This window comes from Sneathiella limimaris, assembly GCF_012932565.1.
Taxonomy (GTDB): Bacteria; Pseudomonadota; Alphaproteobacteria; order Sneathiellales; family Sneathiellaceae; genus Sneathiella; species Sneathiella limimaris.
In genome coordinates this window covers 343845-442637 of the sequence record NZ_JABBYJ010000002.1, presented here as the reverse complement: position 1 = coordinate 442637, position 98793 = coordinate 343845, and the positions used below count along the sequence as shown (strand labels likewise).

Below are 98793 nucleotides of genomic sequence, written 5' to 3'. Positions count from 1 at the left end.
TAGCTCATAAACTCTAACACCAACGCGGGGTGGAGCAGCCCGGTAGCTCGTCAGGCTCATAACCTGAAGGTCGTAGGTTCAAATCCTACCCCCGCAACCAAAACACAAAAACCCGCCATTAAGGCGGGTTTTTGCGTTAATGGCCCAAAGGTAGCGTAGTTAAATTCTACTAACAAAACCAAATGTATCAACGTCTGAAGAAGAAACGCTAAGCTGTTTGGGACAAAGCTCAGATAACCGTAAAAATTCCGGAATGTTGCAGGTAAAATTCTGCAGTCATTGAGTACTCTTGTGCGAAAATGGAGTCAAAACGAAATTGAATGGGGAGCGCCAAACCGTCTCCGCGTTCTCCGTACGCTCATAGGGGGCGATAAGAGAGTCCTTGACCCCAAAAACGGCGTCGGTGGAAAGATAGGGGTCACCGCTAACAAATATATGAGTGACCAGCTTCTGATATCCGGGAGCAGTCACAAGAAAGTGGGTATGTGCTGGGCGGTAGGGATGGCGGCCCATAGCCTTCAGCATCTCTCCGACGGGGCCGTCATCGGGGATTGGATATGATACTGGTCGGATACCGATGAAGCTGTATCGGCCATCAGATCCGGTCGTGAAGATCCCTCGGTTGTTCCATTTCGGTTGTTCGTCCGGCTGCTGCACATCGTAAAAACCCTCTGCGTTGTCCGACCAGACGTCAATCCGCGCCCCTTTGATTGGATTGCCGTCAAGATCGGTCACACACCCTTCATAGAGGCAGCTTTCTCCCTTGTCCTCAAGCGTGATCCTCGCGCCCATTTCTCGCTCTGGTGCACCAGCGACATGAAAGGGTCCGAAGACAGTGTTTTCCGTTGCACCTTCGGGACGTGGGTTGTTGATCGCATCCACCAGCATGGAAAAGCCGAGGACGTCGCTCAGCAGAATAAACTCCTGCCGCTCGCCACTACATTTCTGCCCAGTGCGGGTCAGGAAATCGACAGCATGTTCCCATTCTTCCTGCGTCAGTTCGACCTCCTTGGCAAAATTATGAAGATGCCGGATTAGAGAGGACATGACTTCTTGAACACGCGGGTTCGAGGTGTTGCTCGTGCGGGAGTTGACGATCTCGTCAGAACGGTCTTTTCTAAAATAATTCATACTTACCTACTTTTTATGAAAACCAGCAATTGTGCGATAGCTTGCAGCGACCTCTTCAAGTTCCTCTAGTGTGATTAGATCTTCGACTTTATCTTCTGGTCCAGTAACACGGGCATCGGCGATATCCAGCACCCGTTCCGGCCCAGATTGGCGGTTGGAGAGGACAATCCGGCTGGTGAGTGGACGGCGGATGTCCTCGTAGGCTTTGAGGCCACCCGGGCCAGGGTTTGCAGCCAATTGGTCGGCAAGGGAGCGTGCATCAAGGATCGCCTGTGAAGCGCCGTTTGCCCCAATTGGATACATCGGATGGGCGGCATCCCCCATCAGCGTGACGCGCCCATCGGTCCAGAAATTGATAGGATCGCGATCGACCATGGGGAATTCTGTGACTGTGTGGGTCTCCCGCATGATCTCCACGATGTTCATGTCCGGTAAGGTAAAGCCTTCAAAGGCAGCAATGAAATCGCGTGTACCTTCACGGTTCCAGTCAGCATCTTCGATATGGCGTGGTTGGTCGACCCGGATCTCGGCAACCCAGTTGGTGAGTGCGTGGCCATATTTCCGGGCTTTCTCGCTGATCGGGTAGGTGACGAACTTGAGGTCGTGGTTACCGGCAATGACCATGGTGAGGCCATCCGCAAGTTTTGCGGTCTTGGTTGCACCACGATACATCATTGTCCCCTCATAATGGAGCGGACCCTCATCAGGATGAAGTTGTTTGCGGATGTTGGAATGAAGCCCGTCTGCGCCTATCAGTAAATTACTTTCGAAGCTGCTGCCATCTTTGAAATGAAGTGTGACGACATCAGTGTTTTGTGAAAATTGAATTACTTCCTTGCCTGTTTCGACAGCATCTGGCCCGAGTCGTTCCCGCACCGCCTTCAGCAGCAGCAATTGTAATTCGCCACGGTGGATGGAATATTGCGGTGCCTCGAACCCTGCCTCGACATTGCGCGGGTCCGACTGGATCAGGTGACCAAAGCGGGTGCGATACTCAATACAGCGGGTCCGGATTGCAATCTCTTCCAGCGCGTCCTCAAGCCCAAGGCCGTATAGAACAGCAACGGAATGGGGCATAACATTGATACCCACTCCCAAGGGTTCAATTCTGCTGACCGCTTCGAACACCCTGACATCAAATCCTTTTTCATGAAGGCTTAGAGCTGCTGTCAATCCGCCGATCCCGGCACCTGCAATCGCAATCTTCAGCACTTTTGGCTCCTCAAAATTGCACTTTTTTGATTATGTTTATTTCTATTTTTTGAAGTATATGCTGGTTGCTGATTAAATCAATTCACTGACGCGACAATAAATTATACATTTTCAACATTTATCTGGTGGGGTTCTCTAAATATGCTGGATCGTGATCTCTATGTCCTTGGCGATGCCTCTGAACATTTTGGTTTTCTGAATTGCGAGAAAATCTCTGATCGCGAGCATATTCATGGCTGGCGGGTGCATGATCATTTCCACGAAGGTCTAGCCCAACTTTTCTTTTTTTCAAATGGTACTGTTGAAGGGCGCGTGGATCAAACGGAGGTCCTGATTAATTCACCAGCCCTTTTGTGGCTCCCGGCGCTTTGCTCGCATGCCTTTGATTATCAGGAAGGTATGGAAGGCTGGGTCTTGACGGTCACGACGACAGATGTCGTGCGGTTGACCAATGATATCTCTTGGCTCGGACACTGGATTGACAAGCCTGTGGTTTTGAAAGAAGACAATCTCGAAAACATGCTATCCGAAATTCGAACTGTGATGGCTTGCATTGAACGGGAACATCAATACGTGACTGAGGAGAGAAATGTTACTCTGGAGGCTTGTTTCCGGCTTCTTCTCACTTATCTCTACCGTAGCTTGAAGCAGCAATTTGGCTTGCCGGAAATATCGAATGGGCGGCAACACCAATTGCTGCTGGCGTTCCAGTCGTTGCTGGACACCCATTCCCTGAAGCAACGGACAGTAACGGAATATGCTGACTTGTTGTCTGTAACGCCAACGCACCTTTCCCGCACGGTCAAAGGGATCACTGGAAAAACAGCTGGTGAACTTATTCAAGACCGTATCCTATTGGAGGCAAAACGCAGGCTCGTCTTCAGCAGCACACCAATTTTCCAGATTGCGGATGATCTGTGTTTTTCGTCTGCTGCTTATTTCTCGAGATTTTTTCAAAAGCATACCAGCCAGACACCGGGTGTTTTTAGAAAACATTTTCGGTCCGATTTGTCTAATGCCTTCAACAATGACGAGGAATAAGGATGCCCATGCAACCAGAATGTCAAAACCCGCCAACTGGCGGGTTTTTGCGTTAATAGCCCAAGGGCAGCGTAGCTAAATCCTGAAATCTTGATAATCAACAATCGGAAATGGTTGATGTTCTTGCAGATCGTGTGGCCTCGCACCTATGAGGCGATGCCTGCCGCCACATGACAGGGTTGTTCGTAACTGCATTAAGGTGTGCATTTTCAGACTGTTGAAAGCTAATCAGAGTTGGTCCAAAATTTTTTCATTTTTTTTTGAACCGAATTGGAACTGGGTGCGACCAAAGGGTATCACAACATGATTTGAGGATGATCAAAATGAAAATGTTTAACGTTACTACACTTGTTTCCGCCGCTGTTCTTTCTGTTGTTGCCTTTAATGCAATGGCTGCTGGTTCCAACGGTCCAAAGCCACGCTGTCCACTTGGACAAATTGCAGTTCTGGAGCAGGGCTCCTGGCACTGTGAAGAAGCAAAACTGAAAGCCAAAGAAACCACTCAGCGCAATACTTCAGCAGCACCAGCAGCAACACTGCAGAAAGCCAAAATCAAATTGCCAGACTATGCGGTTCTGGGTGCAGCACGGAAAATGGGCACAACAGATACCTTTGTTGTTCAGGTGAAAAACATGGGAACAGCAGGTGCCCCACAAGGTGTGTTGTTCGGCCAGCATTACCTGAAAAACAACCAGTCCTGGGGTGCAGATGCCATCATTCCACCTCTGGCGCCAGGTCAGGCCAAAGCAATTACGATCACTATTCCGCCAACCAACTATGAGCGTGGTGATCGGATGGTCTTCACAGCTGACTATTTCAAGCAGCTTGTCGAAAGCAACGAGAACAACAACAAATACGCAATGACTTACAAATAAGACCCAGAACTGACTGATCTCTCCCACCTGTCAGGTCTTCGTAGAAAAGCCCGGTCTCAACACCGGGCTTTTTTGTATTTCAGAAATTCGACGGCACTCAATCGGGGCGAAAGTGTTTAGGTTTAATCACCTCAAAATCTATAAGCGCTTGAATAGAAGAATTCCGGGGTTGTTGCCTATTTAGCTAACTTCATTTTCTCGAAGCCTTATTTGACTTCTCATTGAAGCGGATCAAACGCGGAGCTTTCAGAGTACGAAATATCAGTATATCCTGTTAAAAAGATCAAGTTGATCGCCTGCAAAACGATAATAAAAATGGAGGTTATATAATGGGGGAAGTGAAGCTGACATTTTGTCTGAGACGAAAGTCAGGAATGACTGCAGATGAATTTCATTCATATTGGCAAGAGACCCACGGGCCATTAGTTCGAAAACTGAAAACTGCATTGGGTGTTTATCGATATACACAAATCCGTCATGTTGAGTGCGAAATTGGAGCCGCTATGGGTGCGGTCAGAAACGTATCGGTTCCTTTTGATGGTGTCGCAGAATTATATTGGCGATCGATGACGGAACTAGAAACAGCTTTACGATCCACCGAAGGTCGCGAAGCGGGCCGCATATTGCTGGAAGATGAGCAGCGGTTTATTGATCTTGAAAATTCCCCAATTTGGTTAAACGAAATAGAAGATATCTTTAATGAGGAGGCGAGATGATGCGCGTCGAGCTAAATCAACGGGGTTCAATTGCTGTCCTAAGTTTCGCTAATCCGCCAACTGGTTATATGGATGGCGAAACTGAAGAACAACTCAGCTCCTGCCTGGATCGAATTGAAGAAAATGATGATATTCGTGTAGTTATTCTGACAGGCTCCCAGCAGGATGTTTTTATCCGACATTATGATGTTTCCGTTTTATATGAACGTAGCTTGAAAATGGCTGAGAAAGGGTTGTCTTTCTCCATTGAGCGACCAGTTCCAGAGACTTTGTTTCACATTTGTCTCAGGCGGATCGAAGCGATGCCAAAGCCTTTTATTGCCGCCATTAATGGAACAGCTATGGGGGGTGGGTTTGAACTCGCGCTCGCCTGTGATTTACGTCTGGTTCAGGACGGGCCCTACGAGTTAGGGCTTCCGGAAGTTAATCTCGGAATTTTGCCTGGGGCGGGAGGCACTCAGCGTCTTACCAGGTTGATTGGAGAGGCTAAAGCTTTAGAGCTGGAGCTTTTGGGGCGAACATTTGGTCCCAAGGAAGCTGTCATAATTGGTGTCGCCAGCGAATGCGTTGTTGGAGATGTCATGAACAGAGCTATGGAAATAGCAGAAACGCTTTCCCAAAGGTCACCTAAAGCAATTGGTCATATTAAAAAACTAATCAAGGGCGCTGCGCGCACAGACCTTGATGTGGGGTTGGCGAACGAGCGGACATTATTTTGTGATTTGATGGTCGATGACTATGCACTCCAGGAAATGGGGCGGATGGCTGCGGGTGAGCGTGATATCCAGGACCCGAAGCTGGCTGGTTTCAAGAAAAGTGGAGAGGCGTAATCATGGCAGAGCAGAAAATAAATGATGCTCAGGTATATCTGCCTGATCTATGGGCCACACACGCTAAATTTTCAGCCCATAAGGAGGCCGTAATCTGCGGCGCTGAAAGGCGACTTTGGGGAGAATTCGACGCAAATATGAGCCGAATTGCAAATGCGTTGTTGGCCCGGAAAATTGGTAAAGGACATCGCGTTGCGGTGCTTATGGGAAATTCGGTCGAAACTCTAGAAATAATGTATGGAGTGGTACGAGCCGGTGCGTGCGTTGTCCCTCTAAGTGGTATGCTGACAGCGTCCCAGATTGCTGGCTTGCTTGATGATAGTGAAGCCTGCATGGTCATAGCTTCATCTGAAATGCAGGATCGAATTGATCAGGTTCGCAGTGATTTAAAGACAGTAAAAGAAGACTATTATGTGAGCGTCGATTTTGAGGCTCCGGGATGGCTCAATTTTGACAATTTTCTTGAGGGAATGTCCACCGACATGCCAGCTGTCCAATATTCCCTGCAGGATGAGTTTAACATCATTTATAGCTCGGGAACGACGGGCTTGCCCAAAGGGATCGTTCAAACACATAAAGCGCGCCAGCATTGGTCTTATTCAAATGCTATTGAAATGGGGTTTCAGGCAGATAGCCGTGCGATGACGACAACAGCACTTTATTCGAACGGGACTTGGCTAATGATCCTGCCTGCTCTCTTTGCGGGTGGAACGATAGTGGTCTTGCCAGAATTTAGCGGCAAAGCAGTACTGGAAACCATTCAAAGGGAGAGAATAACACACAGCTTTATGGTTCCGACACAGTATATAAACACGCTCGCAGAACCTGATTTGGAAAGTTATGACCTTAGCAGCTTACGTTCATTACTCTGTGCCGGATCGGCTCTTCGTCCAGATACAAAAGCTGAAGTTTTAAAGCGGATCACTCCAAATCTTTATGAGCTTTACGGATATTCAGAAGGGTTTGCCTCTATGTGCCGTCCCCATATGCATGCCTTAAAACATAATTCAGTTGGAACTCCTGTTTTGGGGTTCGATGTGACCATACTGGATGATGACGGAAATGAACTGCCAGTTGGGGAGGTAGGTGAGATCACAGGAACAGGCGCTGGTATGATGCAGGGCTATCACAATAGACCAGACGCCACAGCGGAACTCATTTGGAAATGCCCTCGCGGTAAAACATGGATCCGCTCAGGCGACATAGGGAAGCTTGATGAAGACGGGTTTCTTTATATCCTGGATAGAAAAAAGGATATGATCATAACCGGGGGGCTAAATATTTTCCCAGCTGACATAGAGGCAATTATTGGAGAGAACGAAAGTGTCCAAGACGTCACTGTCATCGGGGTACCCCATGAAAAGTGGGGCGAAACTCCAGTCGCCCTAATTATTCCGGAAAAAGGTGCTGTTGAAGACGATATTCTTCGATGGGCGAATGAAAGACTGGCCAAGCATCAGCGACTGGCGGCTGTCATGTTTCGTGAGGAATTTCCCCGAAATGCTCTTGGAAAAGTGTTGAAGCGCGTTCTTAGAGAAGAGTGGAGCGCTGAGCATGGAAGTTTTTGATGGCTAAAGAAAGCAGATATATGAAAACACGGGCTGATTAAGCCCGTGTTTTCTTACTTCAGTACGTGTTTTTTGCCTCAGGGTCAGGCTTCAAATCGGTCTGCATTCATCATTTTTGACCAAGCTGCAACAAAGTCGGATACGAATTTTTCTTTAGCATCATCCTGTGCGTAGACTTCTGCATAGGCACGCAAGATCGAGTTGGAGCCGAACACCAGATCGACGCGGGTAGCAGTCCATTTGACCTCGCCCGTTTTGCGATCCTCAATATTATAGAGGTTCTTTGCAGCAGGTTTCCAAGCGTATTTCATATCCGTCAGGTTGACGAAGAAATCGTTTGTCAAGGCACCTTCACGGTCTGTAAATACACCGTGTTTGGAACCTCCATAGTTGGTGCCCAGGACACGCATACCACCGATTAGAACTGTCATTTCAGGGGCAGTAAGACCCATCAATTGAGTTCTGTCGAGGAGCAGCTCTTCTGCAGTAACCGCATAATCCTTTTTCAGCCAATTACGATAACCATCTGCGACCGGTTCTAGAGAGTCGAATGAACTCGCATCCGTATCCGCATCTGTCGCATCTCCGCGGCCTGGCGTGAATGGTACTGAGATATTGTGCCCGCCTGCTTTTGCAGCCTGCTCAATGCCCACATTACCTGCCAGAACGATCATATCCGCGATACTTGCTCCAACTTCACTTGCAATCGGTTCTAAAACAGAAAGAACTTTTGCTAGTCGGGTCGGTTCATTACCTTCCCAGTCTTTTTGAGGGGCCAGACGGATCCGAGCTCCGTTCGCACCGCCTCTCATGTCAGAGCCACGGTAGGTGCGGGCGCTATCCCAGGCGGTCGCAACCATTTCACTGATGGAAAGACCGCTAGCGGCTATCTTTGACTTGGCAGCTTCCACATCGTAATTGGTTGGACCGTCTGGAATTGGGTCTTGCCAGATCAGGTCTTCTGCAGGAACATCTGGGCCAATATAGCGAACTTTTGGTCCCATGTCCCGGTGCGTCAGTTTGAACCAGGCTCTCGCAAATACCTCTGAGAAATAGGCGGGATCTTTATAAAACCGCTCAGAAATTTCCCGATAAATTGGATCTTTAATCATGGCCATATCCGCATCTGTCATAATTGGCTTACAACGGATGGAGGGATCTTCCACATCAACGGGCATGTCTTTTTCGTCAATCTCGACCGGTTCCCATTGCCAAGCGCCAGCTGGGCTTTTTTTCAATTCCCATTCGTGATTGAACAACATTTCGAAGTACCCATTATCCCACTGAGTTGGGTGAGTTGTCCAAGCGCCTTCAATACCACTTGTCACGGTGTCTCTGCCGTGGCCTTTGCCTGAAGGGTTGCTCCAACCAAAACCTTGATTTTCAACATCAGCTGTTTCTGGATCAGGTCCTAGTTTACTGGCATCACCGTTTCCGTGTGTTTTGCCGATCGTATGACCGCCCGCAGTCAGGGCTACTGTCTCTTCGTCATTCATTGCCATGCGGGCGAAGGTTTCTCTCACCTCTTTGGCTGTTTTCAACGGGTCGGGTTTCCCGCCGACGCCTTCTGGATTGACGTAAATCAAGCCCATCTGTACCGCTGCCAGCGGGTTTTCGAGCGACTCGGCATTGTCGTCGTCGTCATAGCGTCCACGTCCCAGCCACTCTTTTTCAGAACCCCAGTAAACGTCTTTCTCTGGGTGCCAAATATCTTCACGGCCATATCCAAAACCAAAGGTTTTCAAGCCGACAGCCTCATAGGCAATGGTTCCGGCCAGAATCATAAGATCGGCCCAAGAGATTTTATTGCCATATTTCTTTTTGATTGGCCAAAGTAAGCGGCGGGCTTTATCCAGGCTAACATTGTCCGGCCAGGAATTGAGGGGGGCAAATCTCTGATTGCCAGTACCACCGCCGCCACGGCCATCTGCCAATCGATAGGAGCCAGCAGCATGCCACGCCATCCGGATCATTAAACCTGCATAGTTCCCCCAATCGGCAGGCCACCAATCCTGACTATCTGTCATCAGGGCATGAAGGTCTTTTTTTACAGCCTCAAAGTCGAGTTTCTTGACTTCTTTTCTGTAATCGAAATCTTCACCAAGTGGATTAGTCTTGCGGTCATGCTGGTGCAAGATGTCTAGATTGAGGGCGTTCGGCCACCAGTCTGTGTTGGATTTTCCGGTTGAGGTGATCCCTCCATGCATCACCGGGCATTTTCCTGTGCTCATTTTTGATCTCCTTGAATAGGATGGCATTGATTGAGATAATGTTGGATTTGTAAAAATCGAGACTCGTTACGTTAATTTTGAGGGGCCATCTGATAAGTATCTCCCTCAAAACTTTTGGGACGCTCCCATAAATATTCATGAATTGAGAAAACAACTGTTTGGACTATGGGCTCGAGTAGACCTATGCTCACAGCCGCGACCAAGTTTCCTGTCAATACATAAGCAACAGTTGTGGCGACCAGAATATGAAGTAATCCGTAACTCGCGGTTTTGAGTGCCAGTCGCATATATTCCTCCTGCTCACTTGTTGCTCCTGTTTCCGATAGAGGAAATGTAAGACTAGGAATGGAATGAGTAAAATTGAATAAATGTAAGTTCATGTTCAATTTTTTTGAACATCACATATTTTTTTGTTTTAATGTTTTCGCAATTCTATGGCGGAATTGCTTAGTACCTGCTGCGTTGAACATGACATTAAGAGGAAAAAATGAAGTTGTTAAATTTGGCGGCATACCCCTTTTACGGCATGCAGGTCTTTTCAAAGTCTAAATCCTTTGAGAGAAATCCTATAATAGGAAGCGAATGGCTAAATCGAAAAGGTTTGCATATCAAACGCGTTGAGTATGCGCAGCGGCTATCTGATTTCAGAAGAAAAACGTTGGGGCAGCCACTCTCTAGTGAGCTAAAGCTATCATACGAAACAAATGGCTTTGTCCAGATAAACAATTTTCTGCCAAAATCCACATTTGAAAGTCTTAGGCGTGAAGTCGAAGAAACCGATTTTTTAAGATATGATATGCTTCAAGGAAGTACCATAACCAGAAGAGCGGTAACCGATAGAGCAGAACTTTCCTTCCTGCCAGCGATGAGAGAGTTTTGTTTTAGTTCTAAGTTTATCCAGTTGATGAGATATGTTGCTGGTGTCGGAGGGCAGCCATTAATTAGTCTTCAATCTGTCCACGCGAACCCGGTTACAAATGTCGATGAAAATGATCCGCAAACAGTTTTACATAGTGATACTTTCCATTCGACTTCTAAGGCATGGCTTTTTCTGCATGATGTTCATGAGGATGAAGGCCCGTTTTCATATGTTCCTGGTTCTCATAGAATGACAGAGCCTCGTCGAGATTGGGAACAAGAGATTTCTTTTAATTACAAGTCAATAAATAATGAGCATGTCCGCAATGGATCGTTAAGAGCATCACCAGAACTTCTTTCAGAGCTGGGTTACGGACAACCAAAAAAAATGTCGGTACCAGCGAATACTTTGGTGGTTGCTGACACGCATGGTTTTCACGCGCGCAGTCCAAGTTTTCAGCGAACAACTAGAATTGAAATGTACGGCTCGTTGCGTAGAAATCCATTTTGCCCATGGAGTGGAGGAGATTTATTCTCTATTCCCTTCATAGGTGGGAATTACAATCGAATAATGTTTAATGGGCTGAAGTTGCTGGAAAATGTACATATTGCAAGTTCACCATGGGTTTGTGCAGGTAAAGGCAAAGTCGATGAATGGCCAGTCCAGTTGCAAGAGGAGCATGAGGTGTAAGAGCGGCTATCGCTTCTTCTTTTGGAGGGATGCTGATTTATTTTTTTGATAGTTGTAATAATGTTTGTATTTTGAGAGGCATAGCTATTTGCTTCTTGCACAGATCGGAACTTCTTGCATAGAATTTGGTCGGGTAGGCGATGGCGTCGCCTGTGTTTGAATACCCGTTTTCCATCCTGAACGCCGGGATTTACTTTACCGTTGCTGCGGTGAGGAAAATCCTCTTCTCGCAGCAAGGCTGCTAGAAGGAAACCGCGATGGACCGTCCTGAATTTTATCAATTTCATCAAGGGGAGAGACAGCTCCCCTTTACTTCGACAGAGTATGATGCCCGGCTGCAAGGATTAAGAAGTGCAATGAGCCGAGAAGGTGTGGAGGTCTGCGTTTTTACCTCCATGCACAACATTGCCTATTATTCAGGGTTTCTATATTGCAGTTTTGGGCGTCCGTATGGCTTGGTGGTAACGCAAAATGAAAGTGTAACGATTAGCGCTGGTATTGATGCCGCTCAGCCCTGGCGCAGATGCCACGGAGATAACATCACCTATACAGATTGGCAGCGAAATAATTTTTGGCGGGCCATTCGGTCCGTTTCTGGTAAGGGGAAGGTCATTGGCTACGAAGGGGATCATTTGACCCTTGTCCAAAAGGCTTTGCTGGATGAGTTTCTCGACCCGGTAAACACGGTGGATATCGCACCGGCAACTATGCTCCAGCGTATGAACAAGTCGTTTGCGGAAATCGAACTAATTAGAAAGGGAGCAGCTGTTGCCGACGTTGGTGGTTATGCTATTCGGGAAGCCGTTCGTTTGGGCGCGCGCGAAATTGATGTGGCGATGGCAGGCCGGGACGCGATGGAACTTGAGATTGCTAAGCGGTTCCCAGACGCTGAATATCGAGATACCTGGGTCTGGTTTCAATCCGGCATTAATACTGACGGTGCGCATAACCCTGTAACTTCCCGGCAGCTGGAACGCGGAGATATATTAAGCCTAAATACTTTCCCAATGATTTCTGGCTACTACACAGCACTTGAGAGAACTTTATTCGTTCAGGATGTGGATCCCGCAAGTTTAAGCGTTTGGGAAGCTAATGTGGCTGCTCATGAATATGGGATGGGCCTATTAAAACCTGGTGTTTCCTGTGTGGAAGTTACTGAAAAGATAAATCGGTTTTTTGAAGAGCGAGATCTACTGCAATACCGTACATTCGGCTACGGCCACTCGTTCGGAGTTTTGTCCCATTACTATGGCCGGGAAGCTGGTTTAGAGCTTCGAGAAGACGTCGATACTGTTTTAGAAGCTGGAATGGTCATATCTATGGAGCCGATGCTGACAATTCCTGAAGGGAAACCCGGTAGTGGTGGATACAGAGAACACGACATCCTGATTATTACGGAGGATGGAAACGAGAATATTACGGGATATCCTTATGGTCCCGATTTTAATGTCGTTGGTTAGTTATCTTAAGAGCTGGTCGGTCTAACCTGATTTGGAAAACTTGATTAGCTCTCAAGTTTTCCAAGACATGGTGTATGCAGGTGTGCCGTTATTCGGCTTTCAAGAGCCAATCAGCAAAAATACGGGCTTTTTCTGAAGCTCTTGGGTGGATATTAAGATAAAACCCCATTGGAGAGGGAATGCTGTTTGGCACAAGCTGAACCAGTTGTTCGTCTTGCAATAACTTTCCTACCAAACGGTCCCATCCAAGAATGGCACCAACATCATCCTGTGCTGCCTGAAGGCCAATCATATAGTTGTTCAAATAAAAACTCCTGCCTTTGGGGCCCGGATACTCTAATTCATGAAACCAGTCCGTCCAGCTTGTCCAGACCGTGTCATCATTTTGAATATGAATAAGAGGTACATTTAACAGATCATTGATTGAGAGAATTTGATGGTCATCGGCAAATTGGCGTGATCCTATTGCGATGATATTGCCCTGAAAGAGCTTTTTGTTTTCGGAGCCCTCCTCCAGAGGGTTACTGTATTGAATACTAAGGTCGCATCGGGCAGTCATCTCAGGGATATCACTAACGATTTGCGAAATCGTGATGTCTGGGTGAGATTTCCAAAATTGAGAAATTTTCGGGATGAGCCAGAGTGAACTGACTGCAGTCGTTGTTCGTATCGTGACGTCGACGGTTTCTGGCTGGTCTTTGAGCAGTGTAACTGTGTCTGAAATGGTTTCGAACCCTCGTTGTAAGGCAAAAACTAGGAATGCTCCTTTTTCTGTCAGTTCGACACCTCGATTGCTTCGATTAAATAGCCGACATCCCAAATCGATCTCAAGCGCTTTAATCCTGTGACTTATCGCCGCCGGTGTTACATTCATTTCCTGTGCCGCTTTTTTGAAGCTGAGATGTCTGGCCGCAGCTTCAAAACAGACTAGGGCATTTATTGAGGATAGATCATATGGACTTTTCATTTTAAGAGACGCCTAAACATTAGTCTGCAATAGATCAATTTATACCCATCTTGACATTAGCTCATCTAATCTAGATTGAAATTTTATACTATTGTCAAAAATCGCGAAGGGGTCAAAAGTTTAAGTCACTGCGTTGGTAATCACATGGAATATTGCGATGGTGGCTTTAAAATCTTCTTTTGGTGACATGCTGACCCGTCATGTCTCAGGCTTTTCGCTGGAGCAGGACTTTTATACGTCACAAGCTATCTATGATTTCGATCTCGAACATATTTTTTATAAGCAGTGGCTTTTTGCGATACCAGCTTGTGAGCTCCAAAAGTCAGGGGACTTTGTTCTCCATCAGGTTGGAGCTTTTTCGGTAATTTTGGTGCTCGGAGAAGATAAGGTAATTCGGGCGTTTCATAATACCTGCCGTCATAGGGGCTCTGTTATATGCAAGTCGAGAAAAGGACGGAATCCAAAGCTGGTCTGCCCTTACCATCAATGGACATACGATTTGGATGGAAAGCTCTTATGGGCTCGAGATATGGGTGAAGATTTCAATCCAGACCAATATGGATTGAAGCCGGTCCACTGCCGAAACGTTAGCGGTTTGATTTATATTTGCCTAGCTGAAGTCGCGCCAGATATTGAGGTGTTTTCTGATGTGGCAGGACGTTACTTGGCGCCACACGATTTGGAAAATTCAAAAGTCGCATATGAAAGCACGATCATAGAAAATGCGAACTGGAAGTTGGTTTGGGAGAATAATAGGGAATGCTACCATTGTGGTGGCAATCACCCATCTCTTTGCCGAACATTTCCCGAAGATGCTCGCCTGATTGGAAATATTGGTGACGGCAGCATAGCTCCGTTGATGGAGCAGCATGTAAAAAGATGTGAAGCAGTAGGGGCTCCCTCCGCCCTAATTACTGCAAAAGACGGGAATTGGCGTTTTGTGCGACCGCCTCTGCTTGGCGCAGGAGAGAGTTACACGATGGATACTAAGTCAGCCGTTGAAATTCCAAACTCTTCAATCCCATTTAAAGACGCGGGGTCACTCCTCTATTTTAATCTTCCAACGACTTGGAATCATTTTATGGCAGATCATTCTCTGGTCTTTCGAGTATCGCCTATAAGCGCTACAGAAACGGAGATTTGTACAAAATGGTTGGTTCATAAGGACGCTGAGGAAGGGCGTCATTATGATCTGAACCGGCTGACAGAGGTATGGCTCTCAACAAATGCGGAAGATAAAGAAGTCGTCGAAAATAACCAAAAAGGGATTCAGTCACCTGCGTATGAGCCTGGTCCGTATTCTGAAATTCAGGAAGGCGGGGTCATCCAGTTTACGGATTGGTATATGGGTTTGTTGAGCCAGGAAGTTTTGGGCGAGTCTATGGTTGCTGCGGAGTAAGGTAATGTCTTCACGTCACAAGCCCAATTTGACCCTCTGGGACGATAAGGAATTGCTGGAATGCGTATCTTTTCTTCCTGAGGCACCTAACGTAATGACTTTTTCCTTTCAGGCGTCCTCGGGAGTGCTGTTTAGCTATGATCCAGGTCAGTTTATAACACTTGAATTGCCAGTGCCCGGTGGTCCTTTATATCGGACCTACACTATTTCATCCTCACCAAGTCGGCCCATGTCGATAACGATAACAGTGAAGGCCCAACAAAATTCTATTGGAACACGTTGGATGCTGGATAATCTCAGACCCGGAATGAAAGTGAAGGCCAGAGGTCCATCGGGAAGATTTTCAATCGTCAACAACCCTTCGGATCGGTACCTTTTTATCTCCGCAGGCTCCGGCATTACACCGATGAAATCCATGACAACGTATCTCTATGATTTAGGGCGGGAGCCTGATGTCATTTTTGTCAATTGTGCGAAACGACCGTCTGAAATTATTTTTAAAGAAGCGCTGGAGCATATGGCATCGCGGATTAAAGGGATTGATCTGAAGTGGGTGGTTGAGGAACCAGATCCTTTTCAGCCGTGGACAGGATACTTGGGAAGCTTCAACCAATTGATGCTTGGCCTAATGGCGCAGGATTATCTGGACCGTGAAGTGTTTTGCTGCGGGCCTGAACCTTTTATGCAAGCTGTGCGGGAGGTCCTTGCTGGTCTAGGTTTTAATATGGATCACTATCATCAGGAAAGTTTTCATGCTCCTTCGATTGAGGCTGACGTTGTACAAGAGGATGTTGTCCCGGACGAGAAAACTAATGCTTCAATTGAATTCTTGGCTTCGGATGTTTTGGCTCACTGTAAAGAGGCAGATAATATCCTGGTTGCGGCTCGAAATGCAGGTTTGGTGATACCATCAGGCTGCACCATGGGCATATGTGGAACTTGTAAAATTCGTAGGATAGAAGGCCACGTCCATATGGTTCACAACGGCGGAATAACCGATGAAGACATCGAGGATGGGTATATCTTGGCCTGTTGCTCCAATCCTATTGGCCATGTCAAAGTTGATGCATGATTGAAACAAAAAGTAATTTAAACAGTGGAATAAGAAGGTCATAAGCGGAGGTCGTATATGTCTAAAGATCCTATTCTACAGCCTTACAAGCTGAAGCACCTCACTTTGCGAAACCGGATAATTATGACTTCTCATGAGCCTGCTTATCCTGAGGATGGCATGCCTAAGGCGCGTTACAGGGCCTACCATGTGGAACGGGCAAAGGGAGGGGTTGCCATGACAATGACTGCTGGCTCTGCCGCCGTTTCCAAAGACAGCCCTCCAGTTTTCAATAACTTACTTGTTTATAAAGATGAGGTCGTTCCCTGGGTTAAGGATTTGACTGATGCTATCCATGAGCAAGGTGCGGCTGTTATGATCCAGTTGACTCATTTGGGAAGGAGGACCAGGTGGGACAAAGAAGATTGGCTTCCCGTAATTTCAGCCTCTCATGAGCGGGAGCCCGCACACAGAGCCTTTCCTAAAAAAGCCGAAGACTGGGATGTTGAGCGGATAATCAAGGATTATGCTGACGCCGCTGAGCGTATGAAAGCGGGTGGAATGGATGGGATTGAGTTGCAGGCTTATGGTCATTTGTTGGACCAGTTTTGGTCCCCGCTGACTAATGACCTGTCAGGTCCCTATGGTGGGGAGTTGGAAAATCGACTGCAACTGACTTTTGATGTGCTTACAGAGATCCGAAAACGGGTTGGACCTGACTTTATTGTAGGTATTCGTTATACGGGGGATGAGTCACTTGAAGGTGGCCTTACAAAAGAAGATGGCCTTGCAATCTCTAAAAAGCTAAAGGATAGCGGGCAAATTGATTTCTTAAATGTTATTCGAGGCCACATAGACACAGATGCGGGTCTTACAGATGTGATCCCAATTCAGGGGATGGCAAACTCTCCTCATTTAGACTTTGCTGGAGAAATTCGATCGGCAACTGATTTCCCGACTTTTCACGCTGCTAAAATTCCAGATGTCGCCACGGCGAGGCACGCCATTGCATCTGGGAAGGTTGATATGGTGGGGATGACGCGAGCGCATATGACCGACCCTTACATAGTTCAAAAAATTATGCAGAAAAGGGAGGATGATATTCGGCCTTGCGTTGGAGCGAATTATTGTCTCGATCGGATTTATCAAGGTGGAGCTGCCCATTGTATTCATAACCCGGCGACGGGCCGTGAAGTTTCCATGCCGCATGTAATTGAAAAAGCACCTCACCGGAAAAAGGTAGTTATTGTCGGGGCTGGGCCGGGTGGTATGGAGGCGGCTCGTGTCGCGGCGGAACGGGGGCACAATGTTGTTGTCTTCGAGGCAGCGAGCCAGCCCGGGGGACAAGTCCGATTGACCGCTCAGAGCGATCGCCGCAAGGAAATGATGAGTATCATTGACTGGCGCATGGCCCAATGTACGGCCAAGGGGGTTCATTTTTACTTTAATAACTGGGCGGAAAAAGAAACAGTTTTGAACGAAAAACCAGATGTCGTGATCATAGCAACCGGTGGCTTGCCTCATACAGATATTTTGGTTTCCGGGAATGAGTTGGTTGTTTCATCTTGGGATATAATATCCGGTGATGTAAGGCCAGGTAGCGATGTGCTTGTCTATGATGACGCTGGTGATCATGCTGCTCTCCAGGCTGCGGAATTGATAGCTCGCTCAGGCGCGAAAGTAGAAATAATGACACCAGACCGCTCTTTTGCTCCTGAAGTGATGGCGATGAATCTGGTGCCATATATGCGGACTTTACAGCAGTTGGATACGAAATTTACGGTAACGTACCGTTTGAAAGCGGTGGAAAGGCAAGGCAATCAATTGATGGCTTTGATAGGGAGCGATTATGGTGGAGTTTCTAAGAAACAACCGTATGACCAAATTGTCGTCAATCACGGCACAATCCCTCTAGATGAGCTCTATTTTGATCTCAAACCAAGTTCGGTCAATATGGGAGAAGTTGATTACAATGCGTTAATTGAGGGTCAGCCACAAGCAACTGTTCGAAATGAAGAGGGCCGATATCAGTTGTTCCGGATAGGAGATGCAGTCGCTGCCAGAAATACTCACGCAGCGATTTATGACGCGCTGCGTCTTGGAATGGCGATATGAGCCAACTAGAATGAAGCTTGAGATTATGAATTAAATAGTTTGCCTGGTCCTGCTCCTTTGGTGGCCACATCTGATAGAGTTAGCATATGCCAAAACAGAGCCTGGTTACTGGTAACAACGGGTTTATTAATTAGGCGCTCTGCTTCCTCGATAATGCCAAAACTGTTCACATTGGTGCAGGAGACAAAAAGCCCTTCAATATCGTCTCGTGACCCCATATCAATCAAAGCATTTAGCACAGATTGATCACTGATACGGGCTACCAGTGCTTCCTCCATCTGCTCGAAAGATCCAAATGCAGCAATGTCCAAGCCTTCGTTTTCAAGTAACTCTCTCATAGCCGCAGACACTTCGGCAACATACGGTGTGATAAAACCGAGCCGTTTCAGGTTAAGCTTTCTGAAGGCGGCGAGGACTGCTGTAATCGGATCGGATACCAGGGCATCAGGATGATGCGTTTGAATGAGCTTGCGAACTGTATCCCTACCGATAAAAGTCGCGCCCGAAGTACAAGCATATCCAATTACATCAAACTCAGCTGTTTTGGGTAACAGTGATGCTGCCATTGGCAAGTCAGCCTTCATTTGCATCAAGGTTTCAGGGTTCAGGTCGGCGCCACTTGGAATACGGCTGTGATAGAGGCGAATACTTGGATCGGTTAGAACTGAGCGAAATTCGGTTTCCAGTGTTTCATCCGCTTGCAGGACAATCAGGCCGAGGACAGCTTTGATATCTTTGGGGTCTTCAAGATCGTATGAGAGTTTCATGATATGGGTTTCCGATCGCAATTATCCAAGGATAGGTAATTCCTCAGGTGCAAGTCTGGACAAAAATCTTGGTGCACCATCCTGAATAAGAATGTTTTCCTCGTGAACCATGATTTTGCCATCTCCCAAAGACAAGCTAGGCTCTAGTGTTATGACCATGTTTTCTTCAAGAACCGTGTCATCAAAATCAATAAGGGAGGGGGCTTCCGTTAATTGCATTCCAAGACCATGTCCATAGCGACCAACATCGCCGGTGCTTTGGCCGATAACTTGCTGCATCGTTGCGTGTAAGTCTTTGCAACGAGTGCCGGGCCGGGCAACCTCAAAAGCTGCCATCGTCGCGTTCAAGAGGATTTTATATGCATGCTTCACGTGATCGCAGGCCCGCCCAAAAGCATAGTTTCGATCAAAGTCACAGAAATAGCCTTTAAAGGTAGCACCCGTGTCGAGCATCAGAATATCTCCTTCTTTAAGTGGGGTGCTGCTCGGTGGTGATATCACATCGGCATAGCCACCATCGCCGGCTCCTCCCACTAGGTAGGGAACGTCATCAGCCCCGTTGGTCAGTAGGTCCTTTTTAAAGGTGCGAAACACTTCATCTAACGGCATTCCTACCTGAAACAGGTTGGCGGCGTTTTCAAAGCTCGTGGATGCAATGCTGCAAATTTGCTCAATGAACTGAATTTCCGCTGGCGATTTGACCATACGTAAATGTTGAACTTCAGCTGAGACATTTACAAAAGAGATGTGTGGCAAATTTTGCTGTAAAGATTGAAAGTCCTTGAGTGGCATACGAAGTGAGCTTTCCCGGCCCATAAGCATACCAACCCTTGAGAAAGGTTTGAGGATAGAAGTTAGAAGAGACACACCATCATCTGTGGCATGAGGTGAAGACCAGGTTTGAATGTCATCTAACCATGTTTCATGCATGAGGGCACTGCCAATTTCAGGAACTACGGCAATTGGCTTTTTATTTTTTGGGATTATGAGAAACCAAGGGCGGGTAGGGCTTTGCCAAAATAAGGTGCGAAAACCAGTGAAATACCTCATTTCTGGCTCGCTTGTGAAAAAGAGAAGGTCAATGTTGAGCTTATGCATCATGACATGAGCTTTATTGAGCCGAGCTTCAAATTCAGAAACCGGAAAATCCCCACTAAACTCTTCAATCATCGCCAGTTGCCTCTTCAGACATAAATGTCAGGACGGTGGAGCTGCCAGTGAGGCTTTTCAGTGCATCGTGCTCTTTTACTGTTTTTAAGCCAGCTATTCCGGCGATACCTGACGGTGTGGAGGCAAGTCCAAATTCTTTAAGCCATTGGCAAGTTGACTGGGCCATTTCGTCGTCAATTGTCATAAAGTAATCGGCTTCTTTTGAAAGATATCGAAGCGCGAGGTGAGAGGGCTCCTTACAATCTAGTCGACCCATGTTGGATACCAGGCCGCTGGTCTTGACAGGTTTTCCTGCCTCTATGCTTTCGATGAGGCAGGGCGCTTCAGATGGTTCTACCACAATGATTTCCGGTGTATCTTGCCATAAGTAGCGGCACATAGCTGCCGCAGCGCTGGCTAGTCCACCAACGCCAGCTTGGAGAAACACATGGCTTGGTGCTTCTGCTAATTGATCTCCGATTTCGGCTCCCATTATCAGGTAACCTTCCATCACATCCCGGGCAGGTTCTGAGTATCCTAGCCAGCTACTGTCAGACAGTAGTTGCCAGTCGTTGTCTTGCGCGGCTTTTCGGGCCGCGTCCATGCTCGCCTCATAATCTGTGCCCTCCCGAACAACGACAGCGTTCTTCGCTCTTAATTTTTCAGCAAAGCTTTCAGGGACCGTTTCCGAGAGATAGACAACTGCGGTTGCGCCAAAAACGCGAGCACCTGCTGCCATGGACAGCCCGTGATTGCCAGCGCTGGCGCAGACAAATGTTGTCCCGGATAGGCTGTTTTCAGGAGTAAGTGAAGGCAAGTCTTCCATTCGGATCGCGGCCTGTTTTGCGATTGCAAAGGCGGCGCCAAGTGCTTTGAAACTCCCCAGTTCCATCCTGCCTCTCTCATCTTTAATGAAGAGTTTGGCAATACCTAGCTCATCCGCGAGTTCGGTTTTGTCCAAAAGAGGTGTCGTGTGACCAACTGGGCATTGTGACATGAGGTTTAGAGCCGCTTTCGGGTTTGTCACAATTGTGCCAGTTTCAAATCCGGCTTGATCAGATAAACCCTTCCCCCTGATAGGATTTGCAATTATCCGCATTGTACTTCCTTGCAATCTTGCTTGAGAATCACACTAGCGGGTCAGGTTATGAAAAGCCAGCCTTTGGGTGATTAAGAACTTGCTCGCAAGGTAAATGCAATTTTTCGTATGAAAGGCCTTTCTGATTTTCTATCTGTTAGGGCTTTAGAATGTGAATTTTCATCATAGTTAAAATTAGTAATAAAATTGCTCATTCTAAATTGTTTCTAAAAATTTAAAGAAATAAAATTCTCATATGATCAAAGTAAGTCGAGAAATACTTAATTTGACTATATTATAGTTGGATTAATGTATAAATCGTGATTCTATAACTTAAGTATATAGTTTAATTTAAGTGGTTCCTTGTGTTTTTTTTATTCGTGTACAAAAAAAACATTTTAACCGGTTGTGTTATTTGAAAAATATTGTTGTAATCACTTCCAACGTTAAGGGAGTCTACATCTAATAATTGGTACTTAAGAGTATGGGGGACCAAACTTGACTATGACAGGGGACGAGCAGGCGTTTGTAGAATTTGAACGCGTTCAAAAGAGCTATGATGGCGAGACCTTGGTCGTCAAAGATCTTAATCTGGCAATGCCGAAAGGCGAATTCCTAACCATGTTGGGCCCATCCGGGTCTGGTAAGACGACTTGTCTGATGATGTTGGCAGGCTTTGAAACTGCGACACATGGTGAAATTCGATTGGATGGACAGGAAATAAACAACATTCCGCCCCACAAGCGGGGAATTGGAATGGTGTTCCAGAACTATGCACTTTTTCCGCATATGACTGTGAACGAGAATTTGGCCTTCCCGCTTGAAATTCGCAAAATGAGCAAGCCTGAGCGTGAGAAAAAAGTGAAGCGCGCGCTTGAAATGGTTCAAATGGGGGATTTTGGTAATCGCCGAATTGCCCAACTATCAGGTGGTCAGCAGCAGAGGATTGCGTTAGCTAGGGCGCTGGTTTTTGATCCAACTCTTGTCCTGATGGATGAGCCGCTCGGAGCGTTGGATAAGCAGCTTCGTGAACATATGCAATTTGAGATTAAGCGAATTGCTGACGACCTCGATATCACAGTGGTTTATGTGACCCATGACCAGACGGAAGCGCTGACCATGTCCGATCGAGTTGCTGTGTTTGATGATGGGCGTATTCAGCAGCTCGCGCCACCGGATCAACTTTATGAAGAGCCTGAAAACAGTTTTGTTGCGCAGTTCATCGGTGAAAATAATACGCTGGAAGGCACTGTGCAGGAAATCAAAGGTAACGAAGCGATCGTCCGTCTGGATAATGGTGAATTGATTGACACAATTCCGATTAATATCAGTGAAGTGGGTGAGAGAACTAAGGTTTCCATTCGGCCAGAACGTGTTGAGTTTGATCGCGAACGGCTGGGAGAGAATGCCCATACGCTTAAGGCGGAAGTTCTTGAATTCATTTACATGGGCGATATTTTCCGGACACGTCTTCGGGTCGCAGGGAACGAAGACTTTATTGTGAAAACAAGAAACGCAGTTAATCAAACGCGTTTGCAGCCAGGACAACAAATCGATATCGGTTGGTTGCCTCAGGACTGCCGGGCTCTTGATGCCTAAAATCGGGGAAACCCAATCGCTGTGGTGGTCCATTTCGGACCTTCCGCAGTGGGGGAACTATTATATCCCCCATAAATGTACTCAATAATCTAACTGGGAAATTTCAGAGGAGAGCGACATGAAATTTTTAGCAAAGCTGTCAATTGCGACTGTCTTTTCTGCTGTTTGCGTAACAGGAGCATCGGCAGCCGACATGGCAGATGAAATGACAATTGTGTCTTGGGGTGGAGCTTATTCTGCATCTCAAATGAAGGCATACCATGAACCTTACATGGAAAAGACTGGCATTAAGGTGATCAATGACGAGAGTTCCGCAGAGGCTGTGGCCAAGTTGCGGGCTATGGATGAGGCCGGTAACGTTACTTGGGATCTCGTAGACGTTGTTGCTGCCGATGCTATTCGTCTTTGCGACGAAGGCCTGGCTGCAGAAATTGATCACGACAAAGTTTTGGCTGCGGCTCCGGACGGAACGCCAGCGAGTAAAGACTTTGGTGACCTGATCGTTTCTGATTGTTTCATCCCACAGATCGTATACTCCACAACATTTGGCTACCGGACTGATCTGGTTGGTGACAAAAAACCAACTTCTGTTTGTGCGATTTTCGACACCAAGACATGGCCTGGAAAACGGTCATTGGAAAAACGCCCGATCAACAACATGGAGTGGGCATTGCTCTGTGACGGTGTTGCGAAAAACGAAGTTTATGACGTACTGGCCACTCCAGAAGGTCAAGAGCGGGCTCTGGCCAAGCTGGACACAATCAAGGATGACGTGATCTGGTGGTCAGCTGGTGCTGATACACCTCAGCTGCTTGCTGATGGTGAGATCGTCATGGGCTCAACATACAACGGACGTCTGTTCTCAGTTATTGAAGAGCAGAAACAGCCAGTTGCTATGCTTTGGGACGCACAGGTGTTTGACCTGGACGGTTGGATTGTTCCTGCTGGTTTGAGCCCAGAGCGCAAAGCCCGCGTTATGGACTATCTGAAGTTTGCGACTGACACACAGCGTCTTGCTGATCAGGCAAAATATATTTCATATGGTCCTGCTCGGAAATCTTCAGCTCCACTTGTTGGAAAACACGCTGAACTGGGTATCGAAATGGGTCCACATATGCCAACAGATCCTAACAATGCCAAGAACACATTCCTCTACAATTATGAGTTCTGGGCAGATTATCGCGACGACATTGACGCTAAATTCCAAGCTTGGTTGGCAAACTAAGACAAAAAGAGAGAGCGGGTATCATGCCCGCTCTCTTATTTATACCTCAGAATAGCTTTCGACCCTTGTTTTGAACAGTAAACTGGCGACTGAAGAATGAGTGATACGACCGACACAGGTCCCGTGCTTGCCGCTGATGGGACACCTCTAAAACGCAGCCTTAAACGGTCCTTGCGCCTTCAGAAATTCCGCGCATTGATGCTGATAGCACCATTGCTCGCGTTTATTCTAATCACTTTCATTGCGCCAATAGCGGACATGCTGTTCCGATCTGTTGAAAACAAGATTGTTGAGGAAACGCTCCCGCAAACCGTTGGAATGTTGAACGCGGATAGCGATGATGACCCGATAGTTCCAGGGAACGAGACATTTTCTGCCCTTTATGTGGATATGTTCGTGGCGGCTGAAAAGAAAGAACATACCCGCCTCGGAACACGCCTCAACTATGAGCAAACCGGTGTTTCCTCACTTTTCAGAAAATCAGGTCGCCGAGTGCGTAGGCTGGATGTTGAAGTTTACAGAGACCAGTTTGCGGCAGTAGATCCTAAATGGAATGAATTTGCCACATGGGAAATGCTGGCGAACGACTCTGATGCCAGTGATGTTTTGCCGCGCGCAATGTGGGCTTTTGGCGCTTGGCAGGACTATGTAATTGCTGATGGTGATGTACCAAAAGAAGAAGGGCTTGAAGATTTTATATTTGTGGCCCTCTATGATGATCTAAAGAATATCTCTGGAAATGCAGTCGGAAACGACATGATCCAGAAAGCCGCCAGTGGAGTGTCTGGTTTTGAAACTGTTGACTTCAAGGCGGCATTCAAAAAATTTGACAAAGACTGGGTGAGTGAGGACGTCTGGAAGACACTTCGCACTTATTCACCGCCGTACACTGAAGGATATTTCTTGAATGCGGCGGACCTGAAAAAAGATTTTGATGGGTATTCAGTTCGCCCAGATAACGAAAGAATTTACGGGACTTTGTTTGGGCGCACGTTGTTTATGTCAATGGTCATCACGGGCTGCGCCATCCTGCTTGGCTATCCGATTGCTTGGCTTATGTCTAACCGGCCCATGCGGGAAGCTAATCTCCTGATGATTATGGTGTTGTTGCCTTTCTGGACCTCATTGTTGGTTCGGACCTCGGCATGGAAGGTTATGCTGCAGCAGCAAGGTGTGATCAATGATACCTTGGTTTGGTTAAATATTGTGGACGAAGCAGGCCGGCTGGTTCTGATTAACAACCAGTTTGGTACTATTGTCGCAATGACCCATATCCTTCTACCTTTTATGGTTCTGCCACTTTACTCGGTGATGAGAACTATTCCTGAAACCTATACCCGTGCCGCCAAGTCGATGGGAGCAACCAACTGGACTGCATTCTGGCGGGTCTATTTCCCTCTGTCAGTTCCTGGTATTGGGGCGGGTTCAATCTTGGTGTTTATTTTGTCGATCGGCTACTACATTACCCCAGAGATCGTGGGTGGCACGACAGGCACCTTTATCTCCAACCGGATCGCCTATCATATTTCAAGTTCCCTGAACTGGGGATTAGCGGCAGCTCTTGGTACCATATTGCTGGTCGTCGTATTGTTGCTGTATTGGGTCTATGACCGGATCGTCGGTATTGATAACGTTAAGTTGGGGGGGTAAAGCTATGAGTGTTCAGAAAAAAGACAAAGCGATCATTGCCTCAAACCAGCTAATAGTCGGTGGCGGCGCCTTTTTCCTTGGATTGTTCGGTCTGCTCTTTGGGATGACGCAAAAAATCCCACTGATTGGAATTGTTGCCGGCGTTGTTATTGGGGCGATTGCTGCTTTTATTATGGTCAGGGTGCTTAAATCAAAGCGACTGTCACAAATGGTTTTAATGGCCTTGGGTCTTGTTTTGGGTTACCTGCAAGCCCAAATTGCTGGCGCTGTCATTGGTGTCCTGTTTGGTTGGGTCTTTAACTGGTTTGTATTTTGGTTGGCGACGGGCGAACATCGCCGCCGCTTACCCTCATATGCAACACCGGGGCAGGTACTTTGGCATCATACCTTTGTGGTGATTTGTTGGGCGATTTTCATCTTTCTAATCACTCCGATTATTGTGGTGATGCCTCTTAGTTTTAATGCCGAAAACTTCTTCACTTTTACACCGGCAATGTTGAACTTTGATCCGGCCGGGTATTCCTTGAAGCATTATGAAGACTTTTTTACCAATTCTGATTGGCAAGGGGCACTTCGGAATAGTTTCGCAATTGCGCCTGCGGCAACAATCTTGTCTGTCTCTTTGGGGACACTGGCAGCAATTGGTCTCAGTCAGCCTTTTGTCCCGTTCCGCAGGGCTATTATGGCTATCCTGATTTCGCCAATGATTATGCCGCTTATCATCTCAGCTGCAGGTATGTATTTCTTCTATAGCCGGGTTGGCCTGCAAGGTACCTACATTGGTGTTGTTCTTGCGCATGCGGCCTTGGGGATCCCATTTGTAATCATCACAGTGACGGCCACTCTTGTCGGCTTTGATCATAGTCTGACACGGGCGGCTGCAAATCTTGGCGCAAACCCTGTTACAACTTTCTTTAGAGTGCAGATGCCCTTGATTTTGCCGGGTGTAGTATCAGGTGGTCTTTTTGCTTTTATTACATCTTTTGACGAAGTGGTTGTGGTTCTGTTCGTTGGTTCCGCAGGACAAAAAACGTTGCCATGGCAAATGTTTACTGGTCTTCGGGAGCAAATCTCCCCGACCATCTTGGCAGTTGCTACAATCCTTGTGGTCTTGTCGATCTTGATGCTGACAACTCTTGAACTCCTCCGCCGTCGCTCGGAGAGACTGCGTGGTATGTCACCAGGCTAATTAGCAAGAATTGTCATTGCCTTAAAATAGGAGGGTCCCATTATTGGGGCCCTTTTTGCATTTTTTGGAAGGGTGAAGCTCAGGTTGTTAAAAGAATTGACGTCTGAAAATAAACATCACTTAACACATGGCTTTCCATGAGCTAGGTTTTACGTCCTTTCTTTTTGGTCAGACGTTTGGGCTGACTGGTCTCTAGGAATAGCTTTCCATGTCAACGCTTCAACCTGTCCTTGACGATAAACACACAAATCTTCGGGGAAGTTTCTGGATGATAGTCGCAATGGCGGCTTTTGCAGTCGAAGATGCGTTAATCAAAGCTGTAGCGGTAAGTCTTCCAGTGGCGGAGGTTCTAGTCCTGTTTGGCATCGGCGGCATGATTTTTTTTGCGGCCTTGGCAACCTGGAGAAAAGAACCTCTATTCATTCGGGATAGTATTTCGCCCCCCATGCGGGTACGTGTTTGTTTTGAGGTGCTGGGCCGTTTATTTTACGTTCTAGCTTTAGCCTTTTCCTCGTTGTCTGCAACTACTGCAATTCTGCAAGCAACCCCCATCGTTGTGGTGCTGGGTGCTGCGGTCTTTTTCAAAGAAAAAGTCGGTTGGCGGCGCTGGACGGCGATTGGGATAGGTCTTGTCGGTGTTTTGGTTATTTTGCGCCCTGCGACTGATAGTTTTACAGTCCAATCAATCCTTGCGGTACTTGGAATGCTTGGTTTCGCCGGTCGGGATCTAGCCAGCCGAGCGGCCCCTAAATCACTCAGTTCATCTGCTCTTGGGTTCTATGGTTTTATCGCAATAATTTTGGCAGGCGCTCTCTATAGCCTCTGGGAGCAAAAGGCTTTTCTTTTGCCAGATTTAACTGATTCTGGGTATCTCTGTCTTGCTGTCATCTGGGGCGCTGGTGCGTATACCTGTTTGATGAAAGCCATGCGAACAGGTGAAGTTTCTATCGTGACACCTTTTAGATATACACGCCTGCTTTTTGGGATCGCACTTGGAGTGATCCTTTTTAATGAAACAGTCGATACGCCGATGATAATCGGGTGTACTATCATTGTCTTATCTGGATTGTTCATTCTGGCGAGAGGAAATAGGTCGGGTTAAAATCAGACGGTCTTGCTTCTCAGCTCTGGCGGAAGATCCATGCGGCGCATGGCCTTTGCATAGGCGCCATTTCGAACGGCCCATCGATAGGTTGGTGCAATAGCCTTAAGGATCGTTTTGGAAATCTGGATCTGGGGGATGGACATCATCGGATAGAAGTCCTTAGCAAACTTTGGAAGCAGGTCATAGGCTGCCAGCATTGCATGATGCGCAAATATCTTCTTGCGGCGATTATCCACAATTGGATTTTGCAGGATCCGAAAAACTTCTGCTGTTCTTTCATCAAAAATGAGGTTGGACCGCATTGCCTCAAGGTAGTCATCAACCTCTTGCTTTGTCGTTGGAACGTTTTGCGCTCCGAGACGTTCAGCGATACTCGCATATTCCATGAAATACTGATCCTGAATTTCAGAAGTCAGATCATCTGCAAAATATTGAAGCCGGGCATAAAGAAAGCTTCTGGTTTCTGCAACATGAACCCATGTTAAAAGCTCTGGATCCATCGCACTATAAGCTCGTCCATCACTTGAATAGCCCTTTACACGTGAGTGAATGTCGCGGACCTTTTCGATAATCATCAAGGCGTCCTTCTGATTTCCGTAGGTTGTCGCTGCAATGAATTGGGCTGTTCGCCTCAGTCGCCCAAGCATATCTTCACGAAAGTTAGAATGTTCCCAAACCCCGGCTAACGCGAGAGGGTGAAGCATTTGCAAAAGAAGGGCAGAGAAGCCACCCACAATCATTGAGGTGAAGTCTCTATGAACCTTCCAGGCAGCGCTGTCAGGACCAAATAAGCCAGGGTCGCCTTTTGGGCTTTCATAATCAATACCACCAAGCGCAAGCCCTGAATTTGAAAGGATCTCTTGTTCGAGCTGTTTTCGAATAAATTCAAGCGGGAAATGCATATTGATTTTACTTAGGTGTTATCATAAAGGCATCAAAATAGGCAATTAATCCTCCCAGATCCGTTAATGGGAAGATAGCGCCAATATGCTGGTCTGGGCGGACAATAATCATAGCCCCCTTGGTCCGGTTTATTCGGCGCATATCATAGATGTCCTGTTGCCTATGAAGATCAGGGCAAAACATTTTTTCCAGATCCTGAAGACCATATCTGCCCTTTGACGGAATAAGGGCAGAGGGCATTTGATGTAATTCCAAATCCCGATGGTTTTGCTGAAAAACTGCACGCACATCGAAAATGCTATCAATATCAGCTTCTTTAGGAGTGTAGCGGACAATAGGCGATTTTGGGTCACTATAGAGACTTGAAACGACCTTCTGGATTGGAGCATCCTTTTCTGCCGGATCAGTGGCATCTGCGAACAAAAACAAGCGCCAGCGGCCATCTGCCTTAACCGTATGGCCAAGTTCCATCGGTTTCGCATCACCGAGGCGAATAACCGGGGCTGAATGAAAGCGCTTGCCAATTTCAAATCCCGGCGCCAAGTCTTGGTGTTCCATATCAGTCGTGAGAAGAGAGGGGCGATATTGAATTGCGGTACCTGCCGTAAACCGCCCATGCTGAACGAAATAGCGCTGGAATTCAGCGGGATCGACCGCATGCTCTTCCGCCATATCAGACGTTTTTGGGGGCGCACTGAAGAGTTTTGCAAACTCCCGATCGAAATTGATTAACTCCTTGGCGACTTTCTGTCTTTCTTCTGAATAGGTGTGGAGTAGTTTCGGGTGGGCCTGTTTCCGAAGAACGGCCGCCAACTTCCAGCCAAGGTTAAATGTATCTCGCATGGAAACATTCATTCCTTGCCCCGCTTTTGGACTATGCGTATGACAAGCATCGCCTGCAATAAAGACTGACGGGTATTGGCTCTCTCTGGCCTCGTTTGGGACGTTGTCAAAATGATCGCAAAGTCGCTGCCCGATTTCATAGACAGACCACCAGGCGATTTCTTTGACGTCCAAATCGTAGGGGCTCATAATCCGCTGAGCTGCCGCAATCAAATGATCGGATGTTATGTTTTTACTGGCGACCCGTTCGTTTTCGTTCAGTTTATCCAGTTCAATATAGAGGCGGACCATATAGCCTCCCTCCCGCGGAATGATCAGCATGTTACCTTCATTCGCGGAATGAATTACTGTCTTTACCCGAATATCCGGGAAATTTGTCAGGGCCAGAACATCCATGACCCCCCAGGCCTGATTTGCGGAATCCCCTTTTAATTCTAGGTTTAATTCTTTTCGAACCGTACTTCGTCCGCCGTCACAACCCACAACATATTTTGCACGGATACTTTCACTTTCGCCTTCATGATCGGGGTGAGTTCTTTCAAAAGTAGCTGTGACAGGATATGTAGCCTCAGGATTAACGGTTAGGCTAACAAGTTTGCGGCAATAATCAGGTTGAAGCTCAGAGGCGCTGTTTTTCATCACTTCCAGATAAAAATCATGGACACGTGCTTGGTTTAGAATGACATGAGGAAATTCTGAGAGGCCGTCTTCTGTATCCTGAATTACACTGCTTCGCTCAATTTTCTGCGGATCTGCTTCAGATGGACGCCAGAAGCAAGTTTCATTGACCCAATAAGCTTCTTTCATGACTTTTTCGCAAAAGCCGAAGGCTTCAAACATTTCCATCGTCCGACAAGCAATTCCATCGGCCTGCCCAAGTTGGAGAGGGCCATCCTTCTGATCGACAATGACAGTTTTGATATCATCAAAAGTGGAGAGTTGGGCAGCGAGAGTCAGGCCTGCGGGACCACAACCAATAATCAGGACATCTACATCAGTTGGTAGGTCGCGCTGAGGTGTTGCTCTTGTAATCTTATCTTCAAGATTATGAATAGAAGGATTGCCTGGTTGAAATCCGTTTAAATGATATTGCATGGGATCTAGTTTCCTTCCCTTTTTGGATATTGGGGCGTCAAACAGGCCGAACGAGTTTATGGACAATCCTACGTGTGAGCGGCGCTACAAATAACACAACAGGAAAGGCAACCATCCAGGAGGGGACCCAGGCACCAACCCACGATAAAAAGAAATCATCGTGCCAGCCGATTGCCCGTAAAGTTGAGATGCCTGAGACAATAAACGACATCAGACCAGAAAGGATAAAGCCAAAAAGAATATGTTCAAATCGCTGTGGTACCATATGGGGGTCCTTGAGGGTTATTGATTTGGTTTGATCGCACGGACCAGACAGTCGATAGCTGTTTGGGGACCCTCATCCGTATCAACAATCCGATTAACTTGTTCTGCTTTTTCGATAGCGAGCTCTCCATTAATGGTGCCGACAATTTCCATTTCTGTGTACAAGTTTTCTGGATTTTGAGGTCCGCCGTAACCATGAGTGAGATTTTGCGAATGGTGGCCGATCATAAGAAAGGTGCCGCCTGGTGCGACAGCGTGGACAGCTTTATGAATAATCGGGATCATTTGATCCTGAGGGAGTTGAAGATAGATGATTGCCACCAGATCAAAGGAAGATTTCGGAAGGAGATAAGTGTTGAGATCCGCATTAATGAACTCAATTTTATCTTTAAGGTGTCTTCCGCTAGCAATTTTTTCAGCCTTCTCCAATGCTACTTCGGAAAAATCGACAGCTTTTATATTCCATCCCAGCTCCGCCAGATAAAGAGCATTACGACCTTCTCCCGAGGCGAGGTCAATGGCTTTTCCTGGTTTCAGATTATCGACTTCCGTTTTGAAAAACTGGTTAGGGCCTGCTGACCAGATAAGGTCTTTAGAAGCATATCTGTCATTCCAGTAATCTTGTTTCATGGCAATCCTCCCCTGATGTTTTACGGGTGTCTGTTAGAAGAGGTTCTCTTCGTTTCCGCTGTTTTTCCCCAAATTATGAAATAAACTTTTTGAAAGGCGGACACCTTTTTAGTTTAGGGTAGGATCTATATTACCTAGCAAGCTAAAAAACGAAAACAAGAAACGAGAAAAGCAATGAGCAACTACCCTTATATCTCCGGCTTAGATCATGTGGTGATTAACGTTCCTGACTTAGAGGCAGCAGTTCGCGATTCCGAAAAACTTTTTAGAAAAGAGGCGACTGGTCGAGGGAAATATGAAGGGGGTGATGCATGTCTCTTTCAGTTTGCCAACACGGGTTTACTGTTGAGAGAAGCAGAAGGAGAATTTGGGCTAGCGGAGGTTTGCTTTGAGGTGCCAAGAGCTGATCGGTTTTTGAGACGTTTGAAGGCTATTGATCTCGGCAGCAATATTCAGAACCGAGCTGATCCTTACGAAACGTTGTCGAGTGCTGGCACTAATTCTGATGTCTATGAGTTGTCATCAAAAGATTGCCGATCACTGCATTTCTCTTTCGTAGAGCGATCAAGTGACTGGGCCTCTCAAAAAGGAGAAAAGAGTGGTCATGGTCTAGTCAAGGCAATGGACCACTTGGTCATTCGCACACAGAATACGGATGCGATAATGGCGTTGTTGGGAGCGCGTTTGGGGTTGAACTTGCGGCTTGATATAAACAGACCCGAATGGGGGGCGCAACTTCTCTTCTTCCGCTGTGGGGATATGGTTTTGGAAGTTGCTCGGCAATTGAAGGATGACAGTCTAGGAGCGGAAGAAGATTATTTCTGGGGGATCAGCTGGCGAGTTGAAGATGCTGCGCGTGCAGTGGAGTCCTTAAGAGCACAAGGAGTAGATGTTTCAGAAGCTCGAAAAGGGCGGCGCCCCGGAACTGAGGTTTTTACCGTTCGGGATCACAACTGCGATGTTCCGACCATCATGTTGCAAACTCCGAAAAGATAATTTTTTACAAAGCCGTTCGTGTCTTCCTACCTCTAATACGTGTAAACTTTTGCAGAATTTACACGAACTGCTTTTGATCAATGGCTTTATTGGATGGGTGAGTTAACATAGGCTCTTATTAAAGCGGATGTGATCTGGGATGATCGTTTACCGTGGGCGGTAGGGGGCATTTTGATGAATTTAAGAAAATTGCTTGTCGGGGTGGTGGTTTTATCAGTTCTGGTTGGGGGTGGGTATTATTACTGGCTGGAAAACATCGCCAATCAACTCCCTGACGGAATTTACAGCTCTAACGGTAGGATTGAGGCGGGACAGGTCAATGTCTCTGTTAAAAGAGCTGCACGAGTTCAAGAGATTTTAGTGCGTGAAGGCGATATGATCGAAAAAGGTGCCGTCGTTGCGCGCATGGACACAGCCGAGCTAGAGGCGGAAATTAAGGTCGCAGAAGCAAATATTCAGCTTTCTGAAAAATCGCTGGAGGAGGCCTTAGCCTCAGTAGAAAGCCGCAAAAGTACACTTGTCTATGCCAGCAATGAACTGCAACGGACACAGAAACTTCACGAAAGAGGCTATGCCTCCACTGAAAAGCTCGATCAGCGACGAAATGAATTTACTGCTGCGGATGCAGCAATGCGGGCGGCTAACGCCAGCGTTGCGCAAGCAGAGGCAGCTCTGGAGGCCGCTCGCCAAAATCGATTGCGACTGCTTGCGGTCCTCGCGGATTATGAGCTGACGGCACCTATTCGGGGGCGCGTGCAATATCGCTTGGCCGAGCCCGGAGAGGTATTGGCAGCTGGCGGGAATGTTGTGACTTTGGTCAATTTGTCCGATGTGTATATGACTGTTTTTCTGGCCGCGGAAACAGTTGGTCGCCTAGCTGTGGGAGGAGACGCGCGACTGATATTGGATCCAGCGCCTGACCTGGTCATACCGGCCAAAGTATCCTTCATTTCCTCGGACGCCCAATTTACTCCGAAGGCGGTCGAAACTGTAGATGAACGCTCAAAGCTTGTGTTTCGTGTAAAGTTGCGGATCGCGCCAACGCTACTTCGGAAGTACGAAGGAAGGGTGAAGGCTGGGGTCAGGGGTGTCGGATATGTAAAACCTGATCCAAATATAGAATGGCCAAAAAATCTTGAGGTGAGTCTGCCTAAATGACTGATGCTGATACGCATATTGTCAGGCTTAAGAACTTATCCCATCAGTATGGGTCCACCAAAGCTTTGTCGAATATCAGTCTGGATATTCCATCAGGATGCTTAGTCGGTTTAATCGGCCCAGACGGGGTGGGGAAGTCTACCCTGCTTGGGTTAATTTCGGGTGTCCGGAAAATCCAGCAAGGATCAGTCGTGACACTGGATGCTGATATGGCATCTAGACGTCAACGGCGAAAGGTTGTGGATCGGATTGCCTATATGCCCCAGGGCCTTGGGAAAAACCTGTACCCCACGCTCAGCGTTCAGGAAAACCTTAATTTCTTTGGGCGACTATTCAATCAGAGTAAAAGAAACCGCCAGCAGAAAATTCGGGAACTGACGAGTGCAACTGGATTACTGCCATTTTTAAAACGACCTGCGGGCAAACTGTCTGGTGGAATGAAACAGAAGCTAGGGCTTTGCTGTGCACTAATCCATGATCCAGATCTATTGATCCTTGATGAGCCAACAACCGGGATTGACCCATTGTCTAGAAAGCAGTTCTGGGAATTGATCGACCGATTGCGTGAGCGCAGACCGGAAATGAGTGTTTTGGTTTCCACCGCATATATGGATGAGGCGGAACGTTTTGACTGGCTGGTGGCTATGGATGCGGGTGCGATTACCGCCACCGGGACCTCAGTAGAGCTTTTGCAGCGAACTCAGTCTGAAACTCTTGAAGAGGCATTTATTGGTTTGCTGCCTGAGCAGAAGCGAGCTCAATATAGGGCTGTTGAAGTCCCGCCTCGTGATCAATCACAGCAAGAGGTCGCGATACATGCTGAGAATTTGACCATGCGGTTTGGGGATTTTACAGCGGTTGACCATGTCAGTTTTGAAATTGCCAAAGGTGAAATTTTCGGATTTCTGGGATCAAACGGGTGCGGCAAGACCACCACAATGAAGATGTTAACAGGCCTGCTACCTGCATCTGAAGGGCATGCTGAATTGTTTGGCCAACCACTGAATGCGCGGGATATGGCAATTCGAAAGCGCATTGGGTATATGTCCCAATCCTTTTCCCTCTATCACGAGCTTAGCGTCCTTAAGAACCTCAACCTTCATGCTGACTTGTTTAATTTGTCTCGGTCTGAGAAAGAGATCCGAGTAAAAGAGCTATTAGATCGGTTTAATCTTGAACCCGTCAAAGACCAACTGCCAGATAGTCTGCCACTTGGTGTAAGGCAACGCTTGCAACTTGCTGTTGCCATCTTGCACAAACCTGAGGTCCTCATTCTTGATGAGCCCACTTCCGGCGTTGATCCCATCGCTCGGGACCAGTTTTGGCAGCTTCTCATTGACCTCTCCCGTAACGAGGGCGTGACCATTTTTATCTCCACACATTTTATGAATGAGGCTCAAAGATGTGATCGGGTGTCTTTGATGCATGCGGGTAAGGTCCTGGCAGTGGGAGAGCCAGAAGACTTGCGAAAAGAACAGGGTGCAGAAACCTTGGAGGAGGCCTTTGTCTCCGTATTGCAAGATGCGAGCGAGGTTCAGAACCCACCAAATGGGGAAGAGCCTCTCGGAGTAGAGCTAAATGGGGCAGACAAAAAGTTGTTGAGGGGCTTTTTCAGCCTTCGGCGAATGCTAGCCTACACACTTCGAGAGTCCAAAGAGCTTATGAGGGATCCTATTCGGCTTGCGTTTGCGTTTATCGGCCCTGTAATCCTGATGATTACGTTTGGCTATGGAATTTCCTTTGATGTCGAAGATTTAACGTTCGCCGTTTTTGACCAGGACCAATCCCTGGAAAGTCGCACTTATCTTGAGAATTTCAGAGGCTCTCGGTATTTTGAAGAGCAGGCGCCTATCACAAATTCAGAGATGTTGGAGCGGCGACTGAAAAGCGGGGAACTCAAGTTTGTCATTGAAGTTCCAAGCGAGTTCGGGCGTGACTTGCTAGCAGGGCGAAAACCGGAGTTGGCCATTTGGATTGACGGGGCTATGCCTTTCCGAGCTGAGACCGCTCGCGGTTATATTCAAGGTGTAACTTCCCACTATTTGGAAGATATGTCCCTTCGACGATTTGGGTTGCCACCGGATCTCGCGGCTTATGAGTTAGAAACCCGATTTCGGTATAATCAGTCCTTCAAAAGTACTTATGCCATTGTTCCTGGAACAATCATGCTGCTCTGCATAATCATACCGGCGATGTTGACTGCAGTTGGTGTTGTGCGGGAAAAGGAGATGGGTAGTATTACCAACTTCTATGCAACACCTGTAAACAAACTAGAATTCCTTTTGGGCAAGCAAATCCCTTATGTGGCACTTGCCTTCATGAACTTTTTTATCTTGTTGGTTCTGGCTCTTTTGGTATTTGAGGTGCCAATGAAAGGTTCGTGGCTGGCTCTCATTTCCGGTGCTTTCCTTTATGTCTGCACGACGACCGGTTTTGGAATTTTTGTCTCTTCCTTCGTGAGAAGCCAAATTGCAGCGATTTTCGCAACCGCAATTATTAGTGTGGTTCTAACGATGAATTTCTCTGGCTTTATGACACCTGTGTCGACGCTTGGTGGCACTGCTCAACTCATGGGTAAATTCTTTCCCGCTCCATATTTTCAGCAAATCAGCGTGGGTGGATTTACGAAGGCACTCCAGTTCGAAGATCTAATGTCTAATCACCTGGCGTTGATCGCCTTTGCTATTGGACTTTTCGGACTTGCAGCACTTCTTCTGAAAAAGCAGGAGAAATAAAGATGAGAGGGAGACTTGGAACAATATATTCACTTGGGATCAAGGAACTCTATAGCCTTCGTTCTGATCCTGTGTTGATCGTTTTGCTAATTTGGGTATTCACTTTTGCTATCTATGAAATCGCAACGAATGCCAAAATGGAGGTTGAAAATGCCTCTGTTGCAATTGTCGATGAAGATGGCTCACTTCTCTCCCGTCGCATTGCGGATGGTTTTTTACCGCCATACTTCAAGCCGGCTGTTCAAATCTCTGCCGATCAAATAGACCCGCTTTTGGATGCTGGTAATTTTATTTTTATTGTCAGTATTCCACCACAATTTGAGTCAGACTTGCTCAAAGGAGAAAAGCCGGAAATTCAGTTGAATGTGGATGCAACAGCAATGTCAGTGGCCGGCAATGGAGCCAATTATGCAGCGAACATTATCAATCAGGAAGTAATGCATTTTTTACAAAAGGAACAACCGATTGAGGAAATTGGACCTTTGAAAGTGGTTGTAAGGGCTGCTTTTAACCCAAATCTGAATTCCACCTGGTTCATGGCAGTTTCGCAGATCATCAACAATGTGACAGTTATGTCTATTCTATTGACGGGGGCTGCTCTTATTCGGGAGCGCGAGCATGGGACAATTGAGCATCTCCTTGTAATGCCTGTCAGGCCAACAGATATTATGATTTCCAAAATCTGGGCAAACGGATTGGTGATCCTTGTTGCAACAGCGCTTTCATTGACTTTCGTAGTGGAGGGTTTGATGAATGTCACTATCACAGGCTCGACCGCGCTGTTTTTGTTGGGCGCTGGGTTGTATCTCTATTCTGTGACCGCACTTGGAATCTTGTTGGCGACCCTTGCGACTTCCATGCCACAATTTGGGCTTTTGGCGATCCCTGTTTTTGTTGTGATGGAGCTCCTTTCAGGAGGGATGACGCCCCTTGAAAGTATGCCGGGGTGGCTTCAATGGACGATGCAGCTTTCTCCTTCAACTCACTATGTGAGTTTTTCTCAGGCTGTTTTGTTCCGGGATGCCGGTTTCGAAATCATTTGGCCGCAGGCTCTTATGATGTTTGTCATCGGATCTGTTTTCTTTGCGTTCGCTTTGCGTCGGTTCCGTAAGGCCATCGTTAGTTAGGCTGCACGCCAGCTACTCAACTTTTTGCGCCCCAGTTGGAGACGTGTCCGCGATCTCCAGGATCAACTTGCGGCGAACTGCTGCCGCAAAAGTATTGGCGCTATCGGCTGTGATGACAAAAGCCCCGTTTCCACCAATGATTTGCGTTTTGAACGCTTCTTCAAGGTCATAATTATTGGGCCTTCCTGAGCAATGACGACAAAGAACAGCAAGGCCATTTATGGTGATGTTGGCGTTTACGACTTCTTCTCGAGCATAGGGGATGGAGGGGCCGCTCCAGTTGTTGGCGCTGTCAGCTGAAATATCAATTACCCGCCTTAAGCCCCAAATATTATTACTTTCGATAAGGTTTTTGCCAAACATGAGGGCAGAGCCAATGGCATTATATCCAAACGCGAGCCGGGCTGGTTTCAGAAGATCTTCGGCAAACTTCCGTGCACTCTCCGCGCCATCAATAATCTGCCAGTCGACAACAATGTGCTGACTATCAGCGTCACCCCATTCCACATAGGTGACTGCAATTTTCTCGTAGGCGCTAATGGTGATGGCATCAATGACCGCGGGATCGGTTATGGCCTTCGCATATCCTTGCCGCTGAAACAGAATTTCAGCATCATCGATTGATCCTGTTGCATCTGCAAGCAGAACAAGTTCCAGGCCAACCTTTGTCTCTTCCTGGGCACTGCTGATCGGGATTGCGGTTAAAAAATAACTGGCACAAATGGCCAGTGTCAGCTTAAGCATATCAGGCTCCATCCCAACGTTAACCTATAAGATTATAATTTTCTAAAATAGAAATTGGGTCAAGTGAAACCGGATTTTGGTAGTCAATTTCTCGATTCAGAGTTGGACGTAAAATGATCTAAAGTCATTGCAAGCAGGGTTTTTGCTGCAGGTGTGAGTTGCCTGTCTTTTCGGGTGAGAATTCCAACGGGGCGCCGCACGATAGGGCCCTCAATCGGCAGTGAGACAATATTTTCCTGATATGTGACCTGTTGGTAGGATGAATGGACAACGCCAAGACCCGCACCTGCAGCGACAAGGCCAACTACAGTTTGAATGAGGGCGGGTTCGTAAACGGATTTGAACTGCTGAGTTGTATCACCGAGCGCTTGATTAATGCTTTGGCGGATGCCGGTGTTATCTGACAGCAGAATAAGCTTTTCGTTGCTAATGTCTCGCCAACATACTGATTTTTGCTGCGCGTAAGGATGAGTGTCCAAACACAGCAAGTGAATGAAATCATCATACATGTGGGTAAATGCAAATGACTCCATGTTCTTTGGCTCGGAGGTGATCGCAAAATCGGCAGTCCCTTCTTGTATGTCGCGGATAATGTTCTCCCAAATCCCATCTCGAATTATCACCTCAACACCGGGAAACTGTTTTTCAAAACTGACGACAAGCGGCGGAAGCTTGTTGGCTGCGACCGATGGGAAGGCCGCGATTGAAACCTTGCCACGGCGGAGTTCAGCCATGTCTTTCATATGATCAATGGCTGACTTCAGATCGTGAACCACATTTCTTGCAAGGGGGAGAAAAACCTCACCCATTTGGGTGAGTTCTACTTGGCGGGTACTTCTGTTGAGAAGCGATAGTCCTAAACTCTGTTCCAACTGCTGAATGAGATGGGTTAAGGTTGGCTGTGTCATGTTGAGGGCGTTGGCAGCTTTGGTGAAATGTAAATGTTCAGCTACTGCAACGAAAGCCCGGCAATGTTTTACGTCCATATTATTCAAATATTTTATATAATTATTCAAATTAATCTATTTAACATAATAATAATTCCTGACTAAGCTTCTTTCAAATAAAAAGGAAGGGGCTGAAATGGGTGTGGATTTCAGATTTAATTTCAATAACCATGACAAGCTGCCAATTGCAGGAGAATGGGTGCTAGGGAAGGGAGAGGTTCTCGAGATCCGAAACCCAGCATCTGGTGAGTTAATTGGAAAACTTAGCTGCGCATCAAGTGAACAAGTCACGGAAGCCCTGCAAGCTGCGGATAGGGCTTATCAATCTCATGACTGGGCGAGTTTGCTCCCCCATCAGCGAGCAGATTACTTGTTCCGAAGTGCCGAGTTAATTGCAGATAGAGCAGATTTACTTGCTTGTTTGCAGTCCTCAGAAAATGGGAAGACGTTTAAAGAGTCACGAGGGCAGGCTTTGTCCGCTGCCGGGATCGTCAGGTATTTTGCGTCCCTTTGTGAAACGCAACTTGATGATATCCCACCTGCTCGGGGTAATTACCTGACGGCCACGGTTCATGAACCTTTTGGGGTTGTTGCTGCGATTACGCCTTGGAACTCACCGCTTACAATGGCAGCCCAGAAGATTGCTCCAGCCTTGGCAGCAGGAAATGCGGTTGTCTTGAAACCATCTGAACTTACCTCACTTGTCTCTATGGAACTTGCGCGCTGTTTCCTTGATGCGGGATTGCCGAGCGGGATATTGAATGTCGTTCCGGGTAGAGGCGAAATTGGCCAGCAGCTTGTAGAAAGCCCGCTCAGTGGCTTGATTTCATTTACCGGTGGCCCCGGTGCGGGACGCTCTATCGCTCAAACGGCTGCGGGACTGTTTAAACCTGTTATTTTAGAGCTTGGCGGAAAATCACCTAATATTGTCTTTGCAGATGCTGATTTGAATGCCGCATGCAAGGGTGTGATTAGTGCCATCTTTGCTTCGGGAGGGCAGTCTTGCGTTGCCGGCTCAAGGTTGCTGGTTGAGCAGTCAATCAAAGATAAATTTTTAGAGATGTTGATTGAGCATGCGGAAGGCATGAAGCTTGGGGATCCCTTCGACGAGGAGAGCGACATTGGTCCTATGGCGTCCTTCCAGCAACGGGAAAGAGTTGAAAGCTATGTTGCGCTCGCCCGGCAAGAAGGTGGTGAAATACTGACAGGCGGGACACGGCCCACGGGAGGTGTTTATGACAAAGGGGCTTATTTGCCACCAACCATCATTGATGGCTTAAGTTCCTCCTCCCGCGTCATTCAGGAAGAGATTTTTGGTGGTGTTCTGGCGATCTGTAGTTTCAAGTCCACCGAACAGGCCGTTGCTTTGGCAAATGACACCGTTTATGGGCTGGCCGCTGGAGTTTGGACGCAAGACTATCAAAAAGCTTGGGCAGTTGCGAAGGCTATCAAGGCGGGTACCGTTTGGCTGAATACTTATAAGCAACTCAGCATTTCAGCGCCGTTTGGTGGGTACGGTGAAAGTGGTGTTGGTCGCGAAAAAGGTGTTCAGGGACTTCGTGCTTACCAACAACTAAAAAGTATCTATCTGGGGGGATTTGAAGATGGGATTTGAACTTAAACCACTTGGGCTGAAACCGCTTCTGCCCATTGAAGACGTTTCTTTTGTCGGCCATGACTTGTCCCGGCCAGAATGCGTTTTGGTGCAATCGGATGGATCTCTCTATGTCTCTCATACTGCAGGCGGGGTAACGCATATTTCTAGCGATTTGGAGCAGACATTAATCGGGACGGAGGGGCTTCAGGCAAACGGAGCTGATATTGTTCCCAATGGGATTTTCAGGTGCGCGGACGGCAGTTTCCTGATCGCCAATATTGGTGAAGGCGGCGGTGTCTGGAAGCTCTCTGTGCAAGGTGAGCTAACTCATCATCTGATGGAGGTGGATAAAACCTCTCTTGCTGCCGCCAATTTCGTAACGCAGGATACCCAAGGGCGGACCTGGATCACGGTTAGCACTGTCAGCCAACCGCGTTTCAATGCCTATTCTGATAAAGTGAAAGATGGGCTAATCATTGTTGAAGATGAGAAGGGTGCCCGGATCGTTTGCGATGATATCTGTTTTGCAAATGAATGCCGGGTTTCCCCTGATGGAACGCACCTATATATCAGTGAAACATTTGCCCGACAGATTACCCGCTTTCGAATAACAGACGACAATAGACTGGTGGATCGAGAAGTTTTTTGCCGGTTTGGATATGGAGATTTTCCGGATGGCTGCTGTTTCGATGCGGACGGAAACCTATGGGTGACCAGTATTGTGAGTAACCGGCTTTACGCCGTGACACCGGCCGGAGATGTGAAGCTGGTAATTGAGGACGCCGTTGAAGAGCATATCAAGTGGGTGGAGGATGCTCTAGCCGCAGGCGAAATGGGGCGGGAGCATTTTTACAAGACCGCTGGCAAAAAGCTGAAAAACATTGCTTCCATCGCTATCGGAGGCCCCTCTGGCCGTCAGCTTTATATGGGGGCATTGGCTGATACAGCCGTCGCAACGGCTATCTTGCCAGCAGATTTCAAACTTTGAGAGGGATAGAATAATGACAACACAAAAACGTCTCGGGTTTATTGGTTTAGGGGTGATGGGGGAGCCAATCTGCCGCAATATCTTGAAGGCAGGTTTGGGTTCTATGCAAGTTTTAGACTTGAACAAAGAACCAGTTCAGAGGCTCGTTGCAGATGGTGCGTCAGAAGGGGCAGGTGTCCGTGATCTGGCAGCAACTTCAGACATCCTTTTCTTATCCCTGCCTGGAGGGAAAGAGGTTGAGGCAATTCTGACAGGCGAAGATGGAATTTTGTCCAGTGCCCAGGAAGGCTTAATCGTTGTTGATTTAAGTACCTGTCCTGTTGGCCTCACCAGAGATTTGCATGAAGCCGCAAAAGCAAAGGGTGTTGAATTCATTGATGCGCCGGTTGCCCGAACTCGTCAGGCCGCAATCGATGGGACACTTAGCATTATGGTGGGTGCAACGAATGACCAGTTTGCTGTGATTAAGCCTTTTTTGGAACCTGCAGCATCAGAAATCACGCATTGCGGGGAAATTGGTACCGGACAAGTCATGAAGGTCATGAACAACATGGTGCTCTTTCAGACTGTTGTTGCCCTGGCCGAAGCGATGGTGACCGCAGAAGCTGCCGGTGTTTCAAAGGACTTGTTGTTGAGCACACTCTCTCAAGGGTCAGCAGATAGCTTTGCGCTTAGAAATCATGGCATGAAGGCCATGGTCCCTGGAATTTTTCCACTGAATGCCTTCGCTACCGACTATGCGATCAAGGATATTACATATGCGCTGGAACTGGCGGCGGATGGCGGCGTGGAAACTCCGTCAGCTGAACTCGCTAAATCTATGTTGGAAAGATCAAGTGCTGCCGGGTATGGGGCTGAATATTTTCCAGCACTAATCAAAGTTGTTGAACAGTCGCGTCTCAGTTAAGCCGAGGAGGAACAAGTGTTATGAGTAATCAGGAGTATGATGTCATTGTTGTTGGCGCTGGAAATGCGGCTTTCTGTGCGGCTTTGAGTGCTGAAGAGAATGGGAGCCGGGTTTTGGTGCTGGAATGTGCGCCTGAGGATTTGAACGGTGGAAACTCGCGTTTTACAGCGGGCGCTATTCGCTTCGCATACCGGGGTGTTGAAGACCTAAAAGAAGTGATGCCTGACCTGTCTGAAAATGAAATCGCAATCACCGATTTTGGAACCTACACGGAAGATCAGTTTTTCGACGACATGTTCAGGGTCACCCAATACAGGACAGATCCGGATCTTTGTGAAGTTCTGGTGCGCAACAGCTTTACGACTATCAAGTGGATGAGGGAGAAAGGCGTTCGGTTCGTTCCAATCTATGGGCGCCAGGCGTTTAAGGTTGATGGTCGTTTCAAGTTCTGGGGTGGATTGACAGTTGAGGCGAACGGCGGGGGACCAGGACTCGTTGATAGTCTGACTGAGATTGCCAAAAGTCGGGGGATAGATGTCTGGTATCAGGCGAGGGCATTGGAGCTATTATTCGACGGCACAAGGGTTGGCGGGGTGAAAATTCGCAAATCTGGTCAGATTATGGATGTCACTGCGAAGGCTGTTATCCTTGCCTCCGGTGGTTTTCAGTCCAGTCCGGAAAAGCGAACCCGATATCTGGGGCCAGGATGGGATTTGGCCAAAGTGCGAGGGACACCGTTCAATACTGGGGATGGTCATGCAATGGCCCTTAACGTTGGAGCGAGTTCGGCTGGTAACTGGTCAGGTTGTCACGCGGTTGGTTGGGATCGAAACGCCCCTGAATATGGAGATCTGGCGGTCGGAGACAATTTCCAGAAACATTCCTATCCGTTTGGCATAATGGTTAATGCTGAGGGCCGTCGTTTTGTCGATGAAGGCGCCGATTTCAGAAATTATACTTACGCAAAATATGGCCGTGAAATTTTGGCTCAAACTGGAAATTTTGCCTGGCAGGTCTTTGACTCAAAAGTCACTCATCTGCTCCGGGATGAATACCGGATCAAGCAGGTGACCAAAGTCTCAGCTGACACGCTTGAGGGACTTGCGGAAAAACTTGAAGGAGTGGATCCAGATGGGTTTCTCAAGACAGTAAAAGCTTTCAACGAATCTGTCATGACGGATAAAGAGTTCAATCCCAATATCAAGGATGGACGGGGCACAAAAGGTCTTGAAGTTCCAAAGTCCAATTGGGCAAATCCGTTGGATACTCCTCCCTATGAAGCATATGCGATCACTTGTGGGGTTACATTTACATTTGGCGGGTTGCGGATCACTACTGAAGCCGAAGTAAAGAATACGGATCTGCAACCTCTTCCTGGACTTTACGCGGCAGGAGAGATTGTTGGCGGCATATTCTACAATAACTATCCAGGTGGTACAGGTCTGATCAATGGCGCTGTTTTTGGACGAATTGCAGGCAGATCAGCAGCAGAATATGCAAGTGAATGCTCGGACTGACTGTGCCGCTATTGGTCAGGCGTTAATCGAATGAGGGATCCGTTATTCGCATCGGTGAGTAGAATGACGGATCCATCGTCGGCCACATCCACATCTCTCACCCGGGCCTTGCCTTGGCGGTAGCGGGCTTCCCCTGTAACTCGGTCCCTCTCAAGTGTTAGACGAATGAGGGATCGACTAGCTAGACCGCCGACAAGAATGCTGCCTTTCCAGTCTTTGAATAACTCACCGTTGTAAAACGTCATGCCGCTCGGCGCTATCACTGGATCCCAATAATAAATTGGTTGTTCCATCCCTTCCTTTGCTGTGATGCCAGCCCCGATAGGGGTGCCACTATAATCCTCGCCATAAGTGATAATTGGCCAGCCATAGTTCTTACCTGCCTCGGGCCGATTGAGTTCATCACCGCCACGAGGGCCATGTTCAATTGTCCATAGCTGTCCATCAGGAGAGAGGGCTGCAGCCTGAATATTCCGGTGCCCCCATGACCAGACTTCTGGCAATGCATTTGGAATGATTGGGTTATCATCGGCCGCACCACCCAAAGGGTTAAGGCGAATGACTTTCCCGATATGGGTCATTGGATCCTGAGCCATTTTGCGCGCATTGACATAAGATCGTTCACCCGTTGTCACAAAGAGTGCACCTTTAGTATCCAAAACTAAACGAGACCCGAAATGGTATGTAGATCGCCACCCCGGCTGTTGGCTGAAAATCACTTTGACATTTTGAACCTTTGTTAAATCGTTAGACAGTTGACCAGTCGCGACGGCAGTCCCATTGACGCCATTTCCACGCGGTTCCGCATAACTCCACCAAATTCTGCGATCATCTGAGAAATTTGGGCTGATCAGAATATCAAGCAGACCACCCTGGCCTCTCGCATCAACATCCGGTAGGCCGGTAATTGGTTTTGAAACGTCTCCGTTTCTGCTGACATGACGGAGCCTTCCCGGTCTTTCGGTGACGAGCCAGCCCCCATCAGGCAGCTGATCAACTCCCCAGGGATTTACAAATCCAGATGCGATGGTGGTTTCAGTGATGGCAATAGCATCATCAATAATCGGGGCTCGTGTCTGTCCTTCAAATGCAGGGGTTTGATGGGGCGCATTCGGTGCGCGATCATTAAAGTCAGACGAAACGGCAAGTGCAGGGGAGAAGGTAATAGTGAACACTCCCAGAAAACTGAGAGCTGTTCGTTGAAGGCGGTTCTTTGAGTTCTTGTTCACGGCTGTCTCCCCCTTTTTTAGTCGCATAATATTATGTAGGGGTAGGTGTACAGAATTGAACCGCTGGGACGGAGGTTCGCGTTAAAAAAAAGCCCCCTGTTTCCAGAGGGCTCTATATTTTGTTCTTTAACCGTTTTAATTAGGCTGCGGCAAGACCCATTCCAACAAGTGCAAATCCTGCACCCGCATAGCGGATCATGAAAGGTGCTGCGTAACCAAATGCGACGCCAGCAGCGTGCAATAGAGTGCTCGCGACCATCATGCCTGCTCCATAGACTGCGAAGGTGGAAGCCAGTGGCATTTCAACACCATGGGCAGCGCCGTGGAATAGGGCAAAGATTGCGACCAAAGCACCTGAAGCAATGAGAGGAAGTTTCTTTCCAAAAGCGAGGATCGCACCGAGCAAGATAACAGAAGCTAGAATGCCTTGCTCCATAAACGGTACTTGCATTGCAGATAGTCCAAGGAAACCACCCAATGCCATTACCGCAACGAAGGTGGCTGGCAATACCATTTTCAATTTGCCTTCATACTGAGTGGCCAGCAGACCAACGCCGATCATTGCCAGAATATGATCAAGGCCGAAGAAAGGGTGCAGAAAACCAGTTGAAAAATCATTTGCAACAGCATGGCCGGTATGTGCCAGTGCTGGTGATGCTGTGGCAAGTAATAGAAGGCTGGATGTCAGAAAAACGCGTTTCATTTGTTGCTCCCGCTTGACGGCTTTGAAATGTGGTATGATGTTTTATAAAAATTATCATACGCATCTTTTTCGCAAGCGCAACATCGGAGGTGATTTTGGAACGTGTAACAATTACGGTTGAAGATGAATTGTTGGCGGAATTCGATGCCTATCTTGAACGAAATGGATATGCAAACCGATCGGAAGGTATTCGTGACGCTGTTCGTCATATGTTGTCCCATGAACAGGAAACCATTGGCGCTGATCAAAATTGCATCGGCTGCATATCATATACTGTAAAATATTCTGAAAAGAGTGGTCCTTCGAAACCCTCTGACCGGATCCGGTTTAGTCCAGATTTGATTGTCTCAACACTTCAGATGCCGATAGATTCTCATAGTTATGTTGAGGCGACGTTGTTGAGAGGGGCTGGCGATGTGGTTCATAAAAGAGGACATGAAATAATGTCTATGTCGGGCACCAGCTACGGTCGGATGAATATAATACCGGTTAAGTGACATTAACCGGCTATAGGAAGCGGAAGAGGTTTTGCTCCTCTCCCGCAGATTTTGAGTGATTAATTTACACGCTCTTCGAAAGCTCGGCTTTTGACAGCCTTCTGTAGCTTTTCGAACGCACGGACTTCGATCTGACGAACCCGCTCACGGCTAATTCCATATTCCTGACTGAGATCCTCAAGAGTGAGCGGGTCATCCCGAAGGCGACGTTCTGTCAGGATATGCTTTTCACGTTCGTTAAGGCAGTCCATTGCTGAAGCCAGCATAGCTTTGCGCCTCTGCAGTTCTTCATTTTCCGCATAGACGGTTTCCTGATCAGGACTTTCGTCCTCTAACCAGTCCATCCATTCCCCTTCGGTGTCGGCCCGCATAGGAGAATTGAGGCTATGATCCGGCGCGGTCAGACGGCGGTTCATGTTGATGACTTCTTCTTCGGAGACACCAAGCTTAGTGGAGATTTCGGCCACTTGATCAGGGCGCATGTCCCCTTCGTCAATGGCTTCGATCTGGCCTTTGATTTTCCGAAGATTGAAGAACAGTTTCTTCTGGGCTGCAGTTGTTCCCATTTTCACGAGGGACCAAGTGCGAAGAATGTATTCCTGGATTGCAGCCCGGATCCACCACATAGCGTAAGTAGACAGACGAAAGCCTTTTTCAGGTTCAAACCGTTTTACCGCTTGCATCATGCCAACATTGCCTTCTGCGATAAGCTCGCCAACGGGAAGACCGTAACCTCGGTATCCCATGGCAATTTTCGCAACAAGCCGCAAATGGCTGGTTACCATCTTGTGGGCAGCATCAGCGTCAGCGCGCTCTTTCCAAGCTTTCGCCAGCATATACTCTTCATCCGCCTCCAACATTGGAAATTTGCGGATTTCCTGGAGGTATCGTGACAGTCCGCCTTCCGGCGAAACGGTAGGTAGTGGTATATTACTCATCGATTTAACCCTCTCCTTTTCCAGCAAGCTCATTTAGGATCCTGCTTTTTAAAAGCCAGGTTGCCATAAGCTCCTGATTTCTACAGTATCGACGATAATCTTGGCGATTTTGTGAAAACGCAGTTCATCCTCGAAATGCAGCAAGCAATTTCATTATATCACGTGGGAATTCAGCTTCAAATTTCAAGTTCTCATGTGTGATGGGATGCACAAATCCGAGGGTTTGGGCATGCAAGGCTTGTCTTGGAAATTTGCGGATTACATTGTGCCGAGCATCTGGAAGATGTTGAGTGCGGCTTGGTTTGGATCGACTGTAGACAGGATCTCCGACAAGGGGGTGTCCGACATGCGCCATATGAACTCGAATTTGGTGGGTTCTGCCGGTTTCCAGGTTACAGGTTACCAAGGATGCAATGTCATCGAAATTTTCTTCTACCTTGTAATGGGTGACAGCTGGTTTCCCGCCATTAGTTACGATTGCCATACGTTTCCTGTTATGGGGATCGCGACCAATATTTCCTTCAATAGTGCCCGAACTGGGGTAAAGGCGACCCCAAACAATGGCTTTATAGGTTCGTTCAATATCATGGGCTTCAAACAGACTCGCAAGTCCCTGATGAGCGGCATCTGTTTTCGCGACCACCATTAAACCGCTCGTCTCCTTGTCAATCCGATGAACAATCCCCGGCCGTTTGACCCCACCAATGCCTGAGAGACTATCGCCGCAATGAAACAGAAGGGCGTTGACGAGGGTTCCGCTCCAGTTTCCGGCAGCTGGATGCACAACCATTCGGGCAGGCTTGTTGACAACGATCAGGTGTTCATCCTCAAAGACGATGTCAAGAGGGATATCCTGCGGTTTTGGGTCCGGATCGACCGCTGGTGGGACCGTGATTTGCCAGATTTCTCCAGGCTTGACCCGTCGGGATGGATCAATAATTACCTCGTCATTTAGGCTGGCTTGCCCTTCTTTCACCAAAGGCTTTATGCGGTTACGGGATAAACCGCCAAGTTTCTCAGCCAGAAACCGGTCTAAACGCTCCCCAGCGTCATTTTCTGAAACTTCAACTTGATGTGTACCTTCAGGTGATGGCATATGAAACAAACCGATACGTTAAGCGGAAACAGGCGTTATGACAGAAGAAGATATTCCAAACACCACTTTTTTGAAATGGGTTGTTGCTATCCTTGGCATCCTTATTATTGCGGTTGCTTCTGCCATCGGCGTCATTCTCTATAAAAGGGCGACGAAAGCAACCTCTGAAATGATGTCAGAAACACCTGCTCCTCAGGCGCCCATCTCTCAGGCAGGTGAACCATTTGGTGTTATGGCTTTAACTTTACCCGAGGGCGCAAAGGTGATCCGGACGGAAGTGGCTAGCGGACGAATTGTCGTAAGTTATGGGACTGGCCCTCTGGATATCTCGGGAATTTATATCCTGGACGTCGCGAGTGGAGCCGTACTCGGTCAATATACATTCAACTGAAATATGGATGTTAATCTAACAAAGAAACACTTTGACTGCCTTAGAACACATAGCATTGAATGCTATCCTGAAGAGGCTTGCGCTCTTATTATCGGGGCTAGGGTGGATGATGCAATAAAAGTCACAGATGTTGTTATTGCTGAAAATGTCGCCGCAAATAAAGAGCGTTTTTTCGAAGTTGATCCTGCAACACGGATCAGACTTGAGAAGCAGTACAGAGGCCAGTCATGTGGTGTGATAGGGGTTTTTCATAGCCATCCGAACGGTGAAGCAAGACCCTCTGCAACTGACGAAAAAATGGTGATTGAAAGAGAGCTTTTTTGGCTTGTCGCCTCAATTACACAGAGCGGAGATTTTCAGCTTAAGGGATATATACCTGGTTCAACAGAGGGGTTTGAACCTGTAAATCTGGTCATTGAAGGGAACGTCGAAAATGAGTAGCGAGCGCGTCATTAACCTTGCAAGTGATAATGCAGCACCTGTTGCGCCCGAACTGATGGAAGCATTAGTCAAGGAGAATGCGGGCCCAGCCATGGGATATGGGAATGATGACACCACCCATCGAATGGAAGAAAAGTTCAAATCCCTTTTTGACTGTGATCTAAAGGCTTACCCAGTTGCAACAGGCACAGCAGCAAATGTGCTGGCTCTGAGTGTTCTGACGCCACCTTATGGTTCTGTTTATTGCCACGAACTGTCTCACATTCAGAATGACGAGTGTGGTGCACCTGAGTTTTATACTTCTGGGGCAAAGCTCTGCTTATTACCGGGCGAAAATGGTAAATTGTCTTCTGAACTTCTGCATCATCGCCTTGAAAATGCCGGCGTAGGAGTTGTTCATCATGTTCAGCCTTCGGCTCTTAGTCTAACGCAGGTCACTGAATGCGGCACGATATATACGCCCTCTGAAGTGTCTGCTTTGACAGAGGTGGCGAAGTCTTTCAAGCTCGGCACCCATATGGATGGAGCGAGGTTTGCAAATGCGGTAGAAGCATTGGGTGTTGCCCCTGCAGATGTTACCTGGAAGGCGGGAATTGATGTTCTCTCTTTCGGGGGAACTAAAAACGGGGCCATGGCGGTTGAAGCCGTTGTCTTTTTTGATATGGATAAAGCGCAGGAGTTTGAATTTCGACGCAAGCGGGGGGCCCATTTGTTTTCGAAATCCAGATATCTGTCCGCCCAGTTGGACAGGTATATAGAAGATGATCTGTGGTTGAGGCTTGCTCAAACGGCAAATGGAATGGCTAAAAGGCTTGCTTTTGGTCTTTCAGATCTACCCGGTTGTACACTTCTGTATCCTGTAGAGGCAAATATGATATTTGCCATATTGCCTGAGGAAACTATCCATGCCCTGAAGTCAGAAGGTGTTCTTTTCTACGTGATGGGACCAGAGGCAGATGGAAAAGTGAGACTGGTGACCTCTTGGGATACAACGGAAGATGACATTGACCGGTTTCTTGAAATTGTCAAAAATTCAGCCTAGAAGCACCTTTTAGAGTGAACGGAAACGGTCGAGATGGAGAATAAGTTGCCCGAAAGCTTCACCAAATTTTGGACGATTGTTCAGGAAAGCTGGTCCCAGAACATTTTGGGGTTGGGAATAGATTCCATAGCTTACGCCATGGGTGTGCTGCTGGTTGCGCTTGCTTTACGAGGGGTGTTTACCCGGTTTGTGTTGAACCGGTTGGTTGGAGTAGCGACTCGGACCCATAACACACTGGATGACCAGTTAATTGACGCATTGGAAGGGCCTATCCGGTTTATTCCAGTTGTTATTGGTGCATACGCAGCTCTCGAAATTAGCGGTATTTCTGAGCTGCCGCGATTTGTTGATATTTCCGATAACTTGGTTAGGTCTCTGGTCGTCCTCAATTTGTTTTGGGTGCTTTATTGTCTTGTTGACCCAATGTCCTTCCTGCTCGGCAAGCTTGAAGAAATCTTTTCTTCAGAGATGGTTTCTTTCATCGTTAAAGTGTTTAAAGGGGTGGTCATTTGTCTTGGTGTTGCCACTGTCTTGGAACTCTGGGGAATTGAGGTTGGCCCGATCATCGCAGGTTTTGGTCTCGTCGGTGTCGCAGTGGCTCTTGGTGCGCAGGATTTGTTCAAAAACCTGATTAGCGGTTTTCTTATTTTGGCCGAAAAGCGGTTTAAAGCCGGTGATTGGGTATTGGTTAGCGGTGTCGTTGAAGGAACTGTTGAGAAGATTGGCTTTCGGTCAACCATGATCCGCAGGTTTGACAAGGCACCTACGATTGTTCCAAATGCCGTTTTTGCGGATCGGGCGGTTACCAATTTTACAGAGATGACCCATCGGCGGATTTATTGGAAGATTGGGGTGGAGTATTCAACATCCGTCGCCCAACTTCAGGAAATAACCGATAAAATTCGTGCCTATCTTATGGATAATGAAGATTTTGCGCAGCCGCCAGAGGCAACTTTGTTTGTTGTTACCGATAGTTTCAATGATAGCAGTATTGACATCATGATCTATTGTTTTACCAAGACTACAAACTGGGGGGATTGGCTGAACATCAAGCAAGATTTTGCGTTTGCAATTAAGTCTATTGTGGAAAACGCGGGCACTGATTTTGCCTTCCCATCTATGACTGTTTACGCCGGCACGGGGGCAGATGAACCAGAACCGTTCGTGCCGCCAAAAGCAAAACATGATGCTGGTGTTGCCATGGGTGACAAGATCGGCAGCGAAGGTGAAAGCACTTAATATTTAGCTGGCGATCTCAATTTCATAAATAAAAGTATCTCCATCTTGCTGATGAGATAGGAGTTGGTTGCCTGAAACATGGCAGTAGTGATCAAAGTCGATATAAGAAGCTGGGTCGGTGGCCAGAACCGTTAACCGATCTCCAGGTTCTAAAGTTTTTACAAACTTCTTGGTTTTCAGGACAGGTAAAGGGCAGCTAAGCCCGGTTGTATCAAGTGTGTGGTTTGCCATGTGACTTCGTGGATGTGAAATTTGGCCTCACTATAGTCCAAGAAACCAGTTCGGCAATCCCAGAATTCAGTGTTGCAGACTGTTAATGAACTTCTGCATTAAGCTAGTCATGCTTTTTTCACTTCCGACAATTGCAGCATCTTGATTGAGAAGATGGAACCAGGCCTTGTCGTCTTTAATCAAAAAATACTGATCCAGAAGTCCTTTAAAGAAAAGAACAATTCCAAGATGTGGAGCGGGCTGTGGAGATAAGATACGGCGATTGATTGTATCAGGTAAATGATCCAGAACTGCATAGCCTGTCCAGATATTCCGACTGTGCAGGTTCGCAAATACCGTTTTTAACTCGTGTGTTTCATCTTCATCCATGGGCAGAATCAATAGGCTGGACTGCGGCTTTAGCAGTCGGGGATATTTGTTGGTTGAGCTTTGAAAATCAACAATCAGACCCATTTCCTATTCTCTTCCAGTTGGTTATGAGAATTGCCCTGTCTAAAACTAATTCTTCCATTAGAAATTTAGAATTTTCAGTATGGCATTGACGTCTTAACAGGGGGTTTATGTGACCTGATAATTTTAGGTGGATTGAGTCCAATTCAAGCTAAGTCGAGAGCGGAGAAAGACTTTTTCTTTTAACTATAATTGTAAAATTAACCATTTCTACACTGAATAATGACAAGATTCCTGCCATTCACGTGATGTTTTAGCTTATTTGTTATTAAGGCTATTTGAGCTCATATATGAACAGTGCAACAATAAATTTAGAAAATGCAAAAAAGAAACAATCTGATGTTGTTCAGCATCATGAGATTGGTGAGCTGTCGCATTTCTTGTCCCGCTTTGGCAAAAGTAAGGAAGAAGCGGTAAAAACACTGCTGACCAGTAGTTTGCAAATTCTAGGTTTGGATGAGATCAGAGAAAAATTCCAGGATCGATGGGATACCCTCGAAAAACGCCTGGATTTTGCTGTCGAAGCCTTTTTTACCAAGAAGCTTTCCAAAAAGGACTTATTCCTGCGGCTTGGCACCGGTAATTATGCTCTTATTTTTGCCAATACAACACCTGAAGCGGGAAGTCGCCGAGCTTCCAAATTGGCTGATGAACTGTTGACTCTTTTATTTGGTGAACTTCCCGAGATTGAAGAGATTTCCATAAAAACGATGCAGCTTGATATGGATCTCACAGATTTTATTGGTGAGCTCAACAATTTTGAGGAATTGATTGAATATCTTCAGGGCTATAACGATGAAGATCGGGAAGTTATTGAGCAAGAGTTTAAAGAAGTCGAAGACGAGATTTCTATTTGCTATCGTCCCATGGTCAACCATGTCAAGAAACTGATGTCTGTGATGGAGGCCTTGCCGTGTCGGCTTATTAATCGAAAATGGGTACCATTGTCTGATACGGATCCGCTTGTTGAAGAATCTCCTGAAATGCGGGCAGAACTGGATTTTAAAGTTCTTAGAGATACAGACGAAGCTTTCAAACGATTTGCTGTCATGCCAAAGAAGCCACTTGTGATGGTATCAGTGGATTATGAAACGCTTGCCCATGCTTACCGGCGGATGAAATATGCTGATATCCTCAAGAAACTACCAAGCTTTACCCAGCGATACTTGATTATTAATATCGAGAATGTCCCAGCTGGTATGCTGAACAGTCGTCTTCGTCAAATTTTGACGACTTTGAACCCACTGGTTTTAGGCTTCACCCTGCAAGTTGGCGAACATTGGAATGACTTTCATGTTATTTCTGACCTTCCAGTTTACGGCTTGTCAGTCGTAGGTCATTCAGAAAAGGATCTACTCTGGATTGAAGACCTGGTGAGCCGTGCAAAAGGAAAAGGGGTCAGAAGTTGCTGGCGGGATGTTGGAAGTGATGTTCTGGCTAGGCGCGCCTTTACGGTTGGTATCGATTATGTCAGTGGACCTGTGATCGGCGCCTTACAAATTGATCCTATCTCCCCGTTCTCCCTTCGAAGGGCATATTAAGCCTTCCTGGGTTTTGTGAAAATTGTGGCCAGTTCCACATGGTTGGACCAATTGAATTGATCCACAGGTGTGATAGTGCCCATGGAATACCCACCGTCCATCAGCGTTTTTGCATCTCTGGCAAAGCTGGACGGATTACAGGAAATAAAAATGATCTTTGGAACGCTGCTCAAGGCAAGCTCTGCGACTTGCGCAGCCGCACCAGCGCGGGGTGGATCAATGATGACAATATCAAAGACTTTCAGCTCTTCGGGCAAAAGAGGTTGGCGAAATAGATCTCTTTCCACAGGATCGATGGCAAGCATCTGCCTGTTGGCTCCGATTTTTAGAGCCAGTACCAGGTTAGGATCACTTTCATAAGCCGATATGGATTTTACTCTGTCTGCAATTGGCAAAGAAAAGGTTCCACAGCCAGCAAAAAGATCTGCAACCATTGCGCCGTCATCAAGGTGATCTTTGACGTGCTGAATTAAAAATTGCTGTCCACTCTCCGTCGCTTGTAGAAATCCACCTGGCGCTAAAGGGACGCGTTTATCTCCGATCTGGATCTCAGTCGTTCGGGCTTCTGAAATCGTTTCCAGAATGTCGGCGCTGGTATCATAAAATGCGATCCGTGACAGATTGAATTCGCTCGCGAATGCGGCAAGCTTTTCCCTGATTGCAAGGGTCATTTCGAACTCACCGTTAATCAAAAGATCCACGCCTGTTGCTGTATCGGTAAGGCTGAGGCGGGCTTTGCTGTTGCGGTCCATCAATTCACTCATCAGCGCGCGGAGCGGTTTCACCAAATCCAAAAGGGCAGGGGTGATCAAAGGGCAATCGCCAACATCAAATACCTGATGGGAACGCTTAACGTGGTAACCGATCATAGCCCCCTTCTTCCGTTTGGAGGCAACCAGATCAACCCGGCGTCTGGAGTGAGGGGGACTGGTCTTTGTAGGTGCTATGGGTGCGTCTGTTATACCGTGCTTTTCTAGTGCTTCTTGGATAACTTCCGCCTTCCAGATGGCTAATTGCTCTTCATCCAAATGTTGAAGATTACATCCGCCGCAGGTGCCAAAGTGACGACAAACCGGTTTCACCCGATTTACTGCAGGCTGTTTGATCTCCAAAAGTTCGGCCTCGAACCCTTTTCCCTTTTTTGACGTCAGGCTTACTTCGACCACTTCGCCAGGTAAAGCGAGAGGGACATAAACGGTTTTTCCCTGGTAGCTAGCGATGCCATCGCCCGCAGCGCCTAACTTTTCAATTGTGAGTTCAGCCTTCATAGCGGGCTCCGAGTAAAAATTCGTGATTACCATCTGATCCTGTTATCGGGCTATCGATCGTTCCAAGCAGTTTCCAACCTGGCATTGTTTCGATCCAGTTTTCCATATCCAAACGGACCGCATCCCGGACAGCATCATCCTTGACAATACCCCCTTTGGCGATGTTGGCTGCGCCAACTTCAAACTGAGGTTTAATCAAGGCCACCAGATAAGCCCCTTTTCTGCAAAACGATAATGCAGCTGGCAGCGCTTTTTTCAAGGAAATGAAACTGACATCAGATACCACCAGGTCAATTGGTTCAGGAATTTCAGCCGAAGTGAGGTTGCGCGCATTGACCCCTTCTAAATTGATAAGGCGAGGCTCCCCTTTCAATCGCTCGTGAAGCTGATCATGGCCCACGTCAACCGCGTATATCTTCGCAATGCCCTGTTCCAGTAGAACTTCACAAAAGCCACCAGTGGAGGCCCCGATATCGGCTGCAACTAGGCCTTTCGGGGTAATGTTAAATGCTTCCAGCCCTGCAAGCAGTTTTAACGCGCCGCGGCTTACCCAGTCTTTGTAGTTGCTATCAATTCTAATTTCGCTGTTGTCTTGGACCTTTTGGCTAGACTTCACAGCGATTTCACCATTGACGAAGACTTGTTGACCTTGAATAAGATGCTGCGCCCGAGCGCGGCTTGCAACCAAGCCGCGGGCAACGAGTTCCTGATCCAGTCTGTTGGAGGGCATGATCTTTTAAAGGGCGGACAGGCTTGATTTGCTGCTCGATTTACCCTCGATGGCCTTCAAGGCGGCATCCACAATATTGCCTGCATTCAGCCCGGCTATATCATACATCTTATCGATACCAGCTTGGTCAATATACTGATCTGCCATGCAAAGTGGGCGAACTTTTAAGCCATCATCCAGTAATCCGTTCATAGACAGGAATTGCAGGACATGACTGCCAAAGCCGCCAACGGAGCCTTCTTCAATGGTGATGAGGACCTCATGATTGGTAGCCAGGTCCCGAATGAGGTCTTCATCTAACGGCTTGCAGAAACGTGCATCGGCTATAGTTGTTGAGAGGCCCTTGCTGTCTAGTGTTTCTGCGGCTTTGCGCGCTTCTTCTAGGCGAGTTCCGAAAGACAGGATCGCAATGCGGCTGCCTTCCTTGATGAGACGACCTTTTCCAATCTCGAGGATCTCAGGTTGCTCTGGGAGTTCGACACCGACACCTTCACCCCTTGGATAGCGGAAGGAAATAGGACCTTCATTATAAGCGGCGGCCGTCGCAACCATGTGAGTGAGTTCAGCCTCATCTGATGCTGCCATGACCACCATATTTGGAAGTGTCGCTAAATATGTAGTGTCAAAGGATCCGGCATGCGTTGCACCATCCGCACCTACAAGGCCTGCCCGATCAATTGCGAACCGGACTGGAAGGTTCTGAATAGCCACATCGTGAACGACCTGATCATAGGCGCGTTGCAGGAAAGTGGAATAAATAGCAACAAATGGCTTTAGGCCTTCGGTTGCCATCCCAGCGGCAAATGTGACAGCATGTTGTTCCGCAATTCCGACATCAAAGCAACGACTTGGAAAGCTTTTTGCAAACTGGTCAAGTCCCGTTCCGTCCGGCATAGCAGCCGTTATCGCAACAATTTTCTCATCTTTTTCTGCCTGTTTGATCAAGCTGTTTGAAAAGACTTTGGTATAGCTTGGCGCATTTGGAATGGCTTTTGATTGTGCGCCTGTGACCACATCAAACTTAGCAACCCCATGATACTTATCAGCCGCTGCCTCCGCAGGAGCATAACCCTTGCCTTTCTGAGTTACGCAATGGATAAGGATTGGACCGTTTTGGGAATCGCGCGCGTTCTTCAGAACTGGAATGAGATGCTCAAGGTTATGACCATCGATAGGTCCTACATAGTAAAAACCCATTTCCTCAAAGAGGGTGCCGCCTGTGACCATACCACGTGCAAACTCTTCTGCCCGGCGGGCCGTCCTCTCGAGCGGGTCCGGCAGTTTGGAGGCGATTTGCTTCATCAATTCACGAAGGCTGCGGTAAGAACGCCCTGACAAAAGTCGTGACAAATAAGCACTCATTGCCCCAACTGGTGGGGCTATGGACATGTCATTGTCATTTAAGATCACAATCTGTCGGCTATCCATAGCGCCTGCATTATTCATAGCTTCGTAAGCCATCCCCGCGCTCATGGAGCCGTCGCCAATCACTGAAACGACGTTATTGCTTTTATTCAGCAAGTCGCGAGCAACAGCCATGCCCAGCCCAGCTGAAATGGAGGTAGACGAATGCGCTGCGCCAAACGGATCGTACTCACTTTCGCTCCGTTTGGTGAAACCCGAAAGGCCCCCATCCTGACGCAGAGTGCGGATACGATCCCGGCGGCCTGTCAGGATTTTATGGGGATAGCATTGATGACCCACATCCCAGATTAGCCGATCTTCTGGCGTGTTAAAGACATGGTGAATAGCGACAGTAAGTTCGACAACACCAAGACCAGCTCCAAGATGGCCACCTGTAACGGAGACAGCACTAATTGTCTCTTTCCGCAGCTCATCGGCTAACTGAATGAGTTGTTCGATGGTGAAATCACGCATGTCCTTCGGTTCATTGACTTTGTCCAGAAGGGGCGTCTGTGTCATTCTGTCGTCCATAGGGCCTTCTTTACTTTCGTCTTTCTACTGTAAACCGAGCAGCATCACGCAGGAGCTCTGCGTTATCTCGGAACATTGTCAGATGTCCCGCCGCCTGCGTTGCCAACATATTTGCATGAACTTTGGCTTTCTCAAGGCCGAGCAAAGATACAAATGTGGCTTTACCTGCATCTACATCTTTTCGGGTTGCCTTGCCAAGCTCATCCATCTCACCTTCAACATCCAATATGTCGTCTGTGATCTGAAAAGCCAGTCCCAGATCATGTGCATAAGCTTTTAGGGCGGAAACCTGGTTTGGTGCGGCATGTCCAAGAATAGCCCCTGCCTCACAGGCAAATGCGATCAGCGCGCCCGTTTTCAACTGTTGCAGCCGAGTAATTACGGGCATGGAGATCTCATCTGGATCGGTGTAGATATCCATTGTTTGGCCGCCAACCATTCCCTGGCCACCAGCGGCCTGTGCCAGTCGGAGTGTCAGTGCCGCCCGGACACTTCCAGAGGGATGAGTTTTAGGGTCTGCAAGAATTTCAAAAGCTAAAGCTTGCAAAGCATCACCGGCGAGCACTGCGATCGTTTCATCGAACTGTTTGTGAACCGTTGGTTTGCCACGCCGCAGATCATCATCATCCATGCACGGAAGATCATCGTGGATCAAAGAATAGGTATGCATCAGTTCGAGTGCTGCGGCTGCTCTGACAGAGTAGTCTCTGGACACATTGAAAAGATCAGCAGATTGGATAACCAAAAAAGCCCGAAGCTTCTTACCGCCGGAGAGAACCGCGTAACGCATAGCATCGTGCAGAGGCTTCTCTGGACCATTGCTGTTGGGTAGCAAGCTATCCAATTCTTTGTCGATCAAGTTGGCCGTCTGGCGGAGCGCAGTTGCGAAATTGTCTTCCATGTCCATATCCGAATGATCAGAAATTCTCTGATGGGTTAATCGATCTGGGTCGGCTCTGCAGTGAGGGTCCCATTTTGGGCGACGATTTTTTCGACCCGGTCCTGAGCAGATTTCAGTTTGTTCTCACAATGCTGTTTCAATTGTGAACCCCGCGTATAGATTTCAATGGATTGATCCAGATTGACCTGACCAGAATCCAGTTTTTCAACAATCTGTTCCAGTTCCTTCAGCGCATCCTCAAAACTGAGGCTCTGAATATCGGCAGGTATAGTTGCAGCTTGCTCAGACATGGTTTCTCCTTTGGGGTCTTATACTCTGCCTTTACGCATCAAGCAACGCTTTGACATGTGCGCAGGCACTTTCAGACAAACCCGTCAGATCATAGCCGCCTTCAAGAAGGGAAACCACCCTTCCTTCGCAGCATTTTTCCGAGATCTTCAGAAGTTCTTGAGTTATCCAAGTGTAATCTTCAGCCTCTAAATTGATATTGGCAAGTGGGTCCAAATGATGGGCATCAAATCCAGCCGAAATGATTAGCAATTCAGGATTGAAGCTTTCTAGGGCGGGGAGAACTGTGTCTTTGTAGGCATCGCGAAAGGCTTTACTGCCAGACCCTTCAACCAGCGGCACATTCACAATATTTCCTACACCGGTTTCATTTGCATAACCGGTTCCTGGATAAAAGGGTGGGGACTGATGGGTGGAGCCATAAAAGAGGTCAGGGTCTTTCTCAAAGATATGTTGAGTTCCGTTTCCATGATGGACGTCAAAATCAATAACGGCGATGCGTGTTAAGCCGTATTTTTTGCGTGCGTAATAGGCTGCGACTGCTGCATTGTTAAAAAGACAGAAGCCCATAGCCTTATCTGCCTCAGCATGATGCCCGGGAGGACGGATCGCGCAAAAGGCATTGGTGTCTTTTTCTGTCATCACAACATCGACCGCATCGCGCGCCGCGCCAATACCGCGCATTGCGGCATCGAAACTTCCGGGAGACATAAAGGTATCTGGGTCCAGTTGAACAATCCCTGAGGTTGGACGACTGTTCTTGATATGCTCTACATGGGATTTGGTATGGGCGGGAAATAACAGATCCTCTTCCCCGTAGCTTGCATCATGCCGGATTAGGGCGTTGAAATCCTCTTCTTCTAGAAATTGCAGGACCATTCGCAAACGATCAGGTCTCTCTGCATGGCCATAGCCGGTATCATGGAACAAGCAGTCCCGGTGAGTGAAGAGGTGTGTTGTCATTTCAGAACCTTCTTGCTGTCAGTGCTCTTTACATCTCCCTATTTGTCAGATTTTCAGTTTGAATTCAAACTGAGTCCGTTCAAATAGGATCAGGAAATAGGGTTTTGAAATTCTGAGATAGGTTTCTGCGACAGAAAAAGAGGGACTTAATGAACCTGTTCTTCACTGAGTCCCAACAGCACGCATAACATGACAAAAGATTGAGCGCTGATGTAATTGAACTGAACAGCCAGAGTGTTTGCTTCGGTGTGCCGGATCACACGGCCTGTAAATTGACCTTTTTCGGTTGCCTGATAAATATCAATTTCACCCCGAACTTCAGAGCCAACTTCAAGTTTTTCCTCTGCATAAGTTATGCTGAAACCATCCGGTGACCAGTCATGAGCAAGATAGGGTTTCCCATCCATAAGGATAACAACGTTTTTTGTTTTGTTTCTGTAGTATTTTCTACGATTATCCATTCTTCAGGACCGCTTTTTTTTCTTCAGTCAACGAAAATACAAAATACGGTGGCAAGGTGACTTGCAATTGACTAAATAATCATTTGTACTCTCAGCCTCACTCTCTAGTAGAGTATTTAACAAACTATTAAATCAGGGCAGGTCGATCATGTCGAATTCACAGAAGACACTATTACTTAGCGGTGCCAGCCGTGGGATCGGCCATGCAACCGTAAAGCGCTTTAGTGCTGCGGGATGGCGGGTGTTAACAATCTCCCGGCAGGCTTTTTCAGAGCATTGTCCTTGGGATGGTGGCGAAGAGAACCATATCCAACTGGATTTAGCCGATATGGACGCCTTGAAACTCGGAATTGAAACGATCCGCGAAAAGCTTGCTGGTGCCCCCTTAAACGCACTTGTAAATAACGCCGGAATTTCACCTAAAGGACCTGGTGGAGAGCGTTTTAGTACCCTGAACTCGAACTATGATGACTGGCTACACGTCTATAACGTAAATCTTTTTGCGCCGCTCATGCTTGCGCAAGGCCTTTTCAAGGAACTGGTTCAGGATAAAGGTGCCATTGTAAACGTTACTTCCATTGCGGGAAGTCGGGTTCATCCCTTTGCGGGTTCGGCTTATGGGACCTCTAAAGCAGCCCTTGCCGCTCTAACGCGCGAAATGGCCGCTGACTTCGGGCCGCACGGTGTTCGGGTGAATGCGATTGCACCAGGTGAGATTGACACATCCATCCTCTCTCCTGGTACTGAGGATCTTATTGAAGACATTCCCCTCCGGCGTCTTGGAAGGCCAGAGGAGGTTGCCTCTACAATTTATTTCCTTTGCGATGCCCCATCATCTTACGTCACAGGTGCAGAGGTTCATATCAACGGCGGGCAGCACGTATAAGAGATTACTGCCCGCACGCTATGAATACTAAGCGTCGCGCCAGCCTTCCTGGTTGACAAGTACTTCCAGCCGATCAAGTGCCCGCTCATACCGATCGAACATTTCATTGATTTCCGCTTCAGTGATAATCAAGGGCGGACAGAGCGCCAGATTATCCCCAGCAACGGCGCGGCTGATCAGTCCTTCTTCCTGCATCATCAGATAGCCTTTAGGACCGACAGCATGGGCTGGTGCAAAAGAGCGTTTAGTTGCCTTGTCAGCTACCAGCTCAGCCGCCCCAACAAGTCCACAAACACGAACTTCACCAACTAGTGGATGAGCTTCTAACGCCTTAAATCGGCTCTCAAAAGTCGGAACAATGGATTTAACGTGATCCATAATGTTTCGCTCTTCCATCAGCTCCAGTGTCCGGATCGCAACAGCTGCCGGAACTGGGTGACCAGAATAGGTGTAACCATGAGCAAAAGCGCCATGTTTTTCACTTTGCTTCACCATGCCTTGGAAAATCTCTTCGGAAATCATCACGGCAGCGATGGGCAGATATGCACTTGATAGGGCCTTTGCGCAGCTCAGAATATCCGGTTTCATACCCATTGTCTGGGTACCCCAGTAGTTACCGGTTCGTCCAAAGCCACAAATAACTTCGTCTGCGACAAGAAGGACATCGTATTTTTTAAGAACAGCCTGAATTTTTTCGAAGTAGCCTTTGGGCGGTACAATAACGCCACCAGCACCCATCACGGGCTCGGCAATAAAGGCGGCGATTGTTTCTGGCCCTTCTTTCAGAATTAACTCCTCCAGCTCAGTCGCCATCCGGGTTGCAAATTCCTCTTCGCTTTCACCATCTTTGCCGAAGCGGTAATAGTGTGGACAGCTTGTATGCAGAATATTCTGAATAGGAAGATCAAAGTCATTATGAAGTGGGGGCAAGCCCGTCAGGCTGGCGGCCGCAACAGTCACCCCATGATAGGCTTTCTGCCGACTGATGATCTTCTTCTTTTTAGGAAGCCCACGAGAATTATTGTAATACCAGATGATCTTAACAACCGTGTCGTTTGCTTCTGATCCGGAGTTTGTAAAGAACACCTTAGAGAAATCTGCCGGGGCAACTTCTTTCAATTTTTCCGCCAGTACGATTCCAGGCTCAGTCGATTTGCTGGCGAAGGCATGGTAGTATGGCAGCTTCTGCATTTGCTTGTAAGCTGCATCAATCAGTTCTTTCTCACCAAAGCCGAAAGACGTGCACCAAAGACCAGCTAAGCCCTCGATATATTCCTTGCCATTGTCGTCATAGACATAGATGCCTTTCCCGTTTTCGATAATCAACGGACCTGTATCTTGATGAGTTGACAGGTTTGTGTAGGGGTGGATCAGGCTTCTGACATCGCGACTGGCCAGTGAATTGCCTTCTTTCAAGCTTGGACTGCTCATAAGACGCCTCTTTTTCTGCAAAATAAAAGTTTGATCCCAAGCTAATTCTCAATTGACGTAGCGTCAAATAATCTTCGCGCTTGTTCCAATTAATATTTACTGGCTAAATACTGGAAAAGGGGAGGAAGAAACGTGGAATTCAAACTGACAGGTGCGGATGGTCTCTCTTTGCATCTTTATAAATGGTTGCCTGAAGGGGAGCCAAAAGCGGTTGTGCAGATTGCTCATGGCATGGCTGAACATGCCAAACGATATGCGAGGTTAGCAAAGGAATTAAATGAAGCTGGCTTTGCGGTCTACGCCAATGACCACCGGGGACATGGGTTATCGGTTCCAGATGGAAAAATTCCCGGCCATATGGCGGATAAGGACGGCTGGCGTCTCGCGGTAGAGGATCTGAAGCTAATCAATAACAAGATCCGGAAAAATCATCCTGGCAAAAAGATCATACTGCTTGGACACTCCATGGGTTCCTTCATGAGCCAGGATTATATGGCACATTATCCAGAAAGTGTGGACGGTGTGGCGCTCTCTGCGACTAATGGACCACCGGGTACATTGGGCAAACTTGGGCAATTGGTCTCACGGATCGAACAACTTCGAAATGGCAAGGAAGGCCATAGTACTCTTCTTGCAAATATGTCGTTTAAGGCCTTCAACAAAGCCTTCGCGCCTAACCGGACAGAATTCGACTGGCTGAGTAGAGACGAAGCAGAAGTGGACAAATATGCGAACGATCCCCTTTGTGGATTTGATTGTTCTATCGCCACGTGGATAGGTCTATTGGACGCTCTGACCCGGATTGCCTCCGACGCTGCACTCGCCAAAATGAACAAGGAAACGCCGATTTATATTTTTTCCGGCACGAAGGATCCGGTCGGGGAGCAAACAAAAGGCGTGAAGCGTTTGCTGAAACAGTATGAGAAGCACAAATTTTCAAATGTAACCCAACGCTTTTATGAAGATGGGCGGCATGAACTTTTCAATGAGACAAACCGTGACGAAGTCACCAGAGATCTAATTAACTGGCTGAATGAGGCTGTTCACTAGCAGTTGCGTTGATAGCGCTCTCGGATTGGACCATCTGGCGAGCGAGCCTGGCCTGTTCCCGCTCTTTGAGCATTTTTGAGGTGAGGCGGCTTCCGTCCTCACTCCAGCCGGGTGGTCCAAATACATACATGAAGGCGGCTTTCAGGCTTTTGGCTTTTACTAGATCCGTTATGATCCCAACCCATTCGTGAAAGGCAATCACCAAAGGATTGAAACTGGCCAGTTGCTTGACAATTCCATATCGGCAAGGCTCGGTCTTGTCCTCAGCAATAAAAGTTCCAAACATTCGGTCCCAAATGATCAGAATACCTGCGTAATTGGCATCTAGATATCTCGGGTTAATGGCATGATGAACCCTATGGTGGGAGGGCGTATTGAAAATATATTCGATGGGTTTCCACATGCGATCTATTGCTTCTGTGTGGATCCAGAACTGGTAAACAAGACTAATGCCTTGCTGAAATATGATCATTTCCAGTGGAAAACCGATTAACGAAAGTAACAGCCAGGGGATCCAGGTTGCAGCAAGGCCTCCAGTCCATGTCTGACGAAGAGCTGTCGTGAGGTTATAATACTGGGAGGAGTGGTGGTTGATATGCGCTGCCCACCAGAACCGATGTTCGTGGCTAAGTCGATGAAACCAATAGTAACAAAAATCCTCAGCGAAAAAGATGAACAGAAAAGCAAGCCAGCTATAGCCGATATCAAACAGGCGATACTGATAAACCCAAAGGGACACTCCGCCCACAATCCCAAGGTTGATAAATCCGATGGCAAATTTGCCAAGCCCCATGAAAAGTGAAGCAGCACTATCGCGATATTCGTAGTTGGATTTCTCAGGACGGAAGCGTCCAATAATCGCTTCTAGAATAATCAAAAGGACGAAGAAAGGAATGGCCAGGGTGACAGGATCAGGCAGTTGCATTTGGTTTCCCTTCTGAGGCTAACTTGATCCAAAAGTTTAAGTCTTCCTCCGTTTCCGGCTGGATGGCGAGCGGCGCGTGCGAGATGTCCTCTCGCTGGATCCGAATTGTTTGCTCTGAAATTGCTAGATTATCTGTGCCTGCGAAGCGTTGATGAACCAATTTGTTGCCGAAACTTCTTAAGGCAAAAAATTCTGTTGTGTTTTTTATCTGTGCAAGAGCGCTTTTATGATCACGCCCAAGCGTTATCTTGCTGATGGTTTCATCAGGTTCATTCAGGCGCAGGAATTCATAAACAACATCTTCTGTCAAAACCAGATCTCGCTGTCCCGCAATTAAACGGATTAGCAAAATCAGGATTAGCACAGCCGTTGTCGCCCCTCCCAAAAGATAATGTAACTCAATATCCAATTGTCAGCTCTGCGTATCATTTTTTAACATCTTACCAGCTTTGAGGGTGTGTGGAAATATTGACGTAAGGTAAAGCGTCAAAGACGTGAAAAATCTTAGCATTGTTTAGAGTAACCGCTTTACCCACATGAACTGTTTTCGTATCTTCTAAAAATCTAACAAGGAAAAATAAAAAGGGATTGTGTGTTATGAGAGGCCTTATTCAAGATCGTCCTTTACTCATTTCTTCTCAAATTGAGTATGCGGGCACTTACCATGGAGATGTGGAAATTGTCTCCAGAACGGTTGAAGGTCCAATTCATCGGACAAATTATCGAGAGATCAATCTGCGATCCAAAAAACTGGCGCAGGCCCTAGCCCGTCTTGGGGTCGAGTTTGGGGATCGTGTTGGAACCTTGGCCTGGAATGGGTATCGGCATCTTGAGATCTATTTCGGGGTCTCTGGAATGGGGTGTGTCTGTCATACTATTAACCCGCGCCTCTTCCCTGAGCAGATTGCCTATATCGCCAACCATGCAGAAGACAAAGTGATTTTTACGGATCTCACTTTTGTTCCGCTGTTGGAAGCGATCGCCTCTGAACTTGGGTCAGTTCAGCATTTTGTTATCATGACAGATGAAGCTCATATGCCTGAAACTAGCCTTCCAAATGTGATCTGTTATGAAACGTTAGTCGAGGCGGAAAATGGCGAATATGACTGGCCAGTCTTTGATGAAATGACAGCCTCTAGCCTCTGTTACACTTCTGGAACGACAGGAAATCCAAAAGGCGTTCTTTACGCCCACCGCTCAACAATTCTTCACAGCTATTGTGTCTGTACCAATGATGGCTTGGGCGTTTGCAATGCTGATACCATTCTGCCAGTTGTGCCCATGTTCCATGCCAATGCATGGGGGATCCCTTATGCCGCTGCCATGTCAGGAGCCAAGATGGTTATGCCGGGTAGCGAAATGGATGGAAAGTCAATCTATGAGTTGATGGAAGCCGAAGGGGTTACCCTTTCAGCTGGCGTTCCGACCGTTTGGTTGATGCTGTTGGGGTATGTGAAAGAAAATAGTCTGAAGTTTTCTACCATGAACCGGACAGTCATCGGGGGCTCCGCTGCGCCGCGCTCCATGATCGAAACTTTTGTCAATGAGTATGGAGTTAATGTAATCCATGCTTGGGGAATGACGGAAATGAGCCCGCTGGGGACTACTGGTAACCTTCTGAAGAAGCATCAGGATCTACCTGGCGACAAACAGATTGATATCCGCCTGAAACAGGGCCGAACAGTCTTTAACGTTGATTTGAAAATTGTCGACGATGAAGGAAATGAGCAGCCTCGTGATGGCGTTGCCTTTGGGCGTCTTCTGGTTCGTGGGCCCTGGATCACCAGCGGATATTTCAAGGCGGAGGGTGGCTCCGTTGTGGATGAAGAGGGGTGGTTTGATACGGGCGATGTTGCCACCCTCGATCCAGACGGCTACATGCAAATCACAGATCGCTCCAAAGATGTGATTAAGTCTGGTGGCGAGTGGATCTCTTCCATTGATGTGGAAAATGAAGCTGTTGGTTGTCCTGGCATTGTGGAGGCAGCTGTAATTGCGGTGCCTCATCCGAAATGGGATGAGCGTCCTTTGGTGATCGCAGTCAAAGAGGAGGGGCATTCTGTTACCAAGGAAGATGTCCTGCATCATTTGGAAAACACTTTGGCCAAGTGGCAATTGCCCGACGATGTCGTTTTTGTCGACGAATTGCCCCATACCGCAACTGGAAAACTCCTGAAAACTGCACTTCGTGAGCAGTTTAAGGACTACAAACTGCCAACTGCTTGATCTGAAGATTTATATCTTTAACGAAATGGGCCGTTTTGCGGCCCATTTTTGTTGACTGTTTAAATTGACCATTTAAAGTTGAACTAAATGGGGCAATATTTAATTAGGGGTTACTTGTATAATCATGTTGAGTTTTAAGTCAGGGGTTGTTTCCCTTTTGGCCTTGGCCACTCTTTCCGCTTGCACAACAACTTCCAGCGAGGTTCGCAGGCCAGCCAATTCATCAGATACTGCAAGAGTCGCTGAAAGTAATTTGGCGACCGTCAGTGATATTGTTGATGCATCCGGTGCCTATTCAGTAAAATCTGAGCAAGCAAAAGATTATGAAGTCGATCCTACAGGGAACAATGAAAAGCTGGTTGTTCAGATGGGAGCAGATTTTAACCGTAAGTATTTGCTATGTGACATCCCTGACAAGTGTGAACCGGTTAAACCTATCGTAACCCAAACAAGTAACAGTATTTCGACTGGTGATAAAACGGATGCGCGGGATACTGTTATCAGTGATGTAAAGCTGAGTGAGAATACCCTCTCTTTGTTTGGTAAAAATCTAACTACCTCTGCTTCTCCTAAAAAAATTCTTATCATGCAACCGGATGTGGAGTTGTATGAGCTGGGCGTTGCATTGCAGGAGCCTAATGCTTTCTGGACAAAGATTGCCAATAACTACGTTACCGAAATTTCGGCCCAATATTTTCAGAAGCTAGGCTACGACGTATCTTTGTATAAAGATAAGGCCAACGGTGTTTCTGAGAAAACGGGACAGGATTTGATCAGTCTGCATGAAGATGTTGGTATTTCAATTTTGAATTTCCAGCAGAATGCGATGCTGCAGTTACCAACTCTGCAAAGTGGCAAATTCGACTGGCATCTAGGAAAGACAACCCAGGAACTAGCATCAGGATACGGAGCAGATTACGGTTTATTCATTTATCTTCGGGATCAGTATTCCTCTGGTAGTCGTGTGGCTGCTCAAATTATGATGGCTGTATTGTTTGGGGCTCATGTTCAAGGCGGTACACAAGTTGGTTTTGCTTCTCTGGTCAATCTAAAAACCGGGGAGGTAGAGTGGTTCAATCGGATTGTGTCTACCTCTGGTGATCTCCGTACATTCCCGGCTGCGGTGAATGCAACAGATGCGCTTTACGAAGATATTCCACTCTAATGTTTTTTAGAGTTTTAGGTGTCATTCTTTGCCTGAGTTTGGCGGCTTGTAACACGACATCAGTGGAGGGACCTGTCAGTCCTGGTTACAAGCCTGCCCTAACCTCAACGGAAGCTGGGCTTTGGATGACTATGAACAAGTTTGAGCGACGGCTTGCCAATAGCGCGCTTGTTGAAAGGGATCCTGAGCTTAACGCTTATGTTAAGTCTGTGATCTGCCGTGTTTCTGAAGCGCATTGCCAGGACATCCAGCTTTTCATTCTCAAGAATCCATATTTCAATGCATCTATGGCACCAAATGGATCTATGTTTGTTTGGACTGGATTACTTTTGCGTGTGCAAAATGAAGATCAACTGGCGGCCGTTCTTGGGCATGAGCTCGTTCATTACGTTAATCGTCATAGCTTACAGCAATGGAACCGCACAAAAGCGACGTTAGAGTTTCTGACTTTTTTCACCATCGCAACTGGCGGCTTTGATTTTGGTATCACCGGCATGTTGGCAACCGTTGGTGCAATGGGGGCTTTGCAGGGGTATTCCCGCGATCACGAGCATGAAGCGGATGCGGGTGGCGTTAAATTGGTCCATGAAGCGGGCTATGATGTCGATGAGATTGTTAAGCTTTGGGAATTGATTGAAGCCGAGCACAAGGCCTCCGAAAAAGAAACTCCAAGTATTTTCTGGGCAACTCACCCTGCAAATGAAGACCGGATAAAACGCCTCACGGAAGAGGGGGAGCGTTTAAAGGCTGACCGACGAGTGCTCAAAAGGGGGCCATCTTCGAAGTTTCAAGACGTTTACGCCAAACACTGGCATCAATGGGCTCAAAATCTTGTAACTGTTTCCGGCCCTAAAGAAGCTTCCGTCGTTCTTGAGCATCTGGAGGCCAATGGACAGAATGCCGAGGAAATTGCTTATTTCATTGCCGAGGTATACCGGCGAAAGGGAACAGAAGACGAGCTTGAAAAAGCCAAAGAATATTATCTCAAGGCAGCGTCAATAGAACCGGCTCCCTTGAAAACTCACAAACATCTCGGCCTTGTTGAAAAGCGACTTGGAAGAAATGAGGCCGCTATCTCCAGTTTCGAAACCTATCTGGAGCAAAACCCTTCAGCTGCGGATGCAAAACTTGTCCGCTCATATATTGAACAGTTAAGGAAATAAAATGCGAAAACTGCTTGTCTTGTTTTCTCTTCTTCTCGTCACAGCCTGTATACCGAGTTACAAACTGTTAAAAACAGGTAATCGGGTCATGTGGGACAGTTATACAGTTGCTACGGCCGAAAATATCAATGAAATGCAGTCTGAAAAGGCAATTTCTTGGACCCAATATGGCCCAATTCTCGAGAATATCCAATTCATTAAGCCGCTTAAAGAGGGTGATAAAATCCCAGGTGACTACAAGGATGATGTCGCGTCGAAGGTTCCTGCTTACCGAACCGGAATGACACCCGAAGAAGTAGTCGAACTCTATCGGTCCAGTGTCTCGCTAAATGGCAAGGTGGTTACAGAGATTTCAGAATTAACACCGCGGGATATTGGCGGCCTTGCCGGATATAGCTTCGAAGCGTTTGTCTCGACACCAAAAGGCAAAGACTTAAGGGTCAAAATCTATTTTGTAGAAAAGGATTCCAAGCTTTATCTGATTGAATTTGGCGCCCGTGCCGTTCATTACTATCAAGCTCGTCTTCAGACTGCTGAGCAGGTTGTAAATTCACTGACTTTCTAGATTGTGACGGTCCCCACATTCATTTTGAACGATCGGTCTTGATCTTTGGGATGAAAACCGATTGGATGGCGGGGACTAAAAACATAAGGAAGAAAAATGACCCTGCAAAATAAACAATACCGTCTCGCAGCACGGCCTGTTGGAACTCCAAAGGATAGTGACTGGGAATTTACGACGGAGGCCATACCAACCGCCGGGGAGGGCGAAGTGGTTGTCAAGGTCCACTATGTCTCTCTTGATCCAGCGATGCGTGGCTGGATGAATGATGCGAAGTCCTATATTCCGCCTGTTGGACTTGGGGAGGTCATGCGGGCTGGTACTGTCGGTGAAGTGATCGAAAGTAATAACTCTGCTTTTGCAGTTGGTGATTATGTAACCGGTTACCACGGCGTGCAACAGTATGGAAAATCAGATGGAAAGGACTTGGTTAAGGTTGATCCCAACCTCGCTCCTTTGCAAAGCTATTTGGGGGGTCTCGGTATGCCTGGGCTGACGGCCTATTTTGGGCTTACAGATGTAGGCGCAGTGAAAGAAGGGGATACGGTTCTCGTCTCTGGTGCTGCGGGGGCAGTGGGCTCTATGGTTGGTCAGATCGCCAAAATTTTGGGTGCTCGTGCAGTGGGTATCGCTGGCGGTGCAGGCAAATGCAGGTACGTGGTTGACGAGCTTGGCTTTGAAGCATGTGTTGATTACAAATCGGATAGCTTCCTGAAAGACTTGAAAGAGCCATTGAAGACAGGTGTTGATGTCTATTTCGATAATGTGGGCGGGGATATTCTGGATATTGCACTTGCTCGCCTTAATCGACATGCGCGCGTTGTGATTTGTGGCGCAATTTCTCAGTACAACAACACAACGCCAGTTCAAGGGCCCGTCAATTACTTGAACCTTCTGGTACAGCATGCCCGAATGGAAGGCTTTGTCGTATTTGATTACATCAAGCAATATGAAGAAGGAACGCGCCAGCTCGCAACCTGGTATTCAGAAGGGAAGCTGCAGTTCAAAGAGCATATTGATGAGGGAATTGAAAACTTCCCAACCACTTTCCTTAAACTTTTTACCGGCGAAAATTTCGGTAAGCTGGTTTTGAAAGTGAACGAAAACTAGTCTTTCCAGTAATTCTGAAGCGATCGGCCGCCCTTTAGAGTTGCAGCTTTGAAGGGCGGCTTTTTTGTGAGTGATATGACTGTCTCTATTCAAATTGTTCCGGGGAGCCAAGCTGATGCGATGGAAATTGCAAGGCTATCAAATATGGCGGCCTCAGGGACTTCTTTCGTGCGCTGGCAACAACTTGCAGAAGGGACTGCTGAAGACCCATGGAATAAAGGTGCGGAATGTGTCAGGCGCGACGTGGGAGAGTTTTCTTACCGTCATTGCTATTTACTTAAAACAGCTGAAGGCAAAGTTGCAGGACTGGTAAATTCATTTTTGATGATTGAGGAAAATGCTGATCTCAGAGATGAGCCAGCCTGGCTTCCCTATGCTCAGCCTTTTCAGGAATTTGAGGGATCTGTCGTCGGGAATTGGTATATCAATTTTCTCGCCGTGAAAGAGGAGTATCGGGGACAGGGATTGGCAAGTCACCTTCTGGATCATGCGTTGAAATTGGCAAAAGATAGCGGGGTCAGTGCTGTCAATTTAGTGGTCTTGGGCAGTAAGACTTCTGTTATCAGATTATATGAACGATATGGTTTTTCTATCCAAAGAACGCTTCCGGCGATTTCTATGGGGGATCAGTTTATCGGGGATAGTTGGCATCTCATGGAAAAGCAGCTTTAGGGTTTTGGGAAAAAGATTGAAGTCTCCCCCTAATGAAGTTACATCTGCTGCAATTGAAATCTAGGGCCCCATAGGTGGCCATGAATGTGGAACTGCTGAATAAGCGGTTCGGAAGTGATCATGAGTATTCTTGAAGATCGTGTCGCCAATCGGCGCACTTTTGCGATTATTGCCCATCCGGACGCGGGTAAAACGACTTTGACTGAAAAGCTGCTGCTCTTTGGTGGTGCTATTCAGTTGGCCGGCGCGGTGAAAACTCGGGGAGAGCAACGCCGTGCTCGTTCTGACTGGATGAAGGTGGAACGCGAGCGGGGCATTTCTGTTGCCTCGTCTGTCATGACTTTCGACTATCAGGGCAAGACGTTCAATCTGCTTGATACACCGGGCCATGAGGACTTCTCCGAAGATACATATCGAACCTTAACTGCGGTGGATAGCGCCGTCATGGTGCTTGACGGGGCGAAAGGTATTGAAAGCCAGACGCGGAAACTCTTTGAGGTCTGCCGCCTTCGCGATATGCCGATTGTCACTTTCATCAACAAATTCGACCGTGAAGCCCTCGATCCGTTTGAGCTGTTGGATGATATTGAGCAGACCCTGGCGCTGGATGTGGTTCCAGCGAGTTGGCCGATCGGCATGGGGCGGAATTTTCATGGGTGTTATGACCTGTTCAATGATCGTCTGGTGTTGGTCAGCAAAGACAAAAACAATCATTTGGACGAAGGTATTGTTTGCAACGGTATTGATGATCCAAAGATTGATGAACTTTTGCCAACCGGATATGCCGAAAAACTCCGGGAAGATGTCGAAATGGTTCGGGAACTTTGCCCTGAATTTGATCAACAGGCCTTCCTTGATGGAACGATGACACCTGTATATTTCGGATCCGCGATCAATAACTTCGGGGTTGAGACTTTGCTGGATGGCCTGACCCTCATGGCGCCTTCTCCAAAGCCTGCACCATCTGTGGATCGCGAAATTCAGCCAGATGAGAAAAAAGTCAGCGGCTTTATTTTCAAGATCCAGGCCAATATGGACCCAAAACACCGGGACCGTATTGCTTTTATGCGACTGGTGTCTGGCCATTTCAAACGGGGGGCCAAGCTGAAGCATGTGCGTTCTGGCAAAACCCTGGCCATTCATAATCCTGTTCTGTTTCTGGCACAGGATCGGGAGTTGGCTGAAGAAGCCTGGCCCGGTGATATTATTGGCCTACCCAACCATGGAAACCTTCGAATTGGGGATGCCTTGACAGAGGGCGAGGATGTTCGCTTTACCGGCATTCCAAGCTTCGCACCGGAATTGTTGCAGAAGGTTCGTCCTGTCGATCCAATGCGCGCTAAGCATTTGGGGCGTGCTCTGATCCAGATCGCTGAAGAGGGCGCAGCCCGCGCCTTTAAAACTCGGTTAGGATCAGATTGGGTTGTGGGTGTTGTCGGTGCCTTGCAGTTTGAGGTGCTGGCAGATCGTATCCGGACTGAGTATGATATTCCTGTTAATTTCGAGCCGACAGAGCTTTACACTGCCCGTTGGGTTGAACAGGAAGACCATAACGAATTGAAAAAATTCCTCGATGCCAATCAGGCTTCACTTGCCGAAGATCATGATGAGGCACCTGTTTTCCTCGCCCGTAATGCATGGCATCTTGAGCGGGCGGAGAAAGACTGGCCAAATATTAAGTTCTGTAAAACCAAGGAACAGCTTGTTTAGGGAGATCTAAATGCCTTCTTTTGATATTGTTTCTAAGACTGATCTGAACGAGGTTGCGAACGCCCTCAACAATGTCCGCCGGGAAATTGAGACCCGTTATGATTTTAAGGGCAGCAACTGCACTATCGAGCAAACCGATAATGTGATTACGATCCATGCTGACGATGATCTCAAACTCCGTCAAATGCATGAGCTGCTGCAGGGGCATTTGACCCGTCGGAATGTGGATGCCGGTGTTCTGGAATATAAGACCCCTGAGAAAGCCGCCGGTCAAAGTGTGCGTCAGCAGGTAATTGTGCGCGAAGGCATTGATAAGGAACTTGCCAAGAAACTGGTGAAATCCATCAAGGGGAGCAAGATCAAGGTCCAGGTCGCCATTCAGGGCGACGAGCTTCGGGTTACCGGTAAAAAGCGGGATGACTTGCAGGCAGTTATATCCTTTTGTAAGGAGCAGGATACGGAGATGCCCCTACAATATGTGAATTTCCGCGACTAGTTCGCGGTTGGGAATTCAAGATTTGAAGGGGATGGTCTTGCCATCCCTTTTTTATGCCAGTTGATAGGTAGAGCTGACCCTGAGATCACCTTCTGTTTTCACCTCACCCGTTTCAACCATGAGGATAATGTGCGAATAAACAGAGCGTGCAGCTGCTGGATGTAAATATTCTGGCACATCTTTATACATCTTCTTGACCATTTCCGGGATACTTGCAGGTCCTTCCTGAAGGCAGGAGCGGATTTGGTCTATGCGGCTATGACGATGAGCAATGAGCCCCTTCACATGTTCCTTCGGGTTGTCAATTGCCGGTCCGTGAGTTGGCCAGTAACGATCATGATCAAAGTCCAATAGTTTTTCTAGACTTTCCAGATACTGTTTCATGTCCCCATCAGGCGGAGAGACAATAGAAGTCGACCAACCCATTACGTGGTCACCAGAAAATAGGGTTTTCTCTTCGACTAACTCAAAGCAAAGATGGTTGGAAAGATGGCCTGGGGTATGGATAGCCCGAACAGTCCAGTCGTCGGTCTCGACCAGATCTCCATCCTTTAGGTAAATGTCTGGGTTAAATTTCATATCCCCATCTTCTTCGGCTTTCATGCCGGGTTTTCCGCTGCCATGGGGTCCATATCCATAGGTTTTTGCGCCGGTCTTTTCTTTAAGGGGCGCTGCGCCAGGAGAATGATCCATGTGGGTATGGGTAATCAGGATATGGCTAATGGTTTCCCCTTCGGTAGCTCGTAGTATTGCGTCAATATGAGCTTCGTCGGCGGGGCCTGGGTCGATGACAGCTACATTTTTTCCTTTTCCAAGGATGTAGGTTCCCGTTCCATGTAGGGTGAAAGCACTTGGGTTTTTCGCAACGACACGGCGGATCAGTGGGCTCAAATCACTGGTTTCGCCATACTCAAATTCAAGCTCTTTGTTAAAGGTCAGGGATGGGGCCATTGTATATTCCGTTTCGGATTTTTGTTTTCAGATCAGCTCAGCAAAGAATCTAACACCAAGCGTTTGTTTTTTTAAGTCCGGCACATCACAGATTTGTCTGTATAGAAGTGAATTCTAACATTTTTTAACCAACGAATGGAATAGGAAAGAAATGGGAGTAGTAGAAAAACTGATGAAAATTCAGTAATTTAGATAGTCCTAAAAATAGAACTTATTATATAAAATCCATATTTACTTAGAGGAACTCGTTAATAAATTAAATAGAAAAAAATTTCTTCTCAGTCATAATTATAAAATATATTAATTTTTCGTTTCTTTTAAATAATAATACTACTGTTATAAAGTATATATTAGAATAGATATTTCATGTATGTTGTATTTTGTTCATTTTATTTTGCAAGTGCGAAAAAGAATTCATGGTCGCATGTTTTTTTTACTGTTGACGCTAAAATAAATGACTGCCTATAGTTTTTAACAAGGGTCGCAAATGTCCGATTAAGTTGCGGCCTTTCAGAAATCAAAAAATAACTTTCGGACAACATAGGGGAGGCCGTTCTGTTAGAGTTTTTACAGTTGGTCATAGGCGGGGTTTCTATCGGATGCATCTATGCTCTGGTCGCACTCGGCTTCGTATTGATCTATAAAGCAACAGAGGTAGTCAACTTCGCACAGGGTGAGCTAATGATGCTCGGTGCGTTTTTTGCCTACACATTCATTTCAATTTTTGGCTGGAATTACTGGGTAGGGGCCGCAGCCGCGATTGCCTGCATGTTTGTCGTCGGCAACTTGACGGATCGTGTAATCCTGCGACCTGTATTGGGTCAGCCGCAATTTGCCATTGTTCTTGTGACAATTGGTTTTGGTTATATCGCGAGAAGTGTCGCCGGTATGATGCCGGGGTGGGGAACGGAAACCTACGCGATTGAGACACCCTTTTCTAGTGAAGGGATGGCATTGATCCCGGAATCCATGGGAACCCTAGTGATTGCCCAGACGGATCTTTCGGTGATCGTGGCAACTATCCTGTTTTGTGCAGTGTTGTATGCCTTCTTTACCTATACGAAACTCGGGGTTGCTATGCAGGCATCCTCTCAGAACCAGCTTGCCTCTTATTACATGGGGGTCCCGGTCAAGTCGGTCTTCTCCATGATCTGGGGAATTAGTGCAGCTGTCGCAGCAGCAGCCGGAATTCTGCTGGCGCCGACAACTCTGATCGATACCAGTATGGGGTTCATAGGGCTTAAAGCATTCCCAGCCGCCGTGCTCGGTGGGTTTGGGTCGATCCCAGGTGCCGTTGTTGGGGGACTGATAATCGGCATTATTGAAACGCTGGCTGGCTTCTATCTGCCACCCGGTTTCAAAAACGTCGCGGCCTATGTTGTGCTGTTAATTGTTCTGGTCGTGAGACCTCAAGGCCTGTTCGGTGAGAAAACAGGAAAGAGGGTGTAATCATGCGTTTCTTATTCAAAACTGATTATGACCAGGATATCCGACTGGCAAAACATTCGGGTTATTATTGGTCCTATGGGGCTCTGATCATTGCTGTGATCCTCGTTCCTTTTCTTCTGGATAGCTACTATGTAGGCCAGATGACCCAGCTCTATATTGTTGCCACTGCTGGGGTGGGATTGATGCTGCTGTCCGGTTACACGGGGCAGGTCAGTCTTGGCCATGCGGCTTTCTTTGGGATCGGGGCTTATACAGAAGCTGTGCTTACAGGAAATGGCCTGAGCTTACCTTTCATGGATGAGCCGATTGTTTTCTCGTTCTTCTTATCCTTTCCGCTAGCCGGCATTCTGGCTGCTTTGGCTGGAATTGTGATCGGTATTCCTGCTTTGCGTCTGACGGGTATTTATCTCGCCATTGCCACCTTTGCATTTGCGATTGTAGTGGAAGAGATCTTTTCCCGCTGGGAAAGTGTAACCAACGGATATTCTGGCTTGTTGGTCGAATATGTTGAAATTGGGAATTTGACGCTTACGGACGGCACACCGTTTTACTATCTGGCGCTCGGGGTATTGATTGCTTGTATTCTCTTTACGCTCAATCTGCTGCGCTCTCCAACTGGGCGGGCCATGATGGCAATCCGGGATTCAGAAATTTCAGCACAGAGTATGGGCGTCAATCTGGCCAAGGTGAAAACCATCGCCTTTGCCTTAAGTGCGGGTATTACAGGTCTTGCAGGTGCGCTGTTTGCGCACAAGCTCGGGTTTCTGTCGCCAGAAAGCTTTACGGTTTTCCAATCACTGGAGCTTCTAGTCCTCGTGGTTGTGGGAGGCCTCGGATCCATTCACGGGGCAATTTTTGGGGCGATGTTCGTTTTGGCGCTGCCTCAAGCTTTGGCCATCATGAAGGATTATCTGCCGGTTGAAATTGCAGAAACTCCCGGTTTCGAGCCGCTTATCTTCGGTTTGATCTTGGTGCTCTTCGTCATCTTTGAACCCCACGGTATTTATGGCCGGTGGCTGAAAGTGAAACTCTATTTCCAGATGTTCCCACTTTACAAGAAAGCCACCTTTAAGCGCCAGAAATCCTATATGAAGTCAGAGAGGTTGAAATGAGCCTGTTTACCGCAGAAAACCTGGCCATCAACTTTGGTGGCGTGAAAGCAGTGGATGGTGTGAATTTTGACATCCAGGAAGGTGAATGTTTTACAATCATCGGTCCGAACGGTGCTGGAAAGACCACTATCTTTAACCTGATCAGCCGGATTTATGATGCCAGTGAGGGTAAAATGACCTTCAATGGGGAAGATATCACGACTGTTCCACCTTATGAAATTGCGGGCCGGGGGATTGCCCGCACTTTCCAGAACATTGAACTGTTTGAGCATGCATCTGTATTGCAGAACCTGCTGGTTGGGCGTCATTGCCACACTAAACGTTCCATCTGGAAAGAAGGGCTGTTCCTGCCATCTGTCCGGCGGAATGAACTAGCCCATCGCGAAAAGGTGGAGGAAGTCATCGATTTTCTGGACCTTCAGCATTACCGCGAAAGCCTGATTATGAACCTGCCTTACGGGGTTCGAAAAGTGGTCGAGCTTGGCCGTGCGCTGTGCACAGAACCTAAGTTAATTCTGTTGGATGAACCATCTTCCGGCCTCAATGTTGAGGAAACCCAGGATATGGCCTTCTGGATTGAGGATATCAAGAAGGATCTGGGGATTACGGTTCTGATGGTGGAACATGATATGGGGCTTGTCTCACAAGTTTCGGATCGGGTTCTTGTTCTAAACTATGGTCGCATGCTGGCCTTTGGCTCACCAGCCGAAGTGCAGCGTGATCCTGAAGTTATCAAAGCGTATCTGGGGGGCTGACCATGAGTGATCCAATTCTGAAAGTTCGGAATATTGAAACCTATTACGGCCCTATCATGGCAATCCGCGGTGTTTCTCTTGATGTAGAAGAAGGGAAAATAGTCACGGTTCTCGGGGCGAATGGGGCTGGTAAAACAACGATCCTAAAAACTATCAGTGGTGTGATGGACCCACAAAAAGGGACTGTTACCTTTGATGGAAAGGAAATTCAGAAAAATGACCCCGACTGGGTTATGCGCCAAGGACTTAGTCATGTACCTGAAGGACGGGAGGTTTTTCCCTTCCTAAGCGTCAAGGATAACTTGATGATGGGGGCGTATACCCGCAGCGACAAGGACGAGATCGCAAGGGATATTGAGCTTGTTCACAGTTATTTCCCGATCCTGAAAGAGCGAGGAGACCAGCCAGCCGGACAGCTTTCTGGTGGTGAGCAGCAAATGCTGTCGATCAGTCGCGCCCTTATGGCTCGGCCAAAGGTTATGCTGCTTGATGAGCCTAGTCTTGGACTGAGTCCGCTTTTGGTGAAAGAGATATTTGCCATCATCAAGCGCCTGAATGTGGAGCAGGGCATGACCATGCTGCTGGTGGAGCAAAATGCAAATATAGCGCTCCATACTGCAGACTTCGGCTATGTGCTCGAAGTCGGGCGGATTGTTATGGAAGACACCACAAAGAACCTGCTGGCCAAGGAGGATATCCAGGAATTTTATCTGGGTATGCAGGATGAGGGTGTTCGCGGAAAACGGCGTTGGAAAAAACGCAAGACCTGGCGATAGCCGGTGATTTGGGAGGAAAAGTGATGAACGCAATAGTTTATCCACCAACTGTTATCGATGGAACAGATACAACCGCCAAGCTGTTCTGGGAGCGGGTAAAACGTTACGATAAGAAAGTCGCCATGCGCGAGAAGGATCTCGGGATCTGGCGGGAAATTACTTGGGCGGAATACGGAGCCAAAGCCCGTGCCATCGGGCTTGGACTGGTGTCATTGGGGCTGAAGCGGGGTGAGACTGTCTCTATCCTCAGTGACAATAATAAGGAATGGCTCTTTTTCGATATGGGTATTCTGGGTGTTGGCGGCGTCAGCAACGGCGTTTACACAACGGACAGTGCCAAGCAGGTGGAATATCTGTGTAAAGACTCAGATACACGCTACTTCGTCGCTGAAAATGAAGAGCAACTGGATAAGGTCCTGGAGGTTCGAGATCAGCTTCCTGATCTTCGTAAAATCATAGTGCTCGATATGGAAGGCCTGAGGGACTTCGATGACGATATGGTCATCAGTGTTGATGAGCTTTATGAGTTGGGAGAGGCTTTTCATAAGGAAAACCCCAATTATTGGGAAGAGGCTGTCGAGCTTTCCAAACCCAATGATCTGGCTATTCTCATTTACACATCAGGCACAACTGGCCCACCAAAAGGGGCTATGATCTCTCATCGAAATCTGATGTTCCAGATTTCAAACCTGACGCCCATTATTGGGTTTGGTCCAGACGATGAACAGCTATCATTTTTGCCGCTGTGTCACATCGCAGAACGGTCCTTTACAATCTTTCTACCCCTCTTTGCGGGAACAACCGTAAATTTTGTGGAAGAGCTGGATACTGTTCCTGAAAATATTAGGGAAGTTTCTCCGACGATTTTCTTCGCAGTTCCAAGGATTTGGGAGAAGTTTTATTCTGGAATTTCGCTCCAGTTGAGTGATGCGACAGGCCTTCAGAAGCTGGCTTACAAAATTGCAATCGGGGTTGGTTATCAACTTGCTGAATGCAAGCTTGAGGGCAAGGAGCCGGATGCACTACTCAAAGCCAAATTCTGGCTGGCGGATCATTTGGTTCTGAAAAATATCAAGCGTCTGCTTGGACTGGATAAAGCACATTATCTGGGATCTGGTGCTGCGCCAATCTCGCCCGATCTGATCAAATGGTATTTGGCTCTTGGCCTCAATATGTATGAGATCTACGGTCAGACTGAAAATGTAGGGCTTGCTACAACAAATCTGGATGGTCAGTTCAAGTTGGGCACTGTTGGGATTGCGGCTCCAAATACAGAAGTTGCCATTTCGGATCAGGGAGAAATCCTGCTTAAAGGTCCTCATATCTTTATGGGGTACCTCAATCAGCCGGAAAAAACAGAGGAAACTGTTGTTGACGGCTGGCTGCACACAGGCGATGTGGGTTATGTTGATAATGAGGGTTTTGTAAAAATTACCGACCGGATGAAAGACATTATCATCACGGCCGGTGGTAAGAATATTACCCCCTCAGAGATTGAGAACCAGCTCAAATTTAGCCCCTATATTTCTGACGCTGTGGTTATTGGCGACAAGCGGAAATATCTCACCTGTCTTGTCATGATTGATCAGGAGAATGTCGAGAAATTTGCTCAGGATCGGGACGTTCCTTTCACCAACTTCCGCAGCCTATGCCAGGCCAAAGAGGTTGAGGAACTGATCTGGAGTGAGATTGAACGGGTCAATAAAAACTTCGCGCAAGTGGAAACGATTAAGAAATTCCGCCTAATCGACGAAATATTGACTGCTGAAGATGATGAACTGACGCCAACCATGAAGTTGAAGCGATCTTTTGTGAACAAGAAGTACAAGGAGTTGATTGACACTATGTACTAATCGAGTGTGGGGACTTGATTAGATTTAAATAAGTGACACATTTATTAGGAAAGGCAAAATTGCCAACGGGAGGAAAATGATGAAAAGAAGAACTTTTGTCCGTTTTGGACTGTCGGTTGCTGCGGCACTTGCTGCATCGCTGGCAATCACTGGAAGCGCCAAGGCGACCCAGGGTATCGAGGATGATAAAATTATTCTCGGATCACATCAGCCACTATCTGGTCCAGTTGCTCTTTGGGGTGTTCCTGTCACGAATGGGATGCGTATGGCGGTTGAGGAAATCAACGCTAAAGGCGGCATTCATGGTCGGCAGATTGAATTGATCGTCGAAGATAGCGCCTATCAGCAGAACAAAGCTGCGCAGGCAGGTGATAAACTCCTTCGCAAAGACAAGGTTTTTGCACTCGTGGGTGCGCTGGGAACGCCAACGAACATGGTGACCATGCCACGGGCGTTGAAAATGAGTGTGCTGAACGTTTTTCCAGTGACAGCTGCTCGGGAAATGTATGAGCCAATGCATCCACTTAAATTCGGCATGTTTACACCTTATGACGATCAGATGCGCGCTGCAGTGAAGTATTTTGTTGAAAAAGATGGCGTTAAGAAAATTGGTGTCCTCTATCAGGATGACGATTTTGGTAAAAACGTGATGAAGGGCTGCGTTGAACAGGCTGAAGCCATGGGATTGCCAGAGGTTGTAAAAACCAACTTTAAGCGTGGTGCCAAGGACTTCTCCTCTCAGATCGCTAAAATGAAATCAGAAGGTGTTGAGCTGGTTTGTCTGGGAACGATTATTGGTGAAACAATCGGCAGTATGGGTACAGCCAAGAAAATTGGATTTGATGCCAAGTTTGTTGTGAGCTCTGCTGGTTATGTTCCAGAAAATATTTCATTGGCAAAAGGTTTGACCGAAGGTCTTTATGGCACTGGCCAAACACCTATTCCATACTACGAAGATGCAACACCTGAGGTGAAAGCCTGGATGGATGCCTATAAAAAACGTTTTGATAAGACGGCTGTTCTGCAATCCATTGCTGGATATGACCTGATGCATGTTTTTGGCATTGCCCTTGAAAAAGCAGGTAAGGACCTGACAGCAGAAGCTGTTGGTAAAGCCATTGAAAGCATCAAGGACTATCCGTCTATTTTTGGCAGCGCTCCAATTTCGTTTGGTGCGGATGATCATATTGGACCAGATGAGCGCAATAGTGCCAAGCTGTTTCAAGTTCAGGGTGATAAGTGGAAACTGGTACAACCAGTCTCCTATTAATCCCTCCCGACTAATAGATGAAAAAGCCCGGTTTAAAGCCGGGCTTTTTTTCTGCCAAAAAATTTGTTTGTGAACTAATTGGTAAGAATTAGAATCTATTTTTCCCCTCAGAGTAGTATAAAAGTTATTGAACAACTTGGGGGTTCAGATGTTTTCCGCAATACCGTCATTCTTATCCAAAAAGCTAAAACGAAAAGATCAAAAGGTAGAAACTGCGGAGGAAACGAAATCGAAGACCAAATTTGGAATTCGGACGCGGCTTTATGCCGCTTTTGGTGTGGTTGCGTTATTAACTTTGGCAGCAGGTGGGGTTTCCTGGCTTCTCTTTGATAGCTTGGGTCAAACGCTGAATAAGACGACAAACTCATCTATTGAGTCGCTGACACTGGCGCAAAACCTGTCTTCAAATGCGAAGTCCATCGCGGCGATCGCGCCGGATATGCTGAAAGCCACTAAGAAACGGGAAGTCGGTGCAGTCAGCCTGAAGGCAAATGGCTATCTTGCAGAACTGAACTCCAGCGTGAACGAGTTATATAATCTGGATGTAGACCCGGCGACAGTTGCAGATCTTCAAGAGCAGGTTGCTGAGTTGAAAGGCGGTATTACCAGTCTCAACAAGCAGATGCTGAAGCGGATTGGTCTGGATACCAAGTCCCGCAAAATAGATGAGGAAATCTCATTACTCCGGGAAGAGATTAATAAGGTTTTGCAGCCATTTATTGATCGGCGCCAACAGATCATCAGTGTGGATGCAGCTGGACTGGAAGTTGAAGAAGACATTACCAAGCTTCAGGAAGGTGTGGTTAAGTTGATCGATGGACAGGTCGATACCCTGACCAGGGCGCTTGGTTTGCAAAGTGATATTAATATTGCTGCAGCCCTCATTCAGAAGCTGGTTACCGCGTCAGAACTGGAACGGTACCGCGCTATTGAGATCGATTTCGCAAAATATGGCCCGCGTCTGCGGATGGCTATGATGTTCCCTGATTTCAACGGGAAAGAAAAGCTGGTTGAGCACACAAAAGCAATGCTGGAACTGGCGATTAAAGAGCAAACCGGTTTGTTCCCGCTTCGCATGGCGTACATGAACACAATGGAAGAAGCGAATAAAACTATCGCCAGTGTAAACGAGTCTGTGACAAAGGTCGCACGGGGCATTGACACGATTGTGCAGCAGATCAAAGTCGGAACCAACAGCCAAATTGAGGAAGCTGCGAAAAGCATTAGCAAAGGCAAGATAGAGCTCGGCGTTATTTCATTGGTCAGTGTTCTCGCGGCCATCCTAATTGCCTGGTTATATGTGGGCCGGAACCTGATGCGCCGACTGAACCGTTTGGTTGGGGATATGCGGGAAATTGCAGGCGGCAATTTGGAAACAGAAGTTGCCGTGCGCGGCAGTGATGAAATTACCGAGATGGGCAATGCTCTGATCGGGTTCCGCGATAACGCAAAAGAGGCAGAGCGTCTTCGGGCTCAAGCTGAGGAAGATCGTCGCTTGCGCGAAGAAGAACGGATCCGCAATGAAAGAGAAGCGGCTGAAGCTGAACAGCGCACTCGTGAAGAACGAGAGGCGGCTGAACGGGAAGCTGCTGAACAAAAACGCGCCGAGATGTATCAGCTTGCTGATGATTTCGAAAATAGCGTGAAGCATCTGGTGGAAAGCTTTGCCGCTGCAACCAGTCAGATGTCGGCAAGTTCAGAAACCATGTCAGCAGCTGCTAATGATACGACTAGTCGTTCGACTGCAGTTGCCAATGCATCAGAGATTGCGAGTAGCAGTGTGAACTCTGTGGCGTCGGCTGCTGAGGAACTGACATCCTCCATTAATGAGATCAGCCGTCAGGTAGGCAAAGCTGCCTCTATTTCCAGTGAGGCGGTTTCCGAAGCGCAACGCACCAATGAAATGGTCACAAGTTTGAATGATGCAGCTGCCAAGATCGGTGATGTTGTCGGATTAATTAACGACATCGCGGGACAGACAAACCTGTTGGCGCTCAATGCAACGATTGAGGCAGCGCGGGCCGGTGATGCAGGTAAAGGCTTTGCCGTTGTGGCAAGCGAGGTCAAGAACCTGGCAACTCAGACAGCGCGTGCAACAGAGGAAATTTCAGCTCAAATCAAAGCTGTTCAGGAAGAGACGACTGGGGCCGTTGAAGCAATCAACGGGATCTCCGGTATTATCGGCAATATTAATGAAATTGCTGCTGGTATTGCTTCTGCGGTTGAAGAGCAGGGTGCTGCAACTGGCGAAATTAGCCGTAGCGTGCAACAAGCTGCCCAGAGCACAAATGAGGTAACCCAGAATATCGGATCTGTGAATGAGGCTGCCGTGTCAACCGGTCAGTCCGCCGAACAGGTTCGTGAGGTTTCTACTGCGCTGACAAGTGAGGTCAGTGAACTGGATAAGGAAGTCCGGAACTTCCTGGATCGGGTTCGAGCAGGATAATATTAGATCTATTCTACTAAAAATTAAAAGCCCGGTAATTGCCGGGCTTTTTTAATGTAAAGTCTCAAGTAAATCAGCAATTCCTTCTATTGTGAAAAGGCTGAGGGCTGTATCTGCTTCTAACTTGACCTGGTATTTTTCCTCTATAGCCAGGACAAGGCGCATGTGATTGAGACTATCCCACTTTTCAACCGTTTCAATTGTGTCTGCGGCGTTAAGGCTGCCTTCAGGGCATTGCAGGATTTCACTCATGAGCTGGATTGCTTCGGCGGTAGAGGCTGTTGTCATAGGGCAGGCCTTTCATTATGTGTCTGCTGGTCTTTTTCCCAGTCTTCCCGAAAAAGGGCAAACTCAACCACATCGTCCAAATCGCCATCATGGTTTCGCATATGCTTTCTTAATACGCCTTCTTTCACAAATTTTTGCTTCGTATAATTAAATAGCGCTGGGAAATTTCGGGCTCTGACAAAGCCACAAATCTTCTCCAGTTTATAAGCAGTAAAGAGGAAGCGGATAATCCGTTCTCGAACTTCAATCACCACACCTTTTCCCCAGTAGGCCCGATCTCCGATAAGGACACTGGTGTGACAACGCGCATGAGGGCGCTCAACATAAACCTTGAAGATACCAACTGGTCTTTGGTTTCCTTTGTCCCGGATCAAAAGGGCTATTCTGGTTTTGTTGTTATAGGTTGAGAAATATTGACCAAGCTGCTGCTTGTCGAGGTTCATGGGATCATTCATGAACCTCATGATTTCTGGATCGGCAAACCAGGTGACAAATTCATCAGGAATGTTATCAGGATCAACGGATGTGAGTGAATAATGCTCTGTCTCAAGCGTCAGGGGTGTGCCATAAGCCCATCTCATTTTGCAGATCCTTTTAGCACGACTTCACGAACATTATCCCGATTGACTTTACCGCGGTCTGTCTTTGGGATTTCTGTAACGAAATACCAGTTTTCTGGGATCGCCTCTTTACGGATGAGGGGTTTCATCCATGCCTCTAGATCAGAAGCGGAAAGATTGCTTCCTTCTTTTTGAACACAAGCGGCTGCAACCCGCTCCCCACTAATCTCATCAGGGAGACCAAAGACACAGACTTCCAAAATTTCACTGTGCCTCTCCAACAGCAGGTCAATTTCTTCAGGGAGAATCTTGATACCGGCTCGGTTTATCTCAGATTTCTGTCGACCTGTGATGCAGATATCTCCGTTTTCATCAATGCGTCCAATGTCGCCCGTATGAAACCAGCCGTCTTTCAGAACAGCTTCTGTCAGTTCAGGTTGCTTAAAATAGCCATTCATCAAGGAAGGTGTTTGGATTAAAAGTTCGCCTTCACCTGTTTTTTTAATTTCACCGGTTAAGGTATCTTTGATAAGTGCTGAGCCGCCCCAGACGGTTCCAATACGTCCATCTTTCCGGGGTTCTTCTTGGAAGGACACACCGCCAATCCAATTGGCGGTCTCTGTAATTCCATACATGTTAAAGACAAGATCTGTTCCGGCCCATTCACATATGTCGGACCATAACTCGGTTGAAAGAGGTGCAGATCCTACATGTACCCGCTTAAGTGAATTTTTTGTAGGAGGTTGTGACAGACGTGTTGCCAGTTTCCAAAAAGAGGGGACTGAGCTTAAGAATGTAACCTCGTAGTCATCAATTAACTTGCCCAGTTGCGACAGGCCCATCGGTGATTTGTCGTCCAGTAAGATGACATCCTTTCCAGCAAATAGGGGCGTTAGCAAGTTGCCAATCAGACCGTGACCAAAATGGGTTGGAAGGGGGCAAAGGGTGGTTTTTAGAATGTCGTCCCCAATGTAGGCTTGATTGAGAGAAAAACGAGACAGAAGGGAGCGAAAACTATGTTCGACTCCTTTCGGCGTCCCTGTGGTTCCGGAGGTGAAGAGGTATAGGGCCGGCAAGTCTAGTGAAAGGGAAGATCTGGGCATACTTTTCCCCGCATGCCCTGTCGTCAGGGGGGCTTCATCGGGGCCGGTGAGAAGTACCTGTGGCTTTAAAAAATCAGTCAGGTTGTCCTTTTCATTCTCGGTCAGTGTCGGATTGGCGCAAGCTGCAGCAGCCCCCAGTCCCCAGATTGCCAATAGGTCTGCAACAAAATGGGCGGACCCACCATGGGTCATCAGCGCGATATCATTAGGGCCGATAAGTCCTTGTAATTCAGCTTGACGCTGATGGATCCGCGTTTCAAACCAGGCTTGATCCGCCCAATGGTCACTTGCTGTCGAAGTCAGTCTTCCTAAAGTTTTAAAGTGATTAAATAGCATTGAGGCCCCTATTTGATATCATCTTTTTCGCGGGCAGAGTTTGCAAGTTGCCGGGTGATATAACTGTTAAGGTCGTAATCCTCCCAATCAATATCGAGAGGAAGCGTTTGTAGATACTTACTTTTCGGGTCTGCCAGCACAGCCTCTGGAAAGAGAGCTAGTCTTTTGGGGTTGTCGATATGACAGGGCGCCCCCTCGGTGGAGGATTTCTGAGTGAAGGCTTCATAAAATAGTTTCACTAAATCTGTGCCAAGAGATTTGCTGGATGGGGTCGTATGGGTGGTTCGCAAATTTACTTCGATAACGGTCGGAAGTTCTGAGGGATCGCGCTCAAATACATCCAGACCGCCAAATCCGCTATAGCCAATCTGACGAACCAATTGAGCTAAAGGGGCCGTCCATTGCGGCCGGTATAAAGTCTCGATGACTGCACTCGGCCCATTTTTGAGAAGTTTCTGAAGGGGGCGAACGACTGTGAAGCCAAGCAGCTGACCTTGATGAGCTGCGAAGCTGACGGTAAGTTCTTCACCTTCTGCTTTTTTCTGGATTAAGGCTTGGCGAATGTCGGTGAGTGGATAGTCGCCGGTTCGAATTTCTTGCATCACCTCAGCAGGGAGCTTTTCTTCTGTGACAGGCAGAACACCCAGCCCGCCGGATGCCAGACTCATTTTGACAAAGTAGGGTGGTTTCATTTTCTGCAGGCGCTCTAGCAGTTCGGTCTCGTTACTAGCCGTAAAATGGGGTGGGATGGGAAAGCCTGCTGCTTCAGCCACTTTTAAGGAATTGTGGCGCTGATAGAGGCGAGTGTCGTTGACAAGACTGTTTTCCAACAGGTCTGAGACTATCTGGACATCCGGGGTGAGCGGCTCTTGACTGCTGCGGATATTTTCTCTGATTTTGATTAACACACTGAGCAATGTTTCATCATTGGTCAGGATAAGATCTGGTTTGGCATGATTGCAGCATCTGGATACAGCGCTCACGACTTTTCGGAAGGTAGCGTTACTGGGTGTTCCGTCAATTTTATATTTTTGATCGAAGGCACTGCTTTGTAGCAGGACCCGATTGGAAAACCCCAAGCCAAAAACTTCTGCCCCGAGTTTTTTAAACTGAAACGGCAGCCTTGCCAGGCTTACATTCATGAACATATCTGCAAACAGAATTTTGGCCATTGGCCTGCTGCCCCTCTTATTGACTTCCCGCCCTGCATTCCCAAAGGATTAAGTCATGAAATCATGAAGATTATCTCAATCTGCTCTGAACTATTTGGTTGTCGCCCGGTAAATCCCATCCCAGTTGGCTGGCGGCTGATTGAGTTCAAATGCCGCCAATCGGTCCAGATAAAGATCAGACAGGATTGCAAGATGCGGATTTATTATTTTTAGCTCTTTTGCTTTTTCGCGCGCGACGTCCCAATTTTGGCTTCGATAGGCCTCCAGCAAGGCATGAGCCGTTTCTTTGCATTTTAAAAATTCAGGGTTATTCGCGTGGTTTTCATCTCCCAACAGACCGTAAACCGTAACCGCTCCACTGCGCCCCTTAACAGCAATGAGGTCGAGTTCGATCAGGGCAAAATTCGTGAGTTTTTTAGCTGTGTCTTCGCCTACGATAATGCTGAGACCGTATGTTTTGGACTGCCCTTCCAGGCGGGAGGCGAGGTTGACTGGATCGCCGAGAACCGAATAGTCAAAACGCTGCGCTGAACCAAGGTTGCCCACGATACAGGTCCCCGTGTTTAAGCCAATACCCATACGAAGCGCCCGGTAGGGACGCTTTTCCTGTTCCGCTTCCTCTTTCAGATCATGATTGAGGGCTTCAAGCCTTTTTTGCATCGTCAGCGCGGCCCTCGCGGCAAGTATTTCATGATCCGGGGTGTCCAGCGGCGCGTTCCAGAAAGCCATAATGGCGTCGCCCATATATTTGTCGATGGTTCCTTTATGGCTCAGGATTTCATCGGTTAGTGGGGTTAGGAAACGGTTGATCAGATGTGTGAGGCCTTGAGGATTATCCCTGTAATTCTCTGAGATCCCTGTAAAGTCCCGTATGTCACTAAACAGAAAAGTCATTTCCTTTTCTTCGCCGCCAAGAACCAAGCTATCCGGTGATTCTGAAAGCTGCGAGACAAGATCCGGTGACAGGTAATGGGAGAAGGCCGTTCGGATTTGTGTTCGCTCTTTCTCGGTACTGAGATAGTTGAAATAAACGAGGTTGATGTAGACCAGCAACGAAATAAAGAGCGTATAAGAGACATCAATCAGAAGTGAAAATTCACTGAAAAGATATAGCGAGGAACTAATCGCAACACTGGAAATAAACATGAGCAGAAACATGGTCATGCGAGCGCCTACGATCGGCACCAACAAGATTAAGAAAAGGCCTGTTCCTGCTGTGCCTGCCCATTCCAGCACGGCAAAATAATCAAGTCGAAATAAGTAGCTCTGTGTAAGGATGTTTTCCAGTAGTTGAAGATGCATCTCCACCCCAGGTAGTGAGGATTGCAACGGGGAAGACCGTAGATCTTTTAGGCCTGTCGCCGATGTTCCCACAAGCAGGAATTTGCCAGCAATTTTTTTCGGGTCTATTTGTCCTGTGATGACATCGACAGTGGAAATGTAACGGGTGGGGTCAAACTCTGAATATTTGATCCAGATCCTGCCAAACTTATCTGTCGGAACTAGCGTTCCTGCCACCTTAAAACCAACCATTCCCTGGTCGTCGACCTGTGATATTACATTCCGTCCTGTTGCCACACGAAGCATGTCAAGTGCGAGTGTGGGGATCACTTTGCCATCAACCACGTTGGCCAACGGTACGCGCCGGACAATGCCATCAAAACCTTGGTCCAGACTGATCATGCCGCGACCGCTTGCTGCTTTATCCAAGACTTCAATATTCCCGATCAGGCCTGGGAATTTTCTTAAGTAGGGGACAGGATTTGGTCCCAGATTGGCAATGGTCGCTACCCTGTCTACGCCAAGGTTGTTCACGTCTTTGCGGGATGGGTTTACAGCAATGCCGAGTACTGCCCGGCTTCTCGCAAGTTGGTTGGCGAAGACTTGATCAAACGACTGCAGTGAGTTGAGTTCTTGTTCTGTTGATGGGCTTAAGGAGCCCACATTCTGCGCAATCTTGTTGGGGGAGAGCCGATCCTCCTCGGCAAAGACCATATCAAAACCGATAACGATACCGCCCATACGGGTCACGTTCTGAACCATTGCAGCCAAATAATTTCGGGGCCAGGGCCACTGCCCGAGTTGCAACAGGCTTTTTTCGTCAATATCCAGAACAGCGACGGGCTGATCCGCTATTGGCTCACGCGGTTGCCATTGTTGGTAATAGTCAAAAATGCTGTTGCGAAAATTTTGCATGAAGCCTGGATCCAGAACCTGCAGGTAGAGGGCAGGTAACAACAGACAAAGCGCCATAAACCGGCCGGTTCCTAAAGTTTGGCTCGCTTTTCCAAGAATCGTTTGGCTTAATTTTTTTAGCAAAGTAATCCCCTCAATAAGGAAATAATAAGCAAATTTGGAATATTTTAAATCAGGAAGTTCGTTTTTCGGCCAATTTAGGCCATGGTTAATACCTCTCAGTTATCTTAACCATAAAGAAAACTGGGATTCTGATGAGGTTTGTGCTACAAAAGTGTTATATTTTATTCTAATTTGCTAATAATTAGATCTGTTGAGGTACATTGAGCGCATCGGAATTCCTCTGGTGGGCTCCAAAGAGGTTGCATATCTCTGATTCCTGGGCGGGGTACTAAAAGTCCTGGGAGGCGAAGGAGAAGTTGATGGGTTCTTTAGAGGGTAAAGCGCAAGTAGAGGGTATGTCTGGCGACTTGCTTGGTGAATATACAAGCAGTGGCAATAGTCCTGTCCACTTGGGCGGCGAGTTTCTGCCTCTTACTGCGGAATTCACGCGGGATGGTACAGACCTCTACTTGGAGAACCACAACGGTGACTACATCGTCGTGCGGGATTATTTCTCTACCTACCCTGGACCTGACCTGATTAGTCAAGGTGGGGCCAAGTTGACTGCGGATATTGTGTCCCGTTTAGCAGGGCCTGGTCCTGTTGCGCAAAGTGGTGCCACGCAAACTGACGCCAGCCCAATTGGACAGATTACTGAAGCCTCAGGCGCTATTACGATCAAGCACGCTGATGGAACCTCTGAAGAGGGTTTTGAAGGCTCCATGGTCTTCAAAGGTGATGTGCTGGAAACAGGATCAGACGGCGACTTTGTCATTGTCTTTGTTGACGATACCCAGTTTTCAATGGGGCCATCTGGACGTGCGGTTCTGGATGATCTTGTCTATAACACTGAAGATAAATCCGAAAATGGCATGGGTGTCACTCTGTTGCAGGGTGTGTTCTCGTTCGTGAGTGGCAAAATTGCCAAGGATGATCACGACAGCGTTGATATCCGGACACCGGTTGGCACCATTGGTATTCGTGGGACGAGTTGGTCAGGAAAAGTCGCGCAGGTCGGCGAAGAATCTATTTTTACGCTCTTCACCGGGGCTATTCTGGTTGCAAACGAGGGTGGTTCCGAACTTCTCAGCCTGGCGCAACAGACTGTGATTGTGACCAGTTCCACTGTTGCACCGAGTAAACCTTTTGTCTTAACAGAAGAGCAATTAATTGATGCTTACGGCAAAGTGCTGCAACTCATCAATCCAGATTGGTCCGAAGATGAGGAGTTTGATCCCAGCAAAATTAATCCGGAAGCTGGGCCGCAAAATGGCGGCGGCAGTGGTGGTGGTGCTGGATTTAGCCAACCTCAGTTGGCGGAGCTTGGCGATGGCCTAGGCCTTGGTGGAATTCTTGGTTTGTCAGATCTTCTGAATCAAACCGATTTGACGGAAGATGAATTTCGGAACCTTTTGGATCCGAATTTTGATCCGGAAGAGCCTTCTGCCGAGGTGAAGGTTGTTGGTATTACGGACCCAGAAACCAAGCTGATTGTTGGCTTTGAGGTTCAGGTTCTCTTGGATACACCGTCTGAAGACCCTATCAAAATCTTCTATGAAGTTATTCCCGGTACAGCCACGTCAGATAGCAGCGTGCTGGGTGGCCTTGATTATCTGGACCTCGGCGGAGGTGTGATTACCCTTTTGCCAGGGGAAACTTTTAAGAGTTTCTCGGTTGATCTGGTCGATGATGACGTCATTGAGGGAATGGAGTTTTTCATCGTCCAACTGACAGGCGCCGAAAACGCCAATATCGACCCATTGGCCTCTCAGGCGATCATCTATATTGAAGATGATGATATCGGTGTGATTTCCATTAAACCGATGGAAACTGAAGTGCCGGAAGGCCCTGTTGCTTTCGCTGCCTTTGCAGCCTTTGCTGCGCCTGAGCCAGAGGCCGATAGCACTGTGAATGAGAGTGATGGCGTGGTTCAATTCCGTTTTGTCTTGGATAAAGCGGTTGCTCCAGGTGTTGAAGTCCGGGTGGACTATACTGTGGTTGGTGAAGGAGCTTCGCGAACTGGTCTTACACCCGGTGAGACGCAATCAGCGTATTTCTCCGGTGGGACTGATGGGCTTCCTGCTGGTTCTGAAATTGTGGTGTCAATTCCGCTGCTAGACGATGATGGGTATCAAGGAACCCAAGGGTTTACAATCCAGGTTGTCGGAGCCAGCTCAAATGCTGTGATTGATCAATCCGAAAGTGAAATTTCGGTCACGGTCGAGGATGATGAAACGCCTGTTCTTGTTTCAGATCCTGAAGATGCAGATGTCGCAGAAAATAGCGATGGCGATAGCGCTACTGGCGTGTCCCTCGGCCTTGAAGGAGGTTCAGGAAATTTCAGCAGTATTGTCTTCGCGGATGACCAGTCTGATTTTCAAGCGTTGGGACTAACCAGTGGCGGCGTAGCTGTTACGCTGTCAGGCATGGGAACTTCAGTTCTGACAGGTATGGCTGGTGATCAGGAAGTTTTTGTGGTCACACTCAATGCTGATGGAACTTATGATTTTGAGTTAATGGCTGGGGTTGATCATCTGTCTGATGAAGACATTCAATCTCTTACCTTCGCCTTCGAAGCAGAGGATACCAACGGCTCATCAGCAAATGGCGACTTTAGCGTTAATATCGAAGATTCAGCAACGCCTTCTGCAGGTGCTGTTGCACGCGTTTCTGTTGATGAAGATGACCTTCCTGATGGCGGTGATACGACTAAGGAGTCAACGACTTCCGGTGCAGAGATTCCGATCTCCTTCAACGGGGATGGTCCGGGGTCAGTAGAGCTGGATATTTCTGGTCTGCCAGAAGTAACATCTGACGGTGATCCGGTGATCTATTCTTTGGAAACACTTGAAGACGGCGTTACCCAGATTTTGACGGCAACTGCTCAACCTGGTGAAGGCGAGGGGCGCACTGTCTTTACACTGGAATTTGCACCTAATGGAAATGGTGACAATTATGCCTATTCTGTCACTCTGTTTGATAATCTTGATCATCCAGACGAAGGCGAGGATGAGCTGGAATTCAATCTCGGCCTGATTATTGAGGATCAGGACGGTGACCAGCAAACGGGCTCTTTTACGTTTGCTGTGAAAGATGATATTCCAGTTGCCTTCGATGATGCTGAAACTGTCGAGGCCGTTCCTTATCCAAACTATAATCTGACTTTCATTCTGGATAGTTCCGGTTCAATGAACGAAGAGGTTGAGCAGGAGGATGGAACGACAAAAACTCGGATGGAGATCCTGAAAGAGTCAGTCAGTAATCTTTTGAACGGTTATTCGGAAATTGGCGGTGCGTTCAATATTACGCTTATTGAGTTTTCCACCAGCTCCAATGTCAGATTGATTACAGCGTCTGTGCAAGAAGCACTTGATTACATTAACTCTCCCATCCAGTTCCACCCGCAAGGCAGTACTAACTATAGGGAAGCACTGGCCGACAATGAAGATGGGGCTCAGGGCGTATTAAGTGAACAACTTAATAATGAGGAATTGGCTGGATATTTAAATACAGTCTATTTCATTTCGGATGGTGCGCCTTTCCCGACTAGTAATGAAGTCCCGGTTGGTGAAAACGGCGAAAATGCCTGGCAGACATTTGTTGATGAGAACGGTATTGAGGTGATTGTTGTCGGCGTTGGCAATAACCTGGACACGGATCAGTTGGCTTTGGTCGATAATTCCGGCGATGATCCGATCATTATCGATGATGCAAATGACCTGGATGACGTGTTGACAGGTACATTGCCAGAAATTGCTGAAGGAAATATCGTCAGCAATGGTATTGAAGATCAGTTGGGCGCTGATGGCGCTACAGTGACGCAGATTTCATTTGAATTCGATGATAATGGTCAGATCGCAGCCTATGAAGATGCCGGCGGTACCGTTACCGATCTTGGCGGTGGTTTCTATTCCGTTGCCTTTGATATTCCAGAAGATGGCACACCATTGGAAGTCAGTTTGGCTAACGGCAGCAAATTTAGTATCGATAACTCTGGTGAATATCGATTTGAAGCTGCAGTTGGTGTCCCTGTCGGAACCGTAAATGAATTCACCTATACTCTGGTTGACGGGGATGGGGATTTGACAACGGCAACACTCAGTTTCTCCTTTGTTGAGGACGGTGAGCTTCCGGTTGCGTCAGTCCTATCTTTAGAGGGTGGCTCCCTGATTGAGGGCGATGAGTTTGCAAACCTTCTCGAAGGATTTGCAAGCGATGATACTCTCGTTGGAGGTGCCGGTGATGACAGCCTTGGCGGCGGTGGGGGAGATGATCTCTTTTATGGCGGCTCTGGTGCAGATATTTTCTTTATCACGGGTGACGATGACGGTGAGGTCACCATCGCCGATTTCGATGTGGCTGAAGACACAGTCGATCTTGATGCTTTGTTTGATGCCTTTTCTATCGGAACAGATGATCGCGGTGAAGGCGATGCATGGCAACTCGAAGTTCACGGGGGTGTTGCAACCTTGACATTCGCGGCAGCAGATACCCCTGAAGTCAAATTTGCTAATATCACAGATCCAGATACTGAAGATCTCCAGGAACTCGCCAGTCGAATTTCTGTGGGCGACGAGTCCTAAAGCCAAACATATCAGGCGATGCTAGCTAGGGCGTCGCCTGCTGCAACAGCCAGCTTCGAACCATACTAACTGGTTTCAAGCTGGTTTGTTTTTTTGTGGTTAGCAAATAATAGCCATCGTCGCTTTCCAGCTCTTCACTGAATGCTAGCTGCAGCCGTCCATTTTCAAGCTCCGGTGCAACGAGTGCCTTGGCGACCAGGGCAAGCCCTTGATGGGAAATGGCCGCATCAATGGCAAGTGCGGTTTGGTTGAAACTCATCGTGTTTTTAGGTCCGCGCTTCAAATCCGGGTAAAACATTTCAAGATAGTCAGACCATCGATTGTGGGCATCGCTTAAGAAGACAATCCCTTCTTTACTGTCACTTTTCAGGGCGCTGTCTAATTTCTCCTTATATGGAGGGCTGCAGACAGCCACATGTGTTATTGAAAGGAACGGATCAGCCTGAAGGTGACGTCCAAATGGGGGGCGCCCTTGCCGGATCGCAATATCCACATTGTCCCGTGTGAGATCGGATAAGGTTTCTGTCGCAAGGATCTGGATATCAATTTCGGGGTATTTTTCACTTAAAATCCCCAATCGTGGCAGCAGCCATTTCGTTGCCAAGGATGGGGTCAGGCTGATGTTAATGACAGACTTGTCAGACTTTAGTTTATCTGTCGCCTCTCGCAAAATTGAGATGGCTTCACTGACGGGGCCGGTGAGTGTTTTTCCCTCTTCGGTGAGACTAAGGCCCCGAGGGAGGCGATTGAAAAGCTTAACTTGAAGGGATGCTTCCAAGCCTCTGATTTGCTGGGCAACAGCCCCATGGGTAACCCCAAGTTCTTCTGCAGCCAGTCGAAAATTCAGATGGCGTGCGACAACCTCAAATGTTTTGAAGCCGTTCATCGGGGGAAGATTTGTAATCTTGCTAGTCATCATTTAACTGTAGAAATTCTACAGACTAAAGTAAAGAAAAATGAATAGTGACTAGTCGTTTCATCCTGTATTCCTGCCGAATAGACAGCATTAATGGAGGAGTTTGGACATGGCAGAAAAAGTAGCAGTTATTACAGCGGGTGGCAGTGGAATGGGCGCAGATGCAGCTCGAAAACTAGCAGCAGAAGGCTATAAGATTGCCGTTTTGTCTTCTTCAGGTAAAGGAGAGGCACTTGCAGATGAACTTGGAGGTGTCGGGGTTACAGGATCCAATCAATCAACGGAGGATCTTCAACGCCTAGTCGAGCAGGTGATGGACAAATGGGGACGTATCGATGTGCTGGTTAACAGCGCTGGCCATGGTCCTAAGGGGTCGATCTTGGAGATTAGCGATGAGGATTGGCATCGTGGACTGGATTTTTACTTGTTGAACGTTGCCAGAGCAACCCGGCTTGTCGCCCCCATTATGATTGCTCAGAAATCCGGTGTTATCCTCAATATATCTACTTTCGCGGCTTTTGAGCCGGATCCACTTTTCCCAACCTCTGGTGTGTTTCGCGCTGGCCTTGCGGCTTATACCAAGTTGTTTGCAGATAAATACGCAGCGGACAATGTGCGTATGAATAATGTACTGCCCGGTTTTATCGACAGCTTACCGGAGACAGAAGATCGGCTCGCCCGCATCCCGATGGAGCGTTACGGAACGATGGCAGAGGTCTCATCTACCATTGCCTTCTTAGCCTCTGAAGGGGCTGGTTATATTACTGGCCAAAATATCCGTGTAGATGGCGGGGTGACCCGTACCGTGTAGGAGAAACTCATTTTCCAAAAATAGTCGGAAAAAATACTCGACAATTAATAAGCGTGCTAATTATTATCGGGACGTAACGATGCTACAGTGATAAAAATAAAAACAAACTCGATACGGAGCGTCCCCATGACAATTTTCAAGTCCAAGGTTAGTCCTGGCTCTGAAAGTTTTGCGACCAATCGCCAACAGATGTTGGATAAGGTGGCAGAACTGCACGCCATTAAGGATAGGGCCCGGCAGCTTTCCGAAAAACGCCGTCCCCGGTTTGAGGAGCGCGGACAGCTGACACCGAGGGAACGTCTGACGCGGCTTCTCGATCCTGGAATGCCCTTTCTGGAGCTCTATGGCCTGGCAAATTTCCTGGTGGATACAGATGATTGGGATAAGAGTATCCCAGGCGCCAACACTCTGGCGGGAATTGGGTATGTCTCCGGTATACGCTGCATGATTTATGCGTCGGATAGTGGAATTAGTGCCGGGGCGGGTGTTCAGAAAACAGGTGAAAAGCTGAGATCCTGTCAGGATATTGCTCTCGACAAAAAGCTTCCCTTCATTCACTTGGTCGAAAGTGCGGGCGCAAATTTGATGAAGTATCAGGTCGAATCCTGGGCCTCTGGCGGCGGTGGGTTTCAACGCCTTGCCAAGCTGAGTGCAGCTGGGATCCCCACAATCGCGGTTCTTCACGGGCCCTCTACAGCGGGCGGTGCGTATTTCCCGGGAATGAGTGACTATGTGATTGCCGTGAAAGGTCGGGGCCGAGCCTCTCTTGGGGGGGCGGCACTTGTTAAAGCCGCTACCGGTGAAATTGCCGATGAGGAGGAGCTGGCAGGTGCCGAAATGCATGCCAGCATCTCAGGCTTGGTCGAATATCTGGCAGATGATGATGCCCATGGTTTGCAGATTGCCAGGGATTTGGTCGCGCGTCTTGATTGGAATAAAAACTGCCCGGAACCTGTAAGGGTTGAGGTGGTCGAACCTCTTTACGATCCTGACGAAATTGCAGGTGTCGTCCCGGTGGATTACCGAAAACCTTATGATGTGCGCGAGGTGGTGGCCCGCCTCGTAGATGGCTCGAATTTTGACGAGTTCAAGCCACGTTACGGATCAACACTGGTTTGCCTTCAGGCAAATATATTTGGTCATGCCTGTGGTGTTGTTGGCAATAATGGCCCTATCGATCCGGATGGGGCGGCCAAGGGAGCACAATTCTTCCAGCTTTGTGACCAGGCTGATATCCCCCTTATTTTCCTGAACAATATTACAGGTTACATGGTTGGCAAGGATTATGAGCAGGCTGGCATGATCAAGCATGGATCCAAGATGATCCAAGCTGTCTCTAACGTTCGGGTGCCAAAAATAACACTCTATATTGGGGCGAGTTTTGGGGCTGGAAACTATGGTATGGCCGGTTACGGGTATGAGCCTGACTTCCTCTTTGCCTGGCCCAATGCGGTGACCGGCGTCATGGGAGGGGAGCAGGCAGCCCTTACAATGGATCAAGTCGCCCGTAATGGTGCTGCCAGAAAAGGGGAGCCTGTCGATGAAGCGGCTTTGCAAGCCCAAAAAGATCGTTTGATTGCCCATTTTGACCGCCAGTCTGATGCGTTTTATACCTCCGGACGACTGCTGGATCAGGGAGTGATTGATCCGCGCGATAGTCGAAAAGTCATTGGCTTTGCGCTGGACACCTGTTGGGAGGCGCGCAATCGCAGAACGCGACCCAATAGCTTTGGCGTTGGACGGATGTAAGGGAGGGAAATAACAATAATGAAAAAATTCTCCAATATTCTGATCGCTAATCGCGGCGAGATAGCCGTTCGTGTAATCAAAACGGCCAAAGCTCTGGGTTACAAAACCACAGCCATCTACTCAGAAGCTGATACCGCTGCTCCCCATGTGGGGCTAGCCGACAATGCGGTTCTCATTGGTCCAGCACCTGTTCAGCAATCTTATCTCGATATGGACAAGGTTCTTGCCGCTGCCAAAAGGGCTGGGGCTGATGCCATTCATCCAGGA

87 protein-coding genes and 1 tRNA gene (1 of these 88 cut by a window edge) are annotated in these 98793 nt (G+C 47.6%); 51 read left to right on the top strand and 37 right to left on the bottom strand.

From position 1 onward, the window contains the following. The first annotated feature begins 23 nt into the window (after positions 1 to 23). Positions 24 to 100 (top strand) — tRNA-Met (locus HH301_RS15690). 176 nt (positions 101 to 276) lie between these two features. Here the strand turns inward: HH301_RS15690 and HH301_RS15685 are convergent. After that, positions 277 to 1131, bottom strand: coding sequence for an intradiol ring-cleavage dioxygenase (locus HH301_RS15685; protein WP_169569961.1), 855 nt, complete (start codon positions 1129 to 1131; stop codon positions 277 to 279). A gap of 6 nt (positions 1132 to 1137) precedes the next feature. Next, positions 1138 to 2343 (bottom strand): FAD-dependent monooxygenase, encoded by a 1206-nt coding sequence (locus HH301_RS15680; protein ID WP_206378373.1) that lies wholly within the window; start codon positions 2341 to 2343, stop codon positions 1138 to 1140. 141 nt (positions 2344 to 2484) lie between these two features. Between HH301_RS15680 and HH301_RS15675 the strand changes: the two genes are divergently transcribed. The 5 genes from HH301_RS15675 (at position 2485) to HH301_RS15655 (ending at position 7373) form a co-directional block, all read left to right on the top strand. Further along, positions 2485 to 3384, top strand: a complete 900-nt coding sequence (locus tag HH301_RS15675; RefSeq protein WP_169569960.1) for a helix-turn-helix domain-containing protein — start codon at positions 2485 to 2487, stop codon at positions 3382 to 3384. Between the two features lie 323 nt (positions 3385 to 3707). Continuing rightward, positions 3708 to 4259, top strand: coding sequence for a CARDB domain-containing protein (locus HH301_RS15670; protein WP_169569959.1), 552 nt, complete (start codon positions 3708 to 3710; stop codon positions 4257 to 4259). A 329-nt stretch (positions 4260 to 4588) separates the two neighbouring features. Beyond that, the gene (locus tag HH301_RS15665) at positions 4589 to 4975 is read left to right on the top strand and encodes an EthD domain-containing protein (RefSeq protein ID WP_169569958.1); all 387 of its coding nucleotides are present in this window, start codon (positions 4589 to 4591) and stop codon (positions 4973 to 4975) included. Beyond that, positions 4972 to 5805 carry an enoyl-CoA hydratase/isomerase family protein gene (locus HH301_RS15660; RefSeq protein WP_169569957.1) on the top strand — a complete coding sequence of 278 codons (834 nt, stop codon included), beginning with the start codon at positions 4972 to 4974 and terminating at the stop codon, positions 5803 to 5805. The genes HH301_RS15665 and HH301_RS15660 overlap by 4 nt, the downstream gene beginning before the upstream one ends. Before the next feature lie 2 nt (positions 5806 to 5807). Beyond that, on the top strand, positions 5808 to 7373 hold the full coding sequence (locus tag HH301_RS15655; protein ID WP_169569956.1) for a class I adenylate-forming enzyme family protein: 1566 nt from the start codon (positions 5808 to 5810) through the stop codon (positions 7371 to 7373). An 83-nt stretch (positions 7374 to 7456) separates the two neighbouring features. Here the strand turns inward: HH301_RS15655 and katG are convergent, their stop codons facing one another. Then, on the bottom strand, positions 7457 to 9604 hold the full coding sequence (katG, locus tag HH301_RS15650; protein WP_169569955.1) for a catalase/peroxidase HPI: 2148 nt from the start codon (positions 9602 to 9604) through the stop codon (positions 7457 to 7459). A gap of 71 nt (positions 9605 to 9675) precedes the next feature. After that, positions 9676 to 9891 (bottom strand): DUF2061 domain-containing protein, encoded by a 216-nt coding sequence (locus tag HH301_RS15645; RefSeq protein WP_169569954.1) that lies wholly within the window; start codon positions 9889 to 9891, stop codon positions 9676 to 9678. Positions 9892 to 10091: 200 nt separating this feature from the next. Here HH301_RS15645 and HH301_RS15640 point away from each other — a divergent pair, with 200 nt between their 5' ends. Further along, positions 10092 to 11153 carry a phytanoyl-CoA dioxygenase family protein gene (locus tag HH301_RS15640; RefSeq protein WP_169569953.1) on the top strand — a complete coding sequence of 354 codons (1062 nt, stop codon included), beginning with the start codon at positions 10092 to 10094 and terminating at the stop codon, positions 11151 to 11153. Between the two features lie 257 nt (positions 11154 to 11410). Further along, positions 11411 to 12613 carry an aminopeptidase P family protein gene (locus HH301_RS15635; RefSeq protein WP_169569952.1) on the top strand — a complete coding sequence of 401 codons (1203 nt, stop codon included), beginning with the start codon at positions 11411 to 11413 and terminating at the stop codon, positions 12611 to 12613. 88 nt (positions 12614 to 12701) lie between these two features. On the opposite strand, the gene HH301_RS15630 is transcribed toward HH301_RS15635, so the two are convergent. Beyond that, positions 12702 to 13580, bottom strand: a complete 879-nt coding sequence (locus HH301_RS15630) for a LysR family transcriptional regulator (protein ID WP_169569951.1) — start codon at positions 13578 to 13580, stop codon at positions 12702 to 12704. 157 nt (positions 13581 to 13737) lie between these two features. Here HH301_RS15630 and HH301_RS15625 point away from each other — a divergent pair, with 157 nt between their 5' ends. From HH301_RS15625 to HH301_RS15615, 3 genes are read left to right on the top strand one after another with little or no spacing between them, the layout of a single operon-like run. Continuing rightward, on the top strand, positions 13738 to 14979 hold the full coding sequence (locus HH301_RS15625) for an aromatic ring-hydroxylating oxygenase subunit alpha (protein WP_206378372.1): 1242 nt from the start codon (positions 13738 to 13740) through the stop codon (positions 14977 to 14979). A gap of 4 nt (positions 14980 to 14983) precedes the next feature. After that, entirely contained in the window at positions 14984 to 16051 is a 1068-nt protein-coding gene (locus HH301_RS15620) for an FAD-binding oxidoreductase (RefSeq protein ID WP_169569950.1), read from the top strand. Between the two features lie 57 nt (positions 16052 to 16108). Beyond that, entirely contained in the window at positions 16109 to 18145 is a 2037-nt protein-coding gene (locus tag HH301_RS15615) for an NADH:flavin oxidoreductase (protein WP_169569949.1), read from the top strand. A 23-nt stretch (positions 18146 to 18168) separates the two neighbouring features. Here the strand turns inward: HH301_RS15615 and HH301_RS15610 are convergent, their stop codons facing one another. The 3 genes from HH301_RS15610 to HH301_RS15600 are packed head-to-tail and all read right to left on the bottom strand — an operon-like array spanning position 18169 to position 21160. Then, on the bottom strand, positions 18169 to 18912 hold the full coding sequence (locus HH301_RS15610) for a maleate cis-trans isomerase family protein (protein WP_169569948.1): 744 nt from the start codon (positions 18910 to 18912) through the stop codon (positions 18169 to 18171). A gap of 21 nt (positions 18913 to 18933) precedes the next feature. Continuing rightward, positions 18934 to 20082, bottom strand: a complete 1149-nt coding sequence (locus HH301_RS15605; RefSeq protein WP_169569947.1) for a M24 family metallopeptidase — start codon at positions 20080 to 20082, stop codon at positions 18934 to 18936. Beyond that, positions 20075 to 21160: a pyridoxal-phosphate dependent enzyme gene (locus tag HH301_RS15600; protein ID WP_169569946.1), complete on the bottom strand. Its 1086-nt coding sequence runs from the start codon at positions 21158 to 21160 to the stop codon at positions 20075 to 20077. Before HH301_RS15600 ends, HH301_RS15605 begins: the two co-directional genes overlap by 8 nt. 483 nt (positions 21161 to 21643) lie before the next feature. Here HH301_RS15600 and HH301_RS15595 point away from each other — a divergent pair, with 483 nt between their 5' ends. From HH301_RS15595 to HH301_RS15575, 5 genes are all read left to right on the top strand, one after another. Beyond that, on the top strand, positions 21644 to 22738 hold the full coding sequence (locus tag HH301_RS15595; RefSeq protein ID WP_169569945.1) for an ABC transporter ATP-binding protein: 1095 nt from the start codon (positions 21644 to 21646) through the stop codon (positions 22736 to 22738). 193 nt (positions 22739 to 22931) lie between these two features. Further along, positions 22932 to 23963, top strand: coding sequence for an extracellular solute-binding protein (locus tag HH301_RS15590; protein WP_420821192.1), 1032 nt, complete (start codon positions 22932 to 22934; stop codon positions 23961 to 23963). 96 nt (positions 23964 to 24059) lie between these two features. After that, positions 24060 to 25613 carry an ABC transporter permease gene (locus HH301_RS15585; protein WP_169569943.1) on the top strand — a complete coding sequence of 518 codons (1554 nt, stop codon included), beginning with the start codon at positions 24060 to 24062 and terminating at the stop codon, positions 25611 to 25613. Between the two features lie 4 nt (positions 25614 to 25617). Next, positions 25618 to 26802 (top strand): ABC transporter permease, encoded by a 1185-nt coding sequence (locus tag HH301_RS15580; protein ID WP_240969617.1) that lies wholly within the window; start codon positions 25618 to 25620, stop codon positions 26800 to 26802. 208 nt (positions 26803 to 27010) lie between these two features. Beyond that, complete coding sequence (locus HH301_RS15575) at positions 27011 to 27904, top strand: DMT family transporter (RefSeq protein WP_206378371.1); 894 nt, start codon at positions 27011 to 27013, stop codon at positions 27902 to 27904. Positions 27905 to 27906: 2 nt separating this feature from the next. On the opposite strand, the gene HH301_RS15570 is transcribed toward HH301_RS15575, so the two are convergent. The 4 genes from HH301_RS15570 to HH301_RS15555 are packed head-to-tail and all read right to left on the bottom strand — an operon-like array spanning position 27907 to position 31642. After that, positions 27907 to 28809 (bottom strand): oxygenase MpaB family protein, encoded by a 903-nt coding sequence (locus HH301_RS15570; RefSeq protein ID WP_169569942.1) that lies wholly within the window; start codon positions 28807 to 28809, stop codon positions 27907 to 27909. Positions 28810 to 28816: 7 nt separating this feature from the next. Continuing rightward, positions 28817 to 30748, bottom strand: coding sequence for an FAD-binding monooxygenase (locus HH301_RS15565; RefSeq protein WP_169569941.1), 1932 nt, complete (start codon positions 30746 to 30748; stop codon positions 28817 to 28819). A gap of 37 nt (positions 30749 to 30785) precedes the next feature. Further along, positions 30786 to 31013 (bottom strand): DUF2798 domain-containing protein, encoded by a 228-nt coding sequence (locus HH301_RS15560; protein ID WP_169569940.1) that lies wholly within the window; start codon positions 31011 to 31013, stop codon positions 30786 to 30788. A gap of 17 nt (positions 31014 to 31030) precedes the next feature. Then, on the bottom strand, positions 31031 to 31642 hold the full coding sequence (locus HH301_RS15555) for a class I SAM-dependent methyltransferase (protein ID WP_169569939.1): 612 nt from the start codon (positions 31640 to 31642) through the stop codon (positions 31031 to 31033). A gap of 174 nt (positions 31643 to 31816) precedes the next feature. Between HH301_RS15555 and HH301_RS15550 the strand changes: the two genes are divergently transcribed. From HH301_RS15550 to HH301_RS15535, 4 genes are all read left to right on the top strand, one after another. Next, positions 31817 to 32638 carry a VOC family protein gene (locus HH301_RS15550; protein WP_169569938.1) on the top strand — a complete coding sequence of 274 codons (822 nt, stop codon included), beginning with the start codon at positions 31817 to 31819 and terminating at the stop codon, positions 32636 to 32638. A 174-nt stretch (positions 32639 to 32812) separates the two neighbouring features. Further along, the gene (locus tag HH301_RS15545; RefSeq protein ID WP_169569937.1) at positions 32813 to 33796 is read left to right on the top strand and encodes an HlyD family secretion protein; all 984 of its coding nucleotides are present in this window, start codon (positions 32813 to 32815) and stop codon (positions 33794 to 33796) included. Further along, positions 33793 to 36531, top strand: coding sequence for a ribosome-associated ATPase/putative transporter RbbA (gene rbbA, locus HH301_RS15540; protein WP_169569936.1), 2739 nt, complete (start codon positions 33793 to 33795; stop codon positions 36529 to 36531). Before HH301_RS15545 ends, rbbA begins: the two co-directional genes overlap by 4 nt. A gap of 2 nt (positions 36532 to 36533) precedes the next feature. Further along, positions 36534 to 37658: an ABC transporter permease gene (locus tag HH301_RS15535; protein ID WP_169569935.1), complete on the top strand. Its 1125-nt coding sequence runs from the start codon at positions 36534 to 36536 to the stop codon at positions 37656 to 37658. A 12-nt stretch (positions 37659 to 37670) separates the two neighbouring features. Here HH301_RS15535 and HH301_RS15530 read toward each other — a convergent pair whose 3' ends face one another. Both HH301_RS15530 and HH301_RS15525 read right to left on the bottom strand, forming a co-directional pair. Continuing rightward, a complete protein-coding gene (locus HH301_RS15530) occupies positions 37671 to 38402 on the bottom strand; it encodes a DUF1194 domain-containing protein (protein WP_169569934.1) in 732 nt (243 codons plus the stop codon). A gap of 83 nt (positions 38403 to 38485) precedes the next feature. Continuing rightward, entirely contained in the window at positions 38486 to 39388 is a 903-nt protein-coding gene (locus tag HH301_RS15525) for a LysR family transcriptional regulator (RefSeq protein ID WP_169569933.1), read from the bottom strand. 97 nt (positions 39389 to 39485) lie between these two features. Here HH301_RS15525 and HH301_RS15520 point away from each other — a divergent pair, with 97 nt between their 5' ends. From HH301_RS15520 to tcuA, 4 genes are read left to right on the top strand one after another with little or no spacing between them, the layout of a single operon-like run. Further along, complete coding sequence (locus HH301_RS15520; protein WP_169569932.1) at positions 39486 to 40964, top strand: aldehyde dehydrogenase; 1479 nt, start codon at positions 39486 to 39488, stop codon at positions 40962 to 40964. Beyond that, positions 40954 to 41934 carry an SMP-30/gluconolactonase/LRE family protein gene (locus tag HH301_RS15515; RefSeq protein ID WP_169569931.1) on the top strand — a complete coding sequence of 327 codons (981 nt, stop codon included), beginning with the start codon at positions 40954 to 40956 and terminating at the stop codon, positions 41932 to 41934. Before HH301_RS15520 ends, HH301_RS15515 begins: the two co-directional genes overlap by 11 nt. A gap of 13 nt (positions 41935 to 41947) precedes the next feature. After that, a complete protein-coding gene (locus HH301_RS15510; RefSeq protein ID WP_169569930.1) occupies positions 41948 to 42841 on the top strand; it encodes an NAD(P)-dependent oxidoreductase in 894 nt (297 codons plus the stop codon). Positions 42842 to 42861: 20 nt separating this feature from the next. Further along, positions 42862 to 44358, top strand: coding sequence for an FAD-dependent tricarballylate dehydrogenase TcuA (gene tcuA / locus HH301_RS15505; RefSeq protein WP_169569929.1), 1497 nt, complete (start codon positions 42862 to 42864; stop codon positions 44356 to 44358). An 8-nt stretch (positions 44359 to 44366) separates the two neighbouring features. Here the strand turns inward: tcuA and HH301_RS15500 are convergent, their stop codons facing one another. Both HH301_RS15500 and HH301_RS15495 read right to left on the bottom strand, forming a co-directional pair. Continuing rightward, positions 44367 to 45587 carry a PQQ-dependent sugar dehydrogenase gene (locus tag HH301_RS15500; RefSeq protein ID WP_206378370.1) on the bottom strand — a complete coding sequence of 407 codons (1221 nt, stop codon included), beginning with the start codon at positions 45585 to 45587 and terminating at the stop codon, positions 44367 to 44369. A 139-nt stretch (positions 45588 to 45726) separates the two neighbouring features. Beyond that, complete coding sequence (locus HH301_RS15495) at positions 45727 to 46290, bottom strand: HupE/UreJ family protein (RefSeq protein ID WP_169569927.1); 564 nt, start codon at positions 46288 to 46290, stop codon at positions 45727 to 45729. A gap of 95 nt (positions 46291 to 46385) precedes the next feature. On the opposite strand from HH301_RS15495, the gene nikR reads away from it, so the two are divergent. Further along, on the top strand, positions 46386 to 46787 hold the full coding sequence (gene nikR, locus HH301_RS15490; protein WP_169569926.1) for a nickel-responsive transcriptional regulator NikR: 402 nt from the start codon (positions 46386 to 46388) through the stop codon (positions 46785 to 46787). A gap of 59 nt (positions 46788 to 46846) precedes the next feature. Here the strand turns inward: nikR and rpoH are convergent, their stop codons facing one another. Both rpoH and HH301_RS15480 read right to left on the bottom strand, forming a co-directional pair. Then, positions 46847 to 47725: an RNA polymerase sigma factor RpoH gene (rpoH, locus tag HH301_RS15485; protein WP_169569925.1), complete on the bottom strand. Its 879-nt coding sequence runs from the start codon at positions 47723 to 47725 to the stop codon at positions 46847 to 46849. A 124-nt stretch (positions 47726 to 47849) separates the two neighbouring features. Beyond that, positions 47850 to 48821: an RluA family pseudouridine synthase gene (locus HH301_RS15480; protein WP_169569924.1), complete on the bottom strand. Its 972-nt coding sequence runs from the start codon at positions 48819 to 48821 to the stop codon at positions 47850 to 47852. Positions 48822 to 48858: 37 nt separating this feature from the next. On the opposite strand from HH301_RS15480, the gene HH301_RS15475 reads away from it, so the two are divergent. Genes HH301_RS15475 through HH301_RS15460 form a run of 4 tightly spaced genes read left to right on the top strand, consistent with a single transcriptional unit; the run spans position 48859 to position 51934 of the window. Continuing rightward, positions 48859 to 49212 (top strand): hypothetical protein, encoded by a 354-nt coding sequence (locus HH301_RS15475; RefSeq protein ID WP_169569923.1) that lies wholly within the window; start codon positions 48859 to 48861, stop codon positions 49210 to 49212. Positions 49213 to 49215: 3 nt separating this feature from the next. Next, positions 49216 to 49653, top strand: a complete 438-nt coding sequence (locus HH301_RS15470; protein ID WP_169569922.1) for a M67 family metallopeptidase — start codon at positions 49216 to 49218, stop codon at positions 49651 to 49653. Next, entirely contained in the window at positions 49646 to 50695 is a 1050-nt protein-coding gene (locus HH301_RS15465; RefSeq protein WP_206378369.1) for a threonine aldolase family protein, read from the top strand. The genes HH301_RS15470 and HH301_RS15465 overlap by 8 nt, the downstream gene beginning before the upstream one ends. Positions 50696 to 50728: 33 nt before the next feature. Then, positions 50729 to 51934 carry a mechanosensitive ion channel family protein gene (locus tag HH301_RS15460; RefSeq protein WP_169569921.1) on the top strand — a complete coding sequence of 402 codons (1206 nt, stop codon included), beginning with the start codon at positions 50729 to 50731 and terminating at the stop codon, positions 51932 to 51934. A gap of 3 nt (positions 51935 to 51937) precedes the next feature. Here the strand turns inward: HH301_RS15460 and HH301_RS15455 are convergent, their stop codons facing one another. Both HH301_RS15455 and HH301_RS15450 read right to left on the bottom strand, forming a co-directional pair. After that, positions 51938 to 52165 carry a sulfurtransferase TusA family protein gene (locus HH301_RS15455; RefSeq protein WP_169569920.1) on the bottom strand — a complete coding sequence of 76 codons (228 nt, stop codon included), beginning with the start codon at positions 52163 to 52165 and terminating at the stop codon, positions 51938 to 51940. Positions 52166 to 52231: 66 nt separating this feature from the next. Continuing rightward, on the bottom strand, positions 52232 to 52618 hold the full coding sequence (locus tag HH301_RS15450) for a hypothetical protein (RefSeq protein WP_169569919.1): 387 nt from the start codon (positions 52616 to 52618) through the stop codon (positions 52232 to 52234). Between the two features lie 287 nt (positions 52619 to 52905). On the opposite strand from HH301_RS15450, the gene HH301_RS15445 reads away from it, so the two are divergent. Further along, positions 52906 to 54156 carry a hypothetical protein gene (locus HH301_RS15445; RefSeq protein ID WP_169569918.1) on the top strand — a complete coding sequence of 417 codons (1251 nt, stop codon included), beginning with the start codon at positions 52906 to 52908 and terminating at the stop codon, positions 54154 to 54156. Here HH301_RS15445 and rlmD read toward each other — a convergent pair. The 7 genes from rlmD to HH301_RS15410 all read right to left on the bottom strand — a co-directional run bounded on the left by rlmD (position 54153) and on the right by HH301_RS15410 (position 60702). Beyond that, positions 54153 to 55424, bottom strand: a complete 1272-nt coding sequence (rlmD, locus tag HH301_RS15440; protein WP_169569917.1) for a 23S rRNA (uracil(1939)-C(5))-methyltransferase RlmD — start codon at positions 55422 to 55424, stop codon at positions 54153 to 54155. The genes HH301_RS15445 and rlmD overlap by 4 nt on opposite strands. Then, the gene (locus HH301_RS15435) at positions 55414 to 56154 is read right to left on the bottom strand and encodes a TlyA family RNA methyltransferase (protein WP_169569916.1); all 741 of its coding nucleotides are present in this window, start codon (positions 56152 to 56154) and stop codon (positions 55414 to 55416) included. The genes rlmD and HH301_RS15435 overlap by 11 nt, the downstream gene beginning before the upstream one ends. A gap of 6 nt (positions 56155 to 56160) precedes the next feature. Further along, a complete protein-coding gene (dxs, locus tag HH301_RS15430) occupies positions 56161 to 58077 on the bottom strand; it encodes a 1-deoxy-D-xylulose-5-phosphate synthase (protein WP_169569915.1) in 1917 nt (638 codons plus the stop codon). Between the two features lie 22 nt (positions 58078 to 58099). After that, on the bottom strand, positions 58100 to 58990 hold the full coding sequence (locus HH301_RS15425; protein WP_206378367.1) for a polyprenyl synthetase family protein: 891 nt from the start codon (positions 58988 to 58990) through the stop codon (positions 58100 to 58102). A gap of 35 nt (positions 58991 to 59025) precedes the next feature. Then, positions 59026 to 59280, bottom strand: a complete 255-nt coding sequence (locus HH301_RS15420; protein WP_169569913.1) for an exodeoxyribonuclease VII small subunit — start codon at positions 59278 to 59280, stop codon at positions 59026 to 59028. Between the two features lie 31 nt (positions 59281 to 59311). Continuing rightward, a complete protein-coding gene (locus HH301_RS15415) occupies positions 59312 to 60241 on the bottom strand; it encodes a histone deacetylase family protein (protein WP_169569912.1) in 930 nt (309 codons plus the stop codon). 146 nt (positions 60242 to 60387) lie between these two features. Further along, complete coding sequence (locus HH301_RS15410; protein WP_169569911.1) at positions 60388 to 60702, bottom strand: PilZ domain-containing protein; 315 nt, start codon at positions 60700 to 60702, stop codon at positions 60388 to 60390. A gap of 148 nt (positions 60703 to 60850) precedes the next feature. On the opposite strand from HH301_RS15410, the gene HH301_RS15405 reads away from it, so the two are divergent. Beyond that, positions 60851 to 61588: an SDR family NAD(P)-dependent oxidoreductase gene (locus tag HH301_RS15405; protein ID WP_169569910.1), complete on the top strand. Its 738-nt coding sequence runs from the start codon at positions 60851 to 60853 to the stop codon at positions 61586 to 61588. 27 nt (positions 61589 to 61615) lie between these two features. Here the strand turns inward: HH301_RS15405 and HH301_RS15400 are convergent, their stop codons facing one another. After that, entirely contained in the window at positions 61616 to 63019 is a 1404-nt protein-coding gene (locus HH301_RS15400) for an aspartate aminotransferase family protein (RefSeq protein WP_169569909.1), read from the bottom strand. A gap of 132 nt (positions 63020 to 63151) precedes the next feature. Here HH301_RS15400 and HH301_RS15395 point away from each other — a divergent pair, with 132 nt between their 5' ends. Further along, positions 63152 to 64069, top strand: a complete 918-nt coding sequence (locus HH301_RS15395) for an alpha/beta fold hydrolase (protein WP_169569908.1) — start codon at positions 63152 to 63154, stop codon at positions 64067 to 64069. Here HH301_RS15395 and HH301_RS15390 read toward each other — a convergent pair. Both HH301_RS15390 and HH301_RS15385 read right to left on the bottom strand, forming a co-directional pair. After that, positions 64041 to 64994, bottom strand: coding sequence for a sterol desaturase family protein (locus HH301_RS15390; protein ID WP_169569907.1), 954 nt, complete (start codon positions 64992 to 64994; stop codon positions 64041 to 64043). The genes HH301_RS15395 and HH301_RS15390 overlap by 29 nt on opposite strands. Continuing rightward, positions 64981 to 65403: a hypothetical protein gene (locus HH301_RS15385; protein ID WP_169569906.1), complete on the bottom strand. Its 423-nt coding sequence runs from the start codon at positions 65401 to 65403 to the stop codon at positions 64981 to 64983. The genes HH301_RS15390 and HH301_RS15385 overlap by 14 nt, the downstream gene beginning before the upstream one ends. A gap of 188 nt (positions 65404 to 65591) precedes the next feature. Here HH301_RS15385 and HH301_RS15380 point away from each other — a divergent pair, with 188 nt between their 5' ends. From HH301_RS15380 to HH301_RS15345, 8 genes are all read left to right on the top strand, one after another. Further along, a complete protein-coding gene (locus HH301_RS15380; RefSeq protein WP_169569905.1) occupies positions 65592 to 67220 on the top strand; it encodes a 3-(methylthio)propionyl-CoA ligase in 1629 nt (542 codons plus the stop codon). Positions 67221 to 67344: 124 nt separating this feature from the next. Then, positions 67345 to 68385: a hypothetical protein gene (locus HH301_RS15375; RefSeq protein ID WP_169569904.1), complete on the top strand. Its 1041-nt coding sequence runs from the start codon at positions 67345 to 67347 to the stop codon at positions 68383 to 68385. Then, positions 68385 to 69548 (top strand): M48 family metallopeptidase, encoded by a 1164-nt coding sequence (locus HH301_RS15370; RefSeq protein ID WP_169569903.1) that lies wholly within the window; start codon positions 68385 to 68387, stop codon positions 69546 to 69548. The genes HH301_RS15375 and HH301_RS15370 overlap by 1 nt, the downstream gene beginning before the upstream one ends. Before the next feature lies 1 nt (position 69549). Beyond that, complete coding sequence (locus tag HH301_RS15365) at positions 69550 to 70113, top strand: hypothetical protein (RefSeq protein ID WP_169569902.1); 564 nt, start codon at positions 69550 to 69552, stop codon at positions 70111 to 70113. A 96-nt stretch (positions 70114 to 70209) separates the two neighbouring features. Further along, positions 70210 to 71220: an NADP-dependent oxidoreductase gene (locus HH301_RS15360; protein WP_206378366.1), complete on the top strand. Its 1011-nt coding sequence runs from the start codon at positions 70210 to 70212 to the stop codon at positions 71218 to 71220. A gap of 75 nt (positions 71221 to 71295) precedes the next feature. Then, on the top strand, positions 71296 to 71892 hold the full coding sequence (locus tag HH301_RS15355; protein ID WP_240969635.1) for a GNAT family N-acetyltransferase: 597 nt from the start codon (positions 71296 to 71298) through the stop codon (positions 71890 to 71892). A 120-nt stretch (positions 71893 to 72012) separates the two neighbouring features. After that, positions 72013 to 73602 carry a peptide chain release factor 3 gene (locus HH301_RS15350; protein WP_169569900.1) on the top strand — a complete coding sequence of 530 codons (1590 nt, stop codon included), beginning with the start codon at positions 72013 to 72015 and terminating at the stop codon, positions 73600 to 73602. A gap of 10 nt (positions 73603 to 73612) precedes the next feature. After that, entirely contained in the window at positions 73613 to 74098 is a 486-nt protein-coding gene (locus HH301_RS15345) for a YajQ family cyclic di-GMP-binding protein (protein ID WP_169569899.1), read from the top strand. A 51-nt stretch (positions 74099 to 74149) separates the two neighbouring features. Here the strand turns inward: HH301_RS15345 and HH301_RS15340 are convergent, their stop codons facing one another. Continuing rightward, positions 74150 to 75049: an MBL fold metallo-hydrolase gene (locus HH301_RS15340; protein ID WP_169569898.1), complete on the bottom strand. Its 900-nt coding sequence runs from the start codon at positions 75047 to 75049 to the stop codon at positions 74150 to 74152. Positions 75050 to 75604: 555 nt separating this feature from the next. On the opposite strand from HH301_RS15340, the gene HH301_RS15335 reads away from it, so the two are divergent. The 7 genes from HH301_RS15335 to HH301_RS15305 all read left to right on the top strand — a co-directional run bounded on the left by HH301_RS15335 (position 75605) and on the right by HH301_RS15305 (position 84710). Then, on the top strand, positions 75605 to 76498 hold the full coding sequence (locus tag HH301_RS15335) for a branched-chain amino acid ABC transporter permease (protein WP_169569982.1): 894 nt from the start codon (positions 75605 to 75607) through the stop codon (positions 76496 to 76498). A gap of 2 nt (positions 76499 to 76500) precedes the next feature. Continuing rightward, positions 76501 to 77610, top strand: coding sequence for a branched-chain amino acid ABC transporter permease (locus tag HH301_RS15330; RefSeq protein ID WP_169569897.1), 1110 nt, complete (start codon positions 76501 to 76503; stop codon positions 77608 to 77610). Next, positions 77607 to 78365 (top strand): ABC transporter ATP-binding protein, encoded by a 759-nt coding sequence (locus tag HH301_RS15325; protein ID WP_169569896.1) that lies wholly within the window; start codon positions 77607 to 77609, stop codon positions 78363 to 78365. The genes HH301_RS15330 and HH301_RS15325 overlap by 4 nt, the downstream gene beginning before the upstream one ends. A gap of 2 nt (positions 78366 to 78367) precedes the next feature. Beyond that, a complete protein-coding gene (locus HH301_RS15320; protein WP_169569895.1) occupies positions 78368 to 79141 on the top strand; it encodes an ABC transporter ATP-binding protein in 774 nt (257 codons plus the stop codon). A gap of 23 nt (positions 79142 to 79164) precedes the next feature. Further along, positions 79165 to 80994, top strand: coding sequence for an AMP-dependent synthetase/ligase (locus HH301_RS15315; protein WP_169569894.1), 1830 nt, complete (start codon positions 79165 to 79167; stop codon positions 80992 to 80994). 79 nt (positions 80995 to 81073) lie between these two features. Next, complete coding sequence (locus tag HH301_RS15310) at positions 81074 to 82264, top strand: ABC transporter substrate-binding protein (protein WP_169569893.1); 1191 nt, start codon at positions 81074 to 81076, stop codon at positions 82262 to 82264. A 148-nt stretch (positions 82265 to 82412) separates the two neighbouring features. After that, on the top strand, positions 82413 to 84710 hold the full coding sequence (locus tag HH301_RS15305; RefSeq protein WP_169569892.1) for a methyl-accepting chemotaxis protein: 2298 nt from the start codon (positions 82413 to 82415) through the stop codon (positions 84708 to 84710). Between the two features lie 51 nt (positions 84711 to 84761). Here HH301_RS15305 and HH301_RS15300 read toward each other — a convergent pair whose 3' ends face one another. The 5 genes from HH301_RS15300 to HH301_RS15280 all read right to left on the bottom strand — a co-directional run bounded on the left by HH301_RS15300 (position 84762) and on the right by HH301_RS15280 (position 90488). Continuing rightward, the gene (locus HH301_RS15300; RefSeq protein WP_169569891.1) at positions 84762 to 84998 is read right to left on the bottom strand and encodes an acyl carrier protein; all 237 of its coding nucleotides are present in this window, start codon (positions 84996 to 84998) and stop codon (positions 84762 to 84764) included. Continuing rightward, positions 84995 to 85579: a GNAT family N-acetyltransferase gene (locus HH301_RS15295; RefSeq protein WP_169569890.1), complete on the bottom strand. Its 585-nt coding sequence runs from the start codon at positions 85577 to 85579 to the stop codon at positions 84995 to 84997. Before HH301_RS15295 ends, HH301_RS15300 begins: the two co-directional genes overlap by 4 nt. Further along, entirely contained in the window at positions 85576 to 86997 is a 1422-nt protein-coding gene (locus tag HH301_RS15290; protein WP_169569889.1) for a class I adenylate-forming enzyme family protein, read from the bottom strand. The genes HH301_RS15295 and HH301_RS15290 overlap by 4 nt, the downstream gene beginning before the upstream one ends. A gap of 8 nt (positions 86998 to 87005) precedes the next feature. After that, entirely contained in the window at positions 87006 to 88169 is a 1164-nt protein-coding gene (locus HH301_RS15285) for an ATP-grasp domain-containing protein (RefSeq protein ID WP_169569888.1), read from the bottom strand. 90 nt (positions 88170 to 88259) lie between these two features. After that, on the bottom strand, positions 88260 to 90488 hold the full coding sequence (locus HH301_RS15280) for a CHASE2 domain-containing protein (RefSeq protein ID WP_169569887.1): 2229 nt from the start codon (positions 90486 to 90488) through the stop codon (positions 88260 to 88262). A gap of 299 nt (positions 90489 to 90787) precedes the next feature. Between HH301_RS15280 and HH301_RS15275 the strand changes: the two genes are divergently transcribed. After that, a complete protein-coding gene (locus HH301_RS15275) occupies positions 90788 to 95050 on the top strand; it encodes a T1SS-143 repeat domain-containing protein (RefSeq protein ID WP_169569886.1) in 4263 nt (1420 codons plus the stop codon). Between the two features lie 25 nt (positions 95051 to 95075). Here the strand turns inward: HH301_RS15275 and HH301_RS15270 are convergent, their stop codons facing one another. Further along, positions 95076 to 95969, bottom strand: coding sequence for a LysR substrate-binding domain-containing protein (locus tag HH301_RS15270; RefSeq protein ID WP_206378364.1), 894 nt, complete (start codon positions 95967 to 95969; stop codon positions 95076 to 95078). 106 nt (positions 95970 to 96075) lie between these two features. Between HH301_RS15270 and HH301_RS15265 the strand changes: the two genes are divergently transcribed. From HH301_RS15265 to HH301_RS15255, 3 genes are all read left to right on the top strand, one after another. Continuing rightward, positions 96076 to 96777 (top strand): SDR family oxidoreductase, encoded by a 702-nt coding sequence (locus HH301_RS15265; protein ID WP_169569884.1) that lies wholly within the window; start codon positions 96076 to 96078, stop codon positions 96775 to 96777. A 126-nt stretch (positions 96778 to 96903) separates the two neighbouring features. After that, positions 96904 to 98526, top strand: a complete 1623-nt coding sequence (locus tag HH301_RS15260) for an acyl-CoA carboxylase subunit beta (RefSeq protein ID WP_169569883.1) — start codon at positions 96904 to 96906, stop codon at positions 98524 to 98526. An 18-nt stretch (positions 98527 to 98544) separates the two neighbouring features. Then, a protein-coding gene (locus HH301_RS15255; RefSeq protein ID WP_169569882.1) for an acetyl-CoA carboxylase biotin carboxylase subunit crosses the window boundary here: on the top strand, positions 98545 to 98793 show its 5' portion. It continues 1743 nt past the right edge of the window; only the first 249 of its 1992 coding nucleotides appear in the window; it begins with the start codon at positions 98545 to 98547; the stop codon falls past the right edge of the window.

Bases quoted from the DNA above. Each gene is read 5' to 3' on its own strand.
- HH301_RS15685 (WP_169569961.1), bottom strand. From the start codon at position 1,131: ATGAATTATTTTAGAAAAGACCGTTCTGACGAGATCGTCAACTCCCGC.
- HH301_RS15675 (WP_169569960.1), top strand. From the start codon at position 2,485: ATGCTGGATCGTGATCTCTATGTCCTTGGCGATGCCTCTGAACATTTT.
- HH301_RS15670 (WP_169569959.1), top strand. From the start codon at position 3,708: ATGAAAATGTTTAACGTTACTACACTTGTTTCCGCCGCTGTTCTTTCT.
- HH301_RS15665 (WP_169569958.1), top strand. From the start codon at position 4,589: ATGGGGGAAGTGAAGCTGACATTTTGTCTGAGACGAAAGTCAGGAATG.
- HH301_RS15660 (WP_169569957.1), top strand. From the start codon at position 4,972: ATGATGCGCGTCGAGCTAAATCAACGGGGTTCAATTGCTGTCCTAAGT.
- HH301_RS15655 (WP_169569956.1), top strand. From the start codon at position 5,808: ATGGCAGAGCAGAAAATAAATGATGCTCAGGTATATCTGCCTGATCTA.
- katG (WP_169569955.1), bottom strand. From the start codon at position 9,604: ATGAGCACAGGAAAATGCCCGGTGATGCATGGAGGGATCACCTCAACC.
- HH301_RS15645 (WP_169569954.1), bottom strand. From the start codon at position 9,891: ATGCGACTGGCACTCAAAACCGCGAGTTACGGATTACTTCATATTCTG.
- HH301_RS15640 (WP_169569953.1), top strand. From the start codon at position 10,092: ATGAAGTTGTTAAATTTGGCGGCATACCCCTTTTACGGCATGCAGGTC.
- HH301_RS15635 (WP_169569952.1), top strand. From the start codon at position 11,411: ATGGACCGTCCTGAATTTTATCAATTTCATCAAGGGGAGAGACAGCTC.
- HH301_RS15630 (WP_169569951.1), bottom strand. From the start codon at position 13,580: ATGAAAAGTCCATATGATCTATCCTCAATAAATGCCCTAGTCTGTTTT.
- HH301_RS15625 (WP_206378372.1), top strand. From the start codon at position 13,738: ATGGTGGCTTTAAAATCTTCTTTTGGTGACATGCTGACCCGTCATGTC.
- HH301_RS15620 (WP_169569950.1), top strand. From the start codon at position 14,984: ATGTCTTCACGTCACAAGCCCAATTTGACCCTCTGGGACGATAAGGAA.
- HH301_RS15615 (WP_169569949.1), top strand. From the start codon at position 16,109: ATGTCTAAAGATCCTATTCTACAGCCTTACAAGCTGAAGCACCTCACT.
- HH301_RS15610 (WP_169569948.1), bottom strand. From the start codon at position 18,912: ATGAAACTCTCATACGATCTTGAAGACCCCAAAGATATCAAAGCTGTC.
- HH301_RS15605 (WP_169569947.1), bottom strand. From the start codon at position 20,082: ATGATTGAAGAGTTTAGTGGGGATTTTCCGGTTTCTGAATTTGAAGCT.
- HH301_RS15600 (WP_169569946.1), bottom strand. From the start codon at position 21,160: ATGCGGATAATTGCAAATCCTATCAGGGGGAAGGGTTTATCTGATCAA.
- HH301_RS15595 (WP_169569945.1), top strand. From the start codon at position 21,644: ATGACAGGGGACGAGCAGGCGTTTGTAGAATTTGAACGCGTTCAAAAG.
- HH301_RS15590 (WP_420821192.1), top strand. From the start codon at position 22,932: ATGGCAGATGAAATGACAATTGTGTCTTGGGGTGGAGCTTATTCTGCA.
- HH301_RS15585 (WP_169569943.1), top strand. From the start codon at position 24,060: ATGAGTGATACGACCGACACAGGTCCCGTGCTTGCCGCTGATGGGACA.
- HH301_RS15580 (WP_240969617.1), top strand. From the start codon at position 25,618: ATGAGTGTTCAGAAAAAAGACAAAGCGATCATTGCCTCAAACCAGCTA.
- HH301_RS15575 (WP_206378371.1), top strand. From the start codon at position 27,011: ATGTCAACGCTTCAACCTGTCCTTGACGATAAACACACAAATCTTCGG.
- HH301_RS15570 (WP_169569942.1), bottom strand. From the start codon at position 28,809: ATGCATTTCCCGCTTGAATTTATTCGAAAACAGCTCGAACAAGAGATC.
- HH301_RS15565 (WP_169569941.1), bottom strand. From the start codon at position 30,748: ATGCAATATCATTTAAACGGATTTCAACCAGGCAATCCTTCTATTCAT.
- HH301_RS15560 (WP_169569940.1), bottom strand. From the start codon at position 31,013: ATGGTACCACAGCGATTTGAACATATTCTTTTTGGCTTTATCCTTTCT.
- HH301_RS15555 (WP_169569939.1), bottom strand. From the start codon at position 31,642: ATGAAACAAGATTACTGGAATGACAGATATGCTTCTAAAGACCTTATC.
- HH301_RS15550 (WP_169569938.1), top strand. From the start codon at position 31,817: ATGAGCAACTACCCTTATATCTCCGGCTTAGATCATGTGGTGATTAAC.
- HH301_RS15545 (WP_169569937.1), top strand. From the start codon at position 32,813: ATGAATTTAAGAAAATTGCTTGTCGGGGTGGTGGTTTTATCAGTTCTG.
- rbbA (WP_169569936.1), top strand. From the start codon at position 33,793: ATGACTGATGCTGATACGCATATTGTCAGGCTTAAGAACTTATCCCAT.
- HH301_RS15535 (WP_169569935.1), top strand. From the start codon at position 36,534: ATGAGAGGGAGACTTGGAACAATATATTCACTTGGGATCAAGGAACTC.
- HH301_RS15530 (WP_169569934.1), bottom strand. From the start codon at position 38,402: ATGCTTAAGCTGACACTGGCCATTTGTGCCAGTTATTTTTTAACCGCA.
- HH301_RS15525 (WP_169569933.1), bottom strand. From the start codon at position 39,388: ATGGACGTAAAACATTGCCGGGCTTTCGTTGCAGTAGCTGAACATTTA.
- HH301_RS15520 (WP_169569932.1), top strand. From the start codon at position 39,486: ATGGGTGTGGATTTCAGATTTAATTTCAATAACCATGACAAGCTGCCA.
- HH301_RS15515 (WP_169569931.1), top strand. From the start codon at position 40,954: ATGGGATTTGAACTTAAACCACTTGGGCTGAAACCGCTTCTGCCCATT.
- HH301_RS15510 (WP_169569930.1), top strand. From the start codon at position 41,948: ATGACAACACAAAAACGTCTCGGGTTTATTGGTTTAGGGGTGATGGGG.
- tcuA (WP_169569929.1), top strand. From the start codon at position 42,862: ATGAGTAATCAGGAGTATGATGTCATTGTTGTTGGCGCTGGAAATGCG.
- HH301_RS15495 (WP_169569927.1), bottom strand. From the start codon at position 46,290: ATGAAACGCGTTTTTCTGACATCCAGCCTTCTATTACTTGCCACAGCA.
- rpoH (WP_169569925.1), bottom strand. From the start codon at position 47,725: ATGAGTAATATACCACTACCTACCGTTTCGCCGGAAGGCGGACTGTCA.
- HH301_RS15480 (WP_169569924.1), bottom strand. From the start codon at position 48,821: ATGCCATCACCTGAAGGTACACATCAAGTTGAAGTTTCAGAAAATGAC.
- HH301_RS15475 (WP_169569923.1), top strand. From the start codon at position 48,859: ATGACAGAAGAAGATATTCCAAACACCACTTTTTTGAAATGGGTTGTT.
- HH301_RS15470 (WP_169569922.1), top strand. From the start codon at position 49,216: ATGGATGTTAATCTAACAAAGAAACACTTTGACTGCCTTAGAACACAT.
- HH301_RS15465 (WP_206378369.1), top strand. From the start codon at position 49,646: ATGAGTAGCGAGCGCGTCATTAACCTTGCAAGTGATAATGCAGCACCT.
- HH301_RS15460 (WP_169569921.1), top strand. From the start codon at position 50,729: ATGGAGAATAAGTTGCCCGAAAGCTTCACCAAATTTTGGACGATTGTT.
- HH301_RS15455 (WP_169569920.1), bottom strand. From the start codon at position 52,165: ATGGCAAACCACACACTTGATACAACCGGGCTTAGCTGCCCTTTACCT.
- HH301_RS15450 (WP_169569919.1), bottom strand. From the start codon at position 52,618: ATGGGTCTGATTGTTGATTTTCAAAGCTCAACCAACAAATATCCCCGA.
- HH301_RS15445 (WP_169569918.1), top strand. From the start codon at position 52,906: ATGAACAGTGCAACAATAAATTTAGAAAATGCAAAAAAGAAACAATCT.
- rlmD (WP_169569917.1), bottom strand. From the start codon at position 55,424: ATGAAGGCTGAACTCACAATTGAAAAGTTAGGCGCTGCGGGCGATGGC.
- HH301_RS15435 (WP_169569916.1), bottom strand. From the start codon at position 56,154: ATGCCCTCCAACAGACTGGATCAGGAACTCGTTGCCCGCGGCTTGGTT.
- dxs (WP_169569915.1), bottom strand. From the start codon at position 58,077: ATGACACAGACGCCCCTTCTGGACAAAGTCAATGAACCGAAGGACATG.
- HH301_RS15425 (WP_206378367.1), bottom strand. From the start codon at position 58,990: ATGGAAGACAATTTCGCAACTGCGCTCCGCCAGACGGCCAACTTGATC.
- HH301_RS15420 (WP_169569913.1), bottom strand. From the start codon at position 59,280: ATGTCTGAGCAAGCTGCAACTATACCTGCCGATATTCAGAGCCTCAGT.
- HH301_RS15415 (WP_169569912.1), bottom strand. From the start codon at position 60,241: ATGACAACACACCTCTTCACTCACCGGGACTGCTTGTTCCATGATACC.
- HH301_RS15410 (WP_169569911.1), bottom strand. From the start codon at position 60,702: ATGGATAATCGTAGAAAATACTACAGAAACAAAACAAAAAACGTTGTT.
- HH301_RS15405 (WP_169569910.1), top strand. From the start codon at position 60,851: ATGTCGAATTCACAGAAGACACTATTACTTAGCGGTGCCAGCCGTGGG.
- HH301_RS15400 (WP_169569909.1), bottom strand. From the start codon at position 63,019: ATGAGCAGTCCAAGCTTGAAAGAAGGCAATTCACTGGCCAGTCGCGAT.
- HH301_RS15390 (WP_169569907.1), bottom strand. From the start codon at position 64,994: ATGCAACTGCCTGATCCTGTCACCCTGGCCATTCCTTTCTTCGTCCTT.
- HH301_RS15380 (WP_169569905.1), top strand. From the start codon at position 65,592: ATGAGAGGCCTTATTCAAGATCGTCCTTTACTCATTTCTTCTCAAATT.
- HH301_RS15375 (WP_169569904.1), top strand. From the start codon at position 67,345: ATGTTGAGTTTTAAGTCAGGGGTTGTTTCCCTTTTGGCCTTGGCCACT.
- HH301_RS15370 (WP_169569903.1), top strand. From the start codon at position 68,385: ATGTTTTTTAGAGTTTTAGGTGTCATTCTTTGCCTGAGTTTGGCGGCT.
- HH301_RS15365 (WP_169569902.1), top strand. From the start codon at position 69,550: ATGCGAAAACTGCTTGTCTTGTTTTCTCTTCTTCTCGTCACAGCCTGT.
- HH301_RS15360 (WP_206378366.1), top strand. From the start codon at position 70,210: ATGACCCTGCAAAATAAACAATACCGTCTCGCAGCACGGCCTGTTGGA.
- HH301_RS15355 (WP_240969635.1), top strand. From the start codon at position 71,296: ATGACTGTCTCTATTCAAATTGTTCCGGGGAGCCAAGCTGATGCGATG.
- HH301_RS15350 (WP_169569900.1), top strand. From the start codon at position 72,013: ATGAGTATTCTTGAAGATCGTGTCGCCAATCGGCGCACTTTTGCGATT.
- HH301_RS15345 (WP_169569899.1), top strand. From the start codon at position 73,613: ATGCCTTCTTTTGATATTGTTTCTAAGACTGATCTGAACGAGGTTGCG.
- HH301_RS15340 (WP_169569898.1), bottom strand. From the start codon at position 75,049: ATGGCCCCATCCCTGACCTTTAACAAAGAGCTTGAATTTGAGTATGGC.
- HH301_RS15330 (WP_169569897.1), top strand. From the start codon at position 76,501: ATGCGTTTCTTATTCAAAACTGATTATGACCAGGATATCCGACTGGCA.
- HH301_RS15325 (WP_169569896.1), top strand. From the start codon at position 77,607: ATGAGCCTGTTTACCGCAGAAAACCTGGCCATCAACTTTGGTGGCGTG.
- HH301_RS15320 (WP_169569895.1), top strand. From the start codon at position 78,368: ATGAGTGATCCAATTCTGAAAGTTCGGAATATTGAAACCTATTACGGC.
- HH301_RS15315 (WP_169569894.1), top strand. From the start codon at position 79,165: ATGAACGCAATAGTTTATCCACCAACTGTTATCGATGGAACAGATACA.
- HH301_RS15310 (WP_169569893.1), top strand. From the start codon at position 81,074: ATGAAAAGAAGAACTTTTGTCCGTTTTGGACTGTCGGTTGCTGCGGCA.
- HH301_RS15305 (WP_169569892.1), top strand. From the start codon at position 82,413: ATGTTTTCCGCAATACCGTCATTCTTATCCAAAAAGCTAAAACGAAAA.
- HH301_RS15300 (WP_169569891.1), bottom strand. From the start codon at position 84,998: ATGACAACAGCCTCTACCGCCGAAGCAATCCAGCTCATGAGTGAAATC.
- HH301_RS15295 (WP_169569890.1), bottom strand. From the start codon at position 85,579: ATGAGATGGGCTTATGGCACACCCCTGACGCTTGAGACAGAGCATTAT.
- HH301_RS15290 (WP_169569889.1), bottom strand. From the start codon at position 86,997: ATGCTATTTAATCACTTTAAAACTTTAGGAAGACTGACTTCGACAGCA.
- HH301_RS15285 (WP_169569888.1), bottom strand. From the start codon at position 88,169: ATGGCCAAAATTCTGTTTGCAGATATGTTCATGAATGTAAGCCTGGCA.
- HH301_RS15275 (WP_169569886.1), top strand. From the start codon at position 90,788: ATGGGTTCTTTAGAGGGTAAAGCGCAAGTAGAGGGTATGTCTGGCGAC.
- HH301_RS15270 (WP_206378364.1), bottom strand. From the start codon at position 95,969: ATGATGACTAGCAAGATTACAAATCTTCCCCCGATGAACGGCTTCAAA.
- HH301_RS15265 (WP_169569884.1), top strand. From the start codon at position 96,076: ATGGCAGAAAAAGTAGCAGTTATTACAGCGGGTGGCAGTGGAATGGGC.
- HH301_RS15260 (WP_169569883.1), top strand. From the start codon at position 96,904: ATGACAATTTTCAAGTCCAAGGTTAGTCCTGGCTCTGAAAGTTTTGCG.